86 protein-coding genes and 5 pseudogenes (1 of these 91 only partly in view) are annotated in these 115,343 nt (G+C 44.1%); 48 read left to right on the forward strand and 43 right to left on the reverse strand.

Annotated features, from left to right (window positions below):
- The 4 genes from OCU36_RS15760 to OCU36_RS15775 all read left to right on the forward strand — a co-directional run.
- A protein-coding gene (locus OCU36_RS15760; protein ID WP_261840486.1) for a ParA family protein crosses the window boundary here: on the forward strand, window positions 1-1,027 show its 3' portion. It extends 191 nt beyond the left edge of the window; only the last 1,027 of its 1,218 coding nucleotides appear in the window; the start codon falls outside the window, past its left edge; its stop codon occupies window positions 1,025-1,027.
- 5 nt (window positions 1,028-1,032) lie between these two features.
- Window positions 1,033-2,007, forward strand: a complete 975-nt coding sequence (locus OCU36_RS15765) for a ParB/RepB/Spo0J family partition protein (protein WP_261840487.1) — start codon at window positions 1,033-1,035, stop codon at window positions 2,005-2,007.
- 93 nt (window positions 2,008-2,100) lie between these two features.
- On the forward strand, window positions 2,101-4,230 hold the full coding sequence (locus OCU36_RS15770; protein WP_261840488.1) for a GNAT family N-acetyltransferase: 2,130 nt from the start codon (window positions 2,101-2,103) through the stop codon (window positions 4,228-4,230).
- A gap of 373 nt (window positions 4,231-4,603) precedes the next feature.
- Entirely contained in the window at window positions 4,604-6,274 is a 1,671-nt protein-coding gene (locus OCU36_RS15775; protein ID WP_261840489.1) for a FapA family protein, read from the forward strand.
- Window positions 6,275-6,390: 116 nt separating this feature from the next.
- On the opposite strand, the gene OCU36_RS15780 is transcribed toward OCU36_RS15775, so the two are convergent.
- Genes OCU36_RS15780 through OCU36_RS15795 form a run of 4 tightly spaced genes read right to left on the reverse strand, consistent with a single transcriptional unit; the run spans window position 6,391 to window position 12,559 of the window.
- The gene (locus tag OCU36_RS15780) at window positions 6,391-8,505 is read right to left on the reverse strand and encodes a type I secretion system permease/ATPase (protein ID WP_261840490.1); all 2,115 of its coding nucleotides are present in this window, start codon (window positions 8,503-8,505) and stop codon (window positions 6,391-6,393) included.
- Between the two features lie 18 nt (window positions 8,506-8,523).
- A complete protein-coding gene (locus OCU36_RS15785; RefSeq protein WP_261840491.1) occupies window positions 8,524-10,434 on the reverse strand; it encodes a bifunctional diguanylate cyclase/phosphodiesterase in 1,911 nt (636 codons plus the stop codon).
- A gap of 5 nt (window positions 10,435-10,439) precedes the next feature.
- Window positions 10,440-11,108 (reverse strand): transglutaminase-like cysteine peptidase, encoded by a 669-nt coding sequence (locus OCU36_RS15790; RefSeq protein WP_261840492.1) that lies wholly within the window; start codon window positions 11,106-11,108, stop codon window positions 10,440-10,442.
- 59 nt (window positions 11,109-11,167) lie between these two features.
- Window positions 11,168-12,559 carry an HlyD family type I secretion periplasmic adaptor subunit gene (locus OCU36_RS15795; protein ID WP_261840493.1) on the reverse strand — a complete coding sequence of 464 codons (1,392 nt, stop codon included), beginning with the start codon at window positions 12,557-12,559 and terminating at the stop codon, window positions 11,168-11,170.
- A gap of 628 nt (window positions 12,560-13,187) precedes the next feature.
- Between OCU36_RS15795 and cueO the strand changes: the two genes are divergently transcribed.
- Window positions 13,188-14,774 carry a multicopper oxidase CueO gene (cueO, locus tag OCU36_RS15800; protein ID WP_261840494.1) on the forward strand — a complete coding sequence of 529 codons (1,587 nt, stop codon included), beginning with the start codon at window positions 13,188-13,190 and terminating at the stop codon, window positions 14,772-14,774.
- A gap of 151 nt (window positions 14,775-14,925) precedes the next feature.
- Window positions 14,926-15,561 (forward strand): pyridoxamine 5'-phosphate oxidase, encoded by a 636-nt coding sequence (gene pdxH, locus OCU36_RS15805; RefSeq protein WP_261840495.1) that lies wholly within the window; start codon window positions 14,926-14,928, stop codon window positions 15,559-15,561.
- Between the two features lie 139 nt (window positions 15,562-15,700).
- Here the strand turns inward: pdxH and OCU36_RS15810 are convergent, their stop codons facing one another.
- Window positions 15,701-17,530 (reverse strand): SUMF1/EgtB/PvdO family nonheme iron enzyme, encoded by a 1,830-nt coding sequence (locus OCU36_RS15810; RefSeq protein ID WP_261840496.1) that lies wholly within the window; start codon window positions 17,528-17,530, stop codon window positions 15,701-15,703.
- A gap of 164 nt (window positions 17,531-17,694) precedes the next feature.
- Window positions 17,695-18,798, reverse strand: coding sequence for a PEGA domain-containing protein (locus OCU36_RS15815; protein ID WP_261840497.1), 1,104 nt, complete (start codon window positions 18,796-18,798; stop codon window positions 17,695-17,697).
- Between the two features lie 469 nt (window positions 18,799-19,267).
- On the opposite strand from OCU36_RS15815, the gene OCU36_RS15820 reads away from it, so the two are divergent.
- From OCU36_RS15820 to OCU36_RS15840, 5 genes are all read left to right on the forward strand, one after another.
- Window positions 19,268-20,092 carry a helix-turn-helix domain-containing protein gene (locus OCU36_RS15820; protein ID WP_261840498.1) on the forward strand — a complete coding sequence of 275 codons (825 nt, stop codon included), beginning with the start codon at window positions 19,268-19,270 and terminating at the stop codon, window positions 20,090-20,092.
- Between the two features lie 181 nt (window positions 20,093-20,273).
- The gene (gene putA / locus OCU36_RS15825) at window positions 20,274-23,411 is read left to right on the forward strand and encodes a bifunctional proline dehydrogenase/L-glutamate gamma-semialdehyde dehydrogenase PutA (RefSeq protein WP_261840499.1); all 3,138 of its coding nucleotides are present in this window, start codon (window positions 20,274-20,276) and stop codon (window positions 23,409-23,411) included.
- Between the two features lie 11 nt (window positions 23,412-23,422).
- Entirely contained in the window at window positions 23,423-24,127 is a 705-nt protein-coding gene (locus OCU36_RS15830) for a 1-pyrroline-5-carboxylate dehydrogenase (protein ID WP_261840500.1), read from the forward strand.
- Between the two features lie 154 nt (window positions 24,128-24,281).
- A complete protein-coding gene (gene putP, locus OCU36_RS15835; RefSeq protein ID WP_261840727.1) occupies window positions 24,282-25,772 on the forward strand; it encodes a sodium/proline symporter PutP in 1,491 nt (496 codons plus the stop codon).
- A 361-nt stretch (window positions 25,773-26,133) separates the two neighbouring features.
- Window positions 26,134-26,376: a hypothetical protein gene (locus tag OCU36_RS15840; protein ID WP_261840501.1), complete on the forward strand. Its 243-nt coding sequence runs from the start codon at window positions 26,134-26,136 to the stop codon at window positions 26,374-26,376.
- Between the two features lie 47 nt (window positions 26,377-26,423).
- Here the strand turns inward: OCU36_RS15840 and OCU36_RS15845 are convergent, their stop codons facing one another.
- Complete coding sequence (locus tag OCU36_RS15845; RefSeq protein ID WP_261840502.1) at window positions 26,424-26,594, reverse strand: hypothetical protein; 171 nt, start codon at window positions 26,592-26,594, stop codon at window positions 26,424-26,426.
- Window positions 26,595-26,873: 279 nt separating this feature from the next.
- On the opposite strand from OCU36_RS15845, the gene OCU36_RS15850 reads away from it, so the two are divergent.
- Window positions 26,874-27,362 carry an Lrp/AsnC family transcriptional regulator gene (locus OCU36_RS15850; protein WP_261840503.1) on the forward strand — a complete coding sequence of 163 codons (489 nt, stop codon included), beginning with the start codon at window positions 26,874-26,876 and terminating at the stop codon, window positions 27,360-27,362.
- A 255-nt stretch (window positions 27,363-27,617) separates the two neighbouring features.
- On the opposite strand, the gene OCU36_RS15855 is transcribed toward OCU36_RS15850, so the two are convergent.
- Window positions 27,618-28,322, reverse strand: a complete 705-nt coding sequence (locus tag OCU36_RS15855; RefSeq protein ID WP_261840504.1) for a DUF445 domain-containing protein — start codon at window positions 28,320-28,322, stop codon at window positions 27,618-27,620.
- A gap of 284 nt (window positions 28,323-28,606) precedes the next feature.
- Window positions 28,607-30,457 (reverse strand): ABC transporter ATP-binding protein, encoded by a 1,851-nt coding sequence (locus OCU36_RS15860; protein ID WP_261840505.1) that lies wholly within the window; start codon window positions 30,455-30,457, stop codon window positions 28,607-28,609.
- Window positions 30,458-30,987: 530 nt separating this feature from the next.
- On the opposite strand from OCU36_RS15860, the gene OCU36_RS15865 reads away from it, so the two are divergent.
- On the forward strand, window positions 30,988-31,962 hold the full coding sequence (locus OCU36_RS15865; protein ID WP_261840506.1) for an arginine deiminase-related protein: 975 nt from the start codon (window positions 30,988-30,990) through the stop codon (window positions 31,960-31,962).
- A 96-nt stretch (window positions 31,963-32,058) separates the two neighbouring features.
- Here the strand turns inward: OCU36_RS15865 and OCU36_RS15870 are convergent, their stop codons facing one another.
- The 5 genes from OCU36_RS15870 to OCU36_RS15890 form a co-directional block, all read right to left on the reverse strand.
- Complete coding sequence (locus tag OCU36_RS15870; protein WP_261840507.1) at window positions 32,059-32,691, reverse strand: esterase/lipase family protein; 633 nt, start codon at window positions 32,689-32,691, stop codon at window positions 32,059-32,061.
- 435 nt (window positions 32,692-33,126) lie between these two features.
- Window positions 33,127-34,749: a phosphoethanolamine transferase gene (locus tag OCU36_RS15875; RefSeq protein ID WP_261840508.1), complete on the reverse strand. Its 1,623-nt coding sequence runs from the start codon at window positions 34,747-34,749 to the stop codon at window positions 33,127-33,129.
- A 305-nt stretch (window positions 34,750-35,054) separates the two neighbouring features.
- Window positions 35,055-35,627 carry a porin family protein gene (locus OCU36_RS15880; RefSeq protein WP_261840509.1) on the reverse strand — a complete coding sequence of 191 codons (573 nt, stop codon included), beginning with the start codon at window positions 35,625-35,627 and terminating at the stop codon, window positions 35,055-35,057.
- Window positions 35,628-35,938: 311 nt separating this feature from the next.
- Complete coding sequence (locus OCU36_RS15885; RefSeq protein ID WP_261840510.1) at window positions 35,939-36,802, reverse strand: MurR/RpiR family transcriptional regulator; 864 nt, start codon at window positions 36,800-36,802, stop codon at window positions 35,939-35,941.
- A 185-nt stretch (window positions 36,803-36,987) separates the two neighbouring features.
- Complete coding sequence (locus tag OCU36_RS15890; RefSeq protein ID WP_261840511.1) at window positions 36,988-38,262, reverse strand: amino acid deaminase; 1,275 nt, start codon at window positions 38,260-38,262, stop codon at window positions 36,988-36,990.
- Window positions 38,263-38,438: 176 nt separating this feature from the next.
- On the opposite strand from OCU36_RS15890, the gene OCU36_RS15895 reads away from it, so the two are divergent.
- The 4 genes from OCU36_RS15895 to OCU36_RS15910 all read left to right on the forward strand — a co-directional run bounded on the left by OCU36_RS15895 (window position 38,439) and on the right by OCU36_RS15910 (window position 44,787).
- Window positions 38,439-39,872 carry an N-acyl-D-amino-acid deacylase family protein gene (locus OCU36_RS15895; protein ID WP_261840512.1) on the forward strand — a complete coding sequence of 478 codons (1,434 nt, stop codon included), beginning with the start codon at window positions 38,439-38,441 and terminating at the stop codon, window positions 39,870-39,872.
- A 139-nt stretch (window positions 39,873-40,011) separates the two neighbouring features.
- Window positions 40,012-40,404, forward strand: coding sequence for a RidA family protein (locus OCU36_RS15900; protein ID WP_017065166.1), 393 nt, complete (start codon window positions 40,012-40,014; stop codon window positions 40,402-40,404).
- Between the two features lie 192 nt (window positions 40,405-40,596).
- Window positions 40,597-42,111 (forward strand): sodium:solute symporter family protein, encoded by a 1,515-nt coding sequence (locus OCU36_RS15905; protein ID WP_261840513.1) that lies wholly within the window; start codon window positions 40,597-40,599, stop codon window positions 42,109-42,111.
- A 222-nt stretch (window positions 42,112-42,333) separates the two neighbouring features.
- Window positions 42,334-44,787 (forward strand): beta-N-acetylhexosaminidase, encoded by a 2,454-nt coding sequence (locus tag OCU36_RS15910; protein WP_261840514.1) that lies wholly within the window; start codon window positions 42,334-42,336, stop codon window positions 44,785-44,787.
- A 244-nt stretch (window positions 44,788-45,031) separates the two neighbouring features.
- On the opposite strand, the gene OCU36_RS15915 is transcribed toward OCU36_RS15910, so the two are convergent.
- The 3 genes from OCU36_RS15915 to OCU36_RS15925 all read right to left on the reverse strand — a co-directional run bounded on the left by OCU36_RS15915 (window position 45,032) and on the right by OCU36_RS15925 (window position 47,575).
- Complete coding sequence (locus tag OCU36_RS15915) at window positions 45,032-45,307, reverse strand: hypothetical protein (RefSeq protein WP_261840515.1); 276 nt, start codon at window positions 45,305-45,307, stop codon at window positions 45,032-45,034.
- A 201-nt stretch (window positions 45,308-45,508) separates the two neighbouring features.
- Complete coding sequence (locus OCU36_RS15920) at window positions 45,509-46,834, reverse strand: sensor histidine kinase (protein WP_261840516.1); 1,326 nt, start codon at window positions 46,832-46,834, stop codon at window positions 45,509-45,511.
- A gap of 36 nt (window positions 46,835-46,870) precedes the next feature.
- Window positions 46,871-47,575: a response regulator gene (locus OCU36_RS15925; protein WP_261840517.1), complete on the reverse strand. Its 705-nt coding sequence runs from the start codon at window positions 47,573-47,575 to the stop codon at window positions 46,871-46,873.
- Between the two features lie 710 nt (window positions 47,576-48,285).
- Here OCU36_RS15925 and OCU36_RS15935 point away from each other — a divergent pair.
- The 9 genes from OCU36_RS15935 (at window position 48,286) to OCU36_RS15975 (ending at window position 56,008) form a co-directional block, all read left to right on the forward strand.
- Complete coding sequence (locus OCU36_RS15935) at window positions 48,286-48,768, forward strand: MarR family winged helix-turn-helix transcriptional regulator (protein WP_261840518.1); 483 nt, start codon at window positions 48,286-48,288, stop codon at window positions 48,766-48,768.
- 317 nt (window positions 48,769-49,085) lie between these two features.
- Entirely contained in the window at window positions 49,086-49,742 is a 657-nt protein-coding gene (locus tag OCU36_RS15940) for a QnrS family quinolone resistance pentapeptide repeat protein (protein ID WP_261840519.1), read from the forward strand.
- Window positions 49,743-50,286: 544 nt separating this feature from the next.
- Window positions 50,287-50,730, forward strand: coding sequence for a PTS sugar transporter subunit IIA (locus OCU36_RS15945; protein WP_261840520.1), 444 nt, complete (start codon window positions 50,287-50,289; stop codon window positions 50,728-50,730).
- Between the two features lie 29 nt (window positions 50,731-50,759).
- Entirely contained in the window at window positions 50,760-52,166 is a 1,407-nt protein-coding gene (locus tag OCU36_RS15950; protein ID WP_261840521.1) for a PTS mannitol transporter subunit IICB, read from the forward strand.
- A 47-nt stretch (window positions 52,167-52,213) separates the two neighbouring features.
- Entirely contained in the window at window positions 52,214-53,485 is a 1,272-nt protein-coding gene (locus tag OCU36_RS15955) for a zinc-binding dehydrogenase (RefSeq protein ID WP_261840522.1), read from the forward strand.
- 50 nt (window positions 53,486-53,535) lie between these two features.
- Window positions 53,536-54,060, forward strand: coding sequence for an MltR family transcriptional regulator (locus tag OCU36_RS15960; protein WP_372067937.1), 525 nt, complete (start codon window positions 53,536-53,538; stop codon window positions 54,058-54,060).
- A 7-nt stretch (window positions 54,061-54,067) separates the two neighbouring features.
- Complete coding sequence (locus OCU36_RS15965) at window positions 54,068-54,802, forward strand: nucleoside/nucleotide kinase family protein (protein ID WP_261840523.1); 735 nt, start codon at window positions 54,068-54,070, stop codon at window positions 54,800-54,802.
- 20 nt (window positions 54,803-54,822) lie between these two features.
- The gene (locus tag OCU36_RS15970; protein WP_261840729.1) at window positions 54,823-55,569 is read left to right on the forward strand and encodes a phosphatase; all 747 of its coding nucleotides are present in this window, start codon (window positions 54,823-54,825) and stop codon (window positions 55,567-55,569) included.
- 178 nt (window positions 55,570-55,747) lie between these two features.
- Window positions 55,748-56,008 (forward strand): DUF5062 family protein, encoded by a 261-nt coding sequence (locus tag OCU36_RS15975; protein ID WP_261840524.1) that lies wholly within the window; start codon window positions 55,748-55,750, stop codon window positions 56,006-56,008.
- A 205-nt stretch (window positions 56,009-56,213) separates the two neighbouring features.
- Here OCU36_RS15975 and OCU36_RS15980 read toward each other — a convergent pair.
- Window positions 56,214-56,717 (reverse strand): annotated as a pseudogene (locus tag OCU36_RS15980) (MFS transporter); the annotation flags it as partial.
- A 504-nt stretch (window positions 56,718-57,221) separates the two neighbouring features.
- Here OCU36_RS15980 and OCU36_RS15985 point away from each other — a divergent pair.
- Both OCU36_RS15985 and OCU36_RS15990 read left to right on the forward strand, forming a co-directional pair.
- Complete coding sequence (locus OCU36_RS15985) at window positions 57,222-58,223, forward strand: OmpA family protein (protein ID WP_261840525.1); 1,002 nt, start codon at window positions 57,222-57,224, stop codon at window positions 58,221-58,223.
- The gene (locus OCU36_RS15990) at window positions 58,216-61,203 is read left to right on the forward strand and encodes an Ig-like domain-containing protein (RefSeq protein ID WP_261840526.1); all 2,988 of its coding nucleotides are present in this window, start codon (window positions 58,216-58,218) and stop codon (window positions 61,201-61,203) included. Before OCU36_RS15985 ends, OCU36_RS15990 begins: the two co-directional genes overlap by 8 nt.
- Window positions 61,204-61,366: 163 nt before the next feature.
- Here OCU36_RS15990 and OCU36_RS15995 read toward each other — a convergent pair.
- Window positions 61,367-61,905 (reverse strand): annotated as a pseudogene (locus tag OCU36_RS15995) (MFS transporter); the annotation flags it as partial.
- On the opposite strand from OCU36_RS15995, the pseudogene OCU36_RS16000 reads away from it, so the two are divergent.
- A pseudogene (locus OCU36_RS16000) lies at window positions 61,898-62,260 on the forward strand (AraC family transcriptional regulator); the annotation flags it as partial. The pseudogenes OCU36_RS15995 and OCU36_RS16000 overlap by 8 nt on opposite strands.
- Before the next feature lie 143 nt (window positions 62,261-62,403).
- Here the strand turns inward: OCU36_RS16000 and ygjK are convergent.
- From ygjK to add, 4 genes are all read right to left on the reverse strand, one after another.
- Entirely contained in the window at window positions 62,404-65,094 is a 2,691-nt protein-coding gene (gene ygjK / locus OCU36_RS16005; RefSeq protein WP_261840527.1) for an alpha-glucosidase, read from the reverse strand.
- A 178-nt stretch (window positions 65,095-65,272) separates the two neighbouring features.
- Window positions 65,273-66,040, reverse strand: coding sequence for a transcriptional regulator (locus tag OCU36_RS16010; RefSeq protein ID WP_261840528.1), 768 nt, complete (start codon window positions 66,038-66,040; stop codon window positions 65,273-65,275).
- Window positions 66,041-66,623: 583 nt separating this feature from the next.
- Window positions 66,624-67,202 carry a sugar O-acetyltransferase gene (locus OCU36_RS16015; protein ID WP_261840529.1) on the reverse strand — a complete coding sequence of 193 codons (579 nt, stop codon included), beginning with the start codon at window positions 67,200-67,202 and terminating at the stop codon, window positions 66,624-66,626.
- Window positions 67,203-67,358: 156 nt separating this feature from the next.
- The gene (gene add, locus OCU36_RS16020) at window positions 67,359-68,357 is read right to left on the reverse strand and encodes an adenosine deaminase (protein ID WP_261840530.1); all 999 of its coding nucleotides are present in this window, start codon (window positions 68,355-68,357) and stop codon (window positions 67,359-67,361) included.
- Between the two features lie 126 nt (window positions 68,358-68,483).
- Between add and OCU36_RS16025 the strand changes: the two genes are divergently transcribed.
- On the forward strand, window positions 68,484-69,419 hold the full coding sequence (locus OCU36_RS16025; protein ID WP_261840531.1) for a LysR family transcriptional regulator: 936 nt from the start codon (window positions 68,484-68,486) through the stop codon (window positions 69,417-69,419).
- Window positions 69,420-69,588: 169 nt separating this feature from the next.
- Here OCU36_RS16025 and OCU36_RS16030 read toward each other — a convergent pair whose 3' ends face one another.
- The 6 genes from OCU36_RS16030 to OCU36_RS16055 form a co-directional block, all read right to left on the reverse strand.
- On the reverse strand, window positions 69,589-70,215 hold the full coding sequence (locus OCU36_RS16030) for a bifunctional 4-hydroxy-2-oxoglutarate aldolase/2-dehydro-3-deoxy-phosphogluconate aldolase (protein ID WP_017068137.1): 627 nt from the start codon (window positions 70,213-70,215) through the stop codon (window positions 69,589-69,591).
- 9 nt (window positions 70,216-70,224) lie between these two features.
- Window positions 70,225-71,217 carry a sugar kinase gene (locus OCU36_RS16035; protein ID WP_261840532.1) on the reverse strand — a complete coding sequence of 331 codons (993 nt, stop codon included), beginning with the start codon at window positions 71,215-71,217 and terminating at the stop codon, window positions 70,225-70,227.
- A gap of 3 nt (window positions 71,218-71,220) precedes the next feature.
- Window positions 71,221-72,633 (reverse strand): glucuronate isomerase, encoded by a 1,413-nt coding sequence (uxaC, locus tag OCU36_RS16040; protein WP_261840533.1) that lies wholly within the window; start codon window positions 72,631-72,633, stop codon window positions 71,221-71,223.
- Between the two features lie 12 nt (window positions 72,634-72,645).
- A complete protein-coding gene (locus tag OCU36_RS16045; RefSeq protein WP_261840534.1) occupies window positions 72,646-74,109 on the reverse strand; it encodes a fructuronate reductase in 1,464 nt (487 codons plus the stop codon).
- A 96-nt stretch (window positions 74,110-74,205) separates the two neighbouring features.
- Window positions 74,206-75,513: a TRAP transporter large permease gene (locus OCU36_RS16050; protein WP_261840535.1), complete on the reverse strand. Its 1,308-nt coding sequence runs from the start codon at window positions 75,511-75,513 to the stop codon at window positions 74,206-74,208.
- Between the two features lie 15 nt (window positions 75,514-75,528).
- Entirely contained in the window at window positions 75,529-76,041 is a 513-nt protein-coding gene (locus OCU36_RS16055) for a TRAP transporter small permease (protein ID WP_261840536.1), read from the reverse strand.
- A 295-nt stretch (window positions 76,042-76,336) separates the two neighbouring features.
- Between OCU36_RS16055 and OCU36_RS16060 the strand changes: the two genes are divergently transcribed.
- From OCU36_RS16060 to uxuA, 3 genes are all read left to right on the forward strand, one after another.
- Window positions 76,337-77,320, forward strand: a complete 984-nt coding sequence (locus tag OCU36_RS16060; RefSeq protein ID WP_261840537.1) for a TRAP transporter substrate-binding protein — start codon at window positions 76,337-76,339, stop codon at window positions 77,318-77,320.
- 107 nt (window positions 77,321-77,427) lie between these two features.
- The gene (locus OCU36_RS16065; RefSeq protein ID WP_261840538.1) at window positions 77,428-78,210 is read left to right on the forward strand and encodes an FCD domain-containing protein; all 783 of its coding nucleotides are present in this window, start codon (window positions 77,428-77,430) and stop codon (window positions 78,208-78,210) included.
- Between the two features lie 158 nt (window positions 78,211-78,368).
- Window positions 78,369-79,556 (forward strand): mannonate dehydratase, encoded by a 1,188-nt coding sequence (gene uxuA / locus OCU36_RS16070; protein ID WP_261840539.1) that lies wholly within the window; start codon window positions 78,369-78,371, stop codon window positions 79,554-79,556.
- Window positions 79,557-79,656: 100 nt separating this feature from the next.
- Here uxuA and OCU36_RS16075 read toward each other — a convergent pair whose 3' ends face one another.
- Window positions 79,657-80,430, reverse strand: coding sequence for an AraC family transcriptional regulator (locus OCU36_RS16075; RefSeq protein WP_261840540.1), 774 nt, complete (start codon window positions 80,428-80,430; stop codon window positions 79,657-79,659).
- A 97-nt stretch (window positions 80,431-80,527) separates the two neighbouring features.
- Between OCU36_RS16075 and OCU36_RS16080 the strand changes: the two genes are divergently transcribed.
- The gene (locus OCU36_RS16080) at window positions 80,528-81,649 is read left to right on the forward strand and encodes a multidrug effflux MFS transporter (protein WP_261840730.1); all 1,122 of its coding nucleotides are present in this window, start codon (window positions 80,528-80,530) and stop codon (window positions 81,647-81,649) included.
- Window positions 81,650-81,807: 158 nt separating this feature from the next.
- Here OCU36_RS16080 and OCU36_RS16085 read toward each other — a convergent pair whose 3' ends face one another.
- Together OCU36_RS16085 and OCU36_RS16090 are read right to left on the reverse strand one after the other, a co-directional pair.
- The gene (locus tag OCU36_RS16085) at window positions 81,808-82,818 is read right to left on the reverse strand and encodes a Gfo/Idh/MocA family protein (protein ID WP_261840541.1); all 1,011 of its coding nucleotides are present in this window, start codon (window positions 82,816-82,818) and stop codon (window positions 81,808-81,810) included.
- A gap of 113 nt (window positions 82,819-82,931) precedes the next feature.
- On the reverse strand, window positions 82,932-83,831 hold the full coding sequence (locus OCU36_RS16090; protein ID WP_261840542.1) for a homocysteine S-methyltransferase family protein: 900 nt from the start codon (window positions 83,829-83,831) through the stop codon (window positions 82,932-82,934).
- A 294-nt stretch (window positions 83,832-84,125) separates the two neighbouring features.
- On the opposite strand from OCU36_RS16090, the gene OCU36_RS16095 reads away from it, so the two are divergent.
- From OCU36_RS16095 to OCU36_RS16110, 4 genes are all read left to right on the forward strand, one after another.
- Entirely contained in the window at window positions 84,126-85,565 is a 1,440-nt protein-coding gene (locus OCU36_RS16095) for a 6-phospho-beta-glucosidase (RefSeq protein ID WP_261840543.1), read from the forward strand.
- 99 nt (window positions 85,566-85,664) lie between these two features.
- A complete protein-coding gene (locus tag OCU36_RS16100) occupies window positions 85,665-86,663 on the forward strand; it encodes a LacI family DNA-binding transcriptional regulator (RefSeq protein WP_261840544.1) in 999 nt (332 codons plus the stop codon).
- A 220-nt stretch (window positions 86,664-86,883) separates the two neighbouring features.
- On the forward strand, window positions 86,884-88,503 hold the full coding sequence (locus tag OCU36_RS16105; RefSeq protein ID WP_261840545.1) for a peptide ABC transporter substrate-binding protein: 1,620 nt from the start codon (window positions 86,884-86,886) through the stop codon (window positions 88,501-88,503).
- Between the two features lie 268 nt (window positions 88,504-88,771).
- Window positions 88,772-90,304: a phospholipase D family protein gene (locus OCU36_RS16110; protein ID WP_261840546.1), complete on the forward strand. Its 1,533-nt coding sequence runs from the start codon at window positions 88,772-88,774 to the stop codon at window positions 90,302-90,304.
- 89 nt (window positions 90,305-90,393) lie between these two features.
- On the opposite strand, the gene nfsA is transcribed toward OCU36_RS16110, so the two are convergent.
- A complete protein-coding gene (nfsA, locus tag OCU36_RS16115) occupies window positions 90,394-91,116 on the reverse strand; it encodes an oxygen-insensitive NADPH nitroreductase (protein WP_261840547.1) in 723 nt (240 codons plus the stop codon).
- 101 nt (window positions 91,117-91,217) lie between these two features.
- Between nfsA and OCU36_RS16120 the strand changes: the two are divergent.
- Window positions 91,218-92,035 (forward strand): annotated as a pseudogene (locus OCU36_RS16120) (oxidoreductase); the annotation flags it as partial.
- 127 nt (window positions 92,036-92,162) lie between these two features.
- Here the strand turns inward: OCU36_RS16120 and OCU36_RS16125 are convergent.
- Both OCU36_RS16125 and arcC read right to left on the reverse strand, forming a co-directional pair.
- Window positions 92,163-92,789 (reverse strand): TetR/AcrR family transcriptional regulator, encoded by a 627-nt coding sequence (locus OCU36_RS16125; RefSeq protein ID WP_261840548.1) that lies wholly within the window; start codon window positions 92,787-92,789, stop codon window positions 92,163-92,165.
- 124 nt (window positions 92,790-92,913) lie between these two features.
- A complete protein-coding gene (arcC, locus tag OCU36_RS16130) occupies window positions 92,914-93,822 on the reverse strand; it encodes a carbamate kinase (RefSeq protein WP_261840549.1) in 909 nt (302 codons plus the stop codon).
- A gap of 396 nt (window positions 93,823-94,218) precedes the next feature.
- Here arcC and OCU36_RS16135 point away from each other — a divergent pair, with 396 nt between their 5' ends.
- The 7 genes and pseudogenes from OCU36_RS16135 to OCU36_RS16165 all read left to right on the forward strand — a co-directional run bounded on the left by OCU36_RS16135 (window position 94,219) and on the right by OCU36_RS16165 (window position 102,251).
- Window positions 94,219-95,655 carry an APC family permease gene (locus tag OCU36_RS16135; protein WP_261840550.1) on the forward strand — a complete coding sequence of 479 codons (1,437 nt, stop codon included), beginning with the start codon at window positions 94,219-94,221 and terminating at the stop codon, window positions 95,653-95,655.
- Between the two features lie 16 nt (window positions 95,656-95,671).
- On the forward strand, window positions 95,672-96,763 hold the full coding sequence (aguA, locus tag OCU36_RS16140; protein WP_261840551.1) for an agmatine deiminase: 1,092 nt from the start codon (window positions 95,672-95,674) through the stop codon (window positions 96,761-96,763).
- A gap of 171 nt (window positions 96,764-96,934) precedes the next feature.
- The gene (argF, locus tag OCU36_RS16145; RefSeq protein WP_261840552.1) at window positions 96,935-97,981 is read left to right on the forward strand and encodes an ornithine carbamoyltransferase; all 1,047 of its coding nucleotides are present in this window, start codon (window positions 96,935-96,937) and stop codon (window positions 97,979-97,981) included.
- 175 nt (window positions 97,982-98,156) lie between these two features.
- Window positions 98,157-99,422 (forward strand): RidA family protein, encoded by a 1,266-nt coding sequence (locus OCU36_RS16150; protein WP_261840553.1) that lies wholly within the window; start codon window positions 98,157-98,159, stop codon window positions 99,420-99,422.
- Window positions 99,423-99,599: 177 nt separating this feature from the next.
- Window positions 99,600-100,501: pseudogene (locus OCU36_RS16155) on the forward strand (HAD family hydrolase).
- A 207-nt stretch (window positions 100,502-100,708) separates the two neighbouring features.
- On the forward strand, window positions 100,709-101,404 hold the full coding sequence (locus tag OCU36_RS16160; RefSeq protein WP_261840554.1) for an aspartate/glutamate racemase family protein: 696 nt from the start codon (window positions 100,709-100,711) through the stop codon (window positions 101,402-101,404).
- A 607-nt stretch (window positions 101,405-102,011) separates the two neighbouring features.
- The gene (locus tag OCU36_RS16165) at window positions 102,012-102,251 is read left to right on the forward strand and encodes a YdcH family protein (protein WP_261840555.1); all 240 of its coding nucleotides are present in this window, start codon (window positions 102,012-102,014) and stop codon (window positions 102,249-102,251) included.
- A gap of 253 nt (window positions 102,252-102,504) precedes the next feature.
- On the opposite strand, the gene glpD is transcribed toward OCU36_RS16165, so the two are convergent.
- The 6 genes from glpD to OCU36_RS16195 all read right to left on the reverse strand — a co-directional run bounded on the left by glpD (window position 102,505) and on the right by OCU36_RS16195 (window position 109,848).
- Window positions 102,505-104,064 (reverse strand): glycerol-3-phosphate dehydrogenase, encoded by a 1,560-nt coding sequence (glpD, locus tag OCU36_RS16170; RefSeq protein WP_261840556.1) that lies wholly within the window; start codon window positions 104,062-104,064, stop codon window positions 102,505-102,507.
- Between the two features lie 261 nt (window positions 104,065-104,325).
- Window positions 104,326-105,111 (reverse strand): DeoR/GlpR family transcriptional regulator, encoded by a 786-nt coding sequence (locus OCU36_RS16175; RefSeq protein ID WP_261840557.1) that lies wholly within the window; start codon window positions 105,109-105,111, stop codon window positions 104,326-104,328.
- 292 nt (window positions 105,112-105,403) lie between these two features.
- Window positions 105,404-106,924, reverse strand: a complete 1,521-nt coding sequence (gene glpK, locus OCU36_RS16180) for a glycerol kinase GlpK (RefSeq protein WP_261840558.1) — start codon at window positions 106,922-106,924, stop codon at window positions 105,404-105,406.
- 58 nt (window positions 106,925-106,982) lie between these two features.
- The gene (locus OCU36_RS16185) at window positions 106,983-107,837 is read right to left on the reverse strand and encodes an MIP/aquaporin family protein (protein ID WP_261840559.1); all 855 of its coding nucleotides are present in this window, start codon (window positions 107,835-107,837) and stop codon (window positions 106,983-106,985) included.
- A 512-nt stretch (window positions 107,838-108,349) separates the two neighbouring features.
- Window positions 108,350-109,396, reverse strand: a complete 1,047-nt coding sequence (gene arsB, locus OCU36_RS16190; RefSeq protein ID WP_261840560.1) for an ACR3 family arsenite efflux transporter — start codon at window positions 109,394-109,396, stop codon at window positions 108,350-108,352.
- Between the two features lie 110 nt (window positions 109,397-109,506).
- A complete protein-coding gene (locus OCU36_RS16195) occupies window positions 109,507-109,848 on the reverse strand; it encodes an ArsR/SmtB family transcription factor (RefSeq protein WP_261840561.1) in 342 nt (113 codons plus the stop codon).
- A 322-nt stretch (window positions 109,849-110,170) separates the two neighbouring features.
- Between OCU36_RS16195 and OCU36_RS16200 the strand changes: the two genes are divergently transcribed.
- Both OCU36_RS16200 and OCU36_RS16205 read left to right on the forward strand, forming a co-directional pair.
- Entirely contained in the window at window positions 110,171-110,968 is a 798-nt protein-coding gene (locus OCU36_RS16200; RefSeq protein ID WP_261840562.1) for a Cof-type HAD-IIB family hydrolase, read from the forward strand.
- Window positions 110,969-111,291: 323 nt separating this feature from the next.
- Window positions 111,292-112,962, forward strand: coding sequence for a hypothetical protein (locus OCU36_RS16205; RefSeq protein ID WP_261840563.1), 1,671 nt, complete (start codon window positions 111,292-111,294; stop codon window positions 112,960-112,962).
- A gap of 267 nt (window positions 112,963-113,229) precedes the next feature.
- On the opposite strand, the gene ulaG is transcribed toward OCU36_RS16205, so the two are convergent.
- Together ulaG and ulaR are read right to left on the reverse strand one after the other, a co-directional pair.
- Entirely contained in the window at window positions 113,230-114,297 is a 1,068-nt protein-coding gene (ulaG, locus tag OCU36_RS16210; protein WP_261840564.1) for an L-ascorbate 6-phosphate lactonase, read from the reverse strand.
- Window positions 114,298-114,417: 120 nt separating this feature from the next.
- Window positions 114,418-115,173 carry an HTH-type transcriptional regulator UlaR gene (gene ulaR / locus OCU36_RS16215; protein WP_261840565.1) on the reverse strand — a complete coding sequence of 252 codons (756 nt, stop codon included), beginning with the start codon at window positions 115,171-115,173 and terminating at the stop codon, window positions 114,418-114,420.
- Window positions 115,174-115,343 lie beyond the last annotated feature (170 nt).

Raw genomic sequence — 115,343 nt, forward strand, 5'->3', positions numbered from 1 at the left:
GGCGGATGGTCATCAATTTACAAAAAACAATGCCAATCATTACTCTATTTCATTGACTGAAGCGCACATGTTGATGGATGCGGCAGAAGTCCCTAAGTTTCATCAACGTAAGCAGCATACTGACAATAAACCATGGGTTATCAACGTACAGAACCAAAAGGGTGGTACGGGTAAATCAATGACAGCTGTCCATTTGGCGGCTTGCTTGTCCCTCAATTTGGACAAGCGTTACCGTATCTGTCTGATTGATTTGGATCCTCAAGGTTCTTTACGTCTGTTTTTAAACCCGCAAATTAGTGGTGCAGAGCACGATAATATCTATTCTGCGGTCGATATCATGCTGGACAACGTGCCTGAAGGCCAAGACGTTGACCTAGAGTTTCTCCGCAGGAATGTACTGCTTCCTACTCAGTATCCAAACTTAAAAACGATTTCGGCCTTTCCTGAAGATGCGATGTTTAACGCTGAAGCATGGCAAAGCCTAGCGCAAGATCAGTCACTAGATATCGTTCGTCTTTTAAAAGAAAAGCTTATCGATAAAATTGCTGATGATTTTGACGTCATTATGATTGATACTGGCCCGCATGTTGATCCACTCGTATGGAACGCAATGTACGCGTCGAACGCACTTCTGATTCCATGTGCAGCAAAGCGTTTGGATTGGGCTTCAACGGTGAACTTCTTCCAACACTTGCCAACTGTGTACGAAATGTTTCCTGACGATTGGAAAGGGCTAGAGTTTGTTCGTTTGATGCCAACGATGTTTGAAGACGACAACAAGAAGCAGGTATCAGTTTTAACTGAGATGAACTATCTGTTGAATGACCAAGTCATGATGGCAACCATTCCTAGAAGTCGAGCTTTTGAAACGTGCGCCGATACTTACAGCACGGTTTTCGACCTGACGGTCAGCGACTTTGAAGGGGGGAAGAAAACTCTGGCTGTCGCCCAAGACGCCGTACAAAAAAGTGCTCTAGAACTAGAGCGTGTATTACATAGCAACTGGCCTTCACTTAATCAGGGATAATATCAATGGCAATTAAAACATCTGACTTAAATGCAAAGCTATTTGGTAAAGCAAATAAACGTCGCGTAGCAACGCCACAAGAAGCGCAGACAGCGGCAAAAGAGCAGGCTCAGGTGATCGAGCTTTCTGTCGCTGGCGAGGACTTGGTTTCTTTTGAATTAGTTCGAATCCCAGCGGCTGAAGTTGCTTCTCGAACCGTGGTTTTTGAAGAGAATGCTCGTGAGCAATCTTTCTTAAATGAACATGCGCTTTCTGACGTTCTGACTACGTTAAAAGAGCGTGGGCAGCAGTATCCAGCGGTTGGTCGTAAGAACAAAGACGGCAAGATTGAAGTGCTTGATGGTAGCCGTCGTCGTATGTCATGTATTTTGGCTGACCAAGAGTTCCTTATCTATGTCGCTGAAAACATTAACGGTGAACACGCAAAATTCCTATCTGATGTTGCTAATGCTCATAAACCGCTTTCTCTTTACGAGAAAGGTCGGGAGATGCAAGCCAAATTGGATAAAGGGGAAGCTGATGATCAAAAAGCACTGGCGAAAATGTTCCAGTGTAGCGAAGCTTTGGTGAGTGGCGCATTAAAAGCGGCGGCTTTGCCACTTGAGTTATTGCAAGCTTACCCTAATGTGAGCGATCTTGGCCGCCCTACGATTGTAAAGTTGCATAAGCAATTTAGTGGGTTAACTCACGAGCAACAACAAACACTGCTGACTAAATGTGATGCTTCTGAAGGTTTTGTCTGGCAGCGTAGTGAAGCACAAGGTGTAACGCGTTTAACGAAAGACGTAACAGAAACATTGGAAGGTTGGATTCTTGAATTGGCCCCAGTACCCGCCAAGAAAGCTTCTCCAAAAGTTGACCTTATCAAAGGCCGTGCCTCTTATAGCCGCAAAGGTTCAAACTTAGCGCTGAATTTAAAGAAAGTGGATGATTCCACTATGGAAGAAATCCTAGCTTTCATACAATCAAAGCTCGATTAAGTCGACCATATTTCTCGATTACTCTAAAGCCGCTCTATGCGGCTTTTTATTTGGCTGTGATAAACTGTGTTTAGATCAATCTGGACACTAACTATGACAAACCCAACTAATACTTTTCTACATTCCCTTTCTGTTATTGCTCAACATAATGAACACCGTTACGGAGTGGTCTTTGATGGCGATGTTGATTGGCAAAATTCTGCAGTTGTTGCCTTCCTTCAAGAGTTACACACGACAAACATCTTCCAGATTGGCGGTACTCCGTTTGAAGGCGTTATTTATGCCCCAGTAAAAAAAGGCCAACAACTTCTTGGCCGAGAGTGCCAAGTTCTTGTGTGTGATTTTAGAGTGCAATTTGATGCGAATGGTTTTAGTGCCGCGCTCGGTTCGTTAGTCGGTGGTGGGTTGTTGTTGGTGTTGCCGCCAAAAGTTGATGACTCTACAGATAGCGAGAGCTTTGGACAACGTTGGTTAAAGTTCCATTTCGATAAACTGATCTCTGTTTCACAACACAATGAAGCAGGCGATGTCGCTCTTGCGACTCATGCTCTTCCTCAGAAGCAAAACGTCAACAACGGATTGGATAAATTTGCACAGCAAAGTACGGCTGTTGAGTTAGTTAAAAAAGTGGTGTCTGGACATCGCAAACGTCCTTTGATTCTCACCGCGGACAGAGGGCGTGGAAAAAGTTCGGCATTGGGTATTGCGGCAGCACAGCTTTTGGTTGAACGGACCGGTTTTAACATTATTGTTAGCGCGCCTTCTGTGAAAGCGGTAGAGCCGGTATTTTCTCATGCACGCCAAGGATTAGGAGTTTGTGACGTGGTTGACGCGACTCACATTCGTCATCAAGGTGGAAGTTTAAGATTCGTCGCACCGGATGACATACTTAAATCTAAGCCTGATTGTGACTTGCTATTGGTTGATGAAGCCGCTGCGATTCCCATTCCAATGCTTAAATCCATGGTCAGTCTTTATCATCGTATGGTTTTTTCAACCACAGTGCACGGTTATGAGGGAAGTGGGCGAGGGTTTGCTATCAAGTTTGAGTCTTGGCTTTCTAAGCATCGTCCCGGCTGGAAAGGCTTTAAGCTCGAACAACCGATTCGTTGGAATAACAACGACCCACTAGAAGGTTGGTTGTTTGACTGCTTCCTGCTTGGTCGTCACGCATCGCTCAGTGACTCCACGACTCATCAGTTAGATGACTTTTCTGATCAGACAATCAACCAATTAAACTTAGTCGAGTTATCAAAAGCAGAATGCTTAGCGAACCCTGAGACGCTACAGCAATGTTTTTCTCTTCTTGTTGATGCACATTATCAGACGTCGCCAAACGACTTAATGCAATTCCTCAACAATCCAGCAATCCATATGTACGCGGTTTGGCAACAAGATCTGTGTTTAGGGTGCATGTTGGTGACAGAGGAAGGGGGCTTGGATAGTGCGTTGATTACTCAGATTCAACTTGGAAAACGCCGGCCTCAAGGTCATCTGGCTCCTGTTTTGTTGGCCAATCAACTGGGTTGTACTGAAGCTGCGACCAGTCGTTGCCTCCGAGTTATGCGCATCGCTGTTTCAACGCGTCATCAAGGTTTTGGAATCGGTCGTTGGATGTTGGCTCAGCTATCACGACAAATTACCCAAGTGGATTATCTGGCGACTAGCTTTGGCGCGTCCAGTGAACTGATTTCTTTTTGGCGTGGAAGTGAATTCGAAGCTGTGCACATCGGCCACCAGCGGGATCAGGCAAGTGGTTGTCACTCGGTTTTGATGGTTAAAGCGCTTAATTCAAGCTCTCAATGTTGGATTAAACAGATTCTGCATCACTTTGAGTGTAACTACTGTTTTCTTGTTTCTGGTTCTTTATTTTCACTTGAAACGGACATGGTACGCGCGCTGTTACCTAAGAGTGCAGAACCTTTGAATGATAGGGAGGTCCAATTAATGAGAAATTATGTCGACGGTGGGAATAGTTACGACAGTATCAGTTTCAGTGTCCTTAAATTAATCTTGTTCTCTCACCGTGGCCGTGCGGGCTTGCAAGGTACAGTGTCCAAAGCCTTTCGTTTTACTCTTTCCGATCTACTGATTGCGAAAGTGGTTCAACAAAAACCGTGGGCGACCTGTGTTGTACAATTTAATTTTGCTGGACGAAAGCAAGCAGAACTTCAGTTTCGAAAAGATGTTGATGCTTTATTGTCAAATTTACACTGTAAATAGGGCGATCTGTTTTCCTATTAGATTTACAGTGTAAATTAGAACCTTGAATTTACACTGTAAACTGCTCGTCTTTGTCGATGTTTACACACCTACTATTACCCTCTCATTCATACCCGTTACCGTTTCCTTTTTTCTTGTCGTTATGTCTACGTGTCTGAACCGCTTTATTTTGTTCCAAAAATAGCAAAAGAGTGTCGCTCTGTATTTATCAAAGCAGAAGCGAAACTAAAAGAGCAAATTCTTATTTATGAGTCATCTTTGCAGGATCGAAAGTAAGTGATGAGACGCTGATTATTTAAATGTGATGATTCTAAGGTCACAACGAATTATATAGACTAAATAACAACTGAGTCATTAGGGATACTCAATTCGAATGTGGGATAACATCGTTACGTTGTCAGAAGACAAACAACAAGTGGTAGCTCGTTTACCGTCAGGGACAGTAGCTGACGCAAGTTTTGATCATAGGCTACTATCCGTTGCTCTGGATACATTAGGTGTATCTGACTATTTTCTTTTTGAAGAAGAGGTGTTGCGTTTTGTGACTCTCGCAAAAGAAGGTAAAGGTGAAGCGTATGAAGGCATTCTCATTGCTGAAGTCCGTGATGCCAGTGTTGTTGTTGAACTGTCTGCTGATGAAATGTTGGCTACTATAGTGGTCACAGGACCGTATAGTGGCAAAGTATTAAGAGGCAGCGATATCATTTACTGCTTGGCGCAGGCTTACATAACAAAAGGTATTAATAAGCTAGCGCTCAGGAAAGTACTTATGATGAGTACTAAACTTAAGCCGGGAGAAATATTTACCCAGCCAGTGGCGAAAGGTACTCTGCCTGTAAGAGGGCAAGACGCCAAGTTTCAAGCTTTGGTCGAAGACATTACTCGCCAAGTATTGAAGCCGCGTAATAAAGACGCGGGAAAAATTGATATGCGAGATTTAGGCGAAACCATTACCGTTGGAATCAATGAACCGTTAATGAAGCGTATCCCCGCAACCAAAGGGACTGCTGGGTTTACTGTCCGAGGTCGGATTATCCCTCCCATTCCAGGTAAAGACTGTTTAATTAAACCTGGAAAGGGTACCTATATTTCTCCTGACGATCCTAATCTTCTGCTAGCGGCGAGTCCTGGATTACCGATAATTAAAGAACGCAGTATCGAAGTAGACGACGCCTTGTGCGTGAGCAATGTTGATGTCTCGACTGGGCACATTAAATTCAAAGGTAATGTGTTTGTGTCTGGAAACATTGAACCGGGTATGATTGTTAAAGCGACGGGAGGCGTGACGGTTGGCGGTTTTATTGAATCTGCAGAGGTTCAAGCACAAGCTGATATCAAAGTTGCAAAAGGAATTATTGGTCACACGACAAAAGAGGGTGACCCCAAAAGTTGCAAGGTAATCAGTAAAGGTTCTATAACCGCAAGCTATGCTCAGAATGCTGAGTTACAAGCGGCCAATGATATTCGACTCGGTGTACACAGTATGAGTAATGATATTCGTTGTGGTAATAACTTAACCGTCATGGATACCATGAAGAAACACGGTACGCTCAGTGGGGGCGAAGCTAAAGTGGGGGGGAAAGTAGAATGTGTCTTTTTAGGTGTAGAAGGCGATACTGCGACTAAAATTCATAGTTTTGCACGTTACGATGGCTACCGACAAAAGATAGCTGAGTTGAAAGAGAGTTATAAACACGCGCAAGAGCAAACCATGAGCGTGATCCGTAAAGAGTTAGAGTTTAAGAGGCGTCCGAAATCAGAGAGAAGCGAAGAGCAAGCCTTGGCGATTCAACAAAAGCGGGAACAAAATGATCAAGCGATCGAAAAAAACAAGTCGCAATTAGATAGGCTCGAAGCAGAGTTCGAAACCCACCTTGCTGAATGCACTGTCGAAGTACACGAAAAGGTGTATACCCGAGTCACGATTCAATTTGGTGATGAGACGGTGACAACGAAGCGAACTCATGGTGGGAGTATATTCTCATTCAATCAATATGAAATATTATGTTCATCTAAGATGAAACAAGAAGATCTTGCCCTATAATCAAACGGATTTTAATTGATAGAATTATTAAGTTTACGGATTGATTGAAGATAAAAGAAGGGGAGCACACTGGCTCCCCTCTCTATTTCTTAACGGCATTATCACGCTATCATTTACTAACTAACGGCTTTGACTTTGCCTTGTTTAAGGTCTGACAGAACGTGCGTTTTCGGGCCATCGGCAATAATGCTACCTTTCTCCATCACAATGACTCTGTCTACAATGTCTAACATCGATGTTTTGTGTGTAATTAGAATCAAAGTCTCACTGGGTAGCAATTGGTTAAGTTGGTGCTTGATGTGCATCTCTGAGCGGTTATCCATGGCACTGGTCGGTTCATCCATCAATAATACTGGTGGGCGACCTAGGAAGGCTCGAGCAATCGCAACGGACTGACGTTGACCACCCGACAGTAAAGCGCCACCTTCGCCCACCTGGCGTTCTAAGCCTGCTGGATCTTGTTGAGTAAAAGCGGTCACGCCTGCACGGTTAGCGGCGTCCATTACATCGCGATCATCGACCAATGGGCGACCTAAGGTAATGTTGTCTCTTACCGAGCCGTAGAACAGGTTACTGTCTTGCGGTACACAGCCTATATTGCGTCGTACGTCGACATGGTGCAATTGTTCCATATCGGTACCATCAATCCGTACGTGGCCCTCTGTCGGCTTGTACAGGCCCATAATCAGACGTTCTAACGTGGTTTTACCTGAACCAATACGACCGATAATGGCCACTTTCTCACCCGGAGCAATATTGAGAGTGAGATCTCGTATTGAGGCGATAGGAGAGTCTGGGTAGTGGAACGTTACTTTGTCCAATGCGATATGACCTTGAATAATCGAGCGGTGTATATAGCGCTTACCTTCTTCTTGTTCATCTGGCATCGACATGACTTGCTCAATCAAAGTCATTGATGACTTTGCTTGGTTGTAACGCGTCGAAAGCAAAGAGAGTTGAACCAGAGGACCAATCGCACGGCCACTCAGCATAGTTGCAGCAATCAAGCCTCCCATCGTCAGCTCGCCTTGTGCAATTAAATACACACCAAAAATGATCATACCGACGTTGGTACTTTGCTGAACAAAACCTGCGGTGTTTTGGATGCTGTCTGTGATGCGGCGGCTTTTAATGTTCCAATTTGCCATGTGAGCAACCGCTTCTTCCCAACGGAATTGGAACTGACTTTGCGCGCTAAAAAGTTTAACGGTTTCTAAGCCGGCGAGACTCTCGATCAAGTTCGCGTATTTCTGAGAAGCAAGACGTGAACCTTCTTCTATAGTTCGACGCAGTGGACCTTGGATTAACAACGCATAGATGATCAGAATGACCACACCGACGACAGGCACAAAGACTAGATTTCCGGCCATTAACCAAATTAGAACAAGGAACATCAGTGCGAAAGGTAAGTCGATCAACGAGCCAATGGTTGCAGAAGTAAAGAATTCACGGATTGATTCGAACTCTTGCAAGTTTTTTGCAAATGCTCCGACAGAAGCGGGCTTTGCCTCCATACGAATCCCCAAAACTTTACTGAACAACTTTGAGGAGATGAGAATATCGGATTTCTTGCCTGCGACATCGATAAAGTAGCTGCGCATTAACTTCAATAGGAGATCGAAAAGGAACACGACAAAAATACCACTCGCTAATACCCACAGGGTTTCAAACGCGAGGTTAGGCACTACTTTGTCGTATACCAAGCGTGTGAACATGGGGGCGGCAATCGCGAAGATATTGATAAGAATGGAGGCAATCAAAACATCTCGGTAGATGTTTTTCGATTCCCAAATCGTACTCCAAAACCAATGTCCTTTACGGGTTTTTAGAACCTCGGGTGAACGTTCATCATAGCGGAACTGTTTTTTTACCAAGAAGTAGCGACCAAGGAATTGTTCTTTCAGCTCTTCGACAGGAATGATGATTGGCACCATTCCGCTTTCTGCTGTAATGATTTCGGCTTCTTGCTTTTCTAAATCGATACTGTTGAGAACGCAAGCCTCGCCCTGTTTAAGCAGTAAAACCGCAGGCAGAATGAGATGCGGGATCTTGTCTAAGTCGGATCGGTTTTCTTTCGCCACTAATCCCGCGCGCTCAGCGGAACGTGGGAATAAGAAAGGGGTTAGCTTTCCATCGGATAGTGGTAGCCCATTGATCAATGCTTCGGGCGAGTTAGCTAATCCGTAATACCGGCTAACGTAGATCAGTGAGTTCAATAGTGGATCTTGCATTCGATATAACCCTTACAACTATTTATCAACAATGAAGCCTTGGAACACTTCTACGTAGTTATCAGACAAGATATCCAGTTGAGTCTGCGTTTCTATTCGAGACGCAATTGTGATTACGCCTAGGTTATGAGCGGTTCTAGAGATTGACGTTAAGGTGAATTTCTGTTTTTCGTCATCAAGATTATGGGTGAATAAGTAATCGAGCTTGACATAACTTGGACGGTATTCGTTGATGTAATCCAGCGATTGGAAATTACGCCCGTAGTTATCGACACCAAATACCGCATTGGCATTGCGAATGGTATTACACAATAGTGCGGTGTAATGTGGAACGTTGATGAAACAATTTTCCGGGATTTCAAAATGCAAAAGGTGAGCGATGGTGGTATTTTGCTCCAAGGTTCGACCTATCCAGCGGATGAAACTGGGCTGAGAAATACTGCTTGGTGATATGTTAATGGCAATAGGACTGGTTACATCTTTTGTATTGAGCTTTTCAATCATCTTCTCGATAACGTATTGGTCGAGAATATGGCTTATTTCGAGTTGCTCTAGTGCGTACAGGTATTGATTGGCACCGTAACGCACGCCATCTTTTTCAATCGCAGAGAACACCTCTTGGTGGTAGGTTTTACCAAAGGCATTGTTTGCAGCTTGAAGACGGAAGGTGATTAGGTCGTTAATGATCGCTTCTTCCACCAACATACGCCATTGCTGTTTACCCATCACTGCACCATGATCGTCGGCTGTTACGTAGCCATAAGTCAGTTCATGATTTGCCTTAGCACTTGACAGTGCATTATCCACCAGCGACATGATTTCAGTACTGGTTTTACGCTTGCTGCTGTATGTCACACCAAGCGCAATATGTGGATTGGCAGTGCCTGTTGGGTCTGAACCTAGGCTTTGGATACAGTTTACGATGCTGCTCGCGACAAGTTTCAGTTCGCTCTCATCAACGTTTGGCATGATGAAACCGAACTCATCACTAGAAATACGGGCGATGGTGATGTCTGGTGATAAAATCGAAGCCTGTAATTGTTCTGCCAGTTGGTGCACTAAAGCATCCCCTTCTTGGTAACCTTTTTCATCGTACTCTTCACTAATGAATTGTGCTTGCAGTACTGCCAGCCCGCCGACACTCGACTCTTCCAACCATTGGTTAAGTTGCGACATGTAGTAAGCTCGGTTACCAAGTTGAGATACAGGGTCAATATAGGCACGTTCACGAAGTCGTTGAGCTTCTTGGGCTTGGTTTTTAAAAGCCAGTTCGACCTGAGTCGACATATGGTTTATGCCGTCGACCACCAAAATTAGGTCTTTTGTTTTCGGGCGAATTAAAGGGTCGCCAAATTGATTCTTGGCTATTTGATCCATTTTGTTGATGATCAATGATAATGGATGCAATGCTTTTTTGAGAATCCATGAAATGGAAATCATACCCAGTAAGAAAATCACTGTGAATACGGTCAACAAGTGTGTAAATGCTTGCCAAAGTTGATCATAAGCAGGGCCGGTATGGCTTACGATCTCGACTTCGGCTAACTGCATCCAGCCGCTGGTAATCACACGTCGGTCATGAATGGGTTCAAACAGGTTAAGGTTGGTAAACCATTGTGGTACGCCTGTTGGTTTAACTGGGTATGAGCGCTGGATATCATCACTGCCGTCTAGAAAAACTAAACGTACGATGGAGTAGGAACTGCCATCAAACAGAGCGTTAATCACAGATTCTACGGCCACCTTGTCCTTTTCTTCTAGATAAGGGGCGAGGGCTAGCCCTACCGTATTAATGGTATTATTCACTTCAGAACGTTGCTGCTCTTCTAGGTAGCCACGGGTGGTATTGAATTCGATCATAAAAACTGACGTCATCAGCAATATGAACACCGCAACCATCCCAAACACCAGTTGTTTATATAAAGTCATTGTACCTACTCATCGTAATTGATAATGGGTTTGTTTAATTTTAGAGCGCGCTCACGAGAACGTAAGTCGTTCCATAAGCTCAACCTTGACGATTTCCCAGCAAGCTTACCGCTGCCTGCTGCCGACTTAATCAGCCAAAGATTCTTACCATTGAAACTGTATATTGGTCGTAGATCTCTGCGTTTGGACCCTCGTTTTATTTCAGGGTTTAAATTGTCCAAAATAAGTGGTTCTGCACTGGGGGTTGAGTAGTAAGCCAACACCATATGGAATTGGTTTAACTCAAGCGCTTTGACGTACACCAATCGTAATTTTTTGTCGGGCACACCCAGCTCAAGTAAAGAGAAGTACTTTGCGATAGTGAAATCTTCACAATCACCGGCGTTACTACCTAAAAACTCCAGCGGTGTGGCCCAGTAGTCGTTTTTTCCCCAAAGTATGCTGTCGTCGACAAAGTACATTTGGTTGAAGAATCGATTAACAGATTCGAGCTTCTCTGCTTCACTTAATTTATCGTAGTGCGTCATATTTAAGCGCCATGTGGCGACTCGTTTTCCTGCTCTTTCACCATAAGCTGCTGAGACCGCATCAATCCATCTTTGATCGCTCTTATTGAGTGCCACAGAAGTAAAAGAGGTCAGGACTAACAACAGTAGAGAAAACGACGGTTTCATGATTTTTGCTCTGATCTGTTTGTTACGTATTGAGTCGTGTCGTTAAACATCAAACGTCCTTACTCCTTAAGTGCGTTGTTTTGGGCACTTAGGATTGGTTTCAACATGTACTCAAGCACCGTTCTTTTACCCGTAATAATATCGACAGAAGCCGTCATACCAGGGATGATAGGCAGCTCTTCGTTATGGCCAAAGCTGTATTTCTCTGTACGTACACGCACGATGTAATAGCTGTTGCCTTCTTCATCCTGAGTGGTATCTGCACTGATGTGTTCTAATACGCCTTCTAGACCGCCATATTTAGTGAAATCATAAGCACTGAATTTAACAATGGCTGTGAGTTCTGGACGTAAGAAAGCGATGTCTTGTGGGGCGATTTTTGCCTCAACTAAAAGAGAGTCTTCAGTTGGCACTATTTCTACGATATCCATACCCGGCTGAATGACACCACCGACAGTATTAATGCCTAAGGTTTTGACGGTTCCTGTGACAGGAGAGACCACCACGGTGCGATTGACTCTATCTTCAAGACCAACTGAAGATTCGGTCATGGCCGACAGTTTGTCTTGTGCTTGGTTGAGTTTTTCTTGTTGTTCTGAGCGGAAACTCTGCGCGGCATCGATACGACTCAACATGGCTTCTTTGATTGCCGAGCGAAGGAGAGGGATTTTAAGTTCGCTAGAGGTCATTTCTCGGCGTGTATCATTCACTTGCCTTTGAAGCTTAAGTAGTTCAATTCTTGGTACTACGCCTTCATCTGCAAGTGGTCGGGTAATGTCTAACTCTTGGCGGGCAAATTGGTAACTTTGCCTTAAATTATTAACACGCGCTTTTATTTCAATAAGATCTTGTTGTTTTTGCTCAACTTGTTGATCAAATACGGATAGTTGATTTTTCAGGTTGTTGAGGTCTTGACGATATTCTGCTTTTTGGCGATTCACCAATTTAGGTTGAAGTTCGTAGAATCTTGGTGGAAAAGCAAGCTTGCCGTAGTCGAGTTGGACACTGTTTTTCCAGTTTTCGACGGAGAATTCTTCGTTAACGACAACACTGTTAAATGAAGCCGAGAGCATCAATACATTGGCCGTTAAATTTGCGACTTGTTGTTCGCGTTCTCGAAAGTCAGAACGGAATCGAGTGTCATCAATCAAGAGAAGTTGTTGACCTTTTTGAACTTGTTGTCCCTCTCTGACCAATATCTCTTTTACTAAGCCACCTTCAAGGTTTTGTACCACTTGGATTTGAGAAGAGGGGATGACTTTACCTTGCCCAACGGTGACTTTGTCGATCTCAGCCCATGCGGCCCATCCAATAGCAGCAATAAAAAACAGAACGATCACCCACAGCATAATACGTGCACTGGTTGGCGTATTGAGCAGTAGAGCCGCAGTTTTATCATCGACGTACTCTAGTTCGGTTTCGTTCAATTTGCTGAAATTCTTCTGACTCATAACAGTCCTTGTTCGCTAAATTAAAGTGCAAGCCTCTTGAGTGTATTCTTACTTTTGATAAATGTTAAGATTTTGTTTGTTTAAATCTTTGAATCTATATGTTTTTTTGATTCTTATTGGTTTTTTAAATCTTTTTTTGTCGGAGGCAGTGCTTTCTTCATTAACCCATGTTTGAACAAAGAGTCTATGCCTCTGTTTTTTATGGAAAGAGCGTACGTGAAATCGATGCAGGGTCTCTGTAATTGTAGTCGGAACTTTGCTGGTTGTTAGGATGATACCCGTTGCATTTGATTTGCATGAGTTTTCATTAAGTCGGATCGGTTTTGAGTGTGCCAACCTGCGAAATGATTGCTTAGCCTATCTAAGCTGAGAGGAAACATTATCCGATAGAGGGTTGACCTTTCCCTTACGGTAAGGTTTAGCCTTATAACATAAAGCGATGGTGGTTGAATCAATAATGCGTGTAAATGTCGTCGTTGGGTAATTCCTAGTGAGCTTTCTCTTTTTGTTCCCATTCTGTCAGTACATTAGGTTTATTCAATGTTTCAAATGCTAACAGTGAGTGCTCTCACTCTTGGTTGATTTGGTGTACATACTCACTCGCCCTATGTTGTATTAAGGATTTGTTATGGATCGTCGCACGTTTATAAAAAACTCAACATTAACTGGTATTGCTCTTTCTGCATTTCCCAGTACTTATTCATTTGGTTCGATATTAGATCCCGTTGCGAAAGCGCCGAATAATCTTCAGCCGCTTCCGATACCACCACTGATTGATACCAGCCAGAATGAGCTGACACAATTGAACATCATCAATGGAATGTCTGAGTTTTATAAAGGCATCTCAACCAAAACTTGTGGTATTAATGCCGACTTTCTTGGCCCAGCCTTAAAGGTGCGTAAAGGAAAAACAGCCAATATACAGGTCAATAATGATCTCGATGAAACCATCACACTTCATTGGCACGGGCTTGAAATACCAGGAAGTAAAGATGGGGGGCCTCATCAGATGGTAAAAGCCGGGGAGGCTTGGAAGGTTGAATTACCGATTACGCAGCCCGCAGCGACTTGTTGGTTTCACCCTCATCAGTACCCACGGACAGCCGAGCTAGTCATAAGAGGCATTGCCGGTCTTATTATTATTGAAGACGAAGAAAGCGACGCGCTTAATTTACCCTCAGATTGGGGGATCAATGATATCCCCGTCATAATCCAAGATCGTAAATTCAACAAACAGGGACAATTTGACTATGAGTTGTTGGATATCATTAACGTTGCAACCGGCTTTGCGGGTGACACCATGCTTGTCAATGGTGCCCTTAACCCGGTTGTGGATGTGCCCCAAGGTTGGGTTCGTTTTCGCGCTCTAAATGGTTCGAATGCAAGAAGTTATTTATTGTCTTTCTCCGACCATAGAGAGTTCTATGTGGTTGCCTCTGACTCTGGGTTTCTTGAAAAGCCAGTACCGATGAAGTCGATTCATGTCTCCGCGGGAGAACGATTTGAAATTTTAATCAAAGTGGATGAAAACACACAGTGTGATCTGGTCACACACCCTCTTCACCAAATGGGTATGATGGCTCCGCCTTTTGATGAGATTGTTCCTTTGTTAACCATTCGTTCAAATCAAACGGTGAGTAAAGGGACATTGCCGGAACAACTTACAACGATAAAACGTCATAAAATCGAAGATGTGAAAACAAAAAGAGATTTTGTTTTAGAGATGGGGGAAGGGTTAGATTATCAAGCAATGATGCTTTTAAGAAAGAAAAAATCGGCTATGACTCAGCGAATGGTTATGGCTGGCAGTAAGATGCCAATGGACGATTTGAAAGACAAGAGTCGTCCAATGTTGTCACCTGAAGATTTGAAGGCGATCAATGGCATAAATGGCAAACCTTTTGACATGAATGTTATCGATGAGGAAGTGAAGCGAGGAGAGTTGGAACATTGGGTTATTAGTCAGGGAAAAGATATGATGCTCCACCCTTTCCATATTCATGGTTGTCGATTCCAAGTTCTTTCAATCAACGGTGAACAGCCATCCCCGCATCTCATGGGTTGGAAAGATACAGTACCAGTATTTCCGCAAGGCATTACTGAAGTTCTTGTTAGGTTTGAGCATGAAGCGCAACGCAACTTACCTTATATGGCACACTGTCATATATTAGAACATGAAGATACTGGAATGATGATTCAGTTTACAGTGACCTGATAACGATAAATGGATGGCTCAGAAATATGGCGCTTAGCGTACAGATGTCTTGTTAGCACTGAGCGCCTTCTAAGGAACAAAACTTAGCTCTAGACTTGTTTTTCAAAGGATTACAGCGCAGAATCACAAAAAAATTGAAAGGAGCAATCAAATGGAACTGACAGATATTCGTCGTGAATACGCTCAGGGTGGATTGAGACGTAAAGACTTGGCCGAAGACCCAATTGACCAATTTAATCTTTGGTTAGAACAAGCCATTGAAGCTAAGTTAACAGACCCAACGGCGATGACAGTCGCGACAGTTGACGAACATGGTCAACCTTTCCAACGAATTGTTTTACTTAAGAATGTTGATAAAAATGGCTTCGTTTTTTTCACAAACTTAGGCAGTCGTAAAGCGCATCATCTTGAGCACAATAACAAAATCAGTTTGCATTTCCCTTGGCATCCCCTCGAGCGACAAGTGCATATAAACGGCACGGCTGAAAAGTTGACAGCGTTGGAAAATATAAAATATTTTTCGTCTCGCCCGAAAGAGAGTCAATTGGCCGCTATCGCCAGTAAACAAAGTAGCCGAATTTCTGCTCGTGGAGTTTTGGAAGGTAAGTATTTAGAGCTTAAGCAGAAGTTCGCAAAAGGAGAAATTCCGGTGCCTTCTTTTTGGGGAGGCTTCCGAGTGCGTGTGGATAGCATTGAATTTTGGCAAGGGGGTGAACATCGTTTGCACGACCGTTTCCTTTTTTCTCGTCAAGACAACCATTGGGATGTCGATCGCCTAGCGCCATAGTCTACTTGATTGAATAAAAGTACCGTTGATTTGATGATTAAACCCATCAAATAACGGTATTTTTTCATCTGCTCTCCGCTGTTTAGAATCACGGGGAACTAGCGTTATATTATTATGTTTTGAGCCTGCCATTGAGAGATTACAACTCTCGCAGTACTCTGAACCCCAAGTAATTCGCAGCGGTTGTCGTTGGCACATGGAGTTCACTAAACACTTTTGATTTTTCTGGCGAGAAGCTCCAAGCGCCCCCTTTTGCTAAACCTTGTTGAAGGTTTGTCCATTCCCACACATTACCGACCATGTCGTAGAAGCCTGTTGGTGTTGGTGAAAATGACTTAACTGGAGATGTGCTGACGTTTGACCACGGCGTGCCTGCCCAACCGGTATTCGCCTTGCCTGAACGGAATTCATTGCCCCACCAGAAGTTGGTCCCTTGCCCCGCTCTCGCGGCGGCTTCCCACTCTTGTGGTGTCGGTAAACGGTAGCTGAAGCCGGTGCTTTTAGATAACCAACGGGTGTAAGCCTTAGCATCGTTTTGGCTAACACACACCACGGGTGCGTTATCGACTTGCTTAAAGCCAGGGCTTTGCCAGTTATTGTCTGAAACGGTCGTGATTTCGTCATTGATGAAGGTATCGCAAGTCTTCATCAGCTCTGCGTCTGTTTGATAGCCTGTGTTTTCGACAAATGCTCTAAAGTCTTGAACGCGGGTCAGTGTGGCTGCGAGAGCGAAAGGCTTCTTAATCGTAATTTGTTGAGCGTTGTTTTCACCTAACAAATACCGACCCGACCCGACCACAATCATTTCAGGACTCTGAGTATTGGCTTTTATCGGATCGGCGAACTTGGTGCCGACATTCAATGAGTTTTGCTTGGCTTGCAATACCGCTCTTAGATTGTAATCACGAGCGATTTTCAATTCTTGATGGAAAGAAAGGTAGCCTTCTTTCTCGATCGTGATCATGTGTTGACCTATTGGTAGCATCACTTCAACGGGTGTACTGCCATATTTCACACCGTTGATAGAAACCGTGTCATTGTATTGGTTTGAACGTATGACCAAGGTAACCCAAGCGACTTCTTTTTGTTGATTGTTGGCTTGTTGTTCACTTTGTGTGAAACAGTTTGAGGATTGAATATCAAGCAGACGACAGGCTGTGTTCTTATTTGGACGTGTTTCTAGATTGGCAGCAATCACCACTCGGTAACGGTTATCTTCAGAGAAACCAGAGGATTCCACCTTATGTTGAAGGACGTGAATGTTCAGCGAAGCAGACGCGAGGTGTGCTTTGACTGTTTTGGATTCAGTCGCTTTATCTATAAGGTTGTGTTGGAATTGTTTTACCGCTTTTTGAAGGGCTAAGGTCACCGTTTGGTCTGAACATTGCGCCAGTGTCATGTCGTTGCTGCAACGATTAGTAAAGCTGACGGTGTGTGTTTCTTTTTGAGTGATCTCGTTTCTTAGTCGCTCGGCTCTGGCTCTTAGCTTTTTTTGATTCAAATTGTCGATTGAAGTTTCTGTCGCTGCTTTCTCGGCCTGAATAGCCTCAAGTTCCATCACTAAGCTTTGCTGCTTCTGCTCTGAGTTTGAAATCGTAAGCTTGCCTTCTTTAACTCTCTTCCAAGCGTCTTGGAAGTGGTTTTGAGCTGGCGAGATATCGAAATCGGGTTCATCAATCATGCGTGTGTAATCTTGCTCTAGGCTGGCTTTCGCCTTAGCGAGTGCTCGTTCTGCTTGAGCCAATAGCTTGACTAGACGTGCGGTTTGCTTTGCTTGGCTATCGACTTCATTTTGTTTGTCAGCCAGTTTCTTCTCAACAGCGGTTAAGTCGGCATGCTTTTCGAAAAGTGAGCTGTCAATGTCGGTGACCGATGATGTGATAGCGACCTGTGTCGCTTCTGCAAAAACAGCTGACGTCATTAAGCAGGGAGCAAGTGCAAATAGTAGAGTAGGAAAACCTTGGCGCATGATGGGCTACTTTAATCGTAATTTAGGTTAATTGAATATTCTAAAAGAACGCACCATTTCGTTTGCAGCTACTTTCTATAACGATTAACAAAATGGTGACGGTTCATTCAGTGTTGTGAAATAGGCTCAGCTATATAAGGTTGCCGTGCTTATTCATCCAGGTTTTAACTGTTTTTGCTAGGAAGAAGCTTAACCCAGATCGTGTCACTGCCGCTGATGGTGACGGTACGGTTGTAAGACTCGTAACCCTGTTTTGAGATGGTTACGTGATGACGGCCATTTGGGAGCGCAACTTCAAGAGGTGTACTCCCATATTTAATGCCGTTAATTGTCACTGAATCATTGTATTGATCAGAGCGAACTGTCACGTTAGCCCACTGTTTATCATTTTTCTTAACTACCGCTGCATCACGACCTGTTAAACAGTAGCGCGTTGAAACATTTAATAGTTTACATGCGGCGACCGCTTCAGGTTTAGCTTGAAGCTGAGCTTGCATTTGTACGGAGTAAGCGTTGTTCCCTGAGAAGCCACTTTTGATTGCTTGGCTATCTTGAACATGGATGTTCAGTTGTACACCTTGTAAGTTTTGCTTAGCCAATGTGCTTTCTGTGAGCTGATCAAGTAATTGGCTCTTGAACGTTTGCACGGCTTTTTGATTGGTCAGGTGTTTACCTTGAGCTGCGCACTCACCGAGTGTCATTGTTGCAGCACATGTGGTGGTGTAACTGGTTTCAAGAACCGCACTTTCACGCAGTTCTGTGGCAATACGTTTAACGCGAGCTTCAACTTTCGACTCTCTTAAGTTGGCCTGCTCATTATTCAGTCGAGCTTGCTTTTGCTTGAGTTGAGAAAGGTGGATTTCGCTCTCGTTGATCGCTTGTTGGTTGTCTAACTGAGCGGATTGGTTTTCTTTAACCGCAGCCCAAGCATCTTGATAGCTTTTCTGGAAAGAGACTAAATCTGTTTCTGGATCTTCCAGTAAGCGACTGTACTGTTTGTCGAGTACAGACTTGGCTCTGTTACGTTTAGCCTTAAGTTCATCACCTTCGCGTTGCAACTTACTTTTTTGATTTTGTTGCTGCTTGAGGTGTTCGGCCGCCGATATTTGGGTCGCTGCAATACGCTCAATATCTGAGTTTTTCTCTGTTAGCTTTGCATCGATAGCTGAAACGGGATCGACTTGATTCAGTTCTTCAGCTGATAACGATGCAGATACCCAAAGTGGGGATAGCGCAAGCAAAAGCGCTGAAATTCGAAAGTTGGTCATATGTCCCTGCAACTGATTAGATTGAAATTGGCTCGTTAATAAAGTGTCGACTTCCTAGTTTTGAGTCACTAGTTATTGGCCATGACACAGTATCAATCTTTATACCGTTTTATTGATAACCAATCTACTCGAAAGCCCAGTTTCGATACTTTGGATACACTTTTTCAGGCTGAGGCCTAATTATTTGAGCTGAAAAAGAAAATATGGTTGTGCTTGTATCGTGATGACTTCCCTTATTTTTGCTGTCTGTGTTATTGCTATTGGGAAGTGAAGCTTTAAGGACATATTGGTTTTACAACAGCCGTAGTTTGTACGCTCATGATCATCTTTCCGGAGGCATGATCATAATGATCACGGCAACAATTTTGATTCCGTGCTGAGGAAATGATGTTCATGATTATTTACAAATTCATCTTATGTAGATTTCAGAGTATTATTCTCAGCATATCTCCCCGAGCACGCTATTGTCATGTCAAAACCTTTACCCTTTGCAAACTTAGATTTGTCTTCGCTAGGCCTTACTGGTCCTCGCCCTGCCGAGATCATAACCTTGCCCTCGCATATGGATTGTCACGAACATCAATACGCACAGGTGGTTATCGGTTTAAAAGGTCAGGCAGAATTTGAAGTCAGTGGTAAAGGGAATTTAGTTGGCCCTGGTCAAGGTTGTGTGGTGACGGCAAGCTCTGATCATGCTTTCGGTGGAGTGGTTGGTCAATCGGATATTCTAGTGCTCAATATGCCCATGCCAAGTGGCGACGATCCGCTAATGTTAGAGAAGATTAACCAGTTGGAATCATCGAGTGTCTATTTCCAATTAGATCTACAAATTCAAAAGCTTATCCACATGTTAGTGCAAGAGATGCAAGCGAACCCCGATGATTTACTTTTGAGCCGAGCGTGTAACGATACCGTGATCGCGTTAATGCAAAGGCATATATCGGCATTCGAAACACCGGTTAAAGACTCGCGTTTTGATCTTGAAGCTTTAGATCGCTACATCGAACAGCATCTCGCCAATAAGATTTCTGTTGCTCAGCTTGCAGGCAGTGTGTTCTTAGGTGAAAGTCAGTTCCATATGTTATTTAAAGAACAAATGGGCATTACCCCGCATCAGTATGTGTTGGGTAAGCGCATTGATCGATCTCGACGTCTGATTGAGCAAGGTCACCTCAGCCTCGGTCAAGTTGCAGAACTGGCCGGATTCTCCGGTCAATCCTCCTTCACTCACACCTTTTCACGTCTTCAAGGCATGTCACCATCTCAATATAAAAAGAAAATTTCTGTTAAATAGTGAAATAAATTAGCCTGTAAATTTAAAGATTTATATGTGACCCTGTGTTTATTTTGTTAAAAAAGCGAGTTTTTGGCAAAAAACTCGGAGTTTTTGACAAGTAATCCTTATGCGCTCAAAATACACTGCTGCCATTGTAGAGAGCCCGGACTATTTTCGGGTGTGAGATTAAGGAAAGCGCATGTTTACAGCTACTGATGTGTTAAAACCAGAATTCAACGAGCAATCGCTTGATGATCTCTGGTCGCTTATCTCACCATTATATATGGTGGATGAAACCCAATGGCTAGAGCAACTCTTACCACTAGCAACCCCTTCTGAGTCAGAAAAGCAACAAATCACAAAAAAAACGACCTCATTGATTGAAGCTATTCGTGCTGATAAAACGTCTATCCAGATGATCGATGCACTGTTACTTGAATACAGCTTAGACACTCAAGAGGGCATCTTGCTGATGTGTCTGGCGGAAGCCTTGATGCGTATTCCTGATTCAGCAACGGCGGATGCGCTGATTCGTGACAAACTCAGTGTTGCTGATTGGAAATCTCATCTAAAGAATTCTGACTCTGTGTTTGTTAACGCTTCTACTTGGGGGCTAATGCTAACTGGCAAGGTGGTTGGTCTTTCATCTAACGAGCAGAGTGCGGGTCAAGCGGTCAACCGCTTAGTAAACAAGCTTTCTGAGCCTGTTATTCGTAAAGCGATGCACCAAGCGATGAAGGTGATGGGGCACCAATTCGTTCTTGGCCGCAGTATTGCTGAAGCACAAAAGAACGGTAAGTCTATGCGTGACAAAGGTTTTACCTATTCATACGATATGTTAGGTGAAGCGGCACTGACCACAGCAGACGCCAATAAATACTTCAAAGATTACCTAATGGCGATTGAAGCCGTAGGTCGAGATACGTATGTCTCTTCAAAATCGAGCCCTGCGCCATCGGTATCTATCAAGTTGTCTGCGCTTCATCCACGTTATGAAGTGGCGAACGAAGACCGCGTATTGACGGAACTTTGCGATACGCTAGAACAGCTATTGCGCCGCGCAGTCGAGCTCGATGTTGCCATTACGATTGATGCGGAAGAAGCGGATCGCCTAGAGCTATCTCTTAAACTATTCGAAAAACTGTACCGCACTGACCTAGTAAAAGGCTGGGGTAAATTTGGTCTGGTTATTCAAGCTTACTCAAAGCGTGCACTTCCGGTTCTGGTTTGGCTAAACCGCTTGGCGAAAGAGCAGGGTGACTTAATCCCGCTTCGCTTGGTGAAAGGCGCGTACTGGGACAGCGAAATCAAATGGTCACAACAAGCGGGCTTTACTGATTACCCCGTTTACACACGTAAAGAAGCGACGGATGTGGCTTACCTTGCTTGTGCACGTTACTTATTGAGCCCTGGCGTTCGTGGCAATATCTTCCCGCAGTTCGCCAGCCACAATGCTCATACGGTTTCCGCTATTGCAGTAATGACTGACCATAAAGACTTTGAATTCCAACGCTTACACGGTATGGGTGATTCGCTTTACAACCATGCGATGGAAGCTTATCAGCAGTCAGTACGTATTTACGCACCGGTTGGCAGCCATAAAGACCTACTGCCATACCTAGTACGTCGCTTGCTAGAAAACGGCGCAAACAGCTCGTTTGTACACCGTTTGGTTGACGCTCGTTGCCCAGTGGCAGAGCTGACTCAGCACCCAGTTGATATGCTTCTGGCGTTCGATACCTTGAATAACACTAAGATTCCTCTGCCGCCTGCGGTGTTCCCCGAACGTAAGAACTCGTATGGTGTCAACATTGATATCGAAAGCGAAGCGCATCAGTTTGAAGAGCAAGTAAAAGGCTTCTTGAACAATCAATGGATTGCCGGGCCTGTGATCAACGGTGAAGCTCTTGCTGAAAGCATGATCAAGGCGGATCAGAATGTTGAGCAAGTGACCGCACCTTATGATCGTCGTATTCATGTGGGTCTGGTGGCTTTCGCTAACCTTGATCATGTTTCCGCGGCGATCAGTGGTGCAGACGCCGCATTCGCTGATTGGAACGCCACTGCGGTTGAAATCAGAGCGGCCGCGCTTGATAAGCTGGCTGATTTGATGGAAGACAACCTCGCTGAGCTGGTGGCGATTTGTCATCAAGAAGCGGGTAAGACAATTCATGACAGCATTGATGAAGTGCGTGAAGCGGTCGACTTTTGTCGTTACTACGCAAAACAAGCGGATAACCTCCAAGGTTTTGAACTCAAAGGTTTTGATGGTCAAACACGAATCGCTTCGCGACAAGGTCGGGGCGTATTCGTTTGTATTAGCCCTTGGAACTTCCCTCTCGCCATCTTTCTTGGCCAAATTACAGCTGCTTTGGTGGCCGGTAACACGGTTGTGGCTAAGCCTGCCGAGCAAACAAGCTTGATAGCAGCTCGCGCAGTGGAACTGATGAAGGAAGCGGGTTTCCCTGCTGGTACGATTCAGTTACTGCCGGGGCGTGGCGCCGAGATTGGCAGCGCACTCACCGGCCACGATGCAATTGCTGGCGTTGCTTTTACGGGGTCGACACCAACAGCACAACGTATCAACGTGTCATTGGCGAGTCGCAATGCTCAGCCGGTTCCGTTTATTGCGGAAACGGGTGGTCAGAATGCAATGATCGTCGACAGTACCGCACTGCCTGAGCAAGTCGTTCGTGATGTGGTTCGTTCTGCATTCGCTTCAGCAGGCCAGCGCTGTTCGGCACTGCGGGTACTTTATATTCAAGAAGACATCGCTGATCGTGTGATTTCTCTAATTCATGGTGCAATGGATGAGCTGAGTGTTGGTATTCCATATCTTCATAAAACCGATGTGGGCCCTGTGATCGACTCAAATGCGAAGCAGAAGCTAATGGCACACATAGAGAACATGACCAATACCCAGAAGAAGGTGGCTCAACTTTCTCTAGGTACGGATTGTGAACATGGTGATTTTGTTCCACCAAGTGCGTTTGAAATCGATGACATCAGCTGCTTGCAAGAAGAACAGTTTGGCCCTGTGCTGCACATTGTCCGCTTCAAGGCGAGTGAGTTAGCGCAAGTTGTAGACCAAGTTAACCAAACCGGTTTTGGTCTAACTATGGGTATCCACAGTCGTAATGAAACAACTTATCGTTGGATTGAAAAACACGTGCGTGTGGGTAATTGCTACATCAACCGTGACCAAGTGGGCGCCGTTGTTGGTGTGCAACCATTTGGGGGTCAAGGCTTGTCGGGAACTGGCCCTAAAGCGGGTGGCCCTCACTACCTCTATCGCTTTACCGATGTTCATTTTTCTCAATCACAAGACAAGGCATAAGGAGCAGTATCATGGTTCATCAAGTGGCAAGTTTTTCTGATGCTTTGTTGGCGTGGGAACAATGGAATCTTACCGATTTTGATCATAAGAGTGCTCAGGTACTTTCATTTAAATCAGAGATGGAAAGTCAATCTGCGCCTTTGGCTGCGGTAATGACTTTCCATCTAGAGCAAGCATTTGCACTGCTTGCTGAACATCATCTAATGGCAGGCCCTACGGGGGAAACCAACGAGCTGTATGCTGCTGGTCGTGGCGTCGCTTTGGTAATTGTTGATGATTTCGAAGAGAAGTTGCCTGCACTGCAAACCGCAATGGCGATGATTACAACCGCACTATTGGCCGGTAATAGCGTTCAATTGTGCAGTGATGACGTGCCGTTCAATACCTTAATTGCGGATGCTGCGAAACAAGCGAGCCTGCCTACCAACTTGGTACAGGTTGCCTCGTATGACGCTGCTCAACTACTGTTGTCTTGCGATGTACGAAGTGTGGCTTACGTGGGGAATTCACAAACGGCTCAAGCGATTAATTTACAACTTGCTAAGCGTGACGGTGCCATTGTCAGTTTAGTGGCTGAAACGGATCTGAAGGCAATGAATGTTGCTCATGATCCACATCTAGCGCTGCGTTTCATTACCGAGCGTACGCGAACTATAAATATCACTGCCGTGGGCGGTAACGCGACCTTGCTCGAACTTGGAAGTGAAGCTCACTAACCTTCAGTAATATTGGCTCTAAAGACCTTTGGTTTTGGCCATTGGTCTTTTTAGAACCAGAATCCTCAATTCAATGCACTGACTTGTCTCTAGGGGCTTGCTATTCATTGAATTGGGCATGGAAGGCTTTCTAAAAAATGAGGACTATCAAATGATAGAAAACAGTTTTGCAATAACGACGACGTTCATTGCGTATCTAATTCTGATGCTAGCGATCGGTGTTATTGCTTACAAACGGACATCTAGCTCTACGGACTACTTCCTAGGCGGACGTTCGTTAGGCCCATGGCCTGCTGCCCTTTCTGCTGGTGCATCAGACATGAGTGGCTGGTTGTTATTGGGCTTGCCTGGTTACGCTTATGCTTCTGGGTTTGAAGCATTTTGGCTTGCTGGTGGTCTGCTTGTCGGTACATGGGCAAACTGGTTAATCAGCGCTAAGCGTCTACGCACTTACAGTATTACAACTGAATCTCTTACGCTGCCCGAATTCCTATCTCGTCGTTTCAATGATAATTCTAAGTTGATCCAAACCATCTCTGCTTTATTTATCCTTTTATTCTTCCTTTTCTACACAAGTTCAGGCTTGGTAGCTGGGGGGAAATTGTTTGAAACGGTATTTGGTTTAGATTATGCGACCGCCGTCATTATCGGCACTGTGTGTGTGGTTTCTTACACTTTATTTGGTGGGTTCCTTGCCGTAGCTTGGACGGATTTAGTGCAAGGCTTATTGATGTCTGCTGCGCTATTGATTGTACCAATCGCCGCTATGAACGGTGGCTTAGGGCAGTTATCTAGCGATCTACACAATATCAATCCTGAGTTACTAACACTATGGAATAATGTGAAAGGCGAGCCTCTGTCCGCTATCGCGATTATCTCGCTAGTCGCATGGGGTCTAGGTTACTTTGGTCAACCCCATATTCTTGCGCGTTTTAAAGCTACACGTAGCAACAAAGACTTAACTGCTGCGCGTCGTATTGCTGTTATTTGGTCTGCATTGTCTATGGTTGGTGCAATGCTTGTTGGTCTTGTCGGTTTAATTTACGTGACTAACTCCGGTGCGCCTAAGCTAGACGATGGTGAGAAGATCTTCATGCTGCTTGTGAACGCGATGTTCCACCCAGTTATCGCAGGTATCCTGCTAGCAGCAATCCTAGCGGCAATCATGAGTACCGCGGATTCACAACTTCTTGTTTCTTCTTCTGCACTGGCAGAAGATCTGTACAAGCAAGTGTTGAAGAAAGATGCGACCTCTGAAGAGATCGTTCGTGTCGGACGCTTTGCGGTAATTATCATTTCTCTAATTGCTCTTATGCTTGCGATGACACCAGACAGTTCAGTGCTTGGTCTTGTATCTTACGCGTGGGCAGGTTTTGGTGCTGCATTTGGCCCGGCTGTTGTATTGAGTCTTTACTGGTCTCGAATGAACCGTAATGGTGCTTTGGCGGGTATTGTGGTTGGTGGCGTTACAATTGTTCTTTGGAAGCAGTTGACTGGCGGTTGGTTCGATGTGTACGAAATCGTACCTGGGATCATTTTATCCACTATCTCAATTGTTGTCGTTAGCTTGATTACTGGTGAGCCAGAAGACAAAGTTAAGAAGCAACATGCTGAGTTCGAAAAGAACCTCGTTGAGCTAGACTGATTTACATTGTAAAAATACCGATGAATGAGTAAAGATCATTAGTAAAAATGAATAGAGTCACTTCGGTGGCTCTATTTTTTTTATCTTGATCGAATGTGTCGATTTGCGAGCGATTTAGTAAAAGATTGTTGAATCAAGCATAGTTGTTTTGAGGTTTACAATGTAAATTGAAGGAGTTCAAAGCGCAGAAAAAAGCGTAGGTAGGAAATAATAATGACGTTTGATGTCAAAAATAAGAAAGTAAAATGGCTATTTTTTGAACTTAGCGCTCACTTTTATCATTAGAGCCGTGAATTTTGGGACTGAATTGGACATGATATGTTAATTGTCATTAACCACTAAAGACCTATAGGACAAAGGCATGCCAGATCTCTATTGCAAAGGATGTAAAAAAACAACACTACATAAATCTATAATGAAACGTTGTGAATTAGAGCCTGAGACAGCGTCGGGCCGTATGATGCAATGGACGTCAAAGCTGTTTAGTGGCAATCTATATTACGACATGGAAACTCAACATTTTTGTCGAACGTGTAACTGTCGTTGCGAAGCGATAGAGCCTGCTCCTCAAGTCGGTTTAGCTTCATATATGCCAAATGCGTAATTACTGACTGAGATCAACAAACCTACTCGATAGTAGGCTGCTTTGCTCTACACAGCTTTGCCTATAAGCTCATTCTTAAGTGGGATATTATCAATTCTCACTTCCCATCCATAGGTTAAGTATTCATGAGCGAGTGCTTGAGCAACATCTTCTGATACTGTTACGTGTGTCCATGAGCCAACGCCGTATGGTTTGTATGAGAGTTCCTGCATTTTCATAATCGCGCTATCCTTTCCTTTTGAGCATTCTATTATTCACTTTGACCTATATCCTTTCTTTCGTTTCTAGCTCAATTTATTTGTTCTTAAGGTCATGACTATAACAATTGATTTATAGGCAGAAGATGAGTTGTAGAATACTTATCGGTCTGAAATTATTTATATTTTCTGTGAATGGTATGGGTGTTTTTGGTTTCGTTAAATATGTGAGCGTATTTTTGCCGGATGCCGCTTAATATGGACGATACTGAACCGAATTTAGAGTATTTAAGGAATATTATGCCTCAGCATCAGCTTGATCGTATCGATAAAGAGATACTAAGAATTTTGCACCTGAAAGGGCGATTACCTGTCGTTGAGCTCGCAAAACAGGTCAATCTAACGACCTCTCCTTGTTCTGATAGATTAAAGCGACTTGAAAAAGAGGGTTACATAACCGGTTATCATGCTGAGCTTTGTTCTGAAAAGTTGGGGTTGGATGTGCAAGTATTTATTCATATTCGCCTTGACCAGACCAGTTTCTCCATCTTTGATAAATTTGCTCAAGCTGTTGATCTGATGCCAGAAGTTGAAGAGTGCTATTCGTTGTCTGGTGACTTTGACACCATGATTAAAGTACGAGTGAAAGACATGAAAGCATATCAGTCGTTTATGGCCTCGAAGCTCGGGACGTTACCCGGAGTGATTCAGACCCGCAGTGAAGTGGTGATCGAAGAGCATAAGAAAGGTTTTGGTGTGAACCCTGAGTTGTTATCAACACTGAAATAGGTATTTATACCAATCGTAGTAAATAACTGGTCATTCTAGCTTGTTTAAAACCTCGATAACTTCGTTAGAATTTTTGATTGTCGAATGACTACTTATCAGAAAATTCTGTCTTGTTCTCAAGTTTTTCTCTGTGCCATTCCTGATCACTGACCAAATGTGATTGGTATTACGAGTTGTTGGGTGTCGAATTGGATAAAAAATGGAAGCGAACACGCTTCCATTTTTTATGGGTTTAGGGGAATAGCGATAAATCAATTATAGTGTGATCGCTGCGGAAATTAAGCCTATGACACCGCCAAACACGCCCCCCCAAACAACGAGCCAACCAAGGTGTTTCTTGATCATCGTCTGGACCATTTCTTTGACTAGTTTTGGCGTCAATTCATTCAAGCGTTGATCGATGATTGCCTCGATATTTTCTTTGATTTCATCCATCATCGCCGTTGACTCTAGCTCTTCTTTGATGGCTGTTTTTACTGTGTCGCTGCGGCTAATCTCCACCACCGATTCTTGCATTTTTTCTACGAAAGGCGCTTTCATGGGTTCTAGAGCTTCTGTGCCGCCGAACATGGCCAACATACCACCAAATTGTGAGTTCTCGATAACATGAACCAGTGAATCGAATGCAGGGTTGAAATCGATTTTCTTGATAATGGGCTCTAGGTTAAGCGATTTTCCACTCATCTCGTTGTTCAGAAAGCGATCAATGTTACTTTCAGTAAAAAACTGGTCCATCATCAGTTGTTTAATGGCGGCTTTAAATTCCTCAAATCGTGCTGGAATAACGCCAGACCCGTATAGGCCCGGTACTTTTTCGAACAGCATATGAATCGCCAGCCAATTGGTGATGGCTCCAGAGAATGCGAATAGGCCGGCATAAAGTAAAGGTTGATTTGCCATTGCATAGCCACCAGCAAGCAGTGCCAATGCAATCACGTTAGTTAAGATACTTTTGTTCATGGTAGGTCTCTAGAAAGAATACTGGGCGCATTCTAAGAAAAAAATGCCAAGAAAAAAACAAAAGGATCGATGAAGTTATGTCGCAGGTAGAAAGGACATGAATATGCAGGTATAAAAAAGGCTAGCCTCCCCCCGAAGTCTAGCCTTATTCCAGAACGCGCAAGCGAGGCGTCTTTGATGCTAACGATATTATATCGTTTCGACATAACATTCTGCTAAGTGTAATTTGGCATTAATCAACAAATTGGTGTGAATTACGCCGCACTTTTAACGTTGCACTAAAATTAAGCACTCGTGATCGGGTCAAGATCATCAGCAATGAAGCCACCTGTTTGATGGCTCCACAGTTGTGCGTAGATGCCGTTCTGGTTAATGAGTTCTTGATGTGTACCTTCTTCGACGATATTACCAGCATCAAGCACGATCAAACGGTCCATGGCTGCGATCGTCGATAGACGGTGTGCAATTGCGATAACCGTTTTGCCCTCCATTAGCTCAATCAAGCTCTCTTGAATCGCCGCCTCGACTTCAGAATCGAGTGCCGAAGTCGCTTCATCAAGAACCAGTAGTGGTGCATTTTTTAGAAGCACACGTGAAATAGCCACACGTTGACGTTGACCACCAGAAAGTTTAACGCCTCGCTCGCCGACTTGTGCATCGTAGCCAATGTTGCCAAACGGGTCGGTGAGCGTTTCGATGAACTCGTGCGCGTGCGCTTGTTTAGTGGCAGCGTATACCTCTTCATCTGATGCTTCTGGTCGACCGTAAAGAATGTTCTCTTTGATCGAACGGTGCAGCAGTGAAGTATCTTGAGTCACCATGCCGATGTTACTGCGCAGTGAGTCTTGGGTCACGCTCGAGATCTCTTGGTCATCGATCAGGATGCGACCACTTTCTACATCGTGAAAGCGTAGCAGCAAGTTAACCAATGTCGATTTACCGGCACCGGAACGGCCGACCAAGCCCACTTTTTCCCCTGGCTTTATGTTGAGATTAAGGTTGTTAATTACCCCCTTATTCTCACCGTAGTTAAAGCTTACGTTGTCGAAGGTGATACCACCTTGAGGAACTTTCAGTGGCTCAGCGTCTTTCTTGTCTTCGATTGCGATAGGCTTAGATAGGGTTTTAATGCCATCAATCACCGTACCTAGATTCTCAAACAGACCGCCAATCTCCCACATGATCCATTTAGACATGCCATTAATACGTAAGGCTAGGCTGACGGCAATTGCAATTGCACCCACGGTGATCGCGTTATCTAACCATAGGTAGATAGAGATACCGGCAATACTAAATACCAATAGATAGTTAGCGAATTCCACGCAGATGTTGAAGCCAGTCACTAAGCGCATTTGGCGGTGTACCGTATCCAAGAAGCCTTTCATGCCTTCTTCGGCGTATTCTGTTTCTCTCTTACTGTGTGAGAACAATTTCACTGTCGCAATGTTGGTGTAGCTATCAACAATACGTCCGGTCATCAGTGAACGAGCATCTGCTTGTTCTGAGGAGACATCTTTTAGTTTTGGTACAAAGAACAGTTGAATACCGACGTAAATAAACAGCCAAATTAACATTGGGGCCATTAAGCGCCAATCCGATTCAGCAAGCATGAGCAGCATCGCTGTAAAGTAAACCGTCACGTAAACGAACACATCGACCATTTTGGTTACAGTTTCACGCACTGCGAGTGAGGTCTGCATGACTTTAGTCGCAACTCGACCTGCGAAGTCATCTTGATAGAAGGACAAACTTTGCTTTAAAAGATAGCGGTGGGCCAACCAACGAATCGACATTGGGTAGTTGCCGAGCAAAGTTTGGTGAAGTAATAGTGAGTAGACACTGATTAAGATTGGCATCACGACCAATAATAGGACACCTAGCCCGATAAGTGTTGACTGGTTGTCCGCTAAGAAAGTTTCAGGGTTACTGGTTGATAGCCAGTCGACCAGTTGTCCCATATAACCAAATAGCGCCACTTCGATGATCGCGATGGTCATACTCATTAACCCGAGTACGATTAAAGGTTTTTCAAAGCCTCGGGTGTAATGGCGACAAAACGCCAGTATTCCTGTAGGAGGTTGTATTGGCTCCTCCTTTGGAAAGGCCTTAGTAAAACCTTCAAATTTCTTGTACATAGTTTTCCCTTTATAAGCTAATGCATCTATGAGTGATGGCATCGTTGGTGCGGCTTTGCTTTTATCGTCTTGATTTGAAATTGTCTAAGAATTAATTCGTTGGTAGAACCATCACACCATTCGATAAATTAATGTTTGTTTTGGTCAAGTTGAGAACGAAATGCGCAAAGCGTGTCTTTCATTACGCTCATTTTGAATTGAATTAGACTGGAAAAATGAGGCTTATTTCAAACGTAATTGATGATGATGCAACGATGATAATCCTAACGTTAAATGGATGGAATTGTAACCCACATTGACGAGTCATCAGAGAGTGAAACGAGGATATTTATTCAATGAGCGCTTTAATGAACATGCAAACTGTTGGTTTTTTCTGGTGTGTTGTTATCTGGCAGTAAAAATCATGGATTAAGCCGTATTTCGCAGTAATTCCTTAGGATAAATATTCGAATCATTATTGTTTTCAGTGAATCTTGTTGTAACAAGTTGTTTACAATTCTGACCATACCTAAAGGATAGGGACGGTTGAGATGTTAAACCTACACAAAAGATCACTTCATATTACTAATGTTCAAAACGCCAATTGCGTTGTTATGGTGCCGCCCAAAGAGTTCCGTTTTAATGAAGAAACGGCGGGCGATAACGAGTTTCAGCACAGAGCTAATCTGACTGAAGTCGAGATCAAACGAAAAACGATGGCCGAGTTTAAGACGATGGTGGCTTCGTTGCGCAAAGAAGGTGTACAAGTTGTAGAGTTTGATTACCCAAAACTGGGGGTTGAAACTCCTGATGCGGTATTCCCTAATAATTGGTTCACTACTTGCAATGATGGAAGCTTATTCACTTTCCCTATGGCTTGTGAAAACCGTCAGAGTGAAGTTAAGCCGAACGCGCTTATTGAAGCGTTAGAAGCTGCAGGTCGCATTGTTAACCATAGTGAATCTCTAGAATCTTATATCGCACAAGGTTCTTATCTGGAGAGCACGGGTGTGATGGTTATCGATCATATTAATAAGACTATCTATGCCGCACTTTCTCAACGTTGTGACCGTGAAGTATTGGAAGACTATGCGAAGCGTATTGGCTATTCACGTGTGGTTTCGTTTCAAACAGCACTGCCATCTGGTCAGCCGATTTACCACACCAATGTGATGATGGCGATTGGTGATAATTTCTGCGTGATCTGTGATCAAGTCATTCCAGAATTTGAGCGTCGTTTTGTGGTGAAGTCGCTTGCTAAAGACAAACAGGTTATCTCTATCACCATTGAGCAAATGAACCGATTCTGTGGCAACATCCTTCAATTGGAAACGGTGAATGGTGATAAGGTGATCGCAATGTCTCAATCGGCTTATGATGCGTTTTCCCCAGCTCAGCGAGTTCAGCTTTCGACACATGGAAAGCTACTGCCATTTAGTGTGAAAACGATTGAAGATATTGGTGGAGGCTCAGTACGATGCATGTTAGGTGAAGTGTTCTTACCAACACGAGTGAATGACTTATAACAAACGGTTATCTTTCAATCATCGGTTTTAAAATACCACTCGAAGCGCAGAGTGGTATTTTTATCTCTAGACGTAAGAAAATAGATTCGGAAAAATTTATTCAGCGGATTTAAAGGTTCTGTGCTTGATAAACTGAGCTGAGAGTGACACCACTTCTTTAGAGTACACCAGTGCGGTGTGATTGAGCTTGAGCGCGCATGTGTCTGTTGCACCTCGCAGGTTTGCATCTTCGAGTGTGACCGTACCATCACCAGGGGTTCGGCCCAATACAATACGTCCGACACCGGCGTCGTTGGTGCCAGTAATGACGCCAATCGGCACATCAATATCGTAGTCACCCAAGCCATCGCTTAAGATCATTTTGCTCGAACCAAATATGAATCCAAGACCATGATTCGATAGTGTTTTAGCGATGGTTGCCCCATTGTGTGGCGTGCCAGCGGTAATAATGCAGGTGTCGGCAAAGTCGGGTTGGTAGAATTTAAAGTAGTGACGAATCAGCAAACCACCGAGTGAGTGGCCAAAAAAATAGACTTCGTCGTATTCATCAAAACGCGCATTAATGAAGCGATTGAGGCGTTTGGCGGCAGAAGGGAAACGCAGTGAGTTGTAGGCAAATTTGTGCGTTGTAAAACCACGCTTTTTGAAATTCCTATCCAGATACTGCATGATCAGCGCAGGCATATATAGACCATGAATCAAAACTATATGTTTGTTTTTGTTGCTCATTTTTGTCCTCCGCTTGATGGTGTTCCCAGTATATTGAGTCGTAAATCTAAACTCAATAGAACTTGCTGCTATTGGGACACGACAGGCTGAGGCTCGCTGTGCTTAGTCTACCCATCTAACGTAACTGCTGAAAAGAAGGGCGGGGAGTAAGAGGCCATTTAAAGTTCAACTTAATGAGAGGAGTTGCTCAGTCACTATTGTCTTGTTAAGTAACTCTTGTATTGTATTGTCTTGTCAAGAGTATGGGCTCTCTTTTTATTTTCGCGGATTCACATCACCCATTGAGCCATGGTTATCAAAGACCATTAAGTTTTGTGTTAACGATGGATAAAAAAAGAAAAGACCGAAGTCTTTTCTTTTAGGAGGGGGGAGAGGCTTAAACCCGTCAAGCCGTGTCGATTGACACTATTGTCGCTATAGGCATTAGCACAAGACTCATCGACATGCAGCAAAGATATCTTGGTTCTCTCGGTACTCTTTGGTTTGCACGTCCATCAAGCCGAGTAAAGAGTCGAACAGATTGTCATGGGAAAAGCTCTGTTCTTTACCTGCCTTTCTTAAGCAGGTCTGGTTTATTCCTTTCTGCTCGGCGAAACCATCAGACATCCACATGATCATAGGCACATGGGTTTGCTCTTTCGGTGCGAATGAATAAGGCATGCCATGAAGATAAACCCCGTTCTCCCCTAAAGATTCACCATGATCGGAAATGTACATCAGCGCAACGTTGTACTTATCGGTGAGTTTCTCTAGCTTCTGAATAGCCTGTGAGATAAAGAAATCCGTATACAAGATGGTGTTGTCGTAGGTGTTAATCAATTCTTCATTGGTGCAGTTTTCGATATCGGCACGTGGACAGTCTGGAGTAAACTTCTTATGTTCTTCTGGGTAACGTTTAAAGTAAGTCGGGCCGTGAGATCCGGAAATGTGATAGAAAATGATGTTATCTTGCTTAAGATTTTGCGTATCTTGTTCGAAGCTCTCTAGCATCGCAGTATCGTAACATTTATCTTTATTGCACAACGGGTCACCATCTTTAGGGGCAAGGGTCAGTTTTTTAATTTTGTGTGCAACACCTTTATCCCCACCATCGTGATCTCGCCAGATCGAGTGAATGCCCGCACGGTTCATAATGTCGACCACGTTATCCTGATTGTAAGCTTTGTCGTGATCATAGTTGCTGCGGTTCATATTCGAAAACATACACGGTACAGAAACCGCAGTAGCTGTTCCACATGACTGAATATCAGAGAAAAAGATCGGGTTGTAAGGCTTGGTATGAGCATTAGTTTCTTTCTCATAACCATAATATTGATAGTTGTATACGCGCGCGGTTTCACCGAGAACAAACACCAGTAATGTCGGCTTTTCTGCTTGTTTTGCTTCCGGTTTTAACTGAGCATCTAAGCCGATTTCTTGATACGGAATCGGTTCTTTTATGTACGTATTGTTGATGTACTTGACGGTTGATGCTACGTATTCAGTTGGAATGATCATTTTCTTAAGGTGGGAGTTATTACGGCCAATTGATGCGTAATGCTTGTAAAACAACGCAGCAATAAGGGCAATGACGATTAATGAGCTTAACAACCCAACGGCTTTCCAAATAGCAAAGTTTTTCCAAGATTTTCTTTCAAGGTTGGTAAATAAAAGCATGAGTGATGGGAGGCAACCCATCAGCAGGAACCATAACACTGAATATGTGCTTAAGTAGCTAGTCGCTTCGCCACTGTTGGTTTCAAAAATATTCTCTATCATTCCATAGTCAACAAAAATGCCATAGTTGAACATGCTATAGCTGACTAAAGAGGAGGTCAGCAATAAGAAAATGAAAAAGACCTTATTAAATATCGGCCAGTTAAATATTTGAAATATAAAGTTGAATGCAGCAAGAAAGAAAAAAGGAATTGAAATTATGAATCCAATGCTTTCGGCTTCTGAAGCTTTGATAATGTTGAATAATTCGCGTGAAATAGGCAGGTTTATGACAAGCACATAATAGATAGCCAACACGAAAGGGAGTTTATTGATGGATAGGTTTAAGCGGTGGAGATTCATTTTTTGTATTCCTACGTCTATTTGTGCTCTTTCTGTCTCTTAGAAAAGTTGAATTTTACTCTTCATTACTGAGTAGAGTCTCGGAATAGTAAAAAGTTCTATTACGAGTTTTCAAGACAGTTTAATTCATATCGTTATTAGATTCTGATTATTTTTGACTGTGATGGGATAAGTTGAGTAAGAAGTGAATGCTTAAGCTCGATATGGGGGAAAGTGATTGCAAATCCACTTTACTTTATTGCCGTACCTCAGGCGATGCAGCAAAGTGAATTTGAGTTACTGACTCTGTGGCTCAGAGGTGCATCTTAGAAATTGTACGAACCACCGAAGCTAACACTGTTAAACGCTAAAGTTCGGTTTTCAATTTGACTCGCATTTACATCGTTCTCCACAATTACCGCGTCAGCTTGCGAAATTAGGCGCAATGTTAGGTGTTCAATTGGCGAGAATTCAACACCGACACCAAAGTGGAAACCCACCCCGTTGTCGTCATCATAGTTTGCCGCGTTATTCGCATGAAGGTCAATGGTGCTTAAGCCTGCCAATGCGAATGGACGAATAGTATTATCGAACGTATAGCCAATGTTCGCTAATGCAGAAATAGAGGTTGGTGAAAGCTGTTCTGCGCCATTTTTATAATCTGCATAATTAGTGTAGCCAAGCTCAACACCAATGATACGGTTGAATTGGTAACCACCATATAGACTGTAGCCGGTACCTTCTGAATCTAGGCTAGGAGCGCCGTCAGTATCTGAATCTTGGTAGGCACTCACTACACCACCGATGTATGCCCCGCCGTTGGTACCTGCTGCTAAAGCTGGGAGTGAAATTAAACCGACGATACCCAATGTTAATGCTGATTTTACCATGTTTGTCATCTTTTTTACTCGTTCTGAAATGTGAGTCACGGTACCCATAATGATGAATGAATAAAACCCTTAGAAACGGAACCTATCTTTTCATTCATCATCCAAATACCTATCACTTTAAGTTTTTAATGATTGAGTTCGTTTATAGTCCCGACCACTGTTGGGGATTATTCCAGAATCTTTTCCCATTACTGTATGGCTTTGTCAGCGTCATCGTTACATAGCGCAAACAGCATGAGTAGCTGTTAAATCGCGGGTTAGCTCAAGCTTCGATTATGTTGGTTTTATCGCGTTTACATGGGGATCAGTTTAATCCGTATCTAGTCACCAAGAGGCTGCCTGTCGCCTCCACCTCGGTAAGAGTCTAGTGCGACCTTCAAGCGACGCAGTTTGTCGCGAGAGCGATTTTTGTGATTGACTGCGATTCCCATAGAGAGCACATCTACTAACGCCAACATGGCGTAGCGAGACGCCGATGGCTTGTAGATGAAATCGGTTTCCATATGCTTGATTGGCAATAAAATATCGGCAATGTTCGCGAGCGGTGTGTCTTGCGGGGTAATTGCGATGATCTTAAGACCGTATTGCTTGGCTAGCTCGGCGGTGTCCGTGATCACCGGTGTAAAACCGGTCGCAGAGATCATCACCATCACATCATTGGCATCGGCTGTAGCCGCAACCATGCGTGACATTAAACCATCGTTGTAAGAGACTACTGGGTAGCCCAATCGAAATAGGCGATGTTGCAGCTCTTGAGAGGCGATGGTCGAGCCACCGCCCATGCCGATAGCGATGATCTGTCTGGCGTTATGCAGCCAACTCACTGCGGTTTCAACGTCTTGCTCTTTGAACAGGGTGCGGTTGGTGTCTAGGCTCTGCTTAATCGACTCGTAGATCCCCTGGTAGCCGGTTTGATCAACCGGTTCGAGGATAAAACGTTGGCCAACGGTCAGCGTTTGAGCCAACTTAATTTTCATATCACGTACGTTGTTGCAGCCAATCGCCTTCGCAAAGCGCGTAATGGTGGCTTCACTCACTTGAGCGTTTTCAGCAAGCTCTGTGATGCTGGCATTGGCAGCAAAATCAATGTCATCCACGATAAGCTTGGCGACTTTTTTCTCTGCATCACGAAGAGCCGGAAAGCGTTCCGTTATCTGTGAAATGATATCTACTTCTAAACTCAAGAATCTTGATCCTCTGTTGATGGGGCTAATCGTTGTGATTTAGTTATACAGAACCTAGCTATATAGAACCAAGTCATTTAGTTCTAAGCCTTAGCCCCATTAGTATATCTTATTGTTTCATCGATCTCTTTATCGCTCATGTGTGGATATTACTCATAAGCTTTAAACTCTCGGCAAAAGTCCACTTAGAAACAGGTTTCCACCCAGTTTGTTACCTGATGCTCGTCATCGCTGATGGCAATGTAGCGCCACTTATCAAAAGTTAAACACGGGTGTGAGGTTGAAAACGCAATCATGTCGCCCACTTCAATCTCAGCTGAACCATCTGTTTCAACAAAGGTGTGTTGATCCATTACCGCGGTAGCCGTTAGCCCTTTCACTGAGATAGCTTCGCCATTGCGATAGCCACGTTCAGCAATCGGTAAGCCCGCATCAAAGGCCACATCACGCTTGCCTAACCCAACCACTAGCTTGGTCGGCTCCGGGCGAGAGATAACATACGCCCACACCTCAAGCGCCGATTCTAAATCCCCCCCCATTTCACATGCGTAACCTTGGTTTACTTGGGCGCGTTGTAACACCTTGCTTTGGGCGTCTAGGTAAATACCGGTATCGTGAATGGCATAACAGCCCGGGCGGATGATCGCCAAGTAATCCGTTAGGTTCGCTAAACATTCTGCAACCACGTCATACCAAGCAGAGCCGGCACCCGTGATGATAGGTTGCCCTGTAATTAGGCCATCTGATGCGAGGCTTTCGACCGAAGTGAGCGCCTGCTTCAAGAAGGTGCGAATGTCTTGTTCTGCGTTGTCACCGTGAATCACACCTTCATACACCTCAATACCCGCGAGCGAAAGGGCAGGTGTGTCTTGGATGGTTTGAGCCAGTTCTAGAACTTCTTGAGGTGAACGACAACCACAGCGACCGCCCGGCACACCAAATTCGATCAGTACTTTTAGCGTTTGCTTTGTATTAGCGAAATATTGGCTAAGTTGCTGCACGTTTACCGATGAATCTACACAACAGTAAAAGTCGACATCAAATTCACTGATCAGCTGTTCAACGATCGCCATGTTGGTTTTACCCACCAATTGGTTGGCCATGATGATTCGTTTTGCACCCGCCATAGCGGCAACTTCTGCCTGTGCAGGCGTCGCTACGGTAATCCCCCAAGCGCCATTGTCTAGCTGTTGGCGGAAAAAAGCAGGGGTCATGGATGTTTTACCATGCGGCGACAATTTAACCTGATGGTGATCGGCGAATGATTGCATCCAATTTAGGTTATTGGTCAAGGCTGATTGTTTGATAATTGCTACCGGAAGCGAAATATCGTCATCAACCAGTCGATAAATACCGTTCTCAGATTGTGATACTGCTCTCCCTTTTTGGCCTTTTTCAGTCAAGACGAAACTATCTTTTTGATACTTTATAACATCTTTTTGTGCAGGGTTATGTTTCATTGCTGATTCCTAACATGATTTAAGTTGTTGTTATTTAATGTTTAAATATATCTGCAATCTAATTTTTGGTAGAAACTATCATACAAATTAAAATATTATGTGTGTTTTGTCACTAAAAATAATCGGCTGGATTCTTAATATAGCTCCATCAACACAGTGGATTGAGAGAGTGAAAAATGTTGTTCGATACGATAATCAAAAATGTAGAGGTGTTTGATGGCACCGGCGAACAATCGTTTTGTGCCGATGTAGCAATCCTTGATGGAAAAATCGCCGAAATTGGTCAAATCGATCACGAAGATTGTGGCCAGTTGGTTGAGGGAGCAGGCTTAGCATTAGCTCCTGGATTTATCGATGTACATACACACGACGATACCAACGTAATTCGTTACCCAGACTGCCTACCGAAGATCAGCCAAGGTGTGACAACCGTGATTGTTGGCAACTGCGGTATCAGCGCATCGCCAACGGTTTTGGCTGGTGATCCACCTGACCCAATGAATCTTTTAGGCGCGCAGGCTGATTTTAAATACCCCACTTTTGCGGCGTATGCACAAGCGGTAGAGCAAGCACAACCTGCAGTAAACGTAGCAGCGCTGGTTGGCCACACCACACTGCGTAATCAAGTGATGGACGATCTGCAACGCACCGCAAGTGAAGATGAAATTGCTGCAATGCAAACCAACCTTGATTTAGCGATGGCGCAAGGTGCATTAGGTTTGAGTTCGGGTCTGGCTTACGCAAGTGCGAAACAAGCGAATACCAACGAAGTGATGCAGTTAGCAAAAGTACTGTCTAGCCACGGTGGCATTTATACCACGCATATGCGTACCGAATTTGAAGAGATCTTAAGCGCGATGGAAGAAGCGTTTGAGACAGGACAATACGCGAAAGTGCCAGTTGTTATCTCTCACCTTAAATGTGCAGGTGCGGGCAACTGGGGCAGAACCGTTGAAGTGCTTGATTTGATGGACAAGGTTTCTGAGCACCAAGATGTGTCTTGTGACTGCTACCCATATTCAGCGAGCTCTTCAACACTGGATTTGAAACAGGTGACGGACGATTTCGATATCTTCATCACTTGGTCTGAAGCAAAGCCAGAACACGCAGGCAAAACGCTTAAGCAGATTGCTGATGAGATGAACCTACCTCTGATGGACGCAGCAAAAGCACTTCAACCAGCGGGTGCGGTGTATCACTGCATGGATGAGAACGATGTGAAGCGCGTTTTGAAATACAAGTTAACCATGGTCGGTTCTGACGGTTTGCCAAATGACCCGCATCCACACCCAAGATTGTGGGGCACCTTCCCGAAAGTATTGGGTCACTACTGCCGAGATGAAAAACTGTTCTCGTTGCCAGAAGCGATTCACAAAATGACTGGAATGTCGGCAGAGCGTTACAACTTAGTGGGCCGAGGCGAAGTTCGCTGCGGTGCATTTGCCGATTTAGTTTTATTTGATCCAAAGAATATTAAAGACACAGCAACATTTGAAAATCCTATTTCAGTTGCAGAGGGAATAGAAAGCGTATTTGTAAATGGTGAGTTAACTTACCAGCAAGGAAAAGTGAAAAATAATCGTTCAGGAATTTTTATTTACCGAAACTAGATTTTAATTATCAAATTAAATTCACGATAAATATAAAGCGACGAATTAATTTAAACATATTGGAATAGAAACTGTTTTATCTATAAAGCCATTGTTATCTATAAAACCAATAGTATCTATAAATAAGTGGAGTTAAAAAATGACTATTAAACGTTACGGTGTTGAAGGCGGTACAGGTACAGGCGGACAACATTTACCATTTGCACGCGCAACTGAAGCGGGTGGTTTCCTGTACGTTTCTGGCCAGACACCGATGACAGATGGTGAAGTGGTTGAGGGGGGCATTGTTGACCAGTCTCGCCTAGCGATCCAAAACTGTGTCGATATCATGACTGAAGCGGGCTACGGCCTAGAAGACGTAATGCACGTAAAGGTTGTGCTAACGGATTCTCGCTACTTCCAATCTTTTAACAAGGTATTCAAAGAGTTCTTCGGTGCTAACCCACCGGCACGTATCTGCATGGTCTGTGACCTAGTGGTGGATGTGAAAGTTGAAGTCGATGTGACTTGCTACCGTGCTGACCGCGTTTAATTATAACCTACTTAGAGAGTATTAGGGATTAATTATCCTTGTTATTATTCCTTAATACTCTCACCCTACATTTATAAAAATTACTTTAATTAAAATATACCTAATAAATAAAGTAATTATATGAAATATAAAATGAATGAATCATAAATAACAGTTCAGGAATGAACTTAATATTTCACTGAGAGGTGTCAAATGAACAGCACACTTTTTCTTACAGGCTTCGGCGTGTACGTATGTTTTTTAATTTGGTTAGGCTGGTTTGTCTCGCGTAATCAAAAATCGGGTGAAGATTTCTTATTAGGTGGTCGTGGCTTACCATTATTTTTAGTGCTGGGTACAACGGTCGCGACGATGGTTGGCACAGGCTCAAGTATGGGGGCGGTTGGTTTCGGCTACGCGAATGGCTGGGCTGGTGCTTTGTACGGCATTGGCGGTGCTGTCGGCATTTTATTACTAGCCCTTTGGTTTGCCCCGGTTCGTAAACTAAACTTCATGACCATGAGTGAAGAGTTAGCTTACTATGTTGGCGCTAACCGAATCGTAAAAAATGTGGTTGGTCTGCTTATCTTTATCGCGTCAATCGGTTGGTTGGGTGCGCACATTCTCGGTGGCGGCATGTACCTGGCGTGGATTGCAGACATCGACCTTAATCTTGCGAAAATTATTATTGCTGCGGCATTCACTATCTACGTTGTGATCGGTGGTTACACCGCGGTGGTATGGACCGATACGATTCAAGCGGTCATTTTGTTTGTCGGTTTTATCCTGATGGCAGTCATGTCTGTGGATTATATTGGTGGTCTGGATAACCTTTACGCTGCAATGGACCCTGCTGCTACCAGCTTTTTAGCCATCGATAAATTGGGTATTCTGCCTGCTGTTTCTCTGTCTGTGGTTATCGGTGTCGGTGTATTGGCGACACCTTCATTCCGTCAACGTATCTACTCAGGTAAAGATGTTTCAACCATCCGTCGTTCATTTGTCGGGTCAGGTGTGTTGTATCTTTTCTTTTCAATCATCCCTGCAATCATCGGTATGGCAGCGCACGCCATCGATCCATCACTGGAAAACCCGAACTACTCGTTTCCTTATGTAGCGGCAACGGTGCTCCCGGTTGGTGTTGGTATGATTGTTCTTATCGCAGGCCTTTCTGCAACCATGTCGAGTGCAAGCTCTGATGCGATTGCGGGGGTGTCTATCCTGCTGCGTGATGTTTATGTCATGTTCACCGGTCGAGTACCGAATAAAGAGTCAATGGTGAACTACTCTCGTTTGGCATTGATTGTGGTGATTGGTTTTGCACTGCTGTTCGCTCTGACGTCCAACGATATCATCGGCTACATCACTAAGATGATTTCCACGGTCATGTCGGGCATGTTTGTGTGCGGTATGTTGGGTAAATTTTGGAAACGCTATAACTGGCAAGGTGCGTTAGCAACACTGGCTGGAGCATCTGTGGCTTCTCTGGTGATTATGTTAAACGCTGATTATACGATTTTCTGGGGTAACCCTGTGATTCCTTCTTGTTTGGTGGCTTTAGTGGCTGGTGTGATCGTGAGCTTATGTACACCGGCTAACCAAGTCACACCGGAAATGGCAAAAGCAATTCTTGATGACGAGCGTGCTCTGATGGAAATGGAACTGTCTGACACTGGCGTACTTGAGGAAGAAGCTCCACCTCAACGTCCTGTCAATCAAGCAAGTTAATGTCAACATTGAGGTGAGCCGGTGGGTGGTTGCACTACAGTTTTGCTCATCGGTTTCATTCGCTTAGGCCCTGCTCAGTGGTAGGGCCTAAGAATAATAGGATGGGATTGTGGTCTTGGTCCATGAAGGGGTCGAGCTTGTGAGCGAGCGATTTTCTGGCTCTGTTTTGTGAATCGCCTCCGATAAACAAAATAGACCAATACTTATATAGGAAAATGCACAATGAAAAAAACTATATTATCCCTATTGATTTCAGGTTTAGTCGTGTCCCCAATGGTTTTAGCAATGGCTCCGAATACCGATTTAAATTTAATGCCGTATCCCCAAACTGTCGAGCTGCAAGCTGGGCAAGTTAAGGTCGACGGTCATTTTAAGGTTTACATCAAAGGCTTTAACTCTGATCGCGTTGAGTTCACGGCAAAACGCTTTATTGATCGCCTTCAGCGTCAGACGGGTGTGCCAATTTTAAATTGGCAAGTCGATAGCGCGGATGAAGCTAACTTGATCATTGATATCGACGCGGCGCCAAAGTCTGAAGTACAGAACATCGACTCTGTAGAGTCCTACAAAATTACCACTCAGGGTGAACAAATTACGCTGAGCGCACCAAGCCCATACGGCGCTATTCACGGCATAGAAACCCTTTTACAGCTCGTTGAAACGACGGCGACTGGCTACCATATTCCTGCCGTAACCATTGTCGATCAGCCTCGTTTTCGCTGGCGTGGTGTTTCTTACGATACTTCACGTCACTTCATTAAATTTGATGTGTTGATTCGTCAGTTAGATGCGATGGCGTCGGCGAAGATGAACGTGTTCCATTGGCACTTCTGGGACGATCAAGGCATTCGCATTCAAACTGAATCATGGCCACGTTTGTGGTCTGAAACCGCCGATGGTAACTACTACACTAAAGACCAAGTACGCTATTTAGTGGAATATGCGCGCAATCTCGGTATTCGTGTGATACCAGAGGTCTCTTTGCCGGGTCATTCCTCTGCTGTTGCTCATGCTTATCCACGTTTGATGTCTGGTGCTGAGGGCCAAAGTTATGACCAAGAGCGTGGTTGGGGGGTGTTTGAACCATTAATGGATCCACTGAACCCAGAGCTCTATGAAATGCTGGGTGATGTGTTTGATGAACTGACTGAGTTGTTCCCGGATGAGTACTTTCACATTGGTGGCGATGAGCCGAATTATTCGCAGTGGAAAAACAGCGAAAGGCATCAGCGGTTCATTGAAGAAAATAACATTGATGGCGAGCGTGGTTTACAGTCCTACCTCAATGTGAAAGTTGAGAAGATGCTCGAAGCGCGCGGAAAGAAAATGACGGGTTGGGATGAGATTTGGCATAAAGATTTGCCAACATCTATCGTGATTCAAAGTTGGCAAGGGCATGACAGTATCGGCCGTGCGGCGAAAGAGGGCTATCCAGGGATTTTGTCTACAGGCTACTACCTAGACCAACCTCAGCCGACGAGCTATCACTATCGCAATGATCCGATGCCAAGCGGTATTACGGTCGACGATAAGCTGCACAATGGTGAGACATTTGTGACTTACCAATGGCAAATGCCTCGTTCTAAAGGCAGTCCGCGTAAGGGAACACTTACTATCATTGAGGCAAAAGATGGCACTTTTCGCGCGTTCAGTGATTACAATGGCAAGTCTCGAGAAGAGATTTACATTCTTGATTATGTGCCGGGTAAAACCTTTATTGGTCACTTCGATAACTTCATGTCGTACACCGAGTTCAACCTAAACCTGAATCCTAAGGGTTTTGCTGAAGGCAGTTACCAATTGATCGGTAATGTGCGTTGGCCAACCACAGGAGAAGTGATTGCGAGCAGTGATATCAAAGGCGGTGTCATTCCAGAGCCGAATGGCGGTTATCCTGCTGAACTGACCGATAAAGAAAAAGAGCTGATTTTAGGTGGCGAGATCACTATGTGGCTCGAGAACAAAGACAGCGACACCGTCGAAAATTACCTATGGCCGCGTAGCTACGCGATTGCAGAGCGCTTCTGGTCTGATGCGCAATTGACGGACGAGCGTAGCATGTATAAGCGCATGAAGGTGATGGACACCTGGTCTGAAGTGTCGGTTGGGCTGCGCCATCATGCGGACGCCGATATGCTATTAAAACGCATTGCGAAAGGGCAAGATATTCATAACCTGCGTGTGCTCGCGAAATACACTGAGCCTGCACAGTACTATGCGCGCAACTGGGAGAAGTGGAACTCGACCGATCCTAAAGGGACTTTATATAGCCAATACGAGCGCTTAAATCGCTTCGTTGATGCCTTGCCCGTTGAAAGCTATGCCGTTTATGAGATGCAAGATTTGGTGAATGAATTCGCGACCGGTAACCAACAAGCGCTTAATAAGCTGACTCAGCATTATCAACAAGTAAAATCGGCCGCCCTTGAAGCTAAAACCGTTTTCGCTGGCAATGTGTCTTCAGTTGATACCGTGGTTGTTGCACAAAAAACCATTGAAGTCGCAGATTTGGCGTTAACCTTGATTGCTAAAGCACAAGCGGGAGAAAAAATTCGAGCATCAGAGGTGAATGCCTACCAAGCGATGCTGTCTGACTCTGCGAAGATCTACGACGAGTCGATCATCGCGATTGTTCGCCCTACAGAGTTGTTGCTGAAGCGGCTTGGTGATGAATAAGGGAACCGTTGAGTGTATGAAAGCTAGCTAGATAATAAGTTACGCGCCAACAATAAATGAAAACCGCCAGATATCGGCGGTTTTTAGTCTCTGGTATCCGTTCATATTTTAAAAAAAGTATAGGTTGTTTCGAACTATCCAAATGATACAGAGCAAGCGTGAAAGTCATAATCTTAAGCTGGGTTGCTGCAATCTGCCTGTATGTCTTGGTTTATCATGGATACAGATGGGCGTTGGCGGCTAATTACTGTTTTTTACCGCCAACTTGAACATAGTCGATACCGATAATACGGTTCATGATTCCCATTACAGAGCTCGTATCAGAGTTTGTTGAGTGAATTGTATCAACGGTCGCCCCTTCTGGCACTAATGCCATTACACGATCTTGGGTGTTCCCCGGAACTTGAAAACCGACAATGTTAAAACTCTCAGCATGCGCTGTGTAAACGTCTTCGTTGTGGCTAATGCCTGAACAACCTGCAAGTGAGATAACGCCTAAAACACATAATAACTTTTTCATAAAAATACCTTAAGAATGATGAGAGTGTCGATATCAAGCGAATGGCGGAAATGGCTAACAAAGTGAGAGTTAACGAATCATCCGCCGAGCATTCATAACAAGCCATAAACGACAGTGCCATGTTTATCTAGACTCTAAAAGTAGATTGGGAGACAGCATCTCCCGACCGATGTTGAACATTATTCCAGAGGTGTTTTGTGGTTACTGTATGGGTTTGTCAGCTGAATCTTTACATAGTGGAAAGGTCATCGTGAATACGGCCCCTTTGAGTGTGTGGCTTTGTCCAACCTCTACCGTTGCACCGTGTTGTGCGCAGATTTTGTCTACGATAGAAAGGCCCAAACCATGACCACTTTTGGCCTTATTACGCGCTTTGTCACCAACATAAAAGGGGTCGAACAGGCGAGCTTGGTGTTCTTGTGCCACGCCATCACCATCATCGTGCACCGCTATATATATCTGATCACGATGCAAGGTTGCTACAATCGACACCTGTGAACGAGCGAATTTCATCGCGTTACGTACTAGGTTATTTAAGGCGCGGTTAAGCAGCGTTTCATCAGCCGATATTAAAATTGCGCGAGGTGGTTCTGGTAGTGATAGCTCTATGTTGAGCTCTGTGTCTTTGTTCCAGCGTGCCATCGAGTGCTCAAGAAAGTCTCTTACCTCTAAGGGCTGCTGTCGGTTTGCGAGGTCAATGCTATCAAGTTTGGCGTAACACAACAGTTCGTCGACCATCTTTTCCATCTCTTCCGTATCTTCCACAATACTTTCAACGGTGTCTTGTTGCGACTCATTAAGCGGTGTGTCTTTGAGCATTTCAGCTTGCCATTGGATGCGAAATATAGGGGTACGTAATTCATGAGCGACCGCATTGGTGAGTGAGCGATTGCTCTCAACTAAGTGATGAATTCTGTCGGCCATCAGGTTGAAGGATTTGTTGAGAGACCCGATAGCACTGCCGCCTGATGTCTCAGCTCTCGAAGAGAGGACCCCTTCAGCGAAGCGCAGTGTGACAGTTTCGAGCTTTTTAACTCGACGAAAAATAATCACGAGATGGCCCACGCCGTAAATAATAAAACTGGCTAAGAAGAATGCCCAGATAAGGTTATCTTCAAGCTCTATCTTCTGTCGAACCAGTGTTTCGTCATTGGGGAGGTAGTGATAGATGTTATTGCTGTTAGATAAGCGAAACCAGAGGTTTCGATTTTCATCATGAAAGATAAAGCAAGTCGGATGACTGCTGAAGAATTCAGAAACTGGAGTCGGTATTTTATCATTCGGGCTGAAAGTCTCCAATGTATTAAGAGTCGTGTCAACGAACTGAGCCATTGCTTGATGAGCTGCTTCAAGCCCTTGATTTTTAGAGATGTTCTCTATGAGTTGTTGATGAGCCGTCGCTTCGTAATCTTGCAACACATATTCATAGTCCGTATTGAGTTGATAAACAGTAATCTGGTAGGCTGCAAGTCCAGTAATAAAGCAGAGTAATAAGCCTAGTAGGGACTCTAAATAGATACGTCGCATAATCACTCTCTTTCATTACGCTCGTATTGAGCGAGGTTAATGCCATGCGGTTGAAACAAATAAGTAACCTTTGCTACGAATCGTCTGAATTTTCTCTGCCGGCGTACTATCATCGCCAAGTATTTTCCTTAGGCGTACGACTTTATTGTCTATTGTTCGGTCGATACCGTCATACTCAATACCACGCAGTGTTTGAGTCAAATAGTCACGTGATAACGGAGTGTCTGGGTTACTTGCTAATAGCCAAAGCAGGTCAAATTCACTGTCAGTCACTGATAAAATGGTACCTGAAAGCTCACATTTCTTGTAGGTGTTTCTCAAAACCAGTTTGCCAAAATGAAGAGTGTCTGAGTCGTCGACTGAAGTCGTCTCAGTGTCTTGGCGGCGTAATAGCGAGCGAACTCTGGCCAGCAGAACTCTTGGCTTGATTGGTTTGGTAACATAGTCATCAGCGCCTGTCTCTAAACCTGCGACATGGTCAAAATCATCATCGCTGGCGGTGAGCATCAAGATTTTACCTTTGAAGTGGGTACGCGTCTGTCGGCAAATTGTCAGTCCATCAGTGACAGGGAGCATTAAATCCAGCAGTACGATATCGGGCTGTTCCGCGAGAATAGTTTGAGTGGCATTACTGCCATCATCTAGGGCCAAAACATCAAAATTTTGAATGACAAAGTAGTCTTGCAACATTTTCTGAAGCTTTCGGTCGTCTTCAACGATGATCATTTTAGGTTTTGTCATTCCATTATCAGCCTTATCGTGCGTTTCACTTATTGAGATTACGTGAGGGAGCACTATTGAGTGGTTAGCTATTATGACATATCCCATTTGCATGCTTCACGTAAATGATTAAATACTTTCTACGCCAGTTCAATGATGATTTTACATGAATGGGAGAATAAAAAAACAACGTTCAGAAAGCCCGTACATACTATTATATTCTATTATATTCCCACAGCGGATAGATCAAATGCTTATAAATACGGCTTCATTACACGTATTGAGTAGCTTAGGCTCAGGTTAATATTTGATATGATATTGGCAGGTTGGTGATGACTTTGTTGTAGCCAACCTTTTTTCATTCCGTGATTTGATGCAGACAGTCCCAACCCTCGCGTATCTGATTCTAACTCGAGTCATATTCGGGTTTGCTATTGTTCCTGGCGTAATCTCGACCATTATTTACCGACAACATCTCGCTTTTTCTTACCTTATTCGCTACTTTAAGACTGAATATCGCTACTCATTGTACAAAAGTGTTGCCATGCGCAAATTCAGAAGCATATAAAAGATTGAGAATAGTATGAACATCAGTACAATGCGGAAAAATCAATGAAGTAATTTCTCAATTTACAGTGTAATTCGAGTACACCTGATGTAAATAATCAGGACATTTCATCGCTTCGACGCTGTAAAGCCATTCACCGTATATTAGTACAAAGGTCTGTATCTTGGACAAACATGACGAAATCCTGGTCGCTATTCGCCAAATTATTCGCGCTATCGATTTACACTCGAAAAAGTTGAGTAAAGAGTATGGTTTGACTGGCCCTCAATTAATTTTAATGAGAGCAATCCAAGAGATGGGTAATGTGACGATCAAAGAGTTGTCTAATCAAACTAATGTAAGCCAAGCGACCACGACGACCATCATCGATCGTCTAGAGTTAAATGGCTATGTACAACGAGTACGCAGTGAGTCAGATCGACGCAAAGTACATGCAAATTTGACTGAAAAAGGCCAAGAGTTGTTGAGTCATGCGCCACCACCGTTGCAAGATAACTTCGTGAAAAAATTTCAAAACCTTGAGCCGTGGGAGCAAAGCCTACTGCTCTCTTCAATGCAACGTGTGTCATCAATGATGAATGCGGAAGACATTGATGCCGCGCCAGTTCTTCAGCTTGAAGGGATTGCCAACGTTGCTAAGAACTAACGTTTAACTGGTTCAGTTAGACAATGGTGAATGAACATTAAATGGTCGCATTGAGCGGCCATTTTTGATCTCAATGACAGATAATCCTAGTTCATGCCCTCATGTATTGTATACCCTCTCAAGCTTTCACTAAGAAGCATAACTTTTTTCAAGATAGGCGCATGCTATAAAACGAAAATAACAACCTTAAAATGCTTGTTTGGTGCCTTAAAATAGCTAAATCGAGGTGATTTAAGTTGCTGTTTTTGTTGGTTTTTAATTTAGTGTTTTCTTGAGATCGTAATGATAGTCTTAGCTTAATTTCTTTAGGGGGCTAAATGGACACTAATAACAGCACTTATCATCACCACAGTTTTGCTGAGCAAGACTTATCAGAGCTTACATTTACAGCCTGTACGTTTATCCGTTGTGATTTCAGACGTTCGAACTTGCGTGATACAACGTTTATTAACTGTAAGTTTATTGAACAAGGCGACATTGAGGGATGCCACTTTGATGTTGCCGACTTACGAGATGCAAGCTTTCAGAATTGCCAGTTGGCGATGGCGAATTTCAGTAATGCGAACTGCTATGGTATTGAGCTACGTGAATGCGACTTGAAAGGGGCGAACTTTACTCGTGCTAACTTTGCTAATCAGGTAAGTAATCGAATGTATTTTTGCTCAGCGTATATTACGGGCTGTAACCTGTCTTACGCCAACTTGGAGCAAGCTTGTTTAGAGAAGTGCGAGTTGTTTGAGAACCGTTGGATAGGTACTTACCTTGGCGGCGCGTCACTGAAAGAGTCTGATCTCAGCCGGGGTGTGTTCTCAGAAGACGTATGGGGGCAATTCAGCATGCAAGGTGCTAATTTATGTCATGCTGAATTAGAGGGGTTAGATCCTCGTAAGGTCGATACATCTGGAATTAAAATTGTCGCTTGGCAGCAAGAGCAACTGCTTGAAACGATGGGAATCGTCGTGATTCCGGAGTAACTTGTTCGTTTTTTGATTGATTACATAACGTCAATAACCAAAACAAAGCCCAAAGCCAACAACTTTGGGCTTTTGCATATAGGATCTCTGACGCTGAACGGAGTTATCTGATAAGCAGCATGATACTAAAGATGTTTGGTATGCGAGATGACTTGTAACTGAGTTACATTTTTAGATGGGTTGAGTTTCATACGGGATCTTGGTCACTGATTTGAGAGTGATTTATAATTAATTTGATGATTTTAAACCTAGTGCCAATCACAAATTAATCATGGTCAATATCTGTAATTAGATCTAAATCTCATTTATTGTATTTTTAATTAATCATAAAATTGAGTGGCTGATCAAATTTATGGTATTGATTTGTAGTTAATTATAAATTTGTAATTAATTTTCATTTTAAATGTGTGAGGTAGATTCTAACTTATCATTTGACAGTGATATTTAGGTGATCTGTATCTCATTTTGTTGCTATTTCTCTATTCACTCACTTCCATTGATAATAATCCCAACAACAACGAACCAAGAATAACTGGGATATATTATGCTTTATGACCTTATTGACCACGATTTAATTGATGTCATTAACCACTCTGAATATAAGTGGGAAGATGCAGTTAAAGAAACGACACGTTATTTGCAAGACAAAGGTTACGTTACCGATAACTATGCTAATGCGATCATTCAGTCAACGCATGATAATGGACCTTATTATGTTCTTTGTCCAGGCATTGCGATGCCCCATGCTCGCCCAGAAGAAGGTGTTCTAAAGACGGGATTAGGTATCCATGTTTTTTCAACCCCAGTTGATTTCGGTTCAGAAATGGGACCAGCGAATGTCTTATTAACATTAGCTGCAAAGGATTCAGATACACACATCGAGGTTATTCAAGCACTTAGCGAAATGCTAGTCGATGAAGAAAATATTGCCAAGCTGGCGGCTTCATCTTCAAAAGCTGACGTACTTGAAATTATTAAAAGTTACTAAGAATAACCTTTGAAAATAAGGAAGATACCGTGTCTACAAATATAAGAGCTAAAGTGCAATCTTTTGGTGGTCATCTGACCGCGATGGTATTGCCAAATATTGGAGCCTTCATCGCATGGGGCTTTATTACCGCATTATTTATTCCAACGGGTTGGATGCCTAACGAATATTTTGGTGAATTAGTGGGCCCGATGATCACTTATTTACTTCCTTTGCTTATCGGCTATACCGGCGGTCAAATTGTCGGGGATAAACGCGGCGCGGTTGCTGGTGCAATCGGTACAATGGGGGTTATCGCTGGCGCTGAGATTCCAATGTTTGTGGGTGCAATGATTATGGGGCCACTGAGTGGCTGGGTGATTGTTCAAATCGACAAGCGTTTACAAAACAAGATCCCTTCTGGTTTCGAGATGGTGGTTAACAACTTCTCGCTAGGCATCTTTGGTATGTTGATGTGTCTATTTGCTTACGCGATTGTTGGTCCAGCAGTCACTGCTGCGAATCTATTCGTTAAGTCTGGCATCGAAGCCTTAGTTGCTACGGGCTTTCTCCCGTTATTGGCTATTATCAACGAGCCCGCAAAGGTACTGTTTCTCAATAACGCGATTGACCAAGGTATCTATTACCCACTTGGTTTACAGGCGGCCGCAGAAACGGGTAAATCAATATTCTTCATGGTGGCATCTAACCCAGGTCCAGGCTTAGGTATGCTATTGGCTTATGCTAAATTTGGCGAAGGTTTAAGCAAAAAGTCTGCACCCAGCGCCATTATCATCCACTTCTTCGGTGGTATCCATGAGCTGTACTTCCCATATGTACTAATGAAACCAATCATGATTGTCGCAATGATTGCAGGTGCAGCGACAGGTATCGCAACATTCAACCTACTTGATGGTGGTTTAGTTGCGGGTCCAAGTCCTGGTTCTATCTTCTCTTACTTAGCTCTAACGCCTCGTGGTAGCTTCTTTGCCACTATCGCAGGTGTCACATCTGCAACCGTAGTTTCGTTTTTAGTGGCGAGTGCTATCTTGAAAATGAGCAAGAAAGAGCAATCAGAAGACGAATTTGAGCAGTCAATCTCTGATATGAAAGAGATGAAAGCGGAGGGGACAGTAACCAAAGGTGTGGCTCAGGCTTCAACAGAACAGTCGGTAAAAGCAATCAAATTTGTTGCTTTTGCATGTGATGCAGGGATGGGCTCAAGCGCAATGGGGGCATCCACTTTCAAACGCAAATTAGAAAAAGCTGGCTATGACGTTCAAGTGAAGCATTTCGCCATCGAAAATGTACCGAGTGAGGCTGATGTGGTGGTGACTCACGAAAGCCTTGAGAATCGAGCTATCAAAGCGACAGGGCTACCCGTTGTCACGATTAAGAACTTCTTACATGATCCAGCATTAGACACTCTAATGAACACCATCGGTCAACAAGCCTAATTTAAATTTTGGGTCCACTCTGTGGGCCCACTCTCGGAGATAAAATTATGACTCAAACTACTGCTGCCGTTATCTGTGGTGAAAACGATGTTCGACTTAGAACGTTCGATTTACCTGCCATTTCTGATGATGAATTATTGGTTAAAAACATCTCAAATAGCATCTGTCTTTCTACTTATAAAGCGGCGTTGCTAGGAAGCAATCACAAGCGTGTACCCGAAGATATTGCGGAAGTACCTGTGATAACAGGCCATGAGTATGCGGGTGTTATAGTACAAGTGGGCGCTAACTTACAAGGGCGTTTCAAGGCAGGGGAACCGTTTGTGTTACAGCCTGCCATGGGGCTTCCAACAGGCTATTCGGCAGGTTACAGTTACGAAACGTTTGGCGGTAATGCAACGTACTCCATTATCCCCCAAATCGCTATCGACTTAGGTTGTGTTCTTCCATACAGTAGCTCTTACTATGCGAATGCCTCTCTAGCTGAACCCATGTCGTGCATTATTGGTGCATTTCACGCAAGTTACCATACAACGCCCTACGTTTATGAACATCAAATGGGTATCAAAGAGGGAGGGGCGCTTGCACTGTTAGCTTGTGCAGGCCCAATGGGGATCGGTGCAATTGATTACGCAATTAATGGCCCTGTTAAACCTAGTCGCATTGTCGTCACTGACATTGATGAGGCGCGTTTAGAGCGAGCTGAGAGCTTAATCCCTGTCTCAAAAGCTGCAGAGAACGGTATTGAACTTTTTTATGTGAATACGGCAAAGTTAGAGGATCCCGTAACTCATCTTAAACAGTTAAACGGCGGTAAGGGGTATGATGATGTGATGGTATATGCTGCTGTCGCTCAAGTACTTGAACAAGCGGACGAGCTACTCGGTAATGATGGTTGTTTAAACTTTTTTGCGGGTCCAACAGACAAGCAATTCAAAGTGCCATTTAATTTTTACAATGTTCACTATGAAGCCACTCACATCGTGGGAACATCGGGTGGCTCGAAGGGTGATATGGTCGAATCTATTGAGCTTTCTGCAGCGAATAAGATTAACCCTTCATTTATGCTTACCCATGTTGGTGGGCTGGAAGCGGCGCCACATACGATCCTAAATCAGCTAGATATTCCGGGTGGTAAGAAGATGATCTATCCGCACATTAACTTACCGCTGACAGCGATTGATCAATTCCATACCTTAGCTGATCAATCCCCGTTCTTTTTGGAATTGGATGAAATCTTAAAAACCAACAATTACGTTTGGAATGAACAAGCGGAAAAGGCACTATTGGAATTTTATGATGTGAGCCTAACTAGCTAATATAGTTAACTATTGTGGTGGCTCTACGGCCACCACAACGTCGTGAGGTAATGGATATTTTATTGCAAGACAAATTATTAGATGCGTTGGAAGAGTGCGAAAACGCGACCTGTCTAATTGAAGTCTCTAATAAACTAATAAACAAAAAACTTCAAAAGCTATTGCCGAAAGTGTTCGTTCAAGACGCTTTAGTTATGGAGTACGCTGTGGTGCCTCTTTTAAAAGAAGATGGCCCTTTGGTGACCACCGATGTTGCGTCAAAACTGATGTTTGCGATGGGTAAGATTACGCTCCAAACTTACGCTGATATTGGCTTATTTGACCAAATGTATGATTACACCAGTAAACACTCTCAAGCGATCCTGTTTGATGACGATATGGTGTATGACTTCATCAGTAATCAGTCCCACCTTGCCAAGGGGCAAGACAGCTTTTATCTAGATTCAATTAACCAATTAAAATTCTCTTCGTTCGATTCGTTTTCCAAAGCACGTTATGAATCCCTCATTAAAACGGTACTTAAACTCTGTTGTGAGAACTTATTAGAAAGTATTGAGAAAGAAATATTAGGGTAAGGTGAGTATGAAAGTCTCTTTAAATGTCAGTGGTTTTGAAACAGAAGCTATATTTCCAGACAAAGATATTGAACAAATTCATAAGCCGCTCGTAGAAAGATTCACGAATCTTTTCAAACAAAAGAATGAGCGTACGATCATCTTCCTATGCGCGCCTCCAGGCAGTGGAAAATCAACATTAGCCGCTTTTTGGGAATACTTATCGCAACAAGAAGATGAGCTTGAGCCTCTACAGGTGCTCCCTTTTGATGGTTTTCACTATCCGAATGAGATCTTAGATTCTAATTACATTGAGCGTTATGGTGAACAAATCAAGCTGCGTACGATTAAAGGTTCGTATGAAACCTTCAACTTGACGTCGCTTATTGACAAGCTCAAACAACTCAAAGTGAAAGATCCTAAATGGCCGTACTATGATCGGAACCTGCACGATCCTGTTGATGATGCGATGACGGTAGATAAAGAGATCGTTGTGATTGAAGGCAATTGGTTGTTATTGAATGAACCCGTTTGGAATGGGTTACATGAGTTGGCGGATTTCACTATCTTTATTGACACCGACGCTCAATTCCTTGAAGAGCGTCTGGTAAACCGTAAGGTGCGTGGTGGCTCAACGTTGGAAGAAGCGGTTGAGTTCTATAGACATTCAGACTCAAGAAACGTTGATAAAGTACTAGATCACTCGATTCCTGCAGATCTTACGCTTTACATGAACCAAGACGGTTCTTTTCAAATTAAATGATCGATATCTAGGAGGTCATGATGGAGATTGTCGTTGACAGCCATACGCATACACTCGCCAGTGGTCATGCCTACAGCACCATTATTGAAAATGCACTGGCATCAAAAAATAAGGGGTTAAAGCTTCTTTGTACAACGGATCATGCTCCTGAAATGCCAGGAGCCCCCCACTACTGGTTTTTCAATAATCAAAGAATTTTGCCCCGCTTTCTTCATGGTGTCGGTATCTTGCGCGGTGTTGAAGCGAATACGCTAAATATCTCAGGAGAGCTCGATCTTCCACCTTCTTCTTTCCAACACCTAGATTGGGTGATTGCGAGCTTGCATGAACCCGTATTCAAGCCATCGACGCAACAAGAACATACACAGGCATTAATGAATGTCATTAAGAGCGGTAACGTTGATGTGCTGGGGCATTTAGGGAATCCCAACTACAAGTTCGATATCGAAGCCGTTCTTCAGTGCGCCAAAGATCATAATGTAGCGATTGAAGTGAATAATACATCACTGACGGGCAAGAGCCGGCAAGGCAGTGATGTACGATGCTCAAAAATTGTCGAGATCGGCAAGCGAGCCGGCGTTTACTTTTCTACTGGTTCAGATGCGCATTTCTGTGAAGAGATTGCGCGTTTGGATCTTGTAAAAGCATTACTTGAAAAGCACGGCATTGCAGAAGACAAAATAATCACCACCTCAACATCCCGCTTTTTAAATTTTTTACTGTTGCGTGGTAAGAATCGAATTGAAGAGTTTTCACACTTATATTAAGCATGTTGGTGAGTGATTACGGATATAAAAAAGCTTAAAGCTTGTTAGATGTCCAGTGGCTGTGGAATGGGTTTCATTTATTTATCAGGGAGAGTTTTTAATTTGAGATCACGGTAATCTTGTCAATTGTTTTGTCTGATATACTTAATGCTTATTCGGTAAAGATTATGGAGATACTATGTCGAAAACGGCTAAGATCATCAATGAAGATAAGCTAGTGAAAAAAGCCGTTGAGGTCGGTTTTAAAATGGCAAAATTACAAGGTTTTGATTTGCCACATTCCTCTCAACCGATAAAGGTTAAAGCGGTGTATTTGTTTCTTGTTGAAGTCAATCAGATCACGCCGTTACCCGATAATAAGCTTGATGGAGCTAACATTAAAAAGCGTTTGGCATTATGGATTCATAAGGCACTGCCGGACAATGACCCGCTAAAATAAAGAGGTTTGGAATACTGGTGCAGCTTACTTGATTTGAATTGGTGACTGACAACCTTTCCTCTAATCTCACTTATTATTTTGATGTACGAAAGCCTAGCGATCACTCGCTAGGCTTTTTAGTGTTCGGGATGTGCTTTATTGGTAATGTGCTGATTGTCTTGATTTTAGCTTTTTGTTCCCAGTCTCTTTTGTTTAATTATTAAGTCTAAATTGCTTGTACTGGTTTTGTTGGCTCTGAAGTTTCTCCAGGGCTTGAGCCATCGTTTGTCATGCGGTCATATTTCTCGGTTAAGTGATCTTGAATCTTTTGGTGGTATGCGCCGTTCAGTTTGTAGAAGCGGAAGTAGATGATTAACGCAATGACAAAGAAGAAAGCCGGTAGGCCAACCATGATGCATTGCATACCGAATACGGTTTCAGGGCTTTGCGTTACGTTGGGCACATAGTCAACCGCGGTGAGGGCGATGCCGATAAAGAAAGCGGTAAATGCTGAACCTGCTTTTACCACCAAGGTTTGCAGTGAGTAAGCGATACTTTCACAACGAGAATCCAGTTTAAACTCACGGTAATCGACCGTGTCTGTCACCATAATCACATTCAATACCCAGAACAGAGCGGTACCGATTTGTAGGAAGACGCCTGCCGTTGATATCAGCAGAATGCTTTGTTTGTCATATATGGTTTGATATAGGTTCACGGAATTATGCAAAAAAAAACAAAAAAATACGTAATAGTGTGAATTTAGTTCAAGAAAACTTTATTTGAAAATCTAATTAAGCAACAAGTCAAATTAAATATTGTAACATAATGTTTCTCTTGTCCTTTGTTAATTCAGATTGGTTTCATGTTAAAACGCAATATAAAATTCATGTTTTTTGTACATTGTTATTCTCCTCTCTCTCAATCGAACAGTATTGATTAATATCATCAATGGGGTACGAACTTAGATAATGATTTAACTGGTTGGAAGTCTGGAATTGGCTATCCAACGGATGTTTACTACGTATCTAGTAAATAAATTGTATTAATTCAAAACTGATCTGGCAGTTACCCACTTTAAACTTGATAACTGTCAGATACGTGGTTTAAGGGCATCTTATCGAAGAGGCGTAATTTAATTATGAAACAAATCCAATAGTAGATTGTGTCTTGGGATATGCCATCTACCGTTAAAAAATATAAACATATGAAATTATTTTATGGAAAGTAAGTCATGACTTGGATAAAGACAGCGATAGCATGCGGTGTTTTGGGATTTTTAAATGTAACTATCGCGTCAGAAATACCTGATTTTTCACTTGGTGTACAAAGTGGATATCAAATTTCAAAAGATCAAGCCTACAGTTACACAGACCCTAAAGGTGCGATAGTAGGGATATACGGAGGCTTATATTTTTTTGATGCGTGGGAGATGAATATAGGATATCAATATCATGGAAACCTCGATGCATCAGGCACTTCTGTTCAAGTTAAAACGCAACTTTTGAGATCAACGTTAGGCTATAATTGGCCTCTGTGGGAAAATATCGATATTTACGGAAAAATAGGACTTTCATACTGGCTTCTTGATAAGAGTCGTCAATCTTACTTTATAGTGAATAAAGATGGGTTTTCACCTTTGGGTGAAGTCGGATTTCAGTATAACTTGAACTCTCAAGTTAAAATCGGACTCGGGTATCAATATATTGATGGTATAGGGGATGCTACGATAGGAGAATATGATAGTCATTCGCTATTATTAAATCTGTCTTATAGATTTGGGCATCAAGTCGATGACCTAACGCTTCCTCAACCTATTATAAATAATAATACCTATCCAAGCAGTAACGATGATTTAATAAGCGAAGAGCCCATTGTATTTAATTTTGGTTTTGACTCGAGTATGATAAATATTGCGAGTGGGGCCTTCTCAGACGTTTATAAAATTATTAAAAAGGTAGAAACAAACACTCAGGTTAGTGTAACAATTACAGGTTATACAGATTCGGTCGGATCTGAAAGTTATAATCAACAACTTTCAGAAAAAAGAGCTCATGCAGTGGCAACAGAACTACAAAAATTGGGGCTTCGACGTTCCCAATTACAAATTAGTGGTAAAGGCGAACAGGGTGCAGTTGCCGATAATGCCACTGATGAAGGGCGAGCAATGAATAGACGTGTGGTTGTTACTATATCTTCACCAATTAACCAATCAGATCCTAACATTTATGAATAGATTAACAAAATTTACTTTATTTTTTATCGCGATATTCACTATAGCTAGTGGTTGTAAGTCTGAAGATATTTTTGAAGATAATACTGCAGTAACAATGATTCAGGTGACTCCTCCTATTACCAGCCTTGCTAAAGGTAACTCGACACAGCTGACGGCAACAGCGTTCTATGCAGATGGTCGTAGTAGAGATGTAACAGAAACCGTAAAGTGGCAACCAGCGGATTCAAATATTGCAACGGTGACGCCTCAAGGTCTATTGATAGGGGCTGATGCGGGAAATACCGAGGTGACTGCAAGTTTAGGTAGCGTAAGCAGTCAAGATAGTGGCAGTAAAGTTGATGTGGCGGTCTCTAACGCAGTATTGACGGAAATACACCTTACGCCGCCGCAAGTATCGATTCCGAAAGGAACGACGAAGCAGCTCGGGGCACAGGGTCTATACAGCGATGGTCATTCTCACAATTTGACGCAATCGGTGTCATGGCAATCAACGGATCCAAATATAGCTAGGGTGACGTCTCATGGTTTATTGATAGGGGCTGATGCGGGAAATACCGAGGTGACTGCAAGTTTAGGTAGCGTAAGCAGTCAAGATAGTGGCAGTAAAGTTGATGTGGCGGTTTCTAATGCAGTATTGACGGAAATACTCCTTACGCCGCCGCTAGTATCGATCCCGAAGGAAACGACGATGCAGATCAGTGCACGGGGTCTATACAGCGATGGTTATTCTCACGATTTGACACAATCGGTGTCATGGCAATCCGCGGATCCAAATATAGCTACGGTGACGCCTCAAGGCTTATTGACGGGGGCCGATGGGGGAAACACCGAGGTGACTGCGAGTTTAGGTAGCGTAAGCAGTCGAGATAGTGGGAGTAAAGTTGATGTGGCGATCTCGAATGCAGTATTGACGGAAATACACCTTACGCCGCCGCTAGTATCGCTCCCGAAAGAAACGACGAAGCAGCTCAGTGCACAGGGCCTATACAGTGATGGTCACTCTTATGATTTGACGCAGTCAGTGTCATGGCAACCAGCGGCTCCAAATATTGCAACGGTGACACCTCAAGGTTTATTGACAGGGGTAGTTGCGGGGAATACCGAGGTGACTGCAAGTTTAGGTCGCGTAAGCAGTCGAGATAGTAGCAGTAAAGTTAATGTGGCGATCTCGAATGCAGTATTGACGGAAATACATCTTACGCCGGCGCAAGTATCGATCCCGAAAGAAACGACGAAGCAGCTCAGGGCACAGGGTGTATACAGCGATGGCTCTTCTCACGATTTGACGCAATCGGTGTCATGGCAATCAGCGGATCCAAATATTGCAACGGTGACACCTCAAGGTTTATTGACAGGAGTCGATGGGGGAAATACCGAGGTGACTGCGAGTTTAGGTAACGTAAGCAGTCAAGATAGTGGGAGTACAGTTGATGTGGCGATCTCGAATGCAGTATTGACGGAAATACATCTTACGCCGGCGCAAGTATCGATCCCGAAAGGAACGACGATGCAGCTTACGGCACAGGGTCTATACAGCGATGGTCACTCTTATGATTTGACGCAATTGGTGTCATGGCAACCAGCGGATCCAAATATTGCAACGGTGACGTCTCAAGGTTTATTGATAGGAGTAGATGCGGGGAATACCGAGGTGATCGCGAGTTTAGGTAGCGTAACCAGTCGAGATAGTGGAAGTACAGTTGATGTGGCGATCTCGAATGCAGTATTGACGGAAATACACCTTACGCCAGCTTCGACGTCGTTGATAGTAGGCAGTACTTCGCAGCTAATTGCTATGGGTACATATAGTGACAAGAGTCAGAAAAATATTACATCTGAAGTGTTGTGGCAGAGCGCACAACCAAGGATTGCTACTGTGACTCAAGGTGGTGGTTTAGTTACAGGGGTAGCAGACGGAACAGCAACGATATCAGCGATAAAAGGAACTGTGGTAAGCAGTAACACTGCCGGTATTTCAGTACAGAATGCTACTATTACAAAGTTGTCTCTTGAGATTGGGCCGAACAATACCTTACGCAATTTTGCAATTGGTTTTGTTGGAGATATGAGTCCTGAGTTTAGAGTGATGGCGGAGCTCTCTAATGGAAATAAGATCAATGTCACTTCTTCGGCGGTTATTAGTTTATTAAATTGTCCTAACTGTGGTTCTGTAAATAAAGTATCCGATTATTTTAAGATCAATTTTCTAGCTCAAGGCGTCGTAAATGTACATGCTATATATCATGGAAAATATGCCACAAGTAACAATATAACGGTTATTAATCGCATTGATAAGTTAACAAGAGAAAACGTTGAAAGTACCATCGATCTATTAGTTCAATCAGGCAATCCTAGGGGGTTTATCTTTTTTAATGAAAAAGACTTGGATATTGGTGGTGAGGTATACCATAGAGTAATATCATTGTCATTGACTAGTGTTTTACAACATGACGGGGGAAATAATTCCGCCACTTACTATGATGTTATAATGTCGCAAACAGTGGCTGGAATAACGACGTTGTCGCGAGCAGGAATATACGAACAATTATCAGGTGACAGTTTTGATTATGTTAGACCCTTTAGGCCGAACTATGCTTGGTTTGGAACTCTTAGGAGTATTCCATCGCCTACACCAGAAAGCATTGTTTTAGCTCAAAATTTAGATAAAATATGGGGAGAAAAGGTCGGAAATGATTACTTTAAAGCCCCAGATAGTACTACAAGGAATTGGAGTGACGCTAATCTGTATTGTCAAAATCGAAAATGGGAACTACCAGATAAAAATGAGTTAATTCAAGCTTTACGAGGTTGGAACTCAGCAGACATTGATGGTAAACATTATTGGACAAGTACACCAGATATTACAAACTTAGGTTCTACGGATTACTATGCTATTGATGATTTATCTACATCATGGACTGCAAGCTCTAAAAATGAATCAAAATTGTTTTCTGTGATATGTGTGCGTAAAAATATTTAATGGTGTAGGTGTTAAATAGTCGCTTATAAGCCCGTATTTTATATAGAAATCCCTCACGTATGTAAGGGATTTTTTTAGTGTTCGGGATGTGCTTTATTGGTGATGTGCTGATTGTCTTGATTTTAGCTTTTTGTTCCCAGTCTCTTTTGTTTAATTATTAAGTCTAAATTGCTTGTACTGGTTTTGTTGGCTCTGAAGTTTCTCCAGGGCTTGAGCCATCGTTTGTTATGTGGTCATATTTCTCGGTTAAGTGATCTTGAATCTTTTGGTGGTATGCGCCGTTCAGTTTGTAGAAGCGGAAGTAGATGATTAACGCAATGGCAAAGAAGAAAGCGGGTAGGCCAACCATGATACATTGCATACTGAATACGGTTTCAGGGCTTTGCGTTACGTTGGGCACATAGTCAACCGCGGTGAGGGCGATACCAAGAAACAAGCGATCAACAAGATGGTAAAAATCTGAAAGCCAAATCCTTTGTTGTCACCACCTACGTAATTCACGAAAGGCATTGCGATAGCCGCAGTTACAATCCAAGCTAGGCTTACAAAGAAGCGAGGGTATGGGACGAGCTCTTCACGTTCACGCTTATCCAAGGTCAGTGTTGGGACCAGTGACCAAAAAGGAATATCCATTAATGTATAGGTCATGCCCCATAGAATATAGGTGACAGCAGCGTAAGCGATCAGCCAAGGGCCATTAACCGTTAAAGATATCGCTGAACATATTGGGTTACACAGCAACTACGCGATGAACGTATTTCAGCGAACGATGCAGATGACCATTAAGCAGTACATAACTGCGATGCGCATCAACCATGCTCGTGCTTTGCTGAGTGATACGGATAGAACCATTCTCGATATCTCACTTACGGTGGGCTTCAATTCGAGCAGCCGATTCTATGAAACCTTCCAAACATACATTGGTGTTACGCCGACTCAATATAGAAAACTGGCTAGGGAAGATCACCGATGGAGCAGTCATGGGGCCAGCCCGCTATATGACCTTGAGAAAGGAGCGTGTGATGGGAAAAGGCCGTTAACGACGACGGACAGTTAGCGGTATTAGCCCGATAAAACAAAAACCACAGCGTTTTGCTGTGGCTTTTGAAGCCGATTTGACGAGGGTTAAGCCATGGCCGATGGTAGGGGGATCATCGGTAACACAGAATGCTTGACTCGTTAATGGCTAAACAAAGGCTGTTATTTGCCCACGAAACCGTTGTACAACATGTAAAGGTGCGCAGCACTCCAAGAGAAGTTATTTGCGCCCTGAACCTCACCCGTTTCTGGGTTGTAGTTCTCCTGAATTGGGGTGGCTTCTGTTAGGCCCTGTGCATTTTTGAATAACTTATCGACCATTTGACGCGCTTCCACACCGTATCCATAGTTGTCCATACCGCGTACACCAAAGTAGAACTGATCCAGCCATACGCGACCACGCCAGTATATATCCGGGCCGTAAGCCGGGTTGTCCATTGATGCTGTACCTAGCGGAATCTTAGGTGAGTTAAACTTGCTGGTATTTAGCATGTTTGCCACGACTTTGTCCGCGTGTTCTTGCGTTGCTGCGTTGTTGAATAGTGGTGACCAACCTTCAGGCCCCATACCGCGCTTGACCAGTACTGGACCTGCACATTGGTTAGGGAGTCCATTTGGCACGACTTCGATATCATAGTAGAAGCCCGTTGACTCATCGTACATACAGCGGTTGATGTACTCTTTGGTGTCGGCTGCTTTTTCTGCAAACTCAGAGGCTTCATCAGCTTTACCCAATACGTCGGCAATCTGTGACAGGTATAGGTTGTCTGAGTACCAGTAAGAGGCTTGATCTACCGATTCTTGCATCAGTGAATAACCTGATAATTTGTTTGAATCGTCTGTGTTCTCGTTGAACTTCACTTCCCAATCTTTCTTCGCCTGAGCCAGTTTATTGATGTTCTCAACCGAGTCATCATGGTAAGTCACCACTGAGCCGTTTGCATCCATCGCAATATTGTACGTGTTGTCAAAGCCATTGGTGTTATGCGCGTAACGACCCATTTGGTCAATAACTTCGGCTTCTTTTTGCGTTGGTTGTTCAGCCATACCTTGTAGGTCGTGGATAGTGTCAATAAAGCCGAATACGCCTGCGTTATCGCGACCAGACTCCCAACCCGCGGCGACTTTTGCAGGGATACTCATCGCTGTGTAATCACCAGACGTTAACAATTCATTGTACTTTTCGATGCCAGTTTCTTTGAGCCACGTATCGCCATTGGATTCGTCTTTGTATTGGAACTTCATATCGTCCACAGACGCATCTGCTCCCCAAGAACCGTCATTCACATCGCCTTCGAAAACGGTATGAATTGGGTCTTTCGCAGCGCCATATTCAGGAATTCCGTTCTTGTTCGTATCACGAGCTCGCAACCACCAATCGTGGAATGCAACTAACTTCGGATACATTTCTTCTAGCCATTGCTGTGCTTCTTGGGGACGATTATGCTCGTCTTTCAATGCGGTATACACTTCCCATACCGCCCATGCCGCCAGTGATGGCTTGGTATTTCGTTCGTTCCAGTTCAGGCCATTGGTTGCTAGAGGGAATACTTTTTTGTACTCAGCAGACATTCCTTCCCAACGCTCAGCGGGTAGGTTGTAAGTCACAACATCAAGCAGGTAGCCCTCATCCCAAGGGCGTACTGGATCATCAGACTGTACTTGGTATTGGAATACCGTACGAATGTTTTCCATCGCTACATCTGGATTGAAGTGTGACATGGCGTAAGCCTGTTTCCACGTATCCCATGGCCATGTCATATTGCCCGAGAAGTAAGGAGCGGTAACGGATGGCGTAACGGTGTCATGATCCAGTGCCCCTGCAGCACCACGCCAGTTCGCGTTTAATGTTTCCATGGCTTTTACCGCAACGAACTCATGCTCTTTGGAGGCTGCATCGTTGGTGAGCCCGTTTTTTAAGTACTCTTCCCAACGCATTGCTGAGTCGTGCATATAACCTTTTGGATCGGCCATTACTTTATTCAGTTTTGCGAACTCAGATGTTTGCTCTTTGGTGTTTTGAACGTGAGTGTAAGCCGTGTACAACGTGATTTCTTCGCCATTACCGAGAGAAGCTGTCTGTACGAAGCCTTTTTTGTCGTCATTGATGGTAGAAGTGTCTGGTTTGATAGAACGCGTTACTTCGAATTTAGAATCGCCAGAAGTCAGCAATGACCAGGAATCACGAACGGCACCAAAAGAGACTTCTACCCCGCGGTCTGTCGCTGTAATTTCACGAGAGTAAGTTGGGTAAGCTTCTTCAACACTACGGACTGTGCTGTCTTCATTCTGGTATGCCTCACCATCATCCGCACGGTAGTTTTGCATCAACTCACCATCCCATTCGCCTTGAATATCTAGCTTACTTGGGTTTTTTATGGTGATTTTCACAAGAGAAGTTCGATTCGTCACAAAACGCATTTCTAGTTCGGCTTCGATACCGTTATCACCAGTATACGTTTGGATCAATGCCCCAGGTTGCGAATATGCGTTTGTTAGTTCGAGTGGCATAGGTTGACCATCAACAGTCAGAGCCAAACGGTCGAAACGTGCAGCCATGAATGATACATATTCTTCGGTCAATAGTGCTGTACCACCTAGAGTGATCTCACCCCCTTTGGTGTCCAACGTGTGACCATGCCATGAGCCATTATCGAACATCGGAATGTAGCGTAGATGACCGCCGTGCAAATCACGCAATGCCACAGGTACACCTGCACGATCGATGGTGTTGTGAAACTCAGTTGCTTTAAGTGGAGCATCCACATTCGAGCTATTATCACTACTGTTGCATCCGCTTAACGTTAGTGCCATCCCGACCGCAATTGCACATAAAGACGTTTTAAACTGCATGTTATATCCTTCATTTATTGGTTTTTGAACCTGATCAGGCGAAAAAAGGTCGAGACATGCCCTGCCAAGTTTCGTGATGAAGATTCAGCCTTATTTGTTTCACTTATTGGTATGAGAAAAGAACGCGTATTTACGTCTATTCTTTTTTATTCCACTTGTTTAAATAACAAGTGACTAATTATTCTTCGTTTGCCATCGATATGGCTTTTAATAATTCACCATCAATATTAGGAATCGTATCAGAAAGAAATATTTGATTGCCTGGTGTGTAGGTCATCAATACATTTCTGAGCCGTTCACCGCCTTCTCCACTCTTGTTTTGTACATCAAACTCAATCAGTTTGTTGTACACCTCGTTCGCCAGTTTCTCTTCTTGCTCTTCAGTTATTGCAATGCGTCCCATACAGATTGGGGGGCGCACATCATGGCTGAAAACTTCATTTCTAAAACGTTTAGCGAATAAGGTGTCAAGCTTAGAACCTTCTTCAAAAATAAAACGACCTTGATCTTTAAATCGGTATTGTTCATCACCTTTTAATTCAACATAATCCATCATTTCTAATGCGCGAAAATATATGGCCACGGATGTATGGCTCAGTTGGTATTTATTAGCGATCTCTTGTGGTGAACACTCTTTTCGTCGTAATAGATATAAAAAATCAAATAAGTATGGATATTGGTGGAATATTTCACTGTTAATATCGGTGATAAATTGCTCATTCTCTTGTTGCAACTGTTTGCCACGCACAGAGAGTTCTATCAAGTCAGTATCTAAATGAGTGGCGTACGAAAGTATTTTGTCTAGCCCTAAAGACGTATTGTGCAGTTGCCTTTTAATGGTTGAGAGAGGAATGGCCATCCCTGCAGAAAGGTCTGAGTAACAAATCCCTTTCTCTTTAATTTTTTCTCGTAAAGCGGCAAGTAAATACGTTGCAGAATTATTCATCTAACAATGCCTGTTTTATTATCGTCAGCATCCCTGATAATAAACTCAAGAGAGTCCTACTCTTGTGATGCTGGTTCCAAATATCCCCAGCATTTAATATGAGTTAAAAACTTTTAAAAATTGTAGCTTTTACTTATTGTGATTGAACAAGTTTCATTCAATGTGATTATTATTTAACTCTTCATCAGTATGGCGATGAGTATAATTGTTTTGATGTGTAAAATTAAGTTTATGGTGGTTTTTAGTAAAATTTTCTTTCGAGAGGCTGATTTATTAGGTGGGAGGTATCAAAAAATTGCACTTCGTAATTTAGTCTAGCTTGATATCACAAAATATTCGTAAGTGACTGGTATTTCATTGACTTAGTGACCAGTAAAAAGCTTGTTATAAGGAGTGAGGAAGTTGGTTAAATGGAGAGTGTTATTATTGAAGCACCATCAAATTATATACTAAATTTCAACGTTGCTCATATATTTTGGTTTCCATATATTGCTAGAGTCATAATTTTTGATGCCCAATAGTGGAGTAGATATGCTTCTGCGTATTTCTATTGTTATGCTCTGAGCATTGTACTCATTTTCAGTTAACGGTCGTCAGTTGGCTGTTCAGTATTCAAATATCTAATCAACTTCGCAGGCGTGCCGCCGTACAAGCAGTCTGGTGGTACATCACTGTTGACCACAGAGTTCGCTGCGATAACCGAGCGAGCGCCAATCGTTACGCCTTGGTTAATGACCGAGTTGCCACCAATCCAAACATCATCTTCGATTGTTATCGGTAGACAGAAAGTTTCCCATTTACGACGACTACGATAATCAAGAGAGTGTGATGGAGTATAGAATTGAGCATTTGGCCCCACCAAAACATGGTTGCCAATTTTGATATTCGCGCCATCAAGCATTACCACGTTCATGTTGATAAAGGTGTCGTGACCGATTTCAATGGTTTTGCCAAACTCGCAATGAAAAGGAGGGCGAACAACGCTGCTGCCTACTTTACCAAACAGATTGGCTTGAAGGCTTGGTTGCTGAGTCTCGTCTGAACATTGATTGAAGTCTGACAGCGCCTTGCTGGCATGCGTGCGCATCTGGCTAATTTCATGGTCTGCACCATCAAAAATCTCGCCGGACAGCATTTTATCGAGTTCTGTTTTCGTTTTCATTGCTTGCATCTCACTGGTCAATACAAGCATTAGAATACCGATAATTGGACATAAAAAAAGAGAAAAGCCTAAGCCTTTCTCTTCCTGTTTTATGTCTCTAAGTGAGCCTTGATTAACTTAACTTAACTTAATAAAGGCAAAGACAAGCTCTACAAATTAGATTTGTTCAACGAAACCCATTAGGTGCTGTTTCACTTCGTCTGAAGCAAAAGCGCTCTCTACCGAGTACTTGTAGATCTCTGCGTAGTCTTCTTGTGTTAGATCGAACGTTTCACATACACGCTTCACTTCGTTCGTCATGGTTGTGTTCGACACAGTGCGGTTGTCTGTGTTAATAGTCACAACGATGCCATCTTTCTTGAATTCAGCAATTGGGTGGTCGCTGAATTTGTGAATACATTTAGTTTGCACGTTACTTGTTGGGCAAGTTTCAAGCGCAACCTGCTTCTCTTTTACGATGTTGTATGCGTCTTCGTTACCTTGGATGTGAACACCGTGGCCGATACGCTCAGCGTCAAGCAGTGTGACTGCATCGTAAACGTTCTGACCATGCCATTGCTCACCAGCGTGAACTGTCACACGGTAGCCTTTTTCGATCGCGTATTGCGTGTACTCAGGGAATTCTGCACAGAAGCCCGGTTTTTCACCGCCAGCGATATCAAATGCAACCACGCCTTTACCTAGGTAAGGTTGGCCTGCGTCGATCACGTCTTTGATCGAATCTTTCGGGAACATACGCAGTACAGACATGATGTAGTTGCCCTTGATGTTGTATTTCTCTTCTGCACGCTTCATGCCTTTAACCGCACTTGCGATGATCGCATCAAGAGGCAAGCCCTTGTTTACGTGAAGAATCGGTGCAAAACGAACTTCTAGGTATTTAACGTTCTCTAGTGCTGCGTCTTCGTAAAGCTCAAAAGAAATACGCTCAATTGCTTCTTCCGTTTGCATCACTTGCAGTGGCAGGCTAAAGCAAGCTAGGTACTCATCAAGGTTTTTGCAATCTTCAGGCACTGTTAGAGACTTTACTACCGCTTCACGATCTTCTGGAAGTTCAATTCCGTACTGTTTCGCCAGATCAATAATGGTGTCTGGACGAACACTTCCGTCTAGGTGGCAGTGTAGATCAATCTTAGGGAGTGCTAGAAAGTTCATGAGTATTCCTTAGGTCTATTATTTTTTGAGTTATTAACTCATAGGTTACATGGGCTTAAATTAACAAGTTTGTGATATGATTTAAAGTGACATAAAGTCATCATTAATCTGAATCTAAGGAATATCATGGTAGATGTTAAGAGCTTACTCAAATGTGATATGAATTTACTGCTGTGTTTACACGTGTTGCTTGAAGAGCGCAGCGTGAGTAAAACGGCAGAGCGATTGTTCCTTAGCCAGTCCGCGGTGAGTAAACAACTCACTAAGCTGCGTTCTTTGTTTGATGACCCTTTGTTTGAACGTGAGTCAAAAGGCCTGTTTCCAACCCCGAAAGCGACCTCTTTAGCGCCTAAGATTCATCAGATCCTGCTGCAAGTTGAACAGCTAACCGTGCCGGACATCTTTGAGCCGAAAAACAGCGAACGCACTTTTAATATCGATCTTGTCGAAACCGCTTACACCGCTATTTACCCTAAATTTATGCCTAACGCGCTGGCAGATGCGCCGAACATTACGGTAAACAGCACGACTTGGAGTAGCGAAACCTTTAAGCGTTTACTAAAGCGTGAGGTCGATTTCGGGATTGGGATTTTTGAGCTCGATGAAAGGGCGAGTACCCACATTCAAAACATTCCTGCCGAGCTGAACCATGTCGAGTTGCTGCAAGATTACTCAGTGTGTTTAATGCGCAATGATCACCCAGTACTTCAAGAAGAGTGGAACCTGCAAGCCTTCCTTAAATACCGTCATATTCAGTTAGTGACCGGTGGCGTTGGCGACTGGCTGCTACTGGAAATCTTGCAATCCAAACAGCTTCAAATTAACAAAGCCGCCAACGTGTCAGACATCACCAGCGCAGTAAAGCTGTGCAAACAAAGCGATTTGCTGATGTGTTATCCGTACAACTCGGTTCGTGACTATATTGAGAGTGGCGAACTGGTGATGAAGCCGATTCCCATTGAGTTGGTTCCCGGTGGTTTGTTTCTGCTTTGGCACCGTTACTTTGACTCTGAACCAAGCCACAAATGGCTTCGCGACCTGATCATAGAACAGACGCGATAAACAAGCGCACGGCAAGGTCCTTATCATTTTTATCCTAATCATAACTCGCTGATATTGATGAGAATAAATTTCACTGATGAAGGCTAATTGCCGGTGTTATCCCGTTTCCATCTTTAGCCTTTATGATTTAAGTGATATTGATTTTTAACAGAGATACCTTTGCATTAAATTAATTGACTAACTTAACGGCTTCACGAGTTAAATGAGCCAGCTCTTCCCAATTGCCTTCTTCAATTAACTTCTTATCCACCATCCAAGTACCACCACATGCGAGTACTCGAGGTATCGCGAGGTAGTCTTTAATGTTGTTTGGGTTAATGCCACCTGTCGGCATGATCTCAATATCCGTGTAAGGCGCAAGAAGTGACTTAACCATGTTGATGCCACCTGATGCTTCAGCTGGAAAGAATTTCAATGTGGTTAAGCCCATTTCTAATGCCGCTTCTACTGTACTCGGATTGTTGACCCCAGGAATGATATCGATACCAATCTCTTGGCAGGCTCTTACCGTGTTTGGATTAAAGCCAGGAGAGACGACGAACGTAGCGCCCGCTTCTTTAGCCGCGATCGCTTGCTCACGATTGAGTACTGTGCCTGCGCCGATCAACATATCTGGTTGTGATTCACGAAGCAGACGAATCGCTTCGACAGCCGCTTCAGAACGGAACGTAATTTCTGCTGCAGGTAACCCATTTTCAGCTAACACTTTTCCCAGAGGGATGATGTCTTCAGCGTTGTCGATAGCGATCACAGGGATAACTTTCAGTGTTTTCAGTTGTTGTTTGATGTTAGACATTGGTATTCCTTAAATGGTTGTGAAGGCCGCTTGAGAGAGTTCTTTTGCAATAATGGCACCACGATGTTGGATAACGACGCCTGCCATGGTATTGCCACGCTGGCACGACGTTATTAAGTCTTCGCCCGCAAGGTAAGCCGATAAAAATCCGCCATTGAATGAGTCTCCTGCTGAGGTCGTATCAACGACATGCTCAACAGGTAGGGTCGGCACCGCCCGTGGAGCCGAAGCGGTACCAGAATCTGGATTTATGTCACTTTGAATGGTGGCATCTTGAATGAGACAGCCATCTGCACCCAGTTTGACGATGCATCGCTTAACACCCAGCGTGGTTAGACGTTCGATAGTTTGTTCTGGAGAGCTATCGCCCCAAATTAATTGTTCGTCATCGAATGTGACCAACGCTAAATCCGTCAATGTATACATAGCCTGGTAGCTGTTTTTGACGGTTTGGTTTTCGTCTTGTGGCCAAAGTGCAGGGCGGAAGTTACTGTCGAAGGCAATCTCAACACCTTGTGCCTTCAACTCAACCAAGATGTTCAATAGCTCGATACGATCTTGTTCAGGCAGAATCGCTAATGTGATGCCGCTGAGAAAGACCATATCGACATTGCGCAGTGCCTGCTTTATCTGATTGAAATCTGGGTGCTGTAGCAGGTAGCGTGCAGCCGACTGGTTTCTCCAGTACAGAAAGGTACGTTCACCTGCGTCATCAAGCTGAATCAGGTATAGGCCTGGAGTTCGTTGGCTGTCTTGCAGAACAAGGTCGGTCGACACCCCTTCTTGTTGCCAGCGTTCTAGCATCCCTTTGCTAATTGGGTCTGCGCCTAAAGCGGTGACGTAGGACACTTTGATGTCATCTTGCTTGAGGTTGGCCTCGCAGCCGCGGCTTAAATAGACCGCAGCATTGAGTGTGTCTCCGCCAAACGTTTGATGCATTGAGCCGAACGGTTTGCCGTTCAGCTCGATCATGCACTCACCAATGATGGCGATATGTTTCATGGGTTACGCCCTCTCTTCGAAGTAGCGTTTTGCGTTACCAAAGCAGATGTCTTCGACCATAGGGCCAAGCAGTGACATGTCGTTTGGCACTTCGCCGTTTTCAGCCCAACGACCAAGCATGTCACACAGAATTCTGCGGAAGTATTCGTGGCGTGTGTACGACAAGAAGCTGCGAGAGTCAGTCAGCATGCCGACAAACTGGCTAAGCAGACCAAGCTGAGATAGCTGCTCCATTTGGCGTTGCATGCCGTCTTTCTGATCGTTGAACCACCAGCCAGAACCAAACTGAACTTTGCCCGCGATGCCGCCCCCTTGGAAGTTACCAATCATGGTGGCCATCATCTCGTTATCGCGAGGGTTTAAGCAGTAAAGGATGGTGCGAGGCAGCTCATTGCTTTGATCCATGTCGTCCAACAGATGAGCCAATTCGAAGGCAAACGTCTTATCGCTAATCGAATCAAACCCGGCATCTGCGCCTAACCGTTGGAACATGCGTGTGTTGTTATTGCGCTGAGCACCAATGTGAAGCTGCATTACCCAGCCCATCGCAGCATAGCGCTTGCCTAGCCACACTTGAACCGCGGTTGAAAACTGCGCACATTCTAGATCGGTGAGCGTTTCGCCGTTGAGGCGTCGAGTTAACAGGGCATCCAAATCCGATTCTGATGGAATAGGTGCGTAGCGAACCACTTCAATACCGTGGTCTGCTGCGCGGCAACCATGGTCGTTGAAATGCGTTAGGCGGCGGTCTAAAGCAGTCAATAGATGATGGAAGTGAGTGATCTCAACGTCAGCAACCATGCCTAATTTTTGTAGGTAATCAGCAAAGCCATCAAGTTCAATTTTGAACGCTTTATCTGGGCGCCAGCTTGGTAGAACCTTCACATCAAATGAATTATCTTGAGCGATCGCTTTATGGTGTTCAAGAGAATCTATAGGATCGTCTGTCGTACCTGCCATCACCACATTCATTTGCTTCATGATGCCGCGAGCACTAAATTCTGGTGTCGCTAATAGCTCGTTGGCTTCGTGCCAAATTTGGTCTGCGGTTTCTGGACCAAAGAGAGTGCCAGTCATGCCAAATGGACGGCGTAGTTCTAAATGAGTCCAGTGGTAAAGTGGGTTGCCTAAGGTTTGAGGGACGGTTTTAGCCCACGCCATGAACTTATCATAATCGCTTGCCCCTCCAGTAATCAGACGCTCATCAATCCCCGCTGAACGCATACCACGCCATTTGTAGTGGTCACCTTCAAGCCAAATCTTAGACATGTTTTCGAACTGACGATCTTGCGCCACTTCTGCCGGGTTTAGGTGGCAGTGATAGTCATAAATCGGCTGGTGGCTTGCGTGTTCGTGGTACAAACGGCGTGCAGTCTCATTCGACAGCAAAAAGTCTTCACATAAGAAATTCTTCATTGTTTGTACTCCTTATAACGCAGCCACGGTCGCAACAGCACCGTGTTCAATTAGTGATTGGTACGCTGAACTTACCGCATCAATGACCTGCGGATTTTGGCCTAGTTCGGCAGGGAAAATCGCTTCAACCGCAAGCAACGCCGGAACCACAGATACATTGAGTCCATGCTGGTCGCAGATCTGGCGAAGTGTATCTGCCATTGGATCGCGAACATCAATCTCGTTGCCTTGCTCATCAACGCCAGATACATAACGCATCCAGCCAGCGATAGCGGTTGCAAGCCACGAGAAATTTGAGCCTTGCTCTAAATGGAATCGTAAGCTGCCACCCATGCGTTGAGGGATCTTCTGGCTGCCATCCATCGCAATTTGCCACGTTTTATGTTTCAAACTTGGGTTAGTGAAGCGGTTGATCAGCAAGGTCGCGTAACCTTCTAAATCAGTCCCTTCAGGCATCGTTAACGACGGCGCTTGGGATTTCATCATCATGTCAAAAGCGGCTTTTCGATAGCCTGCATCCGTCATGGTGTCGGAAATATGGTCGTAACCACCGAGGTATCCCAGGTAAGCAAGGAAAGAGTGGCTGCCATTGAGCATGCGCAGTTTCATCTCTTCGTAAGGCACCACATCTTCGACGAACTCAGCGCCAACGATATTCCAATCTGGACGACCTGCCACAAAGTTATCTTCAATCACCCATTGGCGGAAGGGTTCACAGGCGATGCCACATGGGTCTTCACAACCAAGCAGCTCTGCAATTTCTGTCAGTGTTTCTTCGGTTGCTGCGGGTACGATGCGGTCAACCATGGTGCATGGGAAGGTGACATGGGTTTCAATCCAATCACGTAATTCTGGGTCAAGCAGTTGAGCAAACTCAATGGTCGCTGCTTTTGCGACATGGCCGTTCTCTTGCACGTTGTCGCAAGACATGACCGTGAATGGAGAAAGGTTGCGGTCGCGGCGTATTTTTAGCGCTTGGACAATATAGCCAAGCGCCGATTTTGGTTGAGTTGGGTTAGCTAGGTCAGCGATGACTAATGGGTTATTTTTGTCGAGTTTGCCTGTCGCTGGATCAGCGCAGTAGCCTTTCTCTGTGATGGTCATAGAAACGATCGCCACTTGAGGTTCGGCCATTTTTTCTAATACGGTTTCGATGCCATCTAGACTTGGGTGAAGAGATTCGGTTACTGAGCCGATCACTTTAACGTCGGTGGATTCAGCGCCTTTTTCAGCTACGGTGTAAAGATGGTCTTGCGCGCGAAGTGATTCAATTAGGTTTTCGCCGCCGAATAGGTTTATCTCACAAATGCCCCAATCAGTGTTGGTTTTGCTGAGCATTTCATTGGTGAATAGCGCTTGGTGCGCTCGGTGAAATGCACCGAAACCAAGGTGCACAATACGGCTTTGGAGTGCTGAACGGTCGTAGTCAGGTCGTAATACAGTGTTTGGCAGCGTAGAGTTAGCAACAGTCTTCATTATTCAGTTCCTTTTCCCGCCAGCGAACCAGCGGGATTTTATTATTTGATAAAGCGTTTGAGTGTTTAGCAGTCTTAGAGTATCTCTGCGACCTAATTACGAACCGTAGCCCAGTACCAATTCAGGTAGGAATAAGCTCAGTTCAGGGATAAAAGTAACGGCCATTAGGGCTGCAATCAGTGCGGCATAGAATGGCAATAATGGTTTGATGACTTTGTCGATGGCAATGTTGGCAACCGAACAACCGATGAATAGAGCACTACCCACTGGCGGTGTACAGATACCGATAGCTAGGTTGAAGGTCATCATGATGCCGAAGTGAACAGGGTCGATGCCCAGGTCCAGCGCGATTGGCAAGAAGATTGGTGTGAAGATCAGTACCGCTGGTGTCATATCCATGAAGATCCCTACAATTAGCAGAATCACGTTGATAATCAATAGGATCATTAGTGGACTATCAGAGACGGCAAGGAGTGCATCGGCAATCATGTAAGGTACATCGGCGTTTGCCATTGCCCAAGACATCCCCATGGATGCACCGACTAATAGTAGAACAATAGATGTCGTTACTGCAGATTCAAGGATGATCTTTGGAATATCGCGCCATTTCACTTCACGGTAGATAAGTACAGCGAGAACGAAGGTGTATACCACGGCAATTGCCGATGCCTCTGTCGCAGTAAAGATACCACCAATGATGCCACCCATGATGATACCGATCAGTGCTAGAGATGGCGCCGCTTTTAAAAAGGTATCCCGAACCAATGACATTGACGGGCGTTCTGCGATTGGGTAACCACGACGTTTCGCAATAATGCCGGCCACAATCATGATACTTAGCCCCATAATGAGACCTGGGATATACCCCGCTAAGAATAATGCCGCGATTGAAGTACCACCTGAAACCAAAGAAAAAACGATCAGCGTGTTACTTGGCGGAATCAATAGACCAGTAGGACACGAAGTAATGTTTACCGCAGCAGAGAAGTTTTCATCGTAGCCGTCTTTCTTTTGCAGAGGAGACATGGTGCCACCCACTGCAGCCGCCGATGCAACCGCTGAGCCTGAGATTGACCCAAACATCATGTTTGCCATCACGTTTACGTGTGCCAATGAACCCGGCAGACGCCCCCCTAACACTTTCGCGAAGTTGATCAGGCGCAGCGCGATGCCGCCTTGGTTCATGATGTTGCCTGCCAAAATAAAGAACGGGATTGCTAATAGTGCGAAGTTATCAAGTCCTGCCGCCATACGTTGGGCGACTACCGCAATCGCAGGCTCCAGCGGTAAGCTCATTAAAATTGTTGCTAATGACGATAAACCAATCGCAAAAGAGACCGGTACACCGATTGTAAGCAGTACAGCGAAACTACCGAATAAAGTCAGTATTACTTGCCATTCCATTGTGAAATCCTTCTATCAATCAAGTTGAGATTCGGTGACTAGGTCGTCGCCAGATATTAATTTTTGAACGCGTTCGTAGGTAAATACGAGCGAGTAAAAAATCATCAAAGCACCACTAATAGGCAAGCAGAAATAGATGTAACCCATTTCTAAACCTAGAGCGGGTGTTAGTTGCCCCATGGCGAGTGTTTTAGCCGCTAGCTGGCTTCCACCGTGAACCAGAACAATATAAGAGAAGGTTGCAATCGCGATTTGAATAACGATTTCGTTAATGAGCTTACGTTTACCCGTTAACTTCATCGTCAGTAGGTCAATAGCTAGGTGGCGTTTAAGACCTGTCGTGTAGGCAGCGCCGATTAAAGCAACCCACATAAAGAGGTAACGAGCGAGCTCGTCGGTAACGGTACTTGGTTTACCAATGACATAGCGGGACAACACCTGCCAGATCACGCACAGCACTAAAAAAGACGAAAGAGACACAGTAAAGGCGGCCAACCCTTTATTTATATAACTGACCAATTTATTCATTTTTATTTCCTTTCACTAAGTTGCGCATCTCGCAAGAATTGGTTTACCAATGCAAGGGGGTTATTTTTATGTAGGTAGGTATGTTCCAAAATCTGGCTGAATAATAAGGCATTCAATCAATAGTAAGCGTGATCGAATTCACAAATGACTTTGGTTGACCAATTTGTGGGTTTTTATTGTGATATTGGTCAATCAATTTCATTTTTAGCTTTGACGGTTTCTTTTTTGACCCTCAATATGACCCCATAACAAAAAACACCCTACATATTGGATAACCAATCCACGGAGAATAAGAATGAAGATGCGTAAAATTTTGATTAGTGCGGTTGTCGGCGCAGCGTTCACTTTTGGATCAACGGCCTCTGCTTATGCAGTGACAACATTGAAACTGAGCCATAACCACCCTCGCGACCATGCGGTACACAAAGCGATGACGTTTATGGCGAAAGAAGTACGTGAATTGACGGATGGTGAGGTGCGCATTCGTATTTACCCTGATGCTCAACTGGGCACACAGCGTGAATCAATGGAGTTAATGCAAAATGGTGCATTAGATATGGTGAAAAGTAATGCTGCTGAATTAGAAGCTTTTTCTCCTGCTTACTCAGCATTCAACATGCCTTACTTATTCCGCGATCAAGCACACTACTACAGTGTGACTGATGGTGAAGTAGGCCGTGACATTCTCAACTCTTCTCGTGACAGTGGCTTTATTGGTGTGACGTATTATGACGCAGGTGCGCGTAGCTTTTATACGAATAAACCTATTAACAAACCTGAAGACCTGAAAGGTTTGAAAGTTCGTGTTCAGCCAAGCCCATCAGCGATTGCGATGGTGAAAGCACTCGGTGGTAACCCAACGCCGTTGGCTTACGGTGAGTTGTACACAGCACTGCAGCAAGGTGTCGTAGATGCGGCTGAAAATAACATCCCTTCATTCAGCTTGAGCCGTCACAGTGAAGTGTCTAAATACTTCAGTTTAGACGAGCATACGATGGTGCCTGATGTGTTGGTTATCTCAACGAAATCATATGATAAATTGACGAAAGAACAACAAGATGCATTGATGAAAGCGGCAAGTGATTCGTCTGAATTGATGAAAAAACTGTGGGCTGAGTCGGAAGCAAAAGAGCGCGCCAAAGCCGAGAAAATGGGTGTTACTTTTGTGGAGCCAGACAAGGCTGCGTTCGCACTCGCGGTTCAACCAATGTATGACGAGCTAGAGAAAACGAACCCAGAATTGAGTGCACTGATTGATCGTATTCAGTCTGTTGAATAACGAGCAAATATATAAAAAAGAGTAATACAAAAACAAGGTGTTACTGCATTTTAGGATATAGAGGTTGACCAATTATATTTGGTCATTATGATGGCGAGAGAAATACAATGGAAAAAAGTGACAATATCATCATGATGCCTTTCGAGCCGAAAAGACCTTATCAGGAGATAGGGTTAGTACTAAGAAGAGAACTGATTGAAGGCCTGTATAAGGTCGGAGATAGGTTGCCTCCAGAACGCGATATTGCTGTTCGTTTAGATGTAAGCCGCACAGTGGTGCGTGAAGCGATCATTATGCTGGAGCTCGAAAACTTAGTTGAGGTAAAAAAAGGGTCGGGTGTTTATGTCCTGAATATTCCAACTCATTCTCGCGAGAATGTGGTCAGTGACGACGCTGGTCCATTCGAGATGCTGCAGGCCCGTCAATTACTGGAAAGTAATATCGCGGAGTTTGCGGCAACTCAGGTTACTCCGGGCGACATCGTTAAGATGCGCTCTGCACTTGAACTCGAGCGCGAAGAGCTTGCAAGCGGCACCACCGATTGCAGCGGAGATGAAAGATTTCACATGTGTATTGCAGAGGCCACTCAAAACTCTGTGTTGGTAGATATGTTGAAACAATCCTGGGATCGACGTGAAAAGAGTCCAATGTGGAATAAACTCCACTCTCACATCAGTGGTCAAGATTACCGTGAAGAATGGTTAGATGATCATGCTCGAATCCTCGCCGCCTTACAGCGCAAAGACCCTGTCGCTGCTAAGAACGCAATGTGGCAACACCTTGAGAATGTTAAACAGCGTTTGTTAGCGCTGTCAGACATTGATGACCCAAACTTTGATGGTTACTTATTTAGCTCCAATCCAGTGGTGCTGCTTAGCTCAGAAAGCTAATTCATTCACTAGGTTGTTGATAGGTAATCGTCTTTAGACCGGCGTAGACCGGTGCTATCTCGGGCAGTAATTGTCATTGCTGCCATTAAGAAGTCGTTATTGCATTTAGCTTGATTAATTCGAGTCGGCTAAGTGCGTCTTAAAGAAAGGTAAGTCTCATGGAACAAACGTGGCGTTGGTACGGCCCTAATGATCAAGTTTCGCTAGACGATATTCGTCAAGCGGGCGCAACTGGTATTGTGAATGCACTGCACCATATTCCTAATGGTGAAGTTTGGACAAAAGAAGAAATCCTTAAGCGTAAAGCCATTATCGAAGAGAAAGGTTTAACGTGGTCGGTTGTAGAAAGCGTGCCGGTGCACGAAGAGATCAAAACTCAAACGGGTAACTACCAGCATTGGATTGATAACTATAAGCAAACTCTGTCTAATCTTGCTGAGTGTGGCATCGATACGGTTTGTTATAACTTCATGCCCGTGTTGGATTGGACGCGTACTGATTTAGAGTTTGAAATGCCTGATGGCTCGCGCGCACTGCGTTTTGACCAAATTGCGTTTGCGGCATTTGAGCTGCATATCTTAAAACGTCCAGGTGCAGAGTCAGACTATTCAGAGTCAGAGCAAGCGCAAGCGTTGGATTACTTCAACAACATGACGCCAGAGCAAATTCAGCAACTGACCAACAACATCATCGCGGGTTTGCCGGGCGCTGAAGAAGGCTACACACTTGAAGCGTTTCAAGCACAGCTGGATCGCTATGCGGGAATCGATAAAGACAAGCTACGTGAGCACATGTCTTACTTCCTCGAGGAGGTGATGCCTATCTGTGATGCGAATGGCTTGAAGATGGCGGTTCACCCAGACGATCCACCGCGTCCGATTCTAGGCTTGCCTCGCATCGTTTCAACGATCGAAGACATTGATTGGTTGACCGAACATGTACCAAGCAAGATGAATGGCTTGACGATGTGTACAGGGTCATACGGTGTTCGTGGTGACAATGATCTGGTTAATATGATCAAAAAGCACGGTGACCGAATTTACTTTACGCACCTGCGTTCAACTAAGCGTGAAGAGAGTAACCCAATGACATTCCATGAAGCTGCGCACCTAGATGGTGATGTGGACATGTACAACGTTGTCATGGCCATTTTGGATGAAGAAAATCGTCGTGCAGAAGTGGGCGATCACCGCTTAATTCCAATGCGTCCAGATCACGGTCATCAAATGCTGGATGACCTGAAGAAAACCACTAACCCAGGTTATTCGGCGATCGGTCGATTGAAAGGCTTGGCTGAAGTTCGTGGTTTAGAGATGGCATTGAAACGCGCTTTCTACACCAAATAACGACGGCATCTCGCTTTAAAATACGCCTAAAAACCAGAACTCATGTTCTGGTTTTTTTGTATCTGAGCTCAGTAAAACTTAAGCGTTTGGATAACAACAATCATGCTGCTAACTTGGTAAACGCCAACGGAGTTTGCCCGGTTTGCTGTTTGAAAAAGGCGATAAACGCACTGTTGGATGAGAATTCTAGCCGATGAGCTACGTCACCGACTTGTCGGTTTTCTGAGAGCAGTTCAATTGCTTTAAACAAGCGCCATTGCTGACGCCACTCTTGATAAGTCATGCCTGTTTCGGCTTTGAATAATCGAGTAATCGTCTTGGTGCTTGCGCCAACTGAGTTCGCTAATGTCGACAGGGCTGGGGCAAGAAAGGAAGCGGTTCGGACTCGTTTGCAAAAGCTTTTAAAGCGGCGATCTGTCGGTAGCGGCAAGATAAACGAGTGTTGGTTAGCGCTGTAAAACTCTTCCCAAAATAGATTGGCGGTATTGGTGGTTTGCTCGCGGGCAATGCCCCAATCCCAGAAAGCCATCTTATTGATCAGGGCTTTTAAAAGCTCATTCACTTCCACAATTTCAATCGCTTCTGGGCCGGTGTAAATACTGCTATCAAAATAGAGCGACCGGTAAGCAACCACATTGGTCATCTGCGCGCGATGCTTGGTATAGGGCGGGATCCACACGGCTTTGGTCGGCGGCAAAATACAAATGGCGTTTTCCAAGGTTAAGGTGATGCAGCCCCGCGGCGCATACAGCAGCTGTCCTTTTACGTGCTGATGTATTCCTGAATCATGCTGACCGAGCTCTGCAGCAATCCCTATTACGGGCGCAGGCAAGCTGTCTGCATCAAACTTAATGGTCTCGTTGATTAATGCCATTTGTCCCAATCTTGTTGTTTTTGGTTTTAATGTTGTTAACGAACCAAGGTTAGTTTCCCCTAGACTCCTCGTCAAGTTCACTGGTCTTGGAAAAATGATGAAAACAAAACCGTCTTTATGGCAGATGGTGCTATTGCTGATGTTCCCTCAAATTGCAGAAACCATCTATAGCCCGGCTCTGGATTCAATATCGACATTCTTTGCTGTGAGTTACGCACAAGCGGCGCAAACACTCTCGATCTACTTCTCAGCGTTTGCGCTCGGTGTGGTGGTATGGGGCATATTGGCAGACAGATGGGGGCGTCGGCCAACCCTATTATTGGGCTTGGGATTATTCGCGTGTTCTGCGCTGATCGCAATGCAAGCCAATAGCTTTGTTTGGTTGATGATAGCCAGAGCCATGGGCGCTTTCGGGCTTGCGGTGGGCTCGGTGGTGACACAAACCATGTTGCGCGATGCCTTTAGCGGCGCTGAACTGGCTAAAGTGTTCAGTTACATGGGGATAGGGTTGTCGATTAGCCCAATCATCGGCCTGCTTCTTGGCGGTCAATTAAGCCAAGCGGGCGGGCATCAATATGTATTTATTGCCTTGTTTATTATGGTGTTAGTGCTGTTGGCACACAGCCTATGGTCATTGCCTGAAACGCAACAATCTAGGCAGCCATTGCCGTTAAAGTCACTCAGTATTCACATGGTCAAAGATAGCGATATATGGATGTCTGCGTTGTTGGTCGCGTCGTTCAATATTGCGCTGTTTTCCTATTATCAATTGGGTTCATTTGCCTTCATTCAACTTGGATTTAGCGTCGAGCAGTTTGGCTACAGCGGCATTGTGCTTGGGTTCGGGACCCTGTTAGGAAGTTTGGTGAACAAGACATTATTGAAGCGACAAGTGTCTTCAATGTCTTTGATTGGTATCGCGGCAGGGCTTCAAACACTAGGTGCAGTGGGTGTCTATTTTTCACAACACTCAATATGGTTTTTACTTCCGATGATGCTGGTGGTCATGGCGTTTGGTATTGCGATTCCCAATGTGTTGAGTCGCGCATTAGTTCGCTACCAATCTCAAGCGGGAAGTGCAGGCGCACTGTTTGGTTTGATGTATTACACCTTGATCGGCTCTGGGCTCGCGTTAGCGGGAATGATTCAAGATTTAGGGGTGGTGTTGGTACTTTGCGGCGCTTTGTCTGTGTTGGTGACGATACGCAACCGACTTTAGCTTAAACGCTAAGTCTCTCATCTGTATTGATAAATACCGTGCCCTGTTTGGCGCGGAATTTATCATTGCTTAGTTCGTAAATGTGGATATTGACAGGGGTAATCGCAGTTATTGACTACGATTGGTATTCGGTATTGAGGTTGCCCAGTGTGCTTTTCCTAACCACGAAGTTGAGTTAAATGTGGATAGCCAGAGCCAATCAGTGCTTTTTCCATCGTGTCGAGAACACGAGAGGTTATCTCTGAGCTTAGGATATTCGATTCAGTTTTGCCTTGAAGCACCAACTCTGAAAAATGGTCGATTTCAAATTCGAACCCATTGCCCGTCACTCGTTTGTTGATGGTCGACTTCTGCCCTTGATGTTCAATCTCAATAAAGGCCGGATTCCACCATTTTTCGTGAATGGTGATTTTGGTTTCGGGCCCACTCAAATGTGCTGACCAGGGAAAATTTTGCACGGTTGATGCCGATATCTTACCGTTCATATCACCAGAGAATGTAAAGCACGCATCGGTATCAACATTCGCCCCCTCATACAGACATGACATCTCTACCTGAGGTTTTGAAGGGGTCACACCCAGAATTCGACACAGATCGTAGAAGAACCAAAGCCCATAGACCCCAACATCGAGTGTTGCTCCGCCTGACAAGTCCGGATTGAAGATAAACAAATCGGGATCATAGTCGTGATGGTTACCAAAGCTGGCTTCGATGGAATCTATCTGAATGTTGTTGTCGACCAAGAATGATTGGAGCTCACGATACGCGGGAAACACCACGGTTTTCATCGCTTCTAACAGCATCACGCCATTTTGTTTCGCAAGGGCTTTCATCTCAAGCCAGTCAGCAAGGTTGGTAAAAGCCGGCTTCTCAACCAATACATGCTTATTGTTCTTTAGAAACAGTTCGGCGAGTGGCTGGTGGTATGGGTGAACCGTAGCGATGTAAACCGCTTCAACATTTGGGTCATTCGCCATCTCTTCATAAGAGCCATAAGCCTTGTCGCAACCAAACTTGTTGGCGAACGTGGCTGCGCGTGAGTGATCTCTGGCGGCAACCGCATAAAGCTCACCATGCAGACAGTGTTCTGTGACTGCCGTTGCGAATCGATTAGCGATATTACCTAGCCCTGCGATGCCCCATTTAATTTTGCGTTGCGTGTCGCTCATCTGTTGCTCCAAATCGTTGTTTTGTCTCAGTGTACTCAGAGACGTCACATACAAATAGAGAACAGATTTCTCAACCTGTTCTCTATTTATTTTATTCTAGTTGAAGCTCAGGATTAGCTCTGTAGGGAGCGTTTCCAATCGGCTAGAGCTTGAATGTGTTTTGGCCCGATGCCACAACAGCCACCGACGATATTCGCGCCCAGTGCGTGCCAACGTTTAGCGTAAGTTAAGTAACCTTGACCATCCAGCTCACGCATCTCCTGAAACATATCATTCGCTTCATGTTCGCTGCTGATAGGCGCAAAATTGTTGGCGTAGACACCAATTTCTAAATCACGGCCTAGCTCCTCGATCACTTTCTTAGCATCGATAATGGCTTGGTCCATCACTTCAGGCACTGAGCAGTTAAACATAATGCCTGTCGCGTTTGATTGGCAGGCAAGTTTGATCGCGTCTGTTACGCTCTCGCCTGAACGAATATTGGCAGAATCGCCCTTGGTGTCTTCCAAACTGAATGCGTAGTAACACGGCTTATCGGACTGCTTGAGTACCGCATGAATGGAATCGAATTCTTGCAGGCTACAGATGGTTTCCGCTATCCAAAAATCGATGTTTGGATCTTGCGCATCGTAAAGGGTTTGAATGATTGGCGCGGCTTCTTCGACCTTAAATAAGTCTGGTCGGTAGCTGCCAAATGGCGGTGGAATCGCGCCTGCTACTTTCACTGTGTGGGGTGCATTGTCTGCAACTGCTTTAGCCAGCTCACCAGACAGTGCGGCTAGTTCAAAGCCTTGTTGCGTGAACAGTTCTGCACCCAAGTGGAAAGGCACACAGGCGTAGCTATTGGTGATCAGGATTTCAGCACCTGCATCGACAAAGTTTTGATGCGCTTGGCTGACAAAGTCGGGTGCTTCAATCAGCGCTTGAGCACTCCAAAGCGGTTGAGAAAATGGCGCGCCAATTTCTTTGAGTTCTCGGCCCATGCCGCCATCAAGTATGGTGAGTGTTTTCATATTCAATACTATCTAAACAATTGCTGAAGTTCTGCCGCCACCATATCAGACAACGTTAGAAGACAGAAGCCATCAAGATGCTGTGTTATCGAGAATGAAATTGGGTGTCAAAACTTCAAGTTAAACCGGTACAGCAATTTTTAATGGATCGATGTTTCGATCAAAAAAGATCGTTTAACTGTTGGTGAAACCGGTTTCAATCTGTATCTTTGCTTTTATTGAAATCGGTTTCAGAGTTGCAATAAGCACTCTAATCCTGATCTTTTTCACGAATAACTTGTAGCGAGTAATGGTATGAACAACGAATTTCCGAACGATTTTTTATGGGGTGGTGCGGTTGCAGCACACCAACTAGAAGGCGGCTGGGATGCGAATGGTAAAGGTGTCAGTGTTGTTGATGTATTAACAGCGGGCGCTCATGGTGTACAACGTCGAATCACCGATGGCGTGATCGACGGCGAAAACTACCCCAACCAAGTGGCTGTTGATTTCTACCACCGTTACAAAGAAGACATTAAGTTATTCGCTGAGATGGGCTTTAAGTGTTTCCGTACCAGTATCGCGTGGACGCGTATTTTCCCAAATGGTGACGAATCAGAACCGTGTGAAGCGGGTTTAGCATTTTACGATGATCTGTTTGATGAGCTGTTGAAATACAATATTCAGCCAGTGGTCACACTGAGCCACTTTGAAATGCCTTACCATCTAGCTAACGAATATGGCGGCTGGATGAACCGAAAAGTGATCGACTTCTTCGTTAAGTATTCAACTACAGTGATGGGGCGATACCAGCACAAAGTGAAATACTGGATGACGTTTAACGAGATCAACAACCAGATGAACACTTCGGCAGACATTTTCGGTTGGTTATGCTCTGGCGTGAAGTTCCCACAATGTGAAAAGCCGCAAGAAGCCATGTATCAAGCGGTTCACCACCAGTTTGTGGCCAGTGCTTTGGTGGTTAAGAAAGGTCATGAGATTAACCCAGATCTTCAAATCGGCGCAATGTGTGCGATGGTGCCTTTCTATCCTCGCTCTTCAAAGCCAGAAGACATCATGGTGGCGCAGCAAGCGATGCGTGACCGTTATTTCTTCTCGGATGTCATGGTGCGTGGTCATTACCCAAATTACGCTAGGCGTGATTGGGCAATCAAAGGCTTCAACATTGAGATGCAGCCAGAAGATGAGCAGATCCTAAAAGAAGGTAAGGCGGATTACTTAGGCTTTAGCTACTACATGTCAAATACCTTGGATTCTTCTTCGCATCAGTCAACTGAAGAAGCGATGGACGGCGGTCATGAAAACTCGGTCGATAACCCGTTTATTCAGTCTAGCGATTGGGGCTGGCCGATTGATCCAATCGGTTTACGTTTCTGTTTAGCGTCTCTGTATGAACGTTATGAAGTGCCATTGTTCATCGTTGAGAACGGTTTTGGCGCTGTAGATACCATTGAAGAAGATGGCAGCATTCATGACGACTACCGCATCGCTTACCTTAGCGACCATATCAAAGAGATGAAAAAATCCGTTGCGATTGATGGTGTTGATTTGATGGGGTATACCCCTTGGGGCTGTATCGATTTAGTGTCGTTCACCACCGGTGAGATGAAAAAACGTTACGGATTCATCTATGTAGATAAGCATAACGATCAATCTGGCTCACTAGAGCGCAAGCGTAAGAAGTCGTTCGAGTGGTATAAAGGCGTGATTGCATCTAACGGTGCCACTATTTAGAATGCATTTCCCAGCGCAGTTATGTGAACTGTGAGCTGTCATTTTGCAATGAATTAGTCGGCCTATGTCGGCTAATTTTTTATAAAGGAAAAGAAGCAAATGGTAACCATGCTTGATGTCGCAAACCGCGCAGGCGTCTCTAAATCGACCGTTTCTCGTGTCTTAAATGGCAAGAACATCGTGCGCCCAGATGTGGTGAAAAAGGTCTTTGATGCGATTCAAGAAACAGGTTATCGACCGAATTTGTTGGCCCAGCAATTGGCGACCAAGAAGACCAATTTCATCGGCTTTGTTATCACTAATGAGTTGTTTAACGGCCCTTATTTCTCTTCCTTGATGTATCACGCGGCCTCTTATAGCGAAAAGTCGAATCACCAGTTGGTGATCACCGATGGAAAACACAGCGCTGAAGACGAGAGAAAGGCGATCAACTTCCTGTTAGATATGAAGTGCGCGGGCATCATCATCTATCCACAGTGCTTAACCGAAAGTGAGATAGCAAAGATCATCGAAAGCACTGACACACCGATTCTGGTGCTCAACCGAGAAATGCCGTCGAAGCCCAATCATGCCATTACCACCGACCATTATCAGAGCGCTTGTTTGATGGTTGAACACATCATCGAGCAAGGTCATACAGACATTGCAGTGATTAGAGGTAAAGCCGGTTCTTCGACCGACAAGCTGCGTTACCAAGCCTATCAAGATGTGTTAACTAAACAGGGTATGGCATTGGATGAGTCCAAAGTTGTTCAAGGTGATTGGACGATGGAGAGCGGTTATCTTGCGGCTCAGGCTTTGGCAAAAAGCAAAGCAACATTCACCGCTATCTTGTCTGAAAACGATGACATGGCGATTGGTGCGATTAAGGCGTTAACCGAACTTGGGTACTCATTGCCTCAAGATGTTTCGATTGTCGGCTTTGATAACAGCAAAGTGGGGGCGTTTTTAACGCCAAGCTTAACGTCTGTCAGTGTGCCATTAGAGCAAATGACGCAAAAAGCGATTCTAAAAATCGTCGGTGAAACCGAGCAAGCGACCACCATCAAAACCACTGGCAGTTTGGTGTTGCGTGATTCGATAGCGAAGCTAAATTAGCACTGTTCGAATGTCATATTTCTTCTACAAAAAGTGACCAGTTGCGCATCTCTTAAACCAAGCGCAAACACTTCTTATCCACCTTATATCGAGGTGCGATATGGGATACAGAAGATAGTTTGTATAAAGCATCTCATTATAAGTTATAGACTTTGGTTACTTCTCTTTAAAACCATGTTTTATATAATGGTTTTAATTGTTCTTAGAATCTAGCCCACTAATGAAAATATCAACACTCTTTAAGATAAGCAGTCTTACGTTGGCTTTTGCTTGGTCAACCTCAAATGTAGCTGCGGAATTACCTGCTAATACTCAATTAGCAGCAAAACAACATCTAGTCCGTGGTAATTTTGATGAGCCACCCTCTTTTGATCCCGCCTTTTCGTCAACAGGAGCGAGTTCCTCGATCGTGAATGACATGTTTGAAGGGCTTGTGACTCAAGATCTTAACGGTAATATTGTACCTGCTCTTGCTACCCACTGGGATATTTCAAATCATGGGCTCACCTATACCTTCCATCTACGTCAGGGCATTAAATGGTCTGATGGGACGCCTATCACCGCACACGACTTTGAATTTGAGCTTAAGCGTGTTATCGATCCTAATACGGGGGCGCCTTATGCTTGGTATTATGAGGCGGCTCATATTAAAAACGCAGCCGAAATTATCCAAGGTAAGCTTCCTGCGGAACAGCTAGGTGTCAAGGCTATTAATGATAACACCCTAGAACTGACGTTAGATAAAGCGATCCCATACTTTACTTCCATGCTGATCCACGAAAGTCTATTCGCGGCACCAGAGCATGTGATTAAGAAGTACGGAACACAGTGGACAAGACCTGAGAACATTGTGGTCAGTTCCGCCTTTAAAATGACAGAGCACGTTGTTAATGAGCTTGTTGAGGCTGTTCGTAACCCGCTATATTGGAATAATGAAAAAACCGTTATTAACAAGGTTACCTACTTAGCTCTTTCTGATGCAAAATCGGAATACAATCGCTTCCAAACTGGCGAGATAAGCATGACAGGGCATATTCCTGTTGGCATGGTACAAAAAATCAAACAAGAGGCGCCAGAGACATTAGTCATTGCCCCTAAGGTAGCGGAATATTTCATTGGATTTAACGCCACAAAACCGCCATTTAACGATGCTCGTTTGCGTAAAGCTATTGGCTACAGTATCGATCGCGAAGTCATCGCTCATCAAATCTTCCATAAAGACTTTGGTGTTGCCTTTAGCTTTGTACCTCCAGCAACGGCTAATTACAGCCAGCCAGAAACGCCTTGGGGTCAGTTAACCCAACAACAACGCGAACAAAAAGCTCGAGAGTTATATAAAGAGGCTGGATATGATAGCCAACACCCACTTGAAATTACCTTTGAATATGCAAGTGATAGTGAGCTAGATAAGTTAGCCAATGCCGTTGCTGCTATGCTGAAAAAGAATTTAGGTGTACATATGTCTTTGCACAAACAAGACGTGAAAGCCTTTATTGCCAAGCGACGCTCTGGTGACTTTGATATCCTTAGCTATCAATGGGGAGGGGATTACAATGAAGCCTCAACTTTCTTAGACATGTTTGCTAAGGGTGGCTATAACCCAGGTAAATGGTCTAACGCTGAATACGATCGCATTATTGCAAAAGCTAAGACCACCGCGAGTCTTACTGAGCGTAATAAGCTCTACCATCAAGGTGAATCGATTCTGATGCAAGAAATGCCAGCGACACCGATCTACTTTGAGACTAAAGCTATCCTTAAGCAGCCGAATCTTGGTGGGTATTCAATAACCAGTCCTCTGCATATTCGCTACTCAAGAGATATGTATTTTACTCAATAGTCGGTATAGCGATATACGATTCTGTCCCAAAATTTGGTAGGCGATTTGGGATGTGGTTGCCGTAGGTAACCGGTGTAAAGTGCTGAAATTGGACGATAACGAGTAATTATCTTATCGAATCGAGAAAGCCCGAACCTAGGTTCGGGCTTTTTTGCTATAAATTTCAGGTTTTAGCAGTAATAATCAAGGAATAGACCTAAACAACTTGTTCATCGCAAAGTTGTAGGGACAGTTTCTAACGACGTCACCGTGAAAGGAAGTCAGACATATGCCTGTGCTCCAACGCATCAGTTTAACCTTAATCTTAGTCGCTATTCTCGGCGGCTGTTCTTCATTACCAGAAGGCATCGACCATCCCGTTGAATCGAAAACCTCGCCAAAACCGAGCACTTTGTCGGCTTTAGTCAGTGAATATCAACCTGAACATTTAGATCAAGCAACCACCGCTGTTCATTTACAAGAATCAGGTTGGGACGCCTTAGCTCAGCGATTGGCTTTGGTTGAAAGTGCTGAACATAGCATAGACATTCAATATTATATCTGGAACTCCGACGAATCGGGTCGTTACCTAGCTAGCCGTGTGTTAGCGGCGGCCGATCGTGGCGTGAAGGTACGAGTGATGCTTGATGATATCAACTTAAACGAACGAGAAGGGTTATTATCGGCACTGAATGCACACCCGAATGTCGAGATCCGAATTTTCAATCCAACACCAGCGCGGCATGGTTTCAGTAAATGGTTGAGTTTTGTTGGGGATTTTTCTCGTTTAAACCGTCGTATGCATAATAAGTCGTTTACCGTAGATGGCACCTTGTCTGTGGTAGGCGGGCGTAATATTGGTGACGAATACTTCGATCTTTCAGATGAGATCAACTTCCGAGACCGTGATGTGTTGGTTATGGGCTCGGTCGTTAATACCATCCAAACCAGTTTTATCGAATACTGGAATAGCCGTTGGTCTTACCCCGTCGATATGTTGGGTGACGATGAACGACCGGATCTCTCAAAGATAGATGATATTGCCGTTCCTCATTATCAACATTACCCAGAACTGCCCTTAGACCATGAAGCGGCAAATAGTTTGCTCCAAGAGGTGATTGGTGACATGACTTGGGTAAATGCCCGTTTTGTTTACGACCAACCTGTCCCTGCCGATGCCGATAATACCGATCAACCGAAAGCGACTGCCGTCTTTCTCGGAAAGCTGGCGAGTGAATCGAAACAAGAAATCTTACTTGAGTCGGCATACCTGGTTTTCGATGACAGTCAACTGAAAGAGTGGAGAGAGTTGAACAATGAAGGTGTTGAGATAAAGGCGCTGACCAATTCAATGGCGTCCAATGATCTTGTGACCAATCACTCCGCTTATGCGGGCAGACGCTACGATATGTTGGAAAATGGCATCGACCTGTTTGAGTTAAAGCCTGAATCTAAGCTGTGTGAAGCGTCGACTCAAGATGTGTCTAAATGTGCGCCTGACACGGCTTATGGTTTACACGCTAAATCAGTCGTCTTTGACCGCAGTATCGCGAGCATTGGCTCATTTAACTTCAACTTGCGCTCTACCTACCTCAATACGGAATCGGTTTTGATCATCGAGAATAAAGCCATTGCTGAAACGTTAGCAGATACCATCGAACAAGCAATGAGTGAAGATAATAGTTGGCGATTAGAACTGAAAGACGGTGATGTGTATTGGTATTCCGGCGAGCAAAGCTGGGATAGCGAACCAGAAACCGGTAAGTGGGAACGAATGCAGTCAGGTTTCTTACAATTGCTACCGATTGAGAAATATCTGTAAGCTAGCGGCCTCTGGATAAATAAAAATGTCAGCGTATCGTACGCTGACATTTTTGTTTGTGCTGTGGTTTGCTGCAATCTCTTAACGGCTTAACGTTTGGTCAGCTGCTTGCTGTTCAAGTAAGGCAGGATATGCGGGCGAGATTCGCCGGATAGCTTTTGCGTGATCTGCTGGGACCAACTGCTCTGCTTTTGGTTGCTTGAACGGCTTGCGTAGTAGCTTTGCATCGAATCATCGTAGCTGGCAATGTCATCTAGGCTCAGTGGCTGGTATTGGTTTTCGTGCATCACCACGTGAGCTGGAAGGCGAGGCTTAACTTCGGGTTGCTGCGCTGGGTGACCTAAGCACATGCCGAACAACACGGCGGTATGTTGTGGTAGTTGTAACAGTTCATCGACTTGTTGTGCGCTGTTACGCAGCCCGCCAATGTACACGCCACCTAAACCTAGAGACTCAGCCGCCAGCATACAGTTTTGCGCCATGATGCCAGAATCTACTGCGCCAATCAGGGTCAGTTCAGTAAAGTCGGTTTTCACTTCAGGGTTGATTTGAGCGTGGCGTTGGTAGTCGATACAGAACACTAAAAATTCAGCCGCATTCTCAACGTAAGCTTGGTTACCTGCGTACTCGGCTAACAGTTTGCGCTTTTCTTTGTCTGTCACTCTTACGATAGAAACAGCCTGCAGTAAACTGGATGATGAAGCCGCGAGACCAGCCTGAATAATCACATCAAGTTGTGCTTTTTCAATCGGTTGATTTGTATATTGACGAATGGAGCGGTGCCCCAGAATAGTTTCAATCGTGCTGTTCATGTTCTCTGACAGTCCTTATGGTAATGACGTAGAGAATCACAATAACGACAATTACCAGGAGCGTAAAGGGGGATAGAGCCTTTCTGGTTGGCGTAACAAGGGGAATTGGCCTATCCATGATGGGTACGTGATGGTCGATAGAGGTGCGCTTGGTGAACCTAAAAGCGTTGTGTTGGATGAGCGCAGTGACTTAACCGTATTTCGTGAGTGGGCGAAGGCTGGAACACAGAATGGTTCGCAGATATGGATGTAATTGAATCACCCAGGTAAGCAAATTCCTAAGTTCTTATGTGATAGCCCGGTTGCTCTTTCGGCTATCTCTTTAGAGCGTGGTTTAGAGAAAGGCTTCAATACGCCACGAGCTCTGACTGAGACGGAAATAATCATAATTATTGATAAGTTCGCGCTGAGTGCAAAGCTTTCAAAGCAAGCAGGTTTACTGGTGTGCAGATTCACGGTGCTCATGGTTATCTTGTAAGTCAATTTTTATCTTCGAGACACAATCAACGCCAGCATGGTAAAACGTGAAGCGTATTTTATGGATTATATGGTTAAGGCGAGAAAACTTGTCAGCACTCCGTTGGTAGTCACAGGTGGTTTTCGAACCGCGCAAGCAATGAATGAAGCATTAAATACCTCGGCGACCGATTGTATTGGTATTGCGCGCACAATGGCGGTTGATCCTGATTTCCCTAACAAGTTAATTGAAAACCGTAGACATGGCATGCCGCTAACCGTGCTAACGACCGGAAAACCCGCATTAGACAAGATGGCGATGGTCGGGTTAGTTTGGTATGAACATCAGATGTGGCGCATCGTCTCTGGCTAGAATGCCGCCCCCAAATTAAGCGCATTAGGTGTGGTGTTAAAAACAATTCTCAGCGCCGGTTGGCATGCTTTCAAGAAACGCAGAGCGTAAGCAGTCATGGATTGTTAAAGCAGAGCTTTGAGGGATTGAAGTTCTGCTTTTTTGTCTGGTCAGCGAGTTAATTTTGGTTATCGAGCGCCAATAGAAAGGTAAGACGTTATAGGGATTACAGTTTCTCTTAACGCGTATGCAGCATGTTGGGTTCTGTTCTTTGACAGATATGAGGAATATACAGCTGAAGGTAAGACTCGGTCAGGCGGATTGCTTCGTTGGCAAGTTCTTGTGTGATGCAACCATGTTGGCGATAAGATAATGAGTATATTTTATCAGCAACTTGCAACGAGATAGCGAAGACATTGATGGATTGTGGTAACGGAGGAACATCAAAAAACTGTCGATAAATCGTTTCTACTTCTTTACCAAGAATTAGGTCATTTTCGGTGTCTGCATGACCTAATTCCGTGAATGTATGACGACCTAATATAAGCTTTTTGGCAATCGGGTGATTGTTGTAATAATTAACATACGCCGTTTCAATCATGCGATTGATGTCAGTCCAATGATTAACATGCTCGGCATCTATACATTTACCTAGCAGAGAATCGAAATCAATAAAAACGTCATCTAATAGATTATGGAATAAGTTCTCTATATTTGGGTAGTGATGATAAACCGTAGATGTTGCCATTCCACACTCTTTAGCAACATCATACATTGAAATATCAGTAGCTTCGCGACGTTCCATTAGTTGCACAACAGCATCATGAATTCGAATTAATTTTTCTTCGGTAGTTACTTTGCGCATCTAATGACCCTCACTGTTATTTGAAACACAAAAAACATAAAGGGTTTTCAAGAAAAGTTTCAATTGGGATATCAACACTTAGACTTTATTACCCTTTATTTATATATGACATTATAACCCAATGTTAGGCGTTAATATGTGTCCCTGTTTTACCTTCTATGATCTCTAGTGCGCTCGATAGGTCACCAATGTGTCCGTGTTGTTTTGTCTTTTCAACAAAAAGACAGCATGCGTCTACCTTCGGGCCCATCGAGCCTGCGGGGAATGTGTATTTCTTCATTTGTTCAACAGATACGTTTTCAAGCTTCTCTTCTTTGGGTGTTCCCCAATCTAAACAAACATGAGAACCATCGGTAAGAATCAACAAATGCTCTGCGCCGATTTCTTCCGCAATGAGTGCAGCTGTCATATCTTTGTCGATTACAGCTTCGAAACCCACATAAGCGCCATCTTTTTCGACGACTGGAGCACCGCCACCACCGCCACAAATAATTAGGTGCTCTTTCTCTAGTAAGTCTTTGATGGCTTTTATTTCTAGCACTTCTTTTGGCGAAGGTGATGGAACCACGCGACGCCAGTGTGCACCGTCAGGTTTCACAATCCATTGGTTGACTTCTGCGAGTTGTTTGGCTTGTTCTTCTGTATAGACAGGGCCAATAAACTTGGTTGGGTCGGCGATCGCAGGGTCGTTTTCGTCAATCACAATGCGAGTCAGAATTGTCGTAGTAAAGCGGTCTTGAATCGCAGCGTTCAACCCTTGCTGAATAAGGTAGCCAATCATTCCCTGAGTCTCAGCTCCAAGGACATCAAATGGGTAAGGAGGACAATCTTTGTAAGCATTGTTCTGTAATGACAGTAGCCCTACTTGAGGGCCATTTCCGTGCACAACCACTAAACGGTAGCCTTTACTGAGTTCAGCCAAAGAACTGGCGGTTTGCGCGATGCTCTTTTTCTGGTTTTCACAACTCATTACTTCACCACGTTGTAGTAAAGCGTTCCCACCGACAGCAACAACAATAATAGGCTTCGACATGTTTAATTCTCCAAATAATATTTTGCTCTTGGCAAATAGGTTGGTTTGAATTGTATTTAAATATTGTCGGTGTCGTGGGGATAAAAATCACAATTCGATTTGTGCTTAATATTTGATGTTTTTAGTCGCCTATATGTCACAGAAAGCCTTAATTATCTATAGATTAACTAGATATGTGATCTTGGTTTTGAAATAGAAAATGTATTTATTAATCGAATGCTTATTGACCAAAATCAAGTATTCCGACTTTTAGTATTATAAATCTAATATTTGTTGGGTTTATTTTGTTTTTGCTCCGAACTCGTTTGTGTAAAACCGATATTCAGTTTTCATCCCAGTTCACTTCATCGCTTTGCCGTTTAATTAATCCCGAATTAGAGATTAAGGAGCTAAGAGATGAGTAACGAAACGCAAGGAAAAATGGGGGTTACGGGAATTGCACTCTTTACATTATGTGCAGTTTTGGTGGTCGACACATTAACCGCGTCAGCCAGTATTGGTGTCAGTGCCATTGGTTGGTGGGTGTTAATGCTGGTCTTCTTTGTCATTCCATATGGCTTAATTACTTCTGAATTGAGTACCACCTACCCAGGTGAAGGTGGGATATACGATTGGGTAAAACAAGCATTCAATTTTAAATGGGCAGTGAGAACAACGTGGTTTTACTGGATTAACGTTGGTTTATGGATGCCTGCGGTATACATCATGTTTGCAGGGATGTTTGCCGAACTCTTTATGCCAGGTCTGTCTTTATGGGGGCAAATCGCCATCTGTATATTGCTGACATGGTTGACGGTTTGGATCTGTAATGTGTCTGCCGACATCGGTGTTTGGGTCACGAATATTGGTGCAATATTAAAAATTATCGTTATCAGTACATTAGGTGTAGGCGGATTCATCTATGCAATGAAAAACGGCGTTGCCAACGAATTTACGTTACCAGCTATGATGCCTTCATTGGATTCTGCGGTCTCTTTCTTACCAGCGATTGTGTTCAACCTAATGGGTTTTGAACTGGTTGCGACCATGACTAAAGAAATGAAAGATGTTCGCGACATGCCTAAGGCCGTCTTCCTTTCTATCGGTATCACCGCTTTCTTATACATTTTCGGTACGGTAGGCATCTTGATGGCGCTTCCTGTTGAAAGCATTGGCTTAGTGTCTGGTCTTATCGACACCTTCAAAACACTCTTCGGTGTTGGCGTGTTTGGTACAGCTATGGTGTACATCTTCGGTACTTTCGCTCTGTTAACGCTTATTGGCAACATGGTGAGCTGGACAATGGGTGCGAGCCGAGCAGCAGCTGAAGCCGCTCAAGAAGGTGAGCTTCCCGCGCCTGTCGCTAAAGTGTCAGAGAAAGGTTCTCCAGTTGGCGCAAACAACATCACAGGTACCGTATCAACGGTCGTTATCCTGTCTTACGCACTGTTTGCACAAGGGAATGACGATCTGTTCTGGTCGATATTTGCCTTCTCTAGCTGCATTTTCTTACTTCCTTACCTGTTCATGTTTCCTGCATACCTAAAGCTTCGTGTGGTTGATGGTCAACGTGAACGCCCATTCAAAGTACCCGGTGGTATGGCGGCTCAGTGGGTGATGTCCATTGTTTGTTTCTTCGTCATCCTTCAAGCCGTGATTTTATTTATCTTCCCAGAAGCTCTTGATCTAACCGTTGCTGATTGGGGATACACAGGACCTGTTTTGATTGGCGTGATTGCCACCATCCTCGCTGGTGAGTGGATTCTACTAGGTGCTCTAAAGCGTAAGAAACAGCAAGGCTCGGACGATAATGACATAGTCGATACGCAAGATAAAAAAGAAGCTCAAGCATAATTTAGGGGATATAACGATGAAAAAACTGATTGAGACTACTCCAAAACATGATGGCTTCAGAATGCCAGGGGAACACGAGCCACATAGCGAAATTTGGATGGCTTGGCCAGAACGTACTGACAACTGGCGTAATGGTGCAAAACCAGCACAAGCGGTGTTTGCAGACGTTGCTACCAAGATCAGCCATACGACATCAGTCACCATGCTCGCGAGTTCAGACCAATACGATAACGCAGTATCTCGTTTACCTGAGGACATTCGAGTATTGGAAATCTCGACTGATGACTCTTGGATGCGCGACATCGGTGCGACTTATGTTGTTGATGACAGCGGTGAACGCCGAGGAGTGGATTGGGAATTCAATGCATGGGGCGGGTTTGTGGATGGTTTGTATTCACCTTGGAATCGTGACAACCAAGTTGCTCAAAAGATGTGTGAAACCAATCGTGACTCTAGATACCGCGCTCCAATCGTACTAGAAGGAGGCTCAATTCACGTTGATGGCGAAGGCACACTCTACACAACAGAAGAGTGCTTATTACACGAAAGCCGCAACCCAGATATGAGCAAAGAAGATCTGACTGAAGTTCTTTGCGAGCATCTCAATGTTGAGAAGGTAATTTGGCTACCTCGTGGTTTATACAACGATGAAACCAATGGTCACGTCGACAATATCCTTCACGTCGTGAAGCCGGGTGAAGTGGTTCTGACGTGGTGTGATGACAAGAATGATCCTCAATATGAGATTAGCAAAGAAGCCTATGACTACATCACCAGTCAGACAGATGCCAAAGGCCGTCAAATCAAGGTACACAAGTTGCCAATGCCAGGCCCTCTGTTCATGACAGAAGAAGAGGCAGCAGGCATTGATATCGCAGACGGGATGGAGCGAGAAGCGGGTGAGCGTTTAGCGGCATCGTATGCCAATTATCTGATTACCAATAACCAAATTGTGTTGCCGCTTTTGGATAAGCGCTACGACAACGATGTTATCGGGATCTTGGAAGGCATTTATCCAGGTTACGAAGTCAACGGCGTTCCGGCTCGAGAAATTTTGTTAGGTGGCGGCAATATCCACTGCATCACCCAACAAGTGCCAAGAGTTTAGTTACAACGATAAAACCTAATAACAACTAAAGACTGAGAACAGTCGTTAATACCAATATTTAATCCCAAACGTAGCGGTTCGTGAAAGTGATGGCAGGTATTCAAAATCAAATTGCCATGAAAGTGAACTTAAAAGAGCCGCGCAAAAAATTATGAAAAATAGGAACTTATTATGAAATTACCTTCTTCTAGCGCAACTGAACTAAACAAAGCAAACCTAGAGCACATGGTTTCCATGAAAGATTTCTCTGTCGAAGAGATGGACAACATGATGGAGCTGATGACTCACCTGAAGCAGGCGCGCAAAGACAACGCAATTCCACCTCTGTTCAAAGGCAAATCGGTGGGGATGATCTTCGAAGCGGGTTCGACTCGTACACGCGTTTCTTTCGAGGTGGCAGCAACATTACTGGGTGGTCACGCACTATTCCTGTCTCCAAAAGACATTCACTTAGGTGGTAAAGAGTCGATCGATGATACTTCTCGAGTGTTATCACGTATGTGCGACATCATCATGGCTCGTACCAATAGCCCTGAAATACTAGATGGCTTACTTGAAATGTCGACAGTGCCAGTAATCAACGGCCTTGATACGCGTTTCCACCCAACTCAAATGCTAGCGGATCTCTACACGATCAGAGAACACATCACTGATGGACGTAAGCTATCAGACCTAACTTTAGCATTCATGGGTGACGCGACGGACGTGTGCCGCTCTTTGATGCTGACTTGTGCTAAGTACGGCATGGGCTTCAAGCAAATTGGTCCTAAGAAATACCACATGGAGCAAGAGTGGATCGACATGGCGCTGAACTTCTGTGAAGAATCTGGTGGCAAGATTGAAATTACCGATGATGTAGAGCGTATCAGTGACTGTGATGTGGTGTACGGCGATAGCTTCTACTGGGTGACGCAAATGGATGAGAAGGAAGAGCGTCTTGCGGCATTCATGCCTAACTACGTGATCACAGAAGAGCTAATGGCGAAGGCTCGCCCAGGTGCAATGTTGCTTCACTGCCTACCAGCGAATGACAAAGAAGAAGTGACTCGCGGCGCACTAGAAAGTGAATACTCAGTGGCGTTCGATGAAGCAGAAAACCGACTTACTGCGCAGATGGCGATTTTAGTGTACTTCACACATAAAGATGCGGTTATCCCAACGCAAGAAACTGTTAAGCATCATGAAGAAAAAATCAGCAGCTTCCTAAGTACGCTGTAGATGTTTATTCGTGGGGGCATCAGTGCCTCCACTGTTTAAAGTGAATTAAGCTGGACCAGTATTTATCACGATTTATTGGTTCGGCTATTTTTGTACCTTTTATTTTGAAATGTCGATAAACACGTGGCCGATTGGCTCTATCTGACATCAATACTCGAATAGGAGATGTATCGACATGAGTGCCGATATTATTAAAGTTTCAAGAAACACTGAAGATGCACCGCTGAGCACTTTCTCAACACAATCGGTGGCATTCTCACACTACAATAACCTCTCTGCTCAATTACCGATTGACCCTAAAACAGGTAGTTTGATCTCAGGCTCATTAGAAGCTCAAACAAAGCAGTGCTTATTAAACATTCAAACGATTGTAGAGAGCATTGGACACCGCATGCACGATGTTGTGAGAGTAAATATATACTTGAAGAACATTGCGGATATCGACTTGGTTAATGAAATCTATGCGTCCTTTTTCCAACACTACGTACCAACGTGCACGACACTCGCGGTAGTCGATTTACCGCTAGAAGGTGCACACTTACAAATGGATGCCGTGCTCTCGAATGGTGAAGGTACTTATCCTCAAGCGGCTTGTGAGTTAGTTAAAATCGCAAGAAATACTCAACACGCACCAGTCAATTCTCTATCAACTCAAACGGTGGCTTTCTCTCACTATAATCACATTTCAGCTCAGCTACCTATTGATCCTCAATCGGGTAGCATTGTTGCTGGTGGAGCAAAAGAGCACGCGATTCAATGCCTCAAAAACATTAAATCGATACTGGAAAATGTTGATGTTCCTCTTGATGACATTGTGAAGGTGAATATTCATGTGAGAAGCCTAGATGACCTTGCAGCCGTCAATGAAGTGTATACCACCTTCTTCCCGGATTCCGCGATTGCGAGGACTGTCGGTTACATGCCTGTGCGCTCGGTGACGGTGGTTGAAGGCTTAACAATGGGAGCGTTAGTGCAGATGGATGCGACTGTGTCACACGGTGATGGCACTCCGCCACAAGCGGTTGAAGACCGACACGGGATTGTAATCAAAGCGAATAATACCAAAGCTGCACCAATCAGCCCGTTTTCAACGCAAACTGTGGCCTTTTCACACTACAACAATATCTCCGCTCAATTACCGCTGGATCCAAGAGTTGGAGCGATTGTTGCGAATGGCGCAAAAGAGCAGACGATGCAGTGCCTGAATAACATTAAAGAAGTGATTGAGAGCGTTGGTCATGTCATGGATGACATCGTGAAGCTTAATATTCAATTAAGAGACATGGCAGATCTAGATGTGCTTAATGATGTTTGTACGCATTATTTTGACGGTCCATTACCTGCGCGCACGGTTATCGGTGTGTCTGATATCCCTATGGGGGCTTTGGTGCAAATTGATGCCATTGCTTCCAATGGAGAGGGAACCCAGCCTAGCCTTTAAGCGTTTTATGTAGCATCAAAACAACGAGGGTTGGCCGTGAGGTTAGCCCTCGTTTTACGTCTGTTCCAATAGCAGCATGAGTATTGGTTATAGTGTCCATAAGTGGAAAATCAGAGTAGACCAACTAGGATGAATTGAATTAAACCCTACAATTAATTCAACAACATGGTAGTTGCTATGAATAAAATAACCCTTTTGTCAGTCGCGATTTTATCCAGTCTTTCTTTCTCATCTTTTGCTAAAGATTGTGATCCCAATTTGCTGCCTTCTTAGAAGGACAGCGAGAGCAAGTCCGCTATCGTCAACTTTGTTGGGCAAGCCACCAAAACTGAGTCTGATACGTTCGTTGCGGTCCAAGATCGTATAGCTGTATTTGATAACGACGGTACGCTTTGGTCGGAAAAGCCTTACTACTTCCAATTGGCATTTGCGTTGGACCGTGTAAAAGAAATGGCGCCAGAGCACCCTGAATGGAAAACAGAAGCACCGTTTAAGTTTGTGCTTGAAGATGATATTGAGAGCGTTTTGGGCAGCGGTTGGCGATAGCAAAAGATAAACGCTTTAACAAAGCCTACACAGACCTTACTTATCAGCCAATGAAAGAGATGTTGACCTACCTGCAAGAGCATGACTTTAAGACTTATATTGTGTCGGGCGGAGGCGTTGATTTCATGAGGGCGTGGGCTCCACAAGCTTACAACATTCCTACAGAGCAAATCATCGGTAGTGCGCTTAAATACAACTACAGCTACAACGATGGCAAACCAACGGTGACCAAAGACTCGTCGATTTTGACCATTGATGACAAAGCAGGAAAGGTCACTAACATTCAGTATATTATCGGTAAGAAGCCTATTTTAGCAGTAGGCAACTCAGATGGTGATCAAGCCATGATGCAATGGGCAACGAGCCAACCCAACTCAATGGCGATGATTGTTCATCACACTGATGCTGAGCGCGAGTGGCAGTACGATCGTGAGTCTCACGTTGGCAAGCTTGATAAAGCGCTAGATGAGGCGAGTTCCAGAAAGGACTGGACACTGATCGACATGAAATCAGATTGGTGTGAGGTGTACTAACGCCACGTTTACCCTTGGTCAAAACCACAAAGGCTTGGATTTTTAATTCGAGCTTTTTTGTGAGCGGAGGTTTTGGGAATGAACGGTTTGAAAGCAATCGTTTGAAAGGAATAAGGTGTTATGGGCTCGCTTTAAGCAAGAACGTACTATAAATTTTCAATGTATGATGGTTTAATCGGAATAGTCAGAAATTAAAGGAATAGAAAAATGAAAACGATCGGTTTGCTCGGCGGTATGAGTTGGGAGTCGACTGTGAGTTACTACAAGTCCATCAACGAGGGCGTTAAAGCGACCCTTGGTGGGCTCAATTCTGCAAAGGTTTGTATGTACAGCGTGAACTTCGATGAGATAGAAAAGCTTCAACATCAAGGTCGTTGGGCGGAGACTGCAGATATCTTATCGGACGCGGCTTTGTCGGTAGAGAAGGGCGGGGCTGATTTCATTCTGATTTGTACCAATACCATGCATAAGGTTGTTCCTGAGATCGAAGATAAGATCACGATTCCTATCTTGCACATTGCTGATACCACGGCGCAGAAGTTGCTTGAACAGGGCGTAAAGAAAGTTGGATTACTCGGTACCGCTTTCACCATGGAGCAAGATTTCTATAAAGGCCGCCTGACTAATAAATTCGGTATCGATGTGGTAATTCCGGATGAGGATGACCGAAAAAAAGTTCACAACATCATTTATCAAGAGCTGTGTCGAGGTGAAGTAAAAGAAGAGTCTCGAGCTGTATACCGTCAAATCATTGAGAAGCTAAGCCAACAAGGTGCGGAAGCCGTTATTCTGGGCTGTACTGAAATTGCCCTCCTGATTCAGCAGCAACACACTGATGTTCCCTTGTTTGATACCACAGCCATTCATGCAGAAGCGGCTGTACGTTTGGCGACGAGCGATTAACTTCTAGTTCTTATTCTTAGCTCAATAGCAGTCCTCTTTTAGTTTTTGTGCAGTTTTTATTCGTTGAAGTGAAAGTTTTTTGTACAAAAGCAGGTCGTTAATTAAGGAAGCGGTGCTTTGTTCATTCACCAAGGCTTTATCGGCTGATAATGTTTTAGTTAATGATTGAGGTATCCGCGTCTTTAAGCACTATGCTTTAGTCATGACCAAACGAGGATTAATTATGAAATGGCTTATCTTATCGGTGACATTATTGTTTGTGGCGGGGTGCCAATCAACAGGCTCTGAAACATCTTCACATGATCAAATGGATAAAGTTGATACCAGAGGATGCAGTAGCTAGCTCCTTTTTGTGGACATACCTTTCAGCTACTCATATTGCGACTTGTATCGTTGTTCTTATCAATAGCTTTTTCCTAAAAAGCCTTGTCGTGTCATAAGGTTTTTTGTGCAAAACACTTATTTATTCTTGTAAATTGGCGCACCTTAATTGCCTATATTCTATGCTGTGTACTGGATCTCATTTGTTCTTTTAGCCACTTGCTAAAGTTAATAAGGAATGTGTTTAAGACTTACTCAATCACTTTACTTAACTTAAGAGGTTCCTATGCTAGGTGAAAATCACTCTCTTGTTCACGAATTTCCTGAAATGAAAGACAAAATTGCTGAGCTTGTTCAATCTGATAGTGGCTTTGCCGAAGCCATGAAGACATACGACCAACTTGATAAAGAGATTCGTAAGCTTGAGCTGAAAGATTCACCCATTGATGACGGCTCGATGCACCAATTGAAACATGATCGTTCTGTACTGAAAGACGTACTGCATGCTCGTATAACGGGTTTATGAGCAGGTCATTTTGCTGATTGGCTAAATGACGAATTGCAGATTTAGACAATAAAAACTCCTTCGGGAGTTTTTTCTTTTTCTAGTCTTTGACTCTGTTTTCGCGTACAAGTTTTTCTAGAGAAAGGAAAATTTTCGATATCGGTAGCCCCTAGTTGGTATCAAGCCTATGATAGGGGCTGATATAAAAAGCTTAGCGGGGGGACGCTAAGCTTGGTTGTTGATCATGTTCTTGAACCATGTCTAAGCTGGTGGGTTAGCCTACTTGAGAAAAGCTTAATACCTTGCTTTGTCGTTTCTCTTTTAAGTAATCCGTCACCGTTTGCTGCTCGGATTCGCTCATGTACAGGCCAAGTTTGGTTCTGCGCCACAAGATGTCTTCGTCAGTCATCGCCATCTCTTCATTGATCAAGTAATCGATTTCAACTTGATAAACGCCATGCGCCTCGCTTGAGAATTGAATGCCAAGGTCAGCTTGGCTATCTGCGCCTTCCAGTAGCTTCCACGTGTAAGTACCAAATTGAGTCACGTAGCGAAGTAACAACGCTTCAGATGCCCAAGGATATTGAGTGTGGATCATCTTCGCAAGCTGCTCTCTGCTGCAACTAAAGTTACCACCTGGAAGCGTGTCATTGGCAGTCCAAGGTGCACCCATGTTGGGTAGGTATGGCTCAAGTTTCTTAAGTGCCGCTTCGCCGAGCTTACGATAAGTGGTCAACTTGCCACCGAAGATCGAAAGCAATGGGGCTTGATCAAGCTCTGCGTCCAATTCCAATGTGTAGTCACGAGTGATCGCTTGTGGTGAATCCGATTCATCATCACAAAGCGGTCTTACGCCACTGTATGTCCAAACCACGTCTTCACGACCAAGTTGTTTGACAAAGTGTTGGTTAACAATATCAATCAAGTAATCGACTTCGACATCATCAATAGCAACTTCGCGCGGGTCGCCTTTGTATTCGAGGTCAGTGGTGCCGATGATCGAGAACTTATCTAGGTAAGGGATCATGAACACAATGCGATTGTCTTTGTTTTGCAGAATGTACGCTTGTGGTTCGTCGTGAATGCGTGGCACAACAATATGTGAGCCTTTGATCAGACGAATATTACGAGGCGAAGCCTGCTCTAATCCATCATCAAAGAACTGCTTAACCCAAGGGCCTGCCGCGTTAACCAGCGCTTTCGCTTTACGTTCAAAACGCTGGTTTGTCATCACATCAAGGATCGTTACATGCCAAATATCACCTTCACGGTGTGCTTTTTCAACACGGCAGTAGTTACGTACTTCTGCGTTGTTCTCTTTTGCTGCCAACACGTTGAGCAACACCATGCGCGCATCATCCACCCAGCAATCTGAGTATTCGAAGCCGGTCTTCATTTCTGGTTTCAGTAGGCCCGATTTCGCTAGGTTGACGGTCTTACTTCCCGGAAGAGTGGTGCGCTTACCCAAGTTATCGTAAAGGAATAGGCCACAGCGAATCATCCAAGCTGGGCGTAAAAATGGTCGATGAGGTAAACGGAAGCGCATTGGTTGAGCAACATGAGGTGCTTTTCTTAACAAAACTTCACGTTCAGCGAGTGCTTCCGAAACCAAACGAAATTCGTAATGTTCAAGGTAGCGTAGGCCACCGTGGATAAGCTTTGAGCTGGCAGAAGACGTCGCAGATGCGAAATCATTTGCTTCGTATAAGCCAACGTTTAGACCACGACCGGCTGCGTCAGCCGCGATGCCTGCACCATTAATGCCGCCGCCAATCACGATCAAGTCTAAAGTGGAAGATGTACTGTTGTTTGAATTATTTTGTTGAGCACTCATGGTTTTGACCTCTTTCTGAGCGAACGAGCATTTTAGAACCTAATTGAATCCTATATGAACTTTCGTTTGCGGTCATTTATTATTTTCGTTTATGCGCGTTTTATGTGATTTGAGCATAAAAAAACCTCTGCTTATAAAAGCAGAGGTTCAAAAAAGTCTAATTCGAGCATTGAAGCGACGGTGGGTGTGAGCAAGCTTTACTTTTCTATAAAGAATCGTGATTCATTTAAGAAAGTGGCGTCACTGAGCGCTTGTTTTGATTTATTCGCTCATAGGACGAGCGGTATCGATCACTTCTAGCGGTATTGCGGAATCTTTAAGGATGTTGAGAATCTCTTCCGGTGGCTGCTGATTAGTAAACACCATGTGCGCTTGAGATATATTGCCGAGCTTTACCATCGCATTACGACCAAATTTACTGTGGTCGACGGCTAAGAAGATGCTGCGACTGTTTTCGATGATGGCTTGTTTCACACGAACTTCGTGGTAATCAAAATCGAGCAGTGATCCATCAAAGTCGATGCCGCTGATGCCTAAGATGCCGAAATCGAGGCGGAACTGCTTCACGAAATCGAGGGTCGCTTCGCCTACAATGCCGCCATCACGGTTTCTCACTTCGCCACCGGCCAAGATAACCTTTATCTCTGGGTTAGGCAGAAGAATGCTGGCAACGTTAATGTTGTTAGTGACAACTCGTAATTGTTTGTGACTTTTGTTGAGCGCGCGGGCGACCGATTCTGGCGTGGTGCCAATATCCACAAACAGGGTTGCACCATCTGGGATGTGCTTAACCAGTTCGTCGGCAATCACGTCTTTTTCGTTGAAGTTGAGCGCTTTACGCGTGTTATATGAGGTGTTCTCCGAACTTAAAGGAATGGTTGCACCACCGTGATAGCGACGGATTTTGTTGCTATCGGCCAGTTCATTGAGGTCTCGTCTGATGGTTTGTGGGCTGACATCGAACTTTTCAACGAGCTCTTCGGTGCTCACATATCCTTGTGTTTTTACCAGATCTACAATCTGCTGGTGTCTTGGTATCTGCTTCACTTAACTTACCACTCCCTGCGCGCAAAGGGCTCTAGCGCGTCAAAATCGAAAATATGAACTTACGCTATTGTGCTCGAATTGATGAAAAGAGAGAAGTCATGATGGTAAGGAATCATGTCTAAACCGCAAAAACGCGGGGCAAAACGTAGAATTTGAGCCTGAAACGCAAAAAAGAGCACAAAATAGTGCTCTTTTTAGTTTCGTTTGCTGAGGTTCGAGCAATCTAATCGATGAGATTGCTCGAGTTCCTAGGTCAACGGTTAATGACTAATGATTAGCTGAATACTCAGTATTACTCTTCGTCGTCATCGTGTAGCTCAGACCAAACCTGTGCACACTTGATAGCACGCTTCCAGCCTTTGTAACGACGGTTCCGTTTCTCTTCGTCGTGATGTGGCATGAAGGTGCGGTTCAGAACGGCTTTATTTTGAAGCTCGTCAATGCTGTCCCAGAAACCAACCGCTAGGCCGGCAAGGTAAGCAGCACCAAGAGCGGTTACTTCTGTTACTTCAGGGCGGTGAACTTCAGTATCAAGCACGTCTGATTGGAATTGCATTAGGAAGTTATTCGCTACTGCGCCGCCGTCAACTCGTAGGTTCGCTAGCTTGATGCCAGAGTCCGCTTGCATCGCGTCTAGTACGTCACGCGTTTGGTAAGCAATGCCTTCCAAGGTAGCACGGATGATGTGGTTAGAGTTAACACCACGAGTCAGGCCAACAATCGTACCGCGAGCGTAAGCATCCCAGTAGGGGGCGCCTAAACCAGTAAACGCTGGGACTACGTAAACGCCGTTTGAAGAGTCGACTTTGGTTGCGAAGTACTCAGAGTCTTCTGCGCCAGCCAGTAGCTTCATCTCATCACGTAGCCATTGGATTGATGCGCCGCCCATGAATACCGCCCCTTCCAATGCGTATGCTGGTTCGCCTTTAGGGCCACATGCCAGTGTGGTGAGTAGGCCGTTCTTGGATGTGACTTTCTCTTGGCCCGTGTTCATTAGAAGGAAGCAACCTGTGCCGTAAGTGTTTTTCGCTTGGCCGGCTTCTACACACATTTGACCGTAAAGTGCCGCTTGTTGGTCACCTGCAATACCTGCGATAGGAATACGAGTACCGCCTTTACCACCCAGGTTCGTTTGACCGTAAACCTCAGAAGAACGCTTCACTTCAGGCATCATTGATGACGGGATACCCATTTCATCAAGCAGCTTTTGATCCCAACATAGGTCGTTGATGTTGAATAACATAGTACGTGATGCGTTAGTGTAATCCGTAACGTGAACACGTCCTTGAGTCATCTTCCATACCAACCAAGTATCAACCGTACCGAACAGTAGTTTGCCAGCTTCAGCGTCTTCGCGAGCACCTTCAACGTTGTCTAGAATCCATTTTACTTTGGTACCTGAGAAATACGGGTCAAGGACTAAGCCAGTATTATCACGTACGTAGTCTTCTAGGCCACGTGCTTTAAGGTCTTCACAGATATCTGCTGTGCGGCGACACTGCCATACGATGGCGTTATAAACAGGTTTGCCTGTCTCTTTGTTCCAAACAATGGTGGTTTCACGTTGGTTAGTGATACCAATACCTGCTAACTCGTCGCTGCGAATGCCTGCTTTAGCAAGCGCTTCAACTAATGTAGAGCTTTGAGTTGCCCAGATTTCCATTGGATCATGCTCAACCCAACCGGCTTTCGGGTAAATCTGAGTGAATTCTCGTTGAGAAGAGCTAACGATGTTTGCATCGTGATCGAGGATTACAGCGCGAGAGCTTGTGGTGCCTTGGTCTAGGGCAACAATGTATTTTTTCTCGGTCATGGTAAGAATCCTTTTTCTTTTGTTATTTATATTTTAGTAAATGTAAGATCGCTTAGGATTAAGCTTGAGCTTGTTCAGCTTCTTGTTCTGTTTCACATTGGTTTGGAATTGTGCAGCCTTGGCCTTCAACTGGTAGGTAAGCACCGATAACACGTGGGTACAACCAGCCACCAAAACATGCACCCGCAATTGGAGCAAGGATTGGTACGATGAAGTAAGGAATATCACGAGCACCGCTTAGTGCGAAATCCCAACCTGCAAAGTAAGCAAAGAGTTTTGGTCCGAAGTCACGAGCCGGATTCATTGCAAAACCAGTCAGTGGACCTAAAGAGCCACCGATTACTGCGATAAGAATACCGATCAGCAGTGGATTCATCGCACCGCGGGAGGCGCCATTGTTCTCATCACCTAACGCTAAGATGGCAAACATCAACACAGCTGTAATCACGAATTCCACAGCAAAAGCGCCGAAGAAAGAGAGTGAAGCATGTGGGTAAGTCGAAAAGATACCAGCGGTTGAGAGTGCTTCTTGGCTGCTACGAACGAAGTTGTGTGCGATTTCGTAATCAGTGAATAAGTTACTGTACAGGGCGTAAACTAATGCTGCAGAGCAGAATGCGCCTAGTAGCTGAGAAATGATGTAAGGCAGCACTTTCGCTTTGTCAAAGCCATGGAACATGGCCAGAGCGATTGTTACGGCTGGATTGATGTGCGCGCCAGAAACCCCAGCAGTACAGTAAATTGCAATCGCAACTCCAAAGCCCCAGATGATGCTGATTTCCCATTGCCCGAATGTTGCACCGGTGAGCACCAGCGCCGCCACACAGCCAACACCAAAGAATATGAGTAATCCAGTTCCTATGAATTCGGCCAAGCATTGTCCAAATAAAGAAGGGTGTTTGTTCGTTGTCATGTTCGAGTCCTTTTTTAGTTTTGCTCATCTAGCACGTGCATTGTGCATAGATTTGTAAAATCGAAAATAAACGAGCATCAAAAATGAGTGTTTGAGCGTATTTTTGTTAAATTACATCGCTTGGAATGTTAAATTGAGCACTTTTGTTCGAAATGGAATGCTTAATGGACGACATTGCGTAAGTGACGTGTTTTGAGGTCGATAAAACTACCTGTATGTAAACGGATGCACAACTGGTACGAGGTGTTTCTGTTTGGATTTGTGATGCGACTTCATAAGTGGTGAATTATTAGGCTCAATCAGGACAGGCAGTGTCAGGTTGTGACTCTCTTAGAGGTTTGAAAGGGGGATAAATTAAACTCATATGCACAAATGAATACACTGCCAACTACGGTGTCGTTTGGCAGTGTATTTCAGGTATTTTTCTCGAATTTACAGCTCTAAACCAGAGCTGTAACTTTCTTTTTTGCAAACCATTCAATTATCACTATATACACCATACGTTGATGATATTAGTGCTTAGTTTGACCGTTGTAGTACTTGTCTTTCATCTTAAGCGCCACGTTCACTAGGTAAATCAACACAGGTACTTCAATCAGTGGACCGATAACACCTGCAAACGCTTGGTCTGAGTTGATACCGAATACTGAGATAGCAACGGCAATCGCTAGCTCGAAGTTGTTACCTGTCGCGGTGAATGCAATGGATGCGTTCTTGTCGTATTCAATACCCATCTTCTTACCAATGAAGAAGCTGATGAAGAACATCGCTGTGAAGTAGATCGTCAGTGGAACCGCAATCAACAATACGTCCATTGGCAGTTCTACAATCATCTCGCCTTTTAGGCTGAACATCAGAACGATGGTTGCCAGTAGTGCAATCAGTGTGATTGGAGAGATACGTGGAATAAACACATCGTTGTACCACTGCTCGCCTTTCATCGACACAAGGATCTTACGGCTTAGGAAGCCCGCTAGAAATGGGATACCTAGGTAGATAAGGACACTGTGTGCAATGTCGATCATCGAGATATCAACCAACATGCCTTGGTAACCAAATACTGGCGGAAGAACGCTGATGAACAACCACGCCATAAAGCTGTAGCTCACCACTTGGAATGCACTGTTTAGAGCAACCAATGCTGCGCCGTACTCTTTGTTACCGCCGCCGATGTCGTTCCAAACCAGAACCATTGCTACACAACGAGCTAGACCAATCAGAATCACGCCAACCATGTAACCTGGGTGGTCACCCAAGAAAGTCAGTGCCAATACAAACATCACAATTGGGCCAACAAGCCAGTTCATGATCAAAGATAGCTTGATCGCTTTCTTATCTTTTACCACGGTGCCGAGCAGGTTGTAGTTAACCTTAGCCAGAGGTGGGTACATCATTAAGATAAGGCCAATCGCCAGTGGAATGTTGGTGGTACCAACCGATATCGATTCGTTCCACTGTTCGATCTGTGGGAATAGGGTGCCAAGCAATACACCAAGGCCCATGGCAATAAAGATCCACAGTGTTAAGTAGCGATCGAGAAAACCTAACTTTGGTTTCATGATAATCTCTCTTTGTTGATATCGTAAATCGTCGAAAAACGATTGGTGGTGACAAAAAAACACGCTTAAAAGTAAAGGCCACTAAAAGCCGATCATTCAAGCGTGAACTTCTATTTTAAAATGCTGTTAAATACCGATTCGAAACGTTGAATATTGTCGCGGTCGATGCGGTAACACATCTTCGGCGGAATCGACTCAGCCGTAATAAAGCCAGAGGTTTTCAATATTCTTAAGTGCTCTGATACGGTTGATTGAGCTAAACCCAACTCACTCACCAGATCACTGTTCAAGCAGCCGCCCGATTTTTCTAAAGCGGACAAGATACTAAGTATGCGAATTCTCGCTGGATGAGCGAGTGCTTTGGCTAACGCAGCCATCTCTTTTTCTGCTTCAGCATTACTCAGCGGAAGAGGTAGAGAACAGCTAGCTGTTGCTGGGCATGTTGCAGTCATAGTTAGTGGACTCACTTACTACTAATCGTTAAAAGACGATTGATAATAAGCCTATTTCTTTTATTGGTCAACGCGAAATTTAAAAGTCGGCTTAAATTGGCATATTAAATCAGTCGCTTTAGTTAAGCTGATACTCGTTTTTTTATCTGTTTTTGCTCTCTTATTGCGCATAAACAAGATCTTAGGTTTAAACAAAGAAATCGACCGAAAAGCATTGCACTCACTGGTTACTCTAACGATATAATCGAACGCAGAACTGTTACACAAGATAACGAAAAATCATAATTTACTATTCAATTTTTACTTATAGGTAAGCCCTGAAATGCCACAACAGAACATCAAATTTATCGCCGCTGATATGGATGGTACTCTGCTTAATGAACACGGAAAGTTAGACCCGGAATTTTTCAATCTTTACGAACGACTAGAAGCTCAAGACATTATTTTTGCGGCGGCGTCGGGTCGTCAATATCACAGCTTGATGGACACCTTTGCTCCACTTAAAGATCGCATGATGTTCGTTGCTGAAAACGGCACATTGGTGATGCACAAAGGCCAAGAGCTCTACAGCTGCTTGCTTGATACTGATGCCATCAAAGAGATCATTAAAGAAGCGCGTGCTATTGAAGGTGCACACGTGGTGCTTTGTGGTAAGAAGTCTGCGTACATTGAAACCAAAGATGAGCGTGCTCTAGCGGAGATCTCTAAGTATTACCACCGTCGCGAGCAAGTAGAAGACTTACTGGCGGTAGAAGACGATTTCATTAAGGTGGCTATCTGTCACTTCGATGGCTCACAAGAGAAATTGAATCCAAGCATCAATGCTAAGTTTGGTGAGAACTACCAAGTGGTGGTCAGTGCGAAAATTTGGCTCGATGTGATGAACGCCGAGGCATCCAAAGGTGCGGCGATTAAACACCTACAAAACACACTTGGCTTCACTTATGAGCAGACCATGAGTTTTGGTGACTACCTGAATGACTTGGAAATGCTTAAAGAGAGTTACCACTCTTACGCGATGGAAAACGCACATCCCAAACTCAAAGAGATCGCACGCTTTATTGCACCAAGTAACGTTGATGGTGGCGTCTTTCAAGTGCTGTATAAATGGCTATCGTAATAGCTCCTTGGTCAAATACAAGTCGGGTCTCGTAAAGCCGTCAGTTTCGTTGATGTCAAAGTTATTAAAAGGGTCAGCGAACGAAACCTGTCGAATGAGAAAGATGACGTAAGGAGTCGTTCTCGTCTTGGCGATGACGGAGTCAACATTGGTTTCTGAATGTATGATCGCTTATTGAGCCGTTGGATTTTTTGGAGAGATAAGTGATTTGTGCTCGACAAGCATTCAAGAAGCGTCGAAAAAATAATCGATTGCTTGATTGAATAGTATATCATACCATTCGGTATCTTAAATATAATGATTGCTCTAGAAGTTTGTTATCTATGAATAAAAAAGTAATGCTGTCTTTTTGTGTTAGCACTTTATTGCTGACTGGATGTCAAGAAGGTGGAGGTAAGTCAGCTCCCCCGAGTACCGGAACAAAAAGTGGCTCGCAGGACATCAATGTAACGGCGAGCTTAATGAACCGAGTCGATGTTGAGTTAGCCAATATCCAATCCGTACCTAAACCAGATATATTTCAATTTTCAAATATTCAATTAGTTCAAGATGGCTTGAATGTCATTATTACGAACCCAACGCCTCAAAAAGTCAAAAGATTCGTCGCAACCTTGGGCGATAATAAGACTGCGTCAATCATTGAACTTGATAACGATTTGCCAGCATATAGCAAAGGGTTACTGAGTTCGTCGACAGCAACATTGAATAAGTTAAAACTGATTGATCAGCTTCATTTCTTTAAACCTAAGGTTCAAATGGTCGGTTTTAAGGAGAATGGTCAATTAATAGACTGTAACATAGTGATCCCTGGTAAATCTTGTTATGGCCCTCCTAATGAACATGAACGATTTTTGTACGAAGTTATTCTCACCAATATGCATAATGCTTTCAATCGTTATAGTTTTATTAATACTTTCAAAACATATTTCGCCGATCCTGGTGAATGCGGAAAGTATGATTGTAAAAATTATAAAGACACCAAACTTAGCTATGCAGAAAGGAATTTCTTGGTGTATGGGATAAAAGACCATGCATTAGGAATGAGAGTCATGCGTAATAAATATTCAGGAGCCGGAATGGGGGGAGGGGGAATGCCTAACCTCAATGAATCGTTCTCGACAGCAGGTGGCTGGGGCTCTGTTTGGCAGGGATCTCTTGACCCTAATTCGCCAACTTACCGTGGATTGACTAATGCCAACTACAACACTGTATGGCATGAAGGGGCTCATGCCTATGGGTTTAGTCATAGCTCTGGAATGACGTATGGTTTTCAGGCTGCTTGGTCTTTTGACTCGATTTTTGGTGATAGTTGGGGGGGGAGTGGTAACTCCTTTATGGACACAAAAGTAACGACGCAAGAGCGTGAGAACCGAAGTGAAATAAAACTACCTTCGGTGATTATTAAACACGATAACATTAGTAAATATAAAGTGAATCTCAGCTTTAGTTACCCGTATTCTGAGTCAAAGCCAACAACTATTATGCTGAACTATTTGACGAGCAAAGAAGTCAATTTAAAAACAAACTATAAACCGGGCAGCGACACCGTAACTCTAACCTTCGATAAGCCACTGGAAGCGCCGGTTTATATTCGTGCGATGGCAAAAGGTAAGGATTACATGTCAACCATTGTTCTTGATAATAAGGATATTATTCCGTCTACAAGTTACATTGTTGACGGAAAAAAATATTCAGTTTTGGCGGATGAGCTTCTGGATAAAACAGCCAATGGTTGGGATATTCGTAAAACTTGTACGACTCAAGGTGGTGTACTTGCAACGAAAGCAGAATATCAAAAGTTATGGGATTATTTAAGTGACCATAATCAGTTATCTGAGCTAGTTAAGACTCAATATCTGACAAAAGACGAGCCTGCTAGCTACCAAATTTGGCAAGTCGATTTTCAACCAAATGAAATGGATTCTCGTTATATTTCTATGAAGAATCCACTTGGAAATGAAAACGGTCTCGTTTGTATTTCTGATCTTGATTAATTGCCCTCTATCATAAACCTGTTTCAGCAGTAATTGACAAGATGTTAATTACTGCTGTTCATGTGATCTTGGTAACCAATTACTATTGTCTTCTGAGACACCTCTTCTATCAATTCAATAAGCTCTTTGCTTCTTATAATGCATAACCCTTTTGGATAGGAAAAGAGTCAGCTTCTTCCAACTGAGTTTCGAACGTGATTACGCTAAAAGAGTGTCGGATGAAAAAAAGGGAGCGCATTGCTCCCTAGTTAGTGCTTTTCTTAATGTTTATAAGAATGCGCGGTATGGCAGTTCTGGGTCATTTGTGAAGATGTCTGCAAAGCCACGGAAGTGCTGGTAGTGCATACGGCCTTTATCTGTTGGGTATGTGTATTTACCACCCACTTGCCAGAAGAAAGGTGCGAAGCCGTATTGAAGACGTTCTTTCTTCATGTTCCACAGCATTTCGATTTCACGCGGGTCATTTTGGAAGTTAGCCCAAATGTCGTGGTGGAACGGAACAACCACTTCACAGTTCAAAGATTCAGCAGCACGAAGAATGTCTGAAGATGTCATTTTGTCTGTTACGCCACGTGGGTTCTCACCGTAAGAAAGCAGTGCAACGTCGATCTTGTGGTCATTACCGTGTTTAGCGTAGTAATTTGAGTAGTGAGAATCACCCGAGTGGTAAACTGAACCGCCTGTTGTTTCTACTAGGTAGTTCACTGCACGGTCGTCCATTCCGTCTAGAATTTCTTTGTCTAGGGAAGATGTTCCTTCAGGAAGTGTTACTAGAGCAGTACGGTCGAATGCGTCAAGAACCTTGATGTTGACGTCTTTGATCTTAATTTCGTCGCCAACTTTCGCAATAACACAACGATCTTCTGGTACACCCCATTTCATCCATAGATCAACACATGCTTTAGGACCGATGAATTTAACGTGCTCACCACAGTTTTGAAGAACCGCTGCTGCAACGTTGATGTCGATATGGTCGCCGTGATCGTGAGATGCCATCACTGCATCGATCTCTTTAATAGCGAAAGGGTCCAATGGGAAGATTGCAGTGCGTAGGTTGGGTTGAAGTGCTTCAACACCACCCATACGCATCATTTGGTGCTGGTTTTTCATTTTTTGAACCGCTTGTGTTTTTTTACCAGTCCCACACCAGAAGTCCATTGATAGGTTTGCACCCCCTTCTGATTTTAGCCAAATACCTGTACAGCCAAGCCACCACATAGAAAATGTACCTGGTTGAACAACCGTTTGCTCTATCTCTTCATTTAACCATGTGCCCCACTCAGGGAATGTATTTAGGATCCAAGACTCGCGAGTGATTTCGTTTACATTGCTCATGATAATACCTTTTATTTCAATAATTTGATTAATTTTGGATGTAGGGAGCCGAGCGCCTTAATTTGGACTAAGGCACTGAGCTAAATTTATTATTATTGGTGGGCTAGTTAGCCCAGCGATTTAAACTAGGATGACTTGCGTCCCTTGAGCTTCAATCAGTTTTACGACTTCGGGATTGGCGTCTTTACCGGTGATGACGATGTCTATTTGCTTGGTGCTGCAAAAGAGCATTCCGGTACGTTGTCCAACTTTTGAACTATCGACCACGACGACAAGCTTATCGACCTGTTCGAGCATCTGTTGTTCGGCTACGGCCGTTAACATGTCGGCCTTGTACAGCCCGGCATCCGTTAAGCCTTTACCTGAGGTGAACATCCAGTTTCCCGCATAGCCGCCTAATGAATTAGGGGCTGGGTTTAGAAAGATGTTCTGCGCTTTGTTGTATTGACCACCAATGATGATGACATCGTCATGATCTTCGTTGATCAAGTAACTTGCGAGTGGAAAGTAATTCGTTACGATTTGAACGTCATCGCCACATAATTGCTGACCGAGTAGGAAAGCTGTTGAACCACAGTTGATCACGACGGTATCGCCTGCCTGACAAAGCCCAGCTGCTGCTTGAGCAATCTCTGATTTCTCTTCATAGAAATCAGTGCTGTTGATATTCAGCGGTGACCACTTTTTTTTCTGAGTCTCTACTCGCTCCGCACCATTTCGAATTTTTCTAAGTCGACCTAGTTCATCTAACTTAGCGATATCACGTCGAGCAGTCGCGGGTGAAACGCTAAACTTATCAATAATATGAGAGACGTTTATCGTCTGCATATCTTCTAACAACGACAAGATGCCGTTATGTCTTTGTACTTCATTCATATTTATCACTCTTTTTGTCTTTGTGACAATTTAATGATTACTTTTGATTTATTTTGATTCTAATAATCACTGACATGATTGTCAAATAACATCGCTATAAAAATCAGACTTTAATCACATGCTTTTGTAAGTGCTTGATTTTATAGTGTTTGTTGTTTTTGTGTGTGATC

Origin of the sequence: Vibrio artabrorum, assembly GCF_024347295.1 — a bacterium.
GTDB classification, from domain to species: Bacteria; Pseudomonadota; Gammaproteobacteria; order Enterobacterales; family Vibrionaceae; genus Vibrio; species Vibrio artabrorum.

Excerpts from the sequence above, each read along its gene's own strand:
- OCU36_RS16075 (WP_261840540.1), bottom strand. The coding sequence starts at position 80,430 with ATGGCATTAATCAACGAGACCATTAAGTTTGATGCAGACAGCTTGCCT.
- cueO (WP_261840494.1), top strand. The coding sequence starts at position 13,188 with ATGGATCGTCGCACGTTTATAAAAAACTCAACATTAACTGGTATTGCT.
- OCU36_RS15880 (WP_261840509.1), bottom strand. The coding sequence starts at position 35,627 with ATGACAAACATGGTAAAATCAGCATTAACATTGGGTATCGTCGGTTTA.
- argF (WP_261840552.1), top strand. The coding sequence starts at position 96,935 with ATGAAATTACCTTCTTCTAGCGCAACTGAACTAAACAAAGCAAACCTA.
- glpD (WP_261840556.1), bottom strand. The coding sequence starts at position 104,064 with ATGAGTGCTCAACAAAATAATTCAAACAACAGTACATCTTCCACTTTA.
- OCU36_RS16125 (WP_261840548.1), bottom strand. The coding sequence starts at position 92,789 with ATGCGCAAAGTAACTACCGAAGAAAAATTAATTCGAATTCATGATGCT.
- OCU36_RS15785 (WP_261840491.1), bottom strand. The coding sequence starts at position 10,434 with ATGACTTTATATAAACAACTGGTGTTTGGGATGGTTGCGGTGTTCATA.
- OCU36_RS16110 (WP_261840546.1), top strand. The coding sequence starts at position 88,772 with ATGCCTGTGCTCCAACGCATCAGTTTAACCTTAATCTTAGTCGCTATT.
- OCU36_RS15850 (WP_261840503.1), top strand. The coding sequence starts at position 26,874 with ATGCCTCAGCATCAGCTTGATCGTATCGATAAAGAGATACTAAGAATT.
- OCU36_RS15970 (WP_261840729.1), top strand. The coding sequence starts at position 54,823 with ATGGAGATTGTCGTTGACAGCCATACGCATACACTCGCCAGTGGTCAT.
- OCU36_RS16090 (WP_261840542.1), bottom strand. The coding sequence starts at position 83,831 with ATGAAAACACTCACCATACTTGATGGCGGCATGGGCCGAGAACTCAAA.
- OCU36_RS16085 (WP_261840541.1), bottom strand. The coding sequence starts at position 82,818 with ATGAGCGACACGCAACGCAAAATTAAATGGGGCATCGCAGGGCTAGGT.
- OCU36_RS15985 (WP_261840525.1), top strand. The coding sequence starts at position 57,222 with ATGACTTGGATAAAGACAGCGATAGCATGCGGTGTTTTGGGATTTTTA.
- OCU36_RS15900 (WP_017065166.1), top strand. The coding sequence starts at position 40,012 with ATGACTATTAAACGTTACGGTGTTGAAGGCGGTACAGGTACAGGCGGA.
- OCU36_RS15920 (WP_261840516.1), bottom strand. The coding sequence starts at position 46,834 with ATGCGACGTATCTATTTAGAGTCCCTACTAGGCTTATTACTCTGCTTT.
- OCU36_RS15965 (WP_261840523.1), top strand. The coding sequence starts at position 54,068 with ATGAAAGTCTCTTTAAATGTCAGTGGTTTTGAAACAGAAGCTATATTT.
- OCU36_RS15960 (WP_372067937.1), top strand. The coding sequence starts at position 53,536 with ATGGATATTTTATTGCAAGACAAATTATTAGATGCGTTGGAAGAGTGC.
- OCU36_RS15905 (WP_261840513.1), top strand. The coding sequence starts at position 40,597 with ATGAACAGCACACTTTTTCTTACAGGCTTCGGCGTGTACGTATGTTTT.
- OCU36_RS15765 (WP_261840487.1), top strand. The coding sequence starts at position 1,033 with ATGGCAATTAAAACATCTGACTTAAATGCAAAGCTATTTGGTAAAGCA.
- OCU36_RS16160 (WP_261840554.1), top strand. The coding sequence starts at position 100,709 with ATGAAAACGATCGGTTTGCTCGGCGGTATGAGTTGGGAGTCGACTGTG.
- OCU36_RS16025 (WP_261840531.1), top strand. The coding sequence starts at position 68,484 with ATGGTAGATGTTAAGAGCTTACTCAAATGTGATATGAATTTACTGCTG.
- OCU36_RS15780 (WP_261840490.1), bottom strand. The coding sequence starts at position 8,505 with ATGCAAGATCCACTATTGAACTCACTGATCTACGTTAGCCGGTATTAC.
- OCU36_RS15810 (WP_261840496.1), bottom strand. The coding sequence starts at position 17,530 with ATGCGCCAAGGTTTTCCTACTCTACTATTTGCACTTGCTCCCTGCTTA.
- OCU36_RS16205 (WP_261840563.1), top strand. The coding sequence starts at position 111,292 with ATGAATAAAAAAGTAATGCTGTCTTTTTGTGTTAGCACTTTATTGCTG.
- aguA (WP_261840551.1), top strand. The coding sequence starts at position 95,672 with ATGAAAAAACTGATTGAGACTACTCCAAAACATGATGGCTTCAGAATG.
- OCU36_RS15895 (WP_261840512.1), top strand. The coding sequence starts at position 38,439 with ATGTTGTTCGATACGATAATCAAAAATGTAGAGGTGTTTGATGGCACC.
- uxaC (WP_261840533.1), bottom strand. The coding sequence starts at position 72,633 with ATGAAGAATTTCTTATGTGAAGACTTTTTGCTGTCGAATGAGACTGCA.
- OCU36_RS15790 (WP_261840492.1), bottom strand. The coding sequence starts at position 11,108 with ATGAAACCGTCGTTTTCTCTACTGTTGTTAGTCCTGACCTCTTTTACT.
- OCU36_RS15815 (WP_261840497.1), bottom strand. The coding sequence starts at position 18,798 with ATGACCAACTTTCGAATTTCAGCGCTTTTGCTTGCGCTATCCCCACTT.
- OCU36_RS15955 (WP_261840522.1), top strand. The coding sequence starts at position 52,214 with ATGACTCAAACTACTGCTGCCGTTATCTGTGGTGAAAACGATGTTCGA.
- OCU36_RS16080 (WP_261840730.1), top strand. The coding sequence starts at position 80,528 with ATGAAAACAAAACCGTCTTTATGGCAGATGGTGCTATTGCTGATGTTC.
- OCU36_RS15840 (WP_261840501.1), top strand. The coding sequence starts at position 26,134 with ATGCCAGATCTCTATTGCAAAGGATGTAAAAAAACAACACTACATAAA.
- OCU36_RS15830 (WP_261840500.1), top strand. The coding sequence starts at position 23,423 with ATGGTTCATCAAGTGGCAAGTTTTTCTGATGCTTTGTTGGCGTGGGAA.
- OCU36_RS15775 (WP_261840489.1), top strand. The coding sequence starts at position 4,604 with ATGTGGGATAACATCGTTACGTTGTCAGAAGACAAACAACAAGTGGTA.
- OCU36_RS15990 (WP_261840526.1), top strand. The coding sequence starts at position 58,216 with ATGAATAGATTAACAAAATTTACTTTATTTTTTATCGCGATATTCACT.
- OCU36_RS15940 (WP_261840519.1), top strand. The coding sequence starts at position 49,086 with ATGGACACTAATAACAGCACTTATCATCACCACAGTTTTGCTGAGCAA.
- OCU36_RS15865 (WP_261840506.1), top strand. The coding sequence starts at position 30,988 with ATGTTAAACCTACACAAAAGATCACTTCATATTACTAATGTTCAAAAC.
- OCU36_RS15845 (WP_261840502.1), bottom strand. The coding sequence starts at position 26,594 with ATGAAAATGCAGGAACTCTCATACAAACCATACGGCGTTGGCTCATGG.
- OCU36_RS16045 (WP_261840534.1), bottom strand. The coding sequence starts at position 74,109 with ATGAAGACTGTTGCTAACTCTACGCTGCCAAACACTGTATTACGACCT.
- OCU36_RS16165 (WP_261840555.1), top strand. The coding sequence starts at position 102,012 with ATGCTAGGTGAAAATCACTCTCTTGTTCACGAATTTCCTGAAATGAAA.
- OCU36_RS15925 (WP_261840517.1), bottom strand. The coding sequence starts at position 47,575 with ATGACAAAACCTAAAATGATCATCGTTGAAGACGACCGAAAGCTTCAG.
- OCU36_RS16195 (WP_261840561.1), bottom strand. The coding sequence starts at position 109,848 with ATGACTGCAACATGCCCAGCAACAGCTAGCTGTTCTCTACCTCTTCCG.
- OCU36_RS15875 (WP_261840508.1), bottom strand. The coding sequence starts at position 34,749 with ATGAATCTCCACCGCTTAAACCTATCCATCAATAAACTCCCTTTCGTG.
- arsB (WP_261840560.1), bottom strand. The coding sequence starts at position 109,396 with ATGAAACCAAAGTTAGGTTTTCTCGATCGCTACTTAACACTGTGGATC.
- OCU36_RS15890 (WP_261840511.1), bottom strand. The coding sequence starts at position 38,262 with ATGAAACATAACCCTGCACAAAAAGATGTTATAAAGTATCAAAAAGAT.
- ulaG (WP_261840564.1), bottom strand. The coding sequence starts at position 114,297 with ATGAGCAATGTAAACGAAATCACTCGCGAGTCTTGGATCCTAAATACA.
- OCU36_RS15975 (WP_261840524.1), top strand. The coding sequence starts at position 55,748 with ATGTCGAAAACGGCTAAGATCATCAATGAAGATAAGCTAGTGAAAAAA.
- arcC (WP_261840549.1), bottom strand. The coding sequence starts at position 93,822 with ATGTCGAAGCCTATTATTGTTGTTGCTGTCGGTGGGAACGCTTTACTA.
- OCU36_RS16035 (WP_261840532.1), bottom strand. The coding sequence starts at position 71,217 with ATGAAACATATCGCCATCATTGGTGAGTGCATGATCGAGCTGAACGGC.
- OCU36_RS15870 (WP_261840507.1), bottom strand. The coding sequence starts at position 32,691 with ATGAGCAACAAAAACAAACATATAGTTTTGATTCATGGTCTATATATG.
- OCU36_RS16065 (WP_261840538.1), top strand. The coding sequence starts at position 77,428 with ATGGAAAAAAGTGACAATATCATCATGATGCCTTTCGAGCCGAAAAGA.
- OCU36_RS16095 (WP_261840543.1), top strand. The coding sequence starts at position 84,126 with ATGAACAACGAATTTCCGAACGATTTTTTATGGGGTGGTGCGGTTGCA.
- OCU36_RS15770 (WP_261840488.1), top strand. The coding sequence starts at position 2,101 with ATGACAAACCCAACTAATACTTTTCTACATTCCCTTTCTGTTATTGCT.
- OCU36_RS15915 (WP_261840515.1), bottom strand. The coding sequence starts at position 45,307 with ATGAAAAAGTTATTATGTGTTTTAGGCGTTATCTCACTTGCAGGTTGT.
- uxuA (WP_261840539.1), top strand. The coding sequence starts at position 78,369 with ATGGAACAAACGTGGCGTTGGTACGGCCCTAATGATCAAGTTTCGCTA.
- OCU36_RS16150 (WP_261840553.1), top strand. The coding sequence starts at position 98,157 with ATGAGTGCCGATATTATTAAAGTTTCAAGAAACACTGAAGATGCACCG.
- glpK (WP_261840558.1), bottom strand. The coding sequence starts at position 106,924 with ATGACCGAGAAAAAATACATTGTTGCCCTAGACCAAGGCACCACAAGC.
- OCU36_RS16185 (WP_261840559.1), bottom strand. The coding sequence starts at position 107,837 with ATGACAACGAACAAACACCCTTCTTTATTTGGACAATGCTTGGCCGAA.
- OCU36_RS16135 (WP_261840550.1), top strand. The coding sequence starts at position 94,219 with ATGAGTAACGAAACGCAAGGAAAAATGGGGGTTACGGGAATTGCACTC.
- OCU36_RS16030 (WP_017068137.1), bottom strand. The coding sequence starts at position 70,215 with ATGTCTAACATCAAACAACAACTGAAAACACTGAAAGTTATCCCTGTG.
- OCU36_RS15820 (WP_261840498.1), top strand. The coding sequence starts at position 19,268 with ATGTCAAAACCTTTACCCTTTGCAAACTTAGATTTGTCTTCGCTAGGC.
- OCU36_RS15855 (WP_261840504.1), bottom strand. The coding sequence starts at position 28,322 with ATGAACAAAAGTATCTTAACTAACGTGATTGCATTGGCACTGCTTGCT.
- OCU36_RS16060 (WP_261840537.1), top strand. The coding sequence starts at position 76,337 with ATGAAGATGCGTAAAATTTTGATTAGTGCGGTTGTCGGCGCAGCGTTC.
- OCU36_RS16105 (WP_261840545.1), top strand. The coding sequence starts at position 86,884 with ATGAAAATATCAACACTCTTTAAGATAAGCAGTCTTACGTTGGCTTTT.
- pdxH (WP_261840495.1), top strand. The coding sequence starts at position 14,926 with ATGGAACTGACAGATATTCGTCGTGAATACGCTCAGGGTGGATTGAGA.
- OCU36_RS16100 (WP_261840544.1), top strand. The coding sequence starts at position 85,665 with ATGGTAACCATGCTTGATGTCGCAAACCGCGCAGGCGTCTCTAAATCG.
- OCU36_RS16200 (WP_261840562.1), top strand. The coding sequence starts at position 110,171 with ATGCCACAACAGAACATCAAATTTATCGCCGCTGATATGGATGGTACT.
- add (WP_261840530.1), bottom strand. The coding sequence starts at position 68,357 with ATGAACTTTCTAGCACTCCCTAAGATTGATCTACACTGCCACCTAGAC.
- nfsA (WP_261840547.1), bottom strand. The coding sequence starts at position 91,116 with ATGAACAGCACGATTGAAACTATTCTGGGGCACCGCTCCATTCGTCAA.
- ygjK (WP_261840527.1), bottom strand. The coding sequence starts at position 65,094 with ATGCAGTTTAAAACGTCTTTATGTGCAATTGCGGTCGGGATGGCACTA.
- OCU36_RS15945 (WP_261840520.1), top strand. The coding sequence starts at position 50,287 with ATGCTTTATGACCTTATTGACCACGATTTAATTGATGTCATTAACCAC.
- OCU36_RS16015 (WP_261840529.1), bottom strand. The coding sequence starts at position 67,202 with ATGAAAACGAAAACAGAACTCGATAAAATGCTGTCCGGCGAGATTTTT.
- OCU36_RS15910 (WP_261840514.1), top strand. The coding sequence starts at position 42,334 with ATGAAAAAAACTATATTATCCCTATTGATTTCAGGTTTAGTCGTGTCC.
- ulaR (WP_261840565.1), bottom strand. The coding sequence starts at position 115,173 with ATGAATGAAGTACAAAGACATAACGGCATCTTGTCGTTGTTAGAAGAT.
- OCU36_RS16010 (WP_261840528.1), bottom strand. The coding sequence starts at position 66,040 with ATGAATAATTCTGCAACGTATTTACTTGCCGCTTTACGAGAAAAAATT.
- OCU36_RS15795 (WP_261840493.1), bottom strand. The coding sequence starts at position 12,559 with ATGAGTCAGAAGAATTTCAGCAAATTGAACGAAACCGAACTAGAGTAC.
- putA (WP_261840499.1), top strand. The coding sequence starts at position 20,274 with ATGTTTACAGCTACTGATGTGTTAAAACCAGAATTCAACGAGCAATCG.
- OCU36_RS16055 (WP_261840536.1), bottom strand. The coding sequence starts at position 76,041 with ATGAATAAATTGGTCAGTTATATAAATAAAGGGTTGGCCGCCTTTACT.
- OCU36_RS16050 (WP_261840535.1), bottom strand. The coding sequence starts at position 75,513 with ATGGAATGGCAAGTAATACTGACTTTATTCGGTAGTTTCGCTGTACTG.
- OCU36_RS15860 (WP_261840505.1), bottom strand. The coding sequence starts at position 30,457 with ATGTACAAGAAATTTGAAGGTTTTACTAAGGCCTTTCCAAAGGAGGAG.